A 114421-nucleotide genomic window follows, 5' to 3' on the forward strand; every position below is an offset into this window, starting at 1 on the left:
CCATGGACGAGCTCGAAGACATGCTCATGGAGCACGGCATCCTGAAGGCCGTGGACGAGAGCCAGGTCGGCAAGACCGCCTCAGAGCTCACCGCCTGAGCATGAAAATTCCGGCCGGCTCGCGACGAGAGCCGGCCGGCTCGACGGCAACCCCAACGAGAGCGAGATTTCAAGATGAGCTTGGCCGAAAAGCAGAGCGTTGCTGAAATCAAGGCGCGCAATAAAGAACTCATCGCGGAAGTCCTCAAGGTCTATCCCGATAAGACCGCGAAGCGCCGCGCGAAGCATCTGAACGTTCATGAGTCCGGTAAGTCCGACTGCGGCGTGAAGTCCAACATCAAGTCCATTCCGGGCGTGATGACCATCCGTGGCTGCGCCTACGCCGGTTCGAAGGGCGTGGTGTGGGGTCCCATCAAGGACATGATCCACATCTCCCACGGCCCGGTCGGCTGCGGCCAGTATTCCTGGGCCGCCCGCCGCAACTACTACATCGGCACGACCGGTATCGACACCTTCGTGACGATGCAGTTCACGTCCGACTTCCAGGAAAAGGACATCGTCTTCGGCGGCGACAAGAAGCTCGCCAAGATCATGGACGAAATCCAGGAGCTGTTCCCCCTCAACAACGGCATCACGGTTCAGTCCGAGTGCCCGATCGGCCTGATCGGCGACGACATCGAGGCGGTGTCGAAGGTCAAGTCGAAGGAATATGACGGCAAGACCATCGTTCCCGTGCGGTGCGAGGGCTTCCGTGGCGTGTCCCAGTCCCTGGGCCATCACATCGCCAACGACGCCATCCGTGACTGGATCTTCGACAAGCAGGATCCGAACCGGGTCGCGCCCTTCGAGTCTACCCCCTACGACGTCGCCATCATCGGCGACTACAACATCGGTGGTGACGCCTGGTCGTCGCGTATCCTCCTGGAGGAGATGGGCCTGCGCGTGATCGCGCAGTGGTCGGGCGACGGCTCGCTGGCCGAGCTCGAGAACACCCCGATGGCGAAGCTGAACGTTCTCCACTGCTACCGCTCGATGAACTACATCTCGCGGCACATGGAAGAAAAGTTCGGTATTCCGTGGTGCGAATACAACTTCTTCGGCCCGTCCAAGATTGCCGAGTCGCTGCGCAAGATCGCCAGCTACTTCGACGACAAGATCAAGGAAGGCGCTGAGAAGGTCATCGCGAAGTACCAGCCGCTGATGGACGCGGTGATCGCCAAGTACCGTCCGCGCCTCGAAGGCAAGACCGTGATGCTGTACGTGGGCGGCCTGCGTCCCCGTCACGTCATCGGCGCCTACGAAGACCTGGGCATGGAAGTGGTGGGTACCGGTTACGAGTTCGCCCATAACGACGACTATCAGCGCACCGCCCAGCACTACGTCAAGGATGGCACGATCATCTATGACGACGTGACCGGATACGAGTTCGAGAAGTTCGTCGAGAAGATCCAGCCCGACCTGGTCGGCTCTGGCATCAAGGAAAAGTACGTCTTCCAGAAGATGGGCGTGCCCTTCCGCCAGATGCACTCCTGGGACTACTCGGGTCCGTATCACGGCTATGACGGCTTCGCCATCTTCGCCCGTGACATGGACATGGCCATCAATTCTCCCGTGTGGAAGATGACCAACACCCCGTGGAAGAAGTCTCCGGCCAAGCCGACCCTGCTGGCCGCCGAGTGATCGCGCGCGGGTAGCCACAGCTAGCCAAAGCTTGCCTTATCACCCCTCCCGCACGCGGGAGGGGCACCGGGGCGGGCATGTCGAGTTCAAGACCCACCATAAGGGGTTCGCTATGCCACAAAATGCAGATAACGTGCTCGATCACTTCGAGCTTTTCCGTGGTCCCGAATACCAGCAGATGCTGGCCAACAAGAAGCGGCTGTTCGAGAACCCCCGCGATCCCGCCGAAGTGGAGCGGATCCGCGAGTGGGCCAAGACTCCTGAGTACCAGGAAAAGAACTTCGCTCGCGAAGCCCTGACCGTGAACCCGGCCAAGGCCTGCCAGCCGCTCGGCGCGGTGTTCGTGGCGGTCGGCTTCGAGAGCACGATCCCGTTCGTGCATGGCTCGCAGGGCTGCGTGGCGTATTATCGCTCGCACTTCTCGCGCCACTTCAAGGAGCCCACCTCCTGCGTGTCGTCGTCCATGACGGAAGACGCGGCGGTGTTCGGCGGCCTCAACAATATGATTGACGGTCTCGCCAACACCTACAACATGTACAAGCCGAAGATGATCGCCGTCTCCACCACCTGCATGGCGGAAGTCATCGGCGACGACTTGAACGCGTTCATCAAGACCGCGAAGGAAAAGGGTTCGGTTCCGGCCGAATACGACGTTCCCTTCGCCCACACCCCGGCCTTCGTCGGCAGCCACATCACCGGCTACGACAATGCCATGAAGGGGGTTCTCGAGCACTTCTGGGACGGCAAGGCCGGTACCACCGAGAAGCTGGAGCGCGTGCCCAACGAGAAGATCAACTTCCTCGGCGGTTTCGACGGCTACACCGTCGGCAACCTGCGCGAGATCAAGCGCATCTTCAACCTGATGGGCGTCGAGTACACCATCGTCGGTGACAATTCGGACGTGTGGGACACCCCGACCGACGGCGAGTTCCGCATGTATGACGGCGGCACCACGCTGGAAGAGGCGGCCAACGCCATCCACGCCAAGGCCACCATTTCCATGCAGGAATACTGCACGGAGAAGACGCTGCCCTTCATCGCCAACCACGGCCATGAGGTGTTGGCGTTCAACCACCCGGTCGGCGTTTCCGCCACCGACAAGTTCCTGATGGAAGTCTCCCGCATCACCGGCAAGGAGATCCCCGAGGAACTCGCCCGCGAGCGCGGCCGTCTCGTCGACGCCATCGCCGATTCGTCCGCTCATATCCACGGCAAGAAGTTCGCCATCTATGGCGATCCGGACCTGTGCTATGGCCTGGCCGCCTTCCTGCTGGAGCTCGGCGCCGAGCCCACCACCGTGCTGGCCACCAACGGCAACAAGCGCTGGGAAGAAAAGATGCAGGCGCTCTTCGCGTCCTCGCCCTTCGGCGCGAACTGCAAGGTGTATCCCGGCAAGGACCTGTGGCACATGCGTTCGCTGCTCTTTACCGAGCCGGTGGACTTCCTGATCGGCAACACCTACGGCAAGTATCTGGAGCGCGACACGGGCACCCCGTTGATCCGTATCGGCTTCCCGATCTTCGACCGTCACCACCATCACCGTCGTCCGGTGTGGGGCTATCAGGGTGGCATGAATGTGCTCATCACCATCCTGGACAAGATCTTCGACACCATCGACCTGAACACCATCGTTCCGGCCAAGACCGACTATTCGTTCGACATCATTCGTTGATGTTCTCGACCCGGGCGGGCTCTCCCCGCCCGGGTTCAAAGTCGTGACCGCGAGCCGCTTCGGGGCCCCGCCCGGATCGACCCGACAGGGAGAATTTAAGGAAATTTCCCCCGATCTGACACAGCCCCTTTGTTGAAGGAGAGATCCATGAGCTCGCTGTCCAACACGATTCAGGCCGTCTTCAACGAACCGGGGTGCGCGAAAAACCAAAACAAATCCGAGGCGGAAAAGAAGAAGGGCTGCACCAAACAGCTGCAACCCGGCGGTGCCGCCGGCGGATGCGCGTTCGACGGCGCGAAGATCGCCCTTCAGCCCTTCACCGATGTCGCCCACCTCGTGCATGGCCCGATCGCCTGCGAGGGCAATTCCTGGGACAACCGCGGCGCCAAGTCGTCCGGCTCGAACATCTGGCGCACCGGCTTCACGACCGACATCAACGAGACCGACGTGGTGTTCGGCGGCGAGAAGCGCCTGTTCAAGTCCATCAAGGAGATCATCGAAAAATACGATCCGCCGGCCATTTTCGTCTATCAGACCTGCGTCCCCGCCATGATCGGCGACGACATCGACGCGGTCTGCAAGGCAGCGAAGGAAAAGTTCGGCAAGCCGGTGATCCCGATCAACTCGCCGGGCTTCGTGGGGCCGAAGAACCTCGGCAACAAGCTGGCGGGCGAGGCCATTCTCGAGCATGTCATCGGAACTGAGGAGCCGGAATACACGACGCCGTACGACATCAACATCATCGGCGAATACAATCTCTCCGGCGAGCTGTGGCAGGTGAAGCCGCTGCTGGACGAGCTTGGCATCCGCATCCTGGCCTGCATCTCCGGCGACGGAAAGTATAAGGACGTGGCCTCTTCGCACCGCGCCAAGGCGGCGATGATGGTGTGCTCCAAGGCCATGATCAATGTGGCCCGCAAGATGGAGGAGCGTTACGACATCCCCTTCTTCGAGGGCTCCTTCTACGGCATCGAGGACTCTAGCGACTCTTTGCGTGAAATCGCGCGCATGCTCATCGAGAAGGGCGCCGATCCGGAGCTGATGGATCGCACCGAGGCCATCATCGCCCGCGAGGAGAAGAAGGCCTGGGACGCAATCGCCAAGTTCAAGCCCCGCTTCAAGGGTAAGAAGGTGCTGCTCATCACGGGCGGTGTGAAGTCCTGGTCGGTGGTGGCGGCGCTGCAGGAGGCGGGACTTGAACTGGTCGGCACCTCGGTCAAGAAGTCGACCAAGGAAGACAAGGAGCGCATCAAGGAACTCATGGGGCAGGACGCCCACATGATCGACGACATGACGCCCCGCGAAATGTACAAGATGTTGAAGGACGCGAAGGCCGACATCATGCTTTCGGGCGGCCGCTCGCAGTTCATCGCGCTCAAGGCCAACATGCCGTGGCTCGACATCAACCAGGAACGCCACCACGCCTATATGGGCTATGTGGGCATGGTGAAGCTGGTGGAGGAGATCGACAAGGCGCTCTACAACCCGATCTGGGAGCAAGTCCGCAAGCCGGCGCCCTGGGAGGATCCCGCCAAGTCGTGGCAGGCCAAGGCGATCGCCGACATGGAGGCGGAAGCCGCCGCCCTCGCCGCCGATCCGGTCGCGGCGGAGAAGGCGCGGCGCGCCAAGAAGATCTGCAATTGCAAGAGTGTCGATCTCGGCACCATCGAGGATGCCATCGCCGCGCACGGCCTGACCACGGTGGACGGCGTGCGCGAGCACACCCATGCGTCGGGCGGCTGCGGCGCGTGCGCCGTGCGTATCGAGGACATCTTCGAGGCGGTGGCGGCCATGCCGGCCGGCGCGGTGGATGCCATCGTCGATCCGGTGGCGGCGGAAGCCGCGCGCCGGGCCAAGAAGGTGTGCAATTGCATGAGTGTGGACGTGGGCACCATCGAGGACGCGATCCGCGCCCAGGGGCTCACCTCGGTGGCGGAGGTGAAGACCCACACCAAGGCGTCCGGCGGCTGCGGCAATTGCGCCGAACGCGTGGATGACATCCTGTCCAGCGTGAACGGCGGCTCGGCCCCGGACGCGCTGGTGGCGGCGGAGTGAGAGGCGCGACATGGCAAAGCTCGTTCCGACCAAGAAGGCCTGCGCGGTCAATCCCTTGAAGATGAGCCAGCCGATTGGCGGCGCGCTCGCCTTCATGGGGCTGAGGGGCTGCATGCCGCTGCTGCACGGCTCGCAAGGCTGCACGTCGTTCGGCCTCGTGCTGTTCGTGCGCCACTTCAAGGAAGCCATTCCGCTCCAGACCACCGCCATGAGCGAGGTGGCAACGGTGCTCGGCGGGCTCGAAAACGTCGAGCAGGCGATTTTGAACATCTTTAATCGCACCAAGCCCGAGATCATCGGCATCTGCTCGACCGGCGTCACCGAGACCAAGGGCGACGACGTGGACGGCTATATCAAGCTGATCCGCGCCAAATATCCACAATTGGCGGATTTCCCTCTGGTCTATGTGTCGACGCCCGACTTCAAGGATGCGTTCCAGGACGGCTGGGAGAAGACGGTCGCCAAGATGGTTGAGGCGCTGGTGAAGACGCCGGAACCGGGCGCTGCCAAGGACCCGGCCCGCATCAATGTGCTTCCCGGCTGTCACATGACGCCCGGAGACCTCGACGAGTTGCGGACGATCATCGAGGACTTCGGCCTCGTGCCGTCGTTTCTGCCGGATCTGGCCGGCTCGCTCGATGGACACATTCCCGACGATTTCACCCCGACGACCATCGGCGGCATTGGTGTCGATGAAGTCGCGACCATGGGCGAGGCGGCATGGACCATCGGCATCGGCGCGCAGATGCGTCGTGCGGCCGAGGCCATGGAGAAGAAGACCGGCTCCAAGGCCCGCGTGTTCGAGCGCCTGTGCGGCCTCGCGCCCAACGACGACTTCATCATGTTCCTGAGCGAGGTGTCCGGACGGCCGGTGCCCCGCAAGTATCGGCGCCAGCGCGGGCAGCTGGTGGACGCGATGCTGGATGCGCACTTCCATCTGGGTGGCCGCAAGCTCGCCATCGGCGCGGAGCCGGATCTTCTATTTGATGTCGGCTCCATGCTGCACGAGATGGGGACGCACATCGTCGCGGCGGTGACCACCACCCAGTCGCCGGTGTTCGAGCGCCTGCCGACTGAAGAGGTTCTGATCGGCGATCTGGAAGATCTGGAGACCCTGGCCAAGGCGCGCGGCTGTGATCTGTTCCTGACCCATTCACACGGGCGGCAGGGTGCCGAGCGGCTCGGCATTCCGTTCCATCGCATCGGCATGCCCATGTTCGATCGGCTGGGGGCGGGGCACCAGCTCTCGGTCGGCTATCGCGGCACCCGCGACCTCATTTTCACCCTCGCCAACCTTGTCATCAAGGATCACGAGGACAACCACGAGCCCACCCCCGACACTTGGCGCCCCGGCGCCGAGGGTCATGGCCACGAAACTGGCACGACTTCTGCAGCGACCCACCATTAAGAAGAACATAGAGGCGAAAGCATCATGAAAGTCGCATTTGCTACGCAGGATATGAAGCGCGTCGACGCGCATTTCGGGTGGGCCAAGCACATCGCCATCTATGAGGTGAACCCGGACGATCACCATTTCATCGAGTCCATCGAGTTCGACGGCGACCTCAAGGAAGATGGCAACGAGGACAAGCTGGCCCCGAAGATCGAGGCCATCAAGGATTGTGCGATTCTGTACGTTGCCGCCATCGGCGGCTCCGGCGCGGCACGGGTGGTGGCGAACAACATCCATCCGATGAAGGTGAGCCAGCCGGAAGAGATCGAGGATCTGATCGACAAGCTGTCTGAAGTGTTGAAGGGCAACCCGCCGCCCTGGCTCCGTAAGGTGCTGAACAAGGGCAAAGAACGCAACTTCGATTTCGAGGACTGAGGACGCACCCATGGCCGAAGCAATTGCAGACACCGTCGAGGCGGTCCCCGCCGAAGAGACTCTTTTCGTCAAGGAGCTCATCAAGGTCTGGCGCGCGCAGGACACCCACGGGGCGTGGGAAAGCAAGAAGGACCTCGATCTGATCGAGCCTTATATCCTCGACAAGGAAGCGCGCCGCGCCCTGCCGATCATCGGCGATCCGGACCCGGAAACCATCTGGCGCATGGAGCTGTTCTTCAATGCGGTGTGCCTACTCATCGAGCGGGAAACGCGGGTGATGATCTCGCCGATGCTGAAGATGAGTCACGAGGGCTTTGGCCGCATGGTGCTCATCGGCGGTCGCCTGATCGTGGTGAACAAGCAGCTCCGCGACGTCCATCGCTTTGGCTTCGATAATCTCGGTAAGCTGGCGGAAGAGGGTTCAAAGTATGTCGCCTCGGGCGTCGAGATGATCCAGAAGTTCCCCGAAGTGGCCAACTACTGAGGCGATCATGAGCGACATCGATGCCCTGAAGGCGGAACTCAAGAAGCTGTCGGCCAAGGCGACCCAGGCCAAGATGGATCTTCATGACCTTTCCGAGGAGCTGCCCATCAATTGGGAGCAGATCCCGGCGGTGGCGAAGAAGGCGCATGAGGCCTTTTCGGAGCTGGAAAAAAAGCGCGCCGAACTGAAGGCCCTCGAAGCGGCGTGACGGCGGGCCGCATGATGCCGGCGGCCGGTGACGCGCCGCCCGAACCTCGAAAGGTCGTTTCCCTATGTCTAACGAAACCCGAGATGGTCGAGCTTGGCAGCCAGACTACCTGCTCGATATCGATGCCGGAAAATGTATCGGTTGCGGGCGCTGCTTCAAGGTCTGCGGCCGGGATGTGATGACGCTGAAGGGTATCAATGAGGATGGCGAAGTGGTCAGCCTCGATGATGATGAGGATGATGAGGTCGAGAAGAAGGTCATGGTGATGAACGACATGGGTGCCTGCATCGGCTGCGGTGCTTGCGCGCGTGTTTGCCCTGCCAACTGCCAGATCCACGGGATGGAAAAGGCGGCCTGATCGGAGGTGCGGCGATGACGGCAGAAGAGGTCTACGACCAGCTCATCTCGACGCCGGGTCCCGTCGATTGCGACGCTTTCGACCGGCACGTCATCGCCGCCATTCTCTCGCTCGCGGTGGCCGAGGGGGCGGCGTCCGGGCAGGGGCCGCTCGAGGGCATCGGGCTCTCGGCGGATGAACTGGAGAGTGTGCTCTTCTTCTGGTTTCCGGCGGCGGCGCATGCGACGGCGTGGTGCGATGCCTCGCGTCCGGTGATCGATAAGGAAGAACAGTCGGTTCGCGACATTCTGGGCATGTATTGCTCGCAAGGGGACGCACTGGAGCGTACGCTTGGCGCCATGATTGCGCGGCGCTGCAAGTTCCCGCATCATCTGTGGCAGGATCTCGGCTTGCGCAATCGCACCGAGTTGTCATCGCTGATGAAGCGCCATTTCGCGCCGCTGGCCCAGAAAAACCGTAACGACATGAAGTGGAAGAAGTTTCTCTACCGCATGGTGTGCGGATCGGAGGGCTTCACCTTGTGCACCGCGCCGGTGTGCGCGGAATGCGATGACTTTCACGTCTGCTTCGGTGCGGAAGATGGTGAATCCCGGCTGGCCTGGATGCGCAACGGACGCGCTCCGGCGGCGAACGAGAATGAGACGGAGCTCCCCGCAGCCGCGGAATAGAGGCCTTTGCAGCCCAGGTTCGGGCCTGTTCAGGATCGGGGCGTCGCGGCGCGAGGAACCGCCATAATCCAATGGTCGGGCGGTTTGGCGCGGGCGTTTTACGCACGGCGCACGGACCCCATCACGGGCTGATCTCTTTGGCGTGGTTTGCTTGTCGTGGACGAGAGCGCGGTGCCGGCCGCCGCTGTCCACACGTCGGTCGTGCTGGGGAGCAGCCGGCGTTTCGCGGGGATGGCCTTTCGCATCGGTGACCTCCAATCCCTGCACCGGACCGCAGCTATCCTTGCGGTCCCCAGCATCAAGCTCAAGATGAACCGGCTCAGGCTGCGCCTGCGCGGCGGCGCGGGGAACTGCCATTTTCCTGAAATCGGCTCACCGGTGGGTCTGCCCGCCTGCGCCCGCCGCTATGTGCCCGGTGCAATGGGGCGGTGTCACTGCGCGTGGTTGGTGCCCCGCACCGGCGCATTCTGCCCCGCAGGTTCAAACGCACGCGTGCGCCATTGATAAAACAATAATCATCGGTTTGATAGAAAATAGGTTGACCGACCTTAGCTGCGGTGTAATCGTCGAGTTGCGCCATTCGCCAAGCCGCGCCGGGTGTCATGACCTGTGCGCGCTGGATTTCTGGAGGTATGATGCTCGCTCGTCCGATGTCTTTCCGCGCGCGCCTTGCTGCGCTGGTTCTGGCGGTTGCGACGGCGACGCCGGCGCTCGCTGCTGAGACCACGCTGCTGAACGTCTCCTATGATCCCACCCGTGAGCTCTATGCGGATGTGAACAAGGCGTTCACCACCGAGTGGCTGAAGAGTCATGCCGGCGACAGCCTCACCATTCGCCAGTCACACGGCGGGTCCGGTAAGCAGGCGCGGTCGGTCATCGATGGGCTGGAAGCGGACGTGGTGACCCTCGCCCTGGCCTATGACATCGATGCCATCGCCGAGCGCGGGCTTCTTGCCGCGGACTGGCAAAAGCGTTTGCCGGATAATTCGGCGCCCTACACCTCCACCATCGTGTTCCTGGTGCGCAAGGGCAATCCCAAGGGCATCAAGGACTGGGACGATCTCGTCAAGCCCGGCATCAAGGTGGTGACACCCAATCCGAAGACCTCCGGTGGCGCGCGCTGGAACTATCTCGGCGCCTGGGGCTATGCCCTCAAGAAGTTTGGTGGCGACGAGGCGAAAGCCAAGGATTTCGTGCAGGCGCTCTACAAGAACGCGCCGGTGCTCGACACGGGCGCGCGCGGCGCGACGGTCACTTTCGTGGAGCGCGGTATCGGCGACGTACTCATCGCCTGGGAGAACGAAGCCTATCTCTCGGTGAACGAGCTCGGTCCCGACAAGTTCGATATCGTGACGCCGTCCGTCTCCATCCTGGCGGAGCCGCCGGTGGCCGTCGTGGATAAGGTGGTGGACAAGAAGGGCACCCGGCAGGTGGCCGAGGACTATCTGAAATTCCTCTACACCCCGGTGGGGCAGGATATCGCCGCCCGCAACTACTACCGCCCGCGCAATCCCGAGGTGGCGGCCAAATACAAGGACAAGTTCGCGCCGGTGGAGTTGTTCACGGTGGACGAGGTGTTCGGCGGCTGGCAGAAGGCGCAGAAGACCCACTTCTCTGACGGTGGGGTGTTCGATCAGATTACCGGGCGGTAACAATCTTCGCCGGGATCGCGGAGGCCACGCGCGAACGGCCTCCGGCCTCCGAGGGGGGTGACGAAGGGCGCGGGTGGGTCCAAGGCCGCGGGGTGCTATGGATGCCCCGCGACCTGTTCTTTTTTCGCCAGCAGTGAAAAGCTAGTCATGTCGAACCTTGCGCTTCCCCTTGCTCGCCGGCGTCCGAAAAGCGTTCTTCCGGGCTTTGGGCTCACTCTTGGCCTGACCCTGACCTGGCTGAGCCTCATCGTGCTGCTGCCGATGGTCGGCCTGTTCGCAAAGACCTCCGAGCTCACTTTCTCCCGTTTCCTCGCGATCGTGACCGCCGAGCGGACCGTTCATGCCCTGCAGGTGTCGTTCGGCCTGTCGCTGGCGGCCGCGGCAGTGAACGCGGTGCTGGGGCTGATCGTGGTGTGGGTGCTGGTGCGCTATGAGTTTCCCTTCCGCCGAGTGGTGGACGCCATCGTCGACATCCCGTTCGCGCTGCCCACCGCGGTGGCCGGCATCGCCTTGACGGCGATCTATGCCGAGAACGGCTGGGTGGGGTCGTTGCTGGCGCCGCTCGGCATCCAAGTGGCTTTCACGCCACTCGGCATCATGGTGGCGCTGGTGTTCATCGGCCTTCCATTTGTGGTGCGCACGGTGCAGCCGGTGCTCGCCGATCTGAACCAGGAGCTGGAGGAAGCCTCGGCGAGCCTCGGCGCCTCGCGCTGGCAAACCCTGTGGCGGGTGGTGCTGCCGTCCATCGGGCCGTCGCTCGTCACCGGGTTCGCGCTCGCCTTTGCCCGTGGCGTGGGCGAATACGGCTCGGTGATCTTCATCGCCGGCAATCTGCCGGGGGTGTCGGAGATCGCGCCGCTGCTGATCGTCATTCGCCTGGAGGAGTTCCGCTATGCGGATGCGACCGCCATCGCGGTGGTGATGCTGCTGGCCTCGTTCGCGCTTCTGGCCATCATCAACGGCTTGCAGCGTTGGAGCGAGCGGCGCGGGAGGGCGGGGTGAGCGCGGTCCGAGCGGCCGCCTTAGCGCCGGCCCGGCTGCGCCGCTCGGGCGCGGTGCCCGCGCGCCTTGAAATCCGCTACAACACTCATCAGGCCGTTGCCGTCCGCGTATGCCCTGGCGCAGCGCGCGGCGTGGCGCGCGTCGCAGGCCGTCTTGCAGGAACCCGTCCATGAGCATCGACATCGTCGGCGTCACCAAGCAGTTCAAGACCTTTACCGCCCTCGACAATGTCTCCCTGCAGATCAACAGCGGCGAGCTGGTGGCCTTGCTCGGGCCATCGGGCTCTGGCAAGACGACGCTGCTGCGCATCATCGCCGGCCTTGATTGGCCCGATCAGGGGGAAGTGCGGTTCGACGGCGAGGATGCGCTCTCGCGCTCGGTGCGCGAGCGCAACGTGGGCTTCGTGTTCCAGCATTACGCCCTGTTTCGGCACCTGACGGTGTTTGAGAACGTCGCCTTCGGGCTGCGGGTGCGGCGGGGGCCGGCCAAGCTGCCGGAAGCCTCCATCCGCGCGCGGGTGAACGAGCTGTTGTCCCTGGTGCAGATCGATTGGCTGTCGGACCGCTATCCGGCCCAGCTCTCCGGCGGCCAGCGCCAACGGGTGGCGCTGGCGCGGGCGCTGGCCATCTCGCCAAAGGTGCTGCTGCTGGACGAGCCGTTCGGCGCGCTCGATGCCAAGGTGCGCAAGGAGCTGCGCCGCTGGCTGCGCCATCTGCACGAGGAGATGCCCGTCACCTCGGTACTCGTCACCCACGACCAGGAGGAGGCGCTGGAAGTCTCCGACCGGATCGTGGTGATGGGCCGTGGCAAGATCGAGCAGGTGGGCGCGCCGGTGGATGTCTACCAGAACCCGGCCACCGCCTTTGTCCATGATTTCATCGGCGAGACCGTGCGCCTGCCCGGCGAGGCGCGCGGTGGATCGCTGTTCCTGAAGGGTCAGCCCCTCGGGCTCGATGCCCAGGGCGTCGGGGACGGCCCGGCGCAGATCCTGGCGCGTCCCCATGAGGTGGAATTGGCGCCGCCGGAAAACGCACCGTTCGCCGGGAAAGTGCTGGCGCTGCGCGTGTTCGGACCCAATCGCCGGGCCGATGTGGAGATCGCGTCGGATCAGGGGATGATGGTGGTGGAAGCCTCCGTGCCGCTCGATCGCGACATTTCGGTCGGCGCCCGCGTGGGGTTGCTGCCGCACCGTTACCGGGTGTTCGCGGCAACGGCGTGATACCAAAGGCGGCCTGTGAGCTTGACTCACGGGGCTTTGGTCAAGCCCGCGCGGCGCCTGAGCGAACCCACTTGGCGCCGGTCAAAGACCGGGGCCGATGGTATGAGTGGCGCCGGTCGGGACGTTGAAGGCCGCCCAGGTGTCGGTCCAGGTGCCGGGCGGCCTTTTTGCGTTCGGGCTCAGGGCGCCGGGTTGCCATGGAGCTGGAAGATGGCGTTCACCTTGGCCTCGATCTCTGGCGTCAGGGTCACGCTGAGGGTCGCCAGCGTCTCCTGAAGCTGGGCGATGGAGGTGGCGCCGATGATGTTGGAGGTCACGAATGGCCGGCTGGTGACCCAGGCTTGCGCCAGAGCCACCGGGGACAGGCCCACCTCGGCGGCGAGCGCCAGATAGGCCGTGATGGCCGCGTCCGTGCCCGGCTTTTCATAGCGCTGGCCACGGTTGAACAGGGTGGAACGGGCGCCGGCGGGTCGGGCGCCGCCGAGATATTTGCCGGTGAGATAGCCCTGCGCCAGAGGGGAATAGGCCAGCAGGCCCACCCCGTCGCGGGCGGCGAACTCCGCGAGCGCCTCTTCATAGGTGCGGTTGAGAAGGTTGTAGGCATTCTGCACCGACACCACGCGCGGGCCGATGCCCTTGCCGGCGGCGGCGAGGAAGCGCTGAAGGCCCCAGGCGGTCTCGTTGGACAGGCCGATGTGGCGCACCTTGCCCGCGGTCACGAGATCGGCGAGGGCGCCGAGGGTGTCCTCGATGGGAACCTCCGGGCTCTCATTGCTGCCGCGCGCCGGCACGGACGCGGGATTGCCGAACAAGGGCACCGCCCGGTCCGGCCAATGGAGCTGGTAGAGGTCCACATAATCGGTCTGGAGCCGGCGCAGGGAACCCTCAATGGCCTCTTGGATGTTGCGGGCGTCAAGGCGCGGGTTCGCGCCATCGGCGCGCAGCCAGTTCTGGGTCGAGCGGCCGGCGACCTTGGTGGCGAGAATCACCTTGTCGCGGCTGCCGCGCGCCTTGAGCCATGTGCCGATGATGCGCTCCGTGGAACCCTGGGTTTCGGGCCGGGGCGGGATGGAATAGATCTCGGCGGTGTCGATGAAATTGATGCCGTGGTCGAGGGCGAGGTCGAGCTGGGCATGGCCCTCGGCTTCCGTGTTCTGCTGTCCGAACGTCATGGTGCCGAGGCAGATGGACGACACGGCAAGGCCGCTGTCTCCAAGGGGGCGATACTCGAGCATGGGGGCTCCGCTGAGCAGGGATCGGGTCGGGGGCTGGCGCGGAGCACACGGCGCGTTGCGCCGATGGCCGGTGCCGGGAGGCGCCATCCCTACAGCCTAGCATGGGTCGGCGGGGGTCTTTCAATGCCATTCGCCGATGACCCAGCGTCCGGCGTGCGGCGATGCATGGAGGCGCGGCGGTGTTATGCGTCGGGTGCAGGGCCGCCGTGCGACACGCCAGAGCCGCTAGCCAAGGGGGGCGCAATAATCTATCAGGCGAGACGGCTATCCACCGCGTGAGTGCCTCCGTGGCCATCTCCGCGCGACCGAAAATTGCCGAACCCTCTCTGTCACGGACGACGCCCGGCGGTGCCTGAGCCCTCCGGACGTGGCAGGCCGCGTTTTGGAACACGAAGATATGTCATCGACAGCAACGACAGCTCCCCTCGCGGACGAGACCGCGCCCGCCCTCGTCAATCCGCGCTATCGCGTGATTCTCGCGAGTCTTGTGGGCACCACCATCGAGTTTTACGATTTCTACGTCTACGCCACGGCGGCGGTGCTGGTGTTCCCGCACCTGTTCTTTCCGGCCGGCAATGACACCGTGGCGCTGCTCGCCTCGTTCGCGGTGTTCGGCGCGGCCATGGTGGCGCGGCCTCTGGGCGCGGTGTTCTTCGGCCATCTGGGCGACAAGCGGGGCCGCAAGATCACGCTGGTGGGGGCGCTGCTCACCATGGGCATCGCCACCTTCCTCATCGGCGCCTTGCCCACCTTCCCCCTGGTGGGCTGGTTTGCCCCCGCCTTGCTGGTGATCCTGCGCCTCGCCCAGGGTTTCGCGCTGGGGGGCGAGTGGAGCGGCGCGGCGCTGGTCGCCACCGAGAACGCGCCGGAGGGCAAGCGCGCCCTTTACGGTACCTTCCCGCAGCTCGGCGCGCCGATCGGCTTCATCATCGCCAACGGCCTGTTCCTGGTGATCGCGGCGGTGATGCCCTCGTCCGATCCCTCGCGTCCCTCCGACGCCTTCCTGAACTGGGGCTGGCGCATTCCGTTCCTGTTCTCGGCGGTGATGGTGATCGTGGGCCTGTGGGTGCGGCTCAACCTGGTGGAGAGCCCGGCCTTCGCCAATACCGTGAAGGACGGCCGCATCGAGAAGGTGCCGCTGGTGGCGGCCTGCAAGACCTATTGGCGCGAGCTGATCCTCGGCACCTTCTACATGCTCGCCACTTATGTGCTGTTCTATCTGATGACCACCTTCTCCCTGAGCTACGGCCGCGCCACCACCACCGCCGCGCTGCCGGGCCTGGGCTACGACTACCGCACCTTCGTGCTGATGATGATCGCGGGCGTGGTGTTCTTCGGCATCTTCACCCTGGTGTCCGGCCCCTGGGCCGACCGCTGGGGGCGCCGCCGCACGCTGATCTGGATCACGCTGGCCATCGCCGTGTTCGGCCTCGTGTGGGTGCCCATGCTCGCCGCCGGCTTCGTGGGGGTGATGGCCTGGCTGGTGCTCGGCTTCTCGCTGATGGGGCTCACCTTCGGCCCCATGGGCGCGCTGCTGCCGGAACTGTTCCCGGCCAATGTGCGCTATACGGGCTCGGGCATTTCCTACAATGTGTCGTCCATCCTCGGTGCGGCGGTGGCGCCGTTCATCGCGGTGGCGCTGTGGAGCTATGGCGGCGGCAGCCCGTTCTGGGTGGGCATCTACCTCACCGCGATGGCGGTGCTGACCCTGATTGCCCTGCTGCTCGGCAAGGAGACGCGGGACATCGACATCCACGCCTGAGGCGGGGATCTCAGCTTCGGGTGGTTCCGGGCGGCCGAAGGGCCGCCCGTTTTGCTTGGGGACCTGGAGCCCCTCGGTGTCAGGCGTCCGGATCGGGGGCCTTGCCGTCGAGCGCGGCCCGCAGCTTCGGCAGGTCGAGCTGGCCTTCCCAGCGGGCGATGACCAGAGTGGCCACGGCGTTGCCGATGAAATTGGTGAGCGAGCGGCACTCGGCCATGAAGCGGTCGATGCCGAGCAGCAGCGCGATGCCGGCGAGCGGAATGCCCGGCACCACCTGGAGCGTCGCCGCCAGGGTGATGAAGCCGCCGCCCGCCACCGCGCCCGCCCCCTTGGAGGTCAGCATGGCGACGCCGAGGATGAGCAATTCATGTTCCAGGGTGATCGGCGTGTTCGTGGCCTGGGCGATGAACAAGGTGGCGAGCGTCATGTAGATGTTGGTGCCGTCCAGGTTGAAGGAATATCCGGTGGGCACCACGAGGCCGACGATGGATTTCGGCGCGCCGGCGGCCTCCAGCTTGCGCATCAGCGCCGGCAGGGCGCTCTCCGAGCTCGAGGTGCCGAGCACGATCAAAAGCTCTTCGCGGATGTAGCGCAGCAGCTTGAAGATGTTGAAGCCGATGACCTTGGCGATGAGGCCCAGCACCACGCCGACGAACAGGAAGGCGGTGAGGTAGAAGGTGAGGATCAGCTCCACCAGGTTGCCGATGGATTTCAGGCCGTACGCGCCCACCGTAAAGGCCATCGCGCCGAACGCCCCGATGGGCGCCGCGCGCATGACGAGGGCGACGATGCCGAACACCAGCCGCTCCACCTGCTGCACCGCCTTCAGGATGCCCTCGCCCTGGGGTCCCATCGCATTGAGGGCGAATCCCGCCAGCACCGACACCAGCAGCACCTGCAGGATCTCGCCGCTGGTCAGTGCGCTGACCAGGGTTTCCGGGATGATGCGCAGGAAGAATTCGCTCACCGAGGAATGGGCGGCCTGGGTGGCGAAGCCGCTCACCGCCTTGGCGTCGAGGGTCGCGGGGTCGATGTTGAAGCCGTCGCCGGGCCGGAGCGTGCGGCCGACGATGAGGCCGATGACCAGCGCAAAGGTCGAGACCACCTCGAAATAGAGCAGCGCCTTGCCGCCCACCAGGCCGACCCGCTTCACGTTCCCCATGGAGGAGATGCCCACCACCACGGTGCAGAACACCACCGGGGCGATGATCATCTTCACCAGCTTGATGAAGCCGTCACCGAGCGGCTTCATGGCCTCGCCGAGATGGGGGAAGGCGACGCCCAGCACGACCCCGACCGCCACCGCAAACAGCACCTGGATGTAAAGGACTTTGTAGAATGGCCGCCGCATGGCTCCCCCCGTCGCGCGGCGTCGATGCGCGCGCCGGTGCCTTGTATAGCGTGTCGCCGCCGGAGTGGGGACGTTGTCGCGCGTTCACCGGCCGGGAGCACGGACCCGCGCGGGGCGGGCCCGTGACGAGGGGTCAGAACTTCACCGTGACCCGCGTGTTGATGGAGCGGCCCATGCCCGCCACCGGATAGCCCCAGGCGGTGGAGCTGCCCATCATGGAGGGTACCTGGTAGTTCACGAGGTTCGCGCCGCCCAGCGGCAGGTCGTATTCGGTGTCGAAGATGTTCTCGATGCCGAAATCCACCCGCACCATCTGCCATTCATAGGCGGTCCGGAAGTTGAGGAGCGCATAGGAGCTGGTTTCCAACTCGTTGCGCACCTGGTTCACCAGCACCTTGGAGCCCACGAGCTGCAATTCCAGGCTGGTGGTCCAGTTGCCGAGGGTGTTGTCCACCGCCAGCGTGCTGTTGACCGGCATCATGTGGTAGAGGTTCACGCCGTCGGTGCGCTGGCCCTGCACGAAGTTCAGGCTGCCGCGGAAGGTGCCCTGGCCATAGGTGTCGCTGTTCCACAGGGCCAGCTTGCCGTCGATATTGACGCCGTAAAGCCACGCATCGTGGTTGGCGAATTGCAGGTAGACGAAGTTGTCGGTGGTGATGAGGTTGCTGGGCAGATTGCTCAGGCAGCCGGCGAGGGTGCAGCGGTCGGCGTCGATATAGTTCACCACATAGCTGTAATAGGGCGAAACCTTAAGCTGCCACACCTGCTGCGCCGGATCGTGCCAGGTGGCGGTGAAGGAGGCCGTGTGGGCAGCTTCCGGCTCCAGGTCCAGATTGCCCACATAGCCGTTGCCGTCGCCGTACCAGCCGATCATCTTCATGGCCATGGCGCTGGTGGACCACGCATAGCGCTCGTAGAGGTTGGGCGAGCGGGTCTTGCGGGCGAGGCCCAGCTCGTAAAGGCTGGCGGCGTCCGGCTCGTAGCGCAGGCTGACGGTGCCGTCGAAATTGATGTCGGTTCGGGCGTGGCTCTGGGCGTTGAACAATGCGGCGTCGAGGCCGTACATCATCTCATTGTAGCCCTGCACGTCACCGGTGTTCATCCACACGATGTCGTTGCGCAGGCCGATGACCGTGGTCCATTTGTCGGTCAGCTCCTTCTCCCACTCGGCATAGGTGCCGACCCGCAGGCGCTGGCCGTTGTTGATGTTCTCGAAGGTGTCCGGGCCCATCATCATGGAGCCGTCCACCGGCGGCCACCAATCGTCGAGATTGTTATAGAACACCTCGTTGCCGATCCGCATCAGCGTGTCGGGGCTGAGGCCCACGGTCGCCTTCACCGTATAGCCGAGGTCGGTGGAGCGGGTGTCCATCGGCATGTCGCCGTCCTTGTCGGGCGCGATGAAGCCCATGGTGTGGCGGACGCGGTTGAAGAAGGTGGTGGCTTCCAGCTTGCCCCAGTCGAACATCCCCTCGTAACGGCCGTTCACGAAGATGCTCTTGTTCTCCACCATGTCCATGTATTGGTTGACGAAGCCCTCGGAGGGGATGAACTGCCCGCCCACCTGTAGGGTGAAGATGTTGTCCGCCAGCTTTTTCGAGATCGAGAGCGCATGGTTCTGCGTCTCGTACATGGTGGACTTGATGGTGGTGCCATTGCCGGACGTGTAGTCGCTGGCCCGTGCCCAGCCGCCGGTATAGGTCACGCTGGTGTCGGCGTTGGAGACGGTGGCGTTGGCGTCCACGCCGTAGGCATTGCCGTTGGAGCGGTAGAAGCCCGAGACGCTGCCCGACACCTGGAGCTGATTCCCGGGCGTGAAACGGGCGGGGGCGACGGTGACATCGACTTTGGCGCCCGTATAGTCGCCGCCGACGCTCACCGGCGCGGTGCCATAATAGACCTTCGTGGTCGAGATCATCGCCGGGTTCACGAACGACATGGGCGGGTTCATCTCGTTCGGACAGGCGGGGCTGAAGATCATGCCGTTGATGGCCACCTGCACCCGGTCGGCGCCCATGCCGTTCACCGCCGGCAGGCTGGAGACGCCGCCCGCGCCCCAGGCCGCGCCGCCGGGAATGCCGCCGATGAGAGCTCCCGAATCGCTGGTGAAGAGGGTCGCGGCGGCGGCCTCGGCGCCGGAGATGGTGGCGGTGTCGGGGGTGAGGGCGGTGCCTTCGCCTCCGGTCTGGCCGCCGGCGTCGGTCGCCGGAGGACGCACCACCACCGTGGGCAGGATCGAGGCCGGCGCGGTCTGCGCGGCCGCCGGCGGCGCGAGCAGCGGGCCGAGCACCGCGAGCGAGGGACACAGGAGGGCCGTGGACAGGCGCAGTGCGCGCGCCGAGGGGAGGGATCTCATGGGGTTTCCACCAGACTTTTGCCATTGCGGGCGGCGTGCGCGACGACCATGCGCACCGGGGCGTCGGCCGGGAGCCAAGCTCCGCGCAGACGTCACCCGGTTCCGCGCGTGGCGGCCGAGGCGCGCCCGTCAGGATCAGGAAAAGGGAATTGACGAGCCCACGCCGGTGGCGGGGCAAGGATCAGGCAAAAGCTGGAGGCGCGCGGGGCTGGCTGGGTCGGCGATGTTCGGCGACCCGCAGGCCGTCCCGCAGGATCACCCGGTACCGCAGCTCGATGGCGATGCGGTCCATGTGGGGTGTTTCGACCGGCGGTGGCAGCACCACCGCATCCACCCGCGAGAGGCACAGGGGACAGTGCGCGGCGGCCTTTTGTGGACCGTCGTCGTCGTTGCCGGAGGTTGCGCCGTTAACGCACAGGGGCATGGACAGGGACGATGCGCCGCCCACGAGGCTGGCGCCGAGCGCGGTCATCAGCATCACCTGAAGCACGAGCGCGTACGCGGCGGCCCAAGCCACCGTGTGCTGCAACGCCTTCAATCGTGAATGCCGCCCGCGCATATCCCGCTCCCCTTGGCTGGCTAACACAGGAGTTAACGAAAAGAAACGGCCTTCGGACCGGCGCCTTGCCGCGCCCCCATCGGGGCGGGCCGGCTGCGACGCGGCGTCCGGCCTTCACGCGGTGGCTTGACGGCAGTCGCGTGGCTCGCTCTGCTCCCGCTCATAGGGGGCGTCCGCCGCTTGCGGCGCGGGACGATCGGGGGCTCACGGGCGACCTTGGCGCGTCGGATGCGTCTTGCGGATGGCATGACGTCCGTGCGAAGCGGAGGCAGGATCGCGGCGCGATCTGGAACGAAGGGGGTGTCGCGGTGGCCACCGGTTCGGCATTCAGGATCATCGCGGGGCGGGGCTGGATCGCCCTTGCGGTGGCCTATGCGCTGGTGGTCCAGCTCGTCCTTGCCGGCGGCGCGGTCGCGCGCGCGGCGGGGCCGGACGGGGACGGCGTCTTCAGTTCGCTGCTCTGTCGCTCCAGCGTCGGAGCGGGTCGCGGTGATGCGCCGGCGTCCGGCGATGTGCCCGCGTGCTGCCAGTTTGGATGCTGTATCCTCAATGTGATGGCGCCGGCGCCGCCCGCAGGGGTGTTCGCCGCCCCCGCGCGGGCCTTGGTTCGCGCGTCGCGCCGGGTCTCCGGCGGGGCCGCCGCTTTCTCCGGATGGCGGCGGATGGCGCACCGCGCGCGGGCCCCGCCGGCCGCCGTTGGCGCCATCTGAAGCCTTCACCTTTTATTTCCCGAACCGTCGATGCCTCAAGCCGGTGGCAGAGCCGCCGCCCGCGTGGCGCTCACGGTCATGCCGCGCGACCCGCCAGCGGGCGCGCCAGGAGATCCATCATGTCCCAACCGTTCCAGATGTTCCCTTCCGCCCATAAGGGCTTCTCCCTCAAGGGGCTTTTCATCGCGTCGGCGCTCTCGTTCGCGGTCGTGCCGATGGCGGCTCCGGTGCTGATGGCGCATGAGTACAAGGCCGGCAGCCTCGAGATCGATCATCCCTGGGCGCGCGCGACGCCCGATGGGGCCGCGGTCGGTGCCGGCTATGTGGTGCTGAAGAACACCGGCACCACCCCCGATCGCCTGGTGTCGGCCACGGCGCCTTTCGCGGGCCATGTGGAGATCCACGAAATGGCCATGGCCAACGGCGTGATGACCATGCGCCCCCTGCCGGACGGACTTGCCATCCCCGCCGGCGGGACGGTGACGCTGAAGCCCGGCTCCTACCACATCATGTTCATGGAGCTGAAGCAGCCCCTGAAGGCCGGCGAGCTGCTGGACGGCACCCTGACCTTCGAGAAGGCGGGCACCGTGCCCGTCAAGTTCAAGGTGGAGCCGGTGGGCGCCGCCTCCTCGGGGCACGATCACTCGGGCCACTGACGCGGGACCGCTGGGGCGCCTCCGCCGGCGCGCGGCGCACGGCGCACGGCGCACGCTGGAGCGGCTTTGCGCGACAGTGCTGAAAACAACCTCCGGCCCGCGTTCGTGCGGCGCGGGCCGGGGCTCGCCGGTTTGGGGCCGGTCCCGGCGGGGATGGCCCCGAAGCGGGGGCGGCACAAGGGACGAGGACGGCGGCGGCGTCAGCCGGCGCGCCGCTCCGGTTGCGCGGGCGGGTGCATCTTCCCGCCGACCGCTCCGGCCCCGCCGCTGAGGCCGTTGCCGCCATAGAGCCACTCCACCGCGTCATACCAATCCTCGCCGGTGTAGGAGCGCATGATGGTGTTGCGCAGGGCCGCATGGGCGCCAGCGGGGTGGTAGATGTGCTCGCCGATGGCCCGCGATTGGAGCTGAATGCGCGCGGTGCGCAGCACCCGCAGGTGCTGATAGGCTTTCAGCGCCGTCTCCAGATCGCCGGGGTGGCTGTCCACGCAATGGGCGAGGGCCACGGCGTCCTCCATGGCCATGCAGGCGCCCTGGGCGAAATATTGCAATTGGGGATGGGCGGCGTCGCCCAGCAGCGCCACGCGGCCCTCGGTCCAGCGTTCAATCGGGTCGCGGTCGCACAAGACCCAGAGCTTCCAGTCGGCGCCGTGGCGGATGATCTTCTGCGCCCGCGGGTGCACATGGGTGAAGCTCTGCATTACCTCGTCAGCCGTCACCGGCTTGCCGGCCACCGGCTCCGGCGCGTCGTTGTGGCAGGTGACGACCAGGTTGAAGACCTTCCAGCCCGACAGCGGGTAATGCACGATGTGACACTTCGGTCCCGCCCACAGGGTGGCGGCGTTCCAGCGCAGATCCTCCGGCATCTGCGCGGTGGGGATCACGGAGCGGTAGGTGGTGTGGCCCGACACCCGCGGCGTGCCGTCGCCCACCAGTTGTTGGCGTACACTGGAGCGCAGTCCGTCGGCGCCGATGAGGGCGAGGCCCCGCTCGGGGCCCGCGGCAAGGCGGGCGCTTACCCCGCTCTCGTCCTGGTCATAGCCCAGCACCTCGCTGCTGGTGCGCAGCTCGATCAGGGGACTGGCCTGGCAGGCGCGCAGCAGCACGCCGTAGAGATCGCCCCGATGGATCACCCCATAGGGGTTGCCGAAGCGCCGGCGAAACGGCTCGTCGAGCATGATGTGGGTGATTTCCTCGGCGGTGAGCGCATCCATCAGCCGCAGCCGGTCGATATAGACCGCCACCGCCCGCGCGGCATCGCCGACGCCGAGGGCATCGAAGGAGTGAAAGGCGTTGGGGCCGAGCTGGATGCCGGCGCCGATTTCGCCGAGCACCGGCGCCTTCTCCAGGACCAGGCTGGCGACCCCCTTGCGGGCAAGGCCGAGGGCCGCGGCGAGGCCGCCGATGCCGCCGCCGGAAATGAGCATGCGGGGGGGCGTGTTGTGACCGCTCATGGCGTGTCCTCCGATTTCATTTTGATTTTGGAAAGGTCCGGCCTTCAGGGTTCGGCGTCGGGCTGCGCGTCCGGATGGGCCGCCGCGAAGGCGGGGAGCGCGGCCAGCGCGGCGTCGATGGCGGCCAGCCGGGGCACGGCCGAGAGATCGCAGCCGAACCGCCGGGCATTGTGCATCTGCGGCACCAGGCAGATGTCGGCGAGGCCGGGGGCGTCACCGAAGCAGAAGCGGCCCTGGCCGTTGCGCGCCAGCAGTGCTTCGCAGGCGAGGAGGCCCTCGCCGACCCAATGGCGGTACCATTGATCCACGGTCGCTTGATCGTGGCCGAGCGGCCCCTTGAGATAGGCGAGCACCCGCAGGTTGTTGAGCGGATGGATCTCGGCGGCGATGGCGAGGGCGAAGGCGCGCACCTGGGCGCGCGCCAGCGGATCCCGCGGCAGCAGCGGCGGGGCGGGGTGGGTCTCCTCCAGCCATTCGATGATGGCGAGCGACTGGGTGAGGGCGGTGCCGTCCACCTCCAGCGCCGGCACCAGGCGTTGTGGATTCACCGCGACGTAGTCGGGGCGGAGGTGTTCGCCGCCGCCGCGCCGCAGGTGCACCGGCACGAGCGCCGGCGCCACCCCCTTGAGATTGAAGGCGATACGGCAGCGGTAGGACGCCGACGAGCGGAAATAGCCGAAGAAGCGCAGCGCGGGCTCGGCCTGGGGGCGCGGGGCGAGGCTCATGCTTCGGCGGGCCCGATGGCGAGCCGTACCGGCTGAAGGCCGTCGATGGTGCCTTCCAGCCGGGCGCCCGGCAGCACCGCGCCGACGCCGGCGGGCGTTCCGGTATAGATCAGGTCTCCCGGCGCAAGGTGATAGTATTTCGACAGATGCGAGACCAGCTCGGCGACGCTCCACACAAGGTCGGAAAGATGCGCCTCCTGGCGCGCCGTGCCATCCACGGTGAGGGCGATGCGCTGCGGACCCACGGCGCCGAACGCGGCGGCCGGGGTGATCGGGGCGATGACCGCCGATTGCTCGAACGCCTTGCCCAGATCCCAGGGCCGCCCCTTGGCGCGGGCATCGAGCTGCAGGTCGCGGCGCGTCATGTCGAGCCCGCAGGCATAGCCGAACACGGCGTTGAGCGCGTCGGCTTCCGGCACGCGGAACGCCGGCGCGCCCAGCGCCACCACCAGCTCCATTTCGTAATGGTAATTGGCGGTGCCCGGCGGATAGGCGATCACCGCGTCCGAGGGCGCGATGGCGGTGGCCGGCTTGGTGAAATAGAATGGCGCTTCGCGATCCACGGCGTGGCCCATCTCCCGGGCGTGTTCCGCATAATTGCGGCCGACGCAGAAGATGCGGTGGACCGGATAGAGCGCGGTGCTGCCGGTGACGGGAACCAGCGGCAGGGCCGGGGCCGGAAACAGCAAAGGCGGGGCCTGCATCGCGGGCGTGGGGGTGTTCATGACCGGGGGCGCTCCTCGTAATAGCCAAGCCGCTCCTGTAGCGGCCGATCATGGATGCGGATCAGGAACGCGGGCTCCGCGCCTGCCGCCGCGTGGGTGATGTCGGCGAAGACCGGCGCGGAGAAGGTGTCCGCCGGGCCGAAGGCGAAGCGCTCGCCGTTCACCACCGCGGTGCCGCGTCCGCCCACCACATGGAACACGGCGCTGGTGGAGCGGCGGGCCGGCGCCACCGTCTCGCCGGGGCGCAGCATCATGGCGGTGAAGCCCAGGGTGGGCAGGCAGCTTTCGCCGGTCTCGGGGTTCACATAGTCGAGCTCGGTGGCCTCGCCCGATGGGCCAAGGTCGGCAAGGCGCCGCAGCGCCGCCTCGGTGCGGGCCCAGGGATAGCGCAGCATGGGATAGCGCGCGGCCGGGGCGCGGCCGTGCCGCCGGCTGGGCACGAGGCCGGAGGCGAGATATTCGGCCTCGCACGCATCCGGCCGGTTGCGCGGGGCCTGTAAGGGCGCTTCCTCCGCATAGGAACCTTCGAGATAGACGAACAGCGGCAGATCGAGGGCATCCAGCCAGATCACCGGCTCGGTGCCGGCATGGCCATGGTCGTGCCAGGCGCCGCCGGGGGTAAGCACCAGGTCGCCGCGATGCATGGGGCATTTCTCGCCGTCCACGACCGTATAGGCACCTTCGCCCTCGACGATGATGCGGGCGGCGCTCGGGGTGTGGCGATGGGCCGGCGCGGTCTCGCCGGGCAGCAGCAATTGCATGCCGGCATAGATGACCGGGGCGGCCTGCATGGCGCCCGCGCCACGGCCGGGATCGGTGAGCACCAGGACCCGGCGCTCGGCCTTTTCCACCGGCGTGAGGGCGCCGGCCTCCAGCAGCAGTGGCCGCAGCTCGGAAAAGCGCCACAGATGCGGCAGCGTCACCGGACGCGGCCCGCCGTGGGGCAGTACATCGCGCATCATCGGCCATAGCGGCGCGAGGCTGTTGCGCGCCAAGGCGGCGCGATAGGCGAGCGGCAGCTCATCCAGGGTGCCGAGGGCCATGCCCATCCCTTCCTCCCGATCATCGTTGGGTTATTAGTTATAATACTGATGATAAGCATACTGTCTAATATCCCGCAAGCGACGTTTGCGGTCGGTGCGGATGCTGGCGCGTCCATGGTTGCCGGAGCACGGGGCCGGGGCGCGTTCAGAGCCGACGGGGCGTGGCCGGTTGCGTGGGCGCCGCGCTCAGGGGCGGGGCCGGACGGGTGGGCGTGCGGCTTAATTCATTGGTGGCATGCACCAATTTTGTCATGAGGCGGACCAGCGTCGCCTGCTCGGCGGCGGCGAGCGGTGCCATCAGCCGGTCCTGCACCTGCCGCACCGGCGCGACGAGGCTGCGCAGCAGCGCCACGCCCTCGGCGGTGATGGAGAGCTGCCGCACCCGCCGGTCGCTGGGGGAGGTGATGCGGTGAATGAGGCCCTTGGCCTCAAGCCGCTCCACCACGCCGCCGATGGTGGTGCGGTCATAGCCGATGACGCCCGCGAGCGAAGCCTGATCGATGCCCGCGTGGGCTTCCACCGTGGCCAAGGCGGCATATTGAACCGGAGTGAGATCAGCGCCGACGCGGTCGATTTCTTCCGCGAACAGCGCCACCGCCACCTGATGCAGGCGACGGACGAGGTGCCCCGGCAACCCTTCCAGCTCCAGGCCGCCGCGATCGGTTGCCGGCGCGGGGGCGCGGCCCGGGGCGGCGGCGCGGGTCTTCTGCGTCTTTGGCGTTTTGGGCGTTTTGGGCACGGCGGGCTTCCGGTGGTGACGGGGCACTGTCCCAGAAGCGCCCCACCCGGTCCACCCGGCCTTTCGCCCCACCGCTTCGGGGTTCGGGCACAGGTTCGCGCTGTTGCGGTGCAGTGTCGAAATGATCTTGCGGTGGGCGACAATTTGCGCGCACTCTGGGATCATGACATTCATTTTCGTCTTCCGCGGCCGGTCTTCTTCTTGAAATCGACAGGCCGGGGCGGTCGCCTTCGGGCCGCGCGGAGCAGGCGCGCGCGGCTGCGGCGGACCGGTGCGGCATCGCCGACAGCACATCATGGGAAGGCCGATGAAGTTCGAGGATCTCGACGCATTCGTTCATGTGGCGCAGCAACAGGGCTTTTCGCGCGCGGCGAGCCGGATGCGGGTGGCGCAATCGGCGCTCAGCCGGCGCGTGACGCGGCTGGAGCATCAGCTCGGCGTGCAACTGTTCTCGCGCCATGGGCGCGGCGTGCAGCTCACCGAGCACGGCACCGCCTTGCTGGAGCGGGCCGCGGGATTGATGGCGGAGCTGAAATCCATCCGCTCCGACCTGCTCGCCCATGCGGCGGAGCCGCGCGGCGAGGTTTCCATCGCCCTCACGCCCACCACGGCGCAGGTGCTGGTGCCGCGGCTGGTGCTGGAGCTGCGGCGGCATTTCCCGCAGATCAAGCTCATGGTGCGCGAGGGCTTCAGCGGCTTCATCCACGGCTGGGTCGCGGAAGGGGGCATCGACCTTGCGGTGCTCTACAATCCGGAGCCGAATGCGGAGCTGGAGATCGTGCCGCTCCTGAACGAGCCGCTTTATCTGGTCGCCCCCCGCGCGCGCGGCGCGTTGCCGGAGCTACCCTTGCGCAATGGCCATGTTCCGGTGCGCGCGCTGGGCACGCTGCCGCTGATCCTGCCCAGCCATGCCCACAGCCTGCGCAGCCTTCTGGAACGCCTCGCCGCCGAGCGGCGGTTCGCCCTCGACGTGGTCAACGAAATTGACGGCATGCGCGCCATCAAGGGCATGGTGGAGGCGGGCCTCGGCTACACCGTGTTCAGTTATGCCGGCGTCTATGAGGAGGTGAATGCCGGCACGCTGGAGATCATTCCCCTGGCCCCGCGCCTCGGCTGGGAGCTGGCGCTGGTGGAGCGCAAGCTGCAGGCGCAGACGCGGGCCCTCACCGAGGTGCGGCGCATGATCTTGCAGCAAATCCACGTGCTGCGCGAGCGTGGCTTCTGGCGGGGCGAGCTGCGCGTCGTCACCGGCGCCTGAGGGCGCGCGGCCGGGTCATTGGTTCACCACGCGCAGGCCGAGGCGCTCCGGCGGCGGCGCGGCGCACAGGACTTCGGCTTCAAACCTGGCTTTGGCGTCAAGCCTCGCTTCGGCTTCAAGTCCGGCCTTGGCATGGTGGCTCCTCACATATTGCGCGAAGGCGAGGGCGGCGCGGATCGGCTTGCGCTTGGGCGACAGGGCGCAGTGCACCGTCATGGCGAGGCGCGGCCCCTCCACCGGCAGGCGCACCAGCGTTCCGGCCGTCACCGCGCCCTCGGCCAATTGGTCGGGGCCGCAGAAGATGCCGAGCCCGCGGATGGCCAGCTCCTGCACCATCAGGCCCTCCTGCACCTGGTAGGCCACCGCATAGTCCTCGACCCCGGCATCCGTGAGCATGGCGTGCACCATCTGGCCGAAGCGGCCGGCACGGCGGCTGGTGATGAAGGGGTGGCGGCGCAGCTCCGCCGGCGCGACGCTGACGCATGACGCCAAGGGATGGTCCGGCGCGGCGAAGAAGGAAAAGCGCTCCTCCCCCACCGGCTCGCACGGCAGATCGGGCACCACCCCATGGGCCAGCAGCAGGCCGATGTCGGAGCGGCCCTCCTGGAGATCCTCCACCACGGTTTCGTAGCGGCTGGTGTTGACGCTGAAATCGATGTTCCGGTTGTTCTTCGCGAACTCGGCGAACGGGGCGCACAGCCAGCCGGGGGCAAGGCCCCGCTGGCAGGTGATGGCGAGCGGGGTGAGTTTGACCTGCTCGGTGGCGAGCGCCAGCTCCCGGGAGAGCGCCTCCGCCTTGTCCAGCAGCTCGAGGCCCCGCTCATACAGTCGCCGGCCCTGCTCGGTGAGGCTCGACATGGTGCCCTTGCGCCGCAGGAACAGGGCGCTGCGGGTCTGCCGCTCCAGTGCTTGGATGTGGTTGCTGACCGATGGATGGGAGATGCCGAGCCGCTCGGCGGCGGCCGCGAAGCTGCCGGCCTCGACCACGGTCACGAACACATGGAGCTTGCGAAAGGTTGACGGAAACACGCGATGCCTCCCCACGGCGGATCGCCCCGTGTTGGCCCCGGAGCGGTGTTGAGCGCATCCTAGCACAGTAAAATTCCAATCAACTAGTCGGTTGACTTTTTGTGGGGGCGATGGTGCTATTCCCCACGCCGAAGGCCGCTTCAAGAGCCTCCGGTGCCATCCCTTAAGGGTCGAAACGCATCCGCCTCGCATGCTCCCTCATGGAGCGGGCGCACCGAAGGACCGAGCCTCCCCATGAAAATCGTCAAAGTCGAAATCATCCCGATCACCACCCCGCTGCGCCGACCCATCGTGATGCGGGGCACGACGATTTCGGGCATCCACTCCATCGTGTTGAAGCTCCACACCGACGAGGGGCTGATCGGCATCTCGGAATCTGGCGATACGTCTTCGTGGTATCGGGGCGAGACCCAGGATTCCATGACTGCGATGATCGCAGACTTCTTCGCGCCGCAGATTCTTCTTGGGGAAGACCCCACCAAGATCGAGAAGATCGTGGGCCGCATGGACATCATGGCCCGCGACAACAACCAGGCCAAGGCGACGGTGGATTTCGCCCTGCACGACCTCACCGGCAAGATCCTGAATGTGCCGGTGTTCACGCTCCTTGGCGGCAAGACGGTGGATCGCGTACCGCTCGGTCTCGTGCTCTCCGCCGGCAAGCCGGAGGTGATGGTGCCGGAAGCGCTGGCGGTGGTGAAGGAGGGCTACAGCTTCGTGAAGCTGAAGACCGGCCACGGCACGCTGAAGGACGATGTGGCCATGGTGGCGGCGGTGCGCGAGGCGGTGGGCGACGATGTCGACCTGTTCATCGATGTCAACGGCTTCTGGACCTATGACCAGGCGTTCGCAACCATCCGGGCACTGGAGAAATACAATCTCTCCAAGATCGAGCAGCCGCTGCCGGCCTGGGACATCGAGGGCATGGCGCGCCTGCGCGGCAAGGTGGGCACCGCCATCTATGCGGACGAAGGCGCCCAGGAACTGCACGATCTCTACAACATCATCGAGAAGCGCGCCGCCGACGGCCTCATGATCAAGACCCAGAAGGCGGGCGGGCTGCTGAAGGCCAAGCGCTGGCTGACCATGGCGCGGCTCGCCAACCTGCCGGTCATCTGCGGCTGCATGGTGGGCTCGGGCCTGGAGGCGAGCCCGGCCGCCCATCTGCTGGTGGCCGACGATTGGATCTCCCGCTTCCCGCAGGAAAATGCCGGCCCGCTGCACATCCACGACGTGCTGAACAGCGCCGCCATTAAGGACGATCTGGCCCTCAACGTGCCGCGTTTCGAGGGCGGCTACCTTTATCCCAACGATGGGCCGGGCCTCGGCATCACCATCAATGACGAGGTGCTGAAGGCCCTGGCGACCCCCGGCAAGTCGCCGCGCGTCATCACGCTCTGAGCCCGACCGGCGCCGCGCGCGGCGCCGGCGCCCCCATAAGAAGATGCAAGAGGAAACCCCATGAGCACGTTCACGCCCACCGGCGGCCTGAAGGGATTGCGCATTCTCGATATCAGCCAGGCGCTGGCCGGCCCCTTCTGCAGCCAGATGCTGGCCGACCACGGAGCCGACGTCATCAAGATCGAGCCGCCTGGCGGCGACATGGCGCGCCGCGTCGGCCCGTTCGCGGCGGAAGACGACCTCAAGGCCTATGGCGGCATGTATCAGTGCTGCAACCGCAACAAGCGCGGCATGGTCCTGGATCTGAAGCGCCCCGAGGGCCGCGAGGTGCTGCTCAAGATGGTGGAAAGCGCCGACGCGGTGGTGGAGAATTTCCGCGTCGGCGTCATGGAGCGGCTGGGCGTCGGCTATGAGGTGCTGGCGGAGCGCAATCCGCGCCTCGTCTACACCTCCATTCGCGGTTTCGGTGATCCGCGCGGCGGCCGCAGCCCCTATGCGGACTGGCCGGCGGTGGACATCGTCTCCCAGGCCATGGGCGGCCTGATGGGCCTCACCGGTCCCGACGTGGACAGCCCCATGAAGGTGGGCGCGGGGCCCGGCGACGCCATTCCCGGCCTGTTCGCGGCCTTCGCCACCATGGTGGCGCTGTGGGAGGCGCGCGCGTCCGGCAAGGGCCAGTATGTGGATGTGGGCATGGTGGATTCCGTGCTCGCCTTCTGCGAGCCGGTCACCAACATCTTCTCCTATCTCGGCAAGGTGCCGGGGCCGGTGGGCAACCGCAACCCCGAGATCGCCCCCATGGGCGCGGTGCGCGCCAAGGACGGCTGGGTGGTGCTGGCGGTGCCGCCGGGGCGCATGTGGGCCACCTTCTGCGAGGCCATCGATCGCCGGGATCTCATCGACGATCCGCGCTTTGCCACCGAGCGGGCGCGGGTGGACCATGCCGACGCGGTCTACAAGGTGATCGAGGACTTCACCGCCACCCGCACCAAGGCGGAGCTGACCCAGATCCTGGGCGGCAAGATCCCGTTCGGCCCGGTTTACACGGCGGCCGACATCTTCGCCGATCCCCATTTCACCGTCCGCGACATGCTGCCCACGGTGGAGCAGCCGGGCATTGAGCGGCGCATCACCGTGCCCGGCGTGCCGCCGAAGCTCAGCCGCACCCCCGGCGGCGTCCATGTGCGGGCGCCCCTCCTGGGCGAGCACACCCAGGAGGTGATGGCGGAGTTCGGCTTTTCCGCCGCCGAGGTGGAACAGCTGCGTCAGGTCGCGGCCATCGGCTGACAGGGGGCGGACAGATGAGCGAAGGCAAAGGTCCCCTCGCCGGCGTGCGGGTGGTGGAGTTCGCCGGCATCGGCCCGTGCCCGTTCGCGGGCATGCTGCTGGCGCAGATGGGCGCCGAGGTGCTGCGCATCGAGCGCGACGGGCACGCCAATTACCTGCCCATCCCGGAGCGGTTCGATCTGCTCAACACTGGCAAGACCCGGCTTGCCCTCGACATGAAAAGCGCGGCTGGCAAAGCGCGGATCTTCGCGATCCTCGCCAGGGCGGATGCGCTGATCGAGGGCTACCGCCCCGGCGTGATGGAGCGCCTGGGCCTGGGGCCGGAGGCGGTGCGCGCGCACGCGCCCCGGCTCGTTTACGGCCGCGTCACCGGCTGGGGGCAGGACGGTCCCTATGCCCAGGAGGCGGGGCATGACATCAATTATATCGCCATCACCGGCGCGCTTGCCGCCATCGGCCCGCGGGATGGGCCGCCGGTGCCGCCTCTGAACCTGGTGGGCGACTTCGCCGGTGGCCTTTATCTGTGCTTCGGCGTGGTGTCCGCGCTGCTCGCCGCCCGCTCCAGTGGCGAAGGGCAGGTGGTGGATGCGGCCATGGTGGACGGCGCCGCCCATCTCATGACCTTCCTCTATGGATTGAACCAGGCCGGCCTGTGGCGCCTGGAGCGCGGCAGCAACGAGGCCGACGGCGGCTTCCCCTTCTACGGGGTCTATCAGGCCGGCGACGGGCGCTGGCTGGCGGTGGCGGCGGCGGAGATGAAGTTCCGCCTGGCGTTGCTGGAGGGGCTTGGCCTCGATCGGGAATGGGCGGACATGGCCACCCGTCGCAAGGACTGGGCGCGGGTGCGCGCGGTGCTCGCGGCCGCCTTCAAGGCGCGCGACCGCGATGACTGGGTGCGGCTGCTCGCCGGCACCGATTCCTGTGTGTCGCCAGTGCTCGACATGGCCGAGGCGCCGGCTGATCCCCACGCCGTGGCGCGGGGGCTGTTCGAGGTGGTGGACGGGGTGGTGCGCCCGGCGGCCGCGCCGCGCTTCTCGCGGCCGACGCGGGCACCGGCCATCGCCGATCCCGCCGATCTGCTCGGCCGCTGGGGGGCGGGCTGAGCCGAGGCGCCGCCCCCCGCTCAGGCGTCCGCGCGGGGGGCGGCGTGGTCCGGGGTGATGCCGGCGTGCTGGCGGCGGAACAGTTCCATCAGCTCACCCTTGGCGATCTTGCCCAAGGCGGTGCGCGGCAGCGCCGGCAGCATCAGCATGTGGCGCGGAAGCTTGTAGCGGGCGAGTCGCCCGTCGCACCAGGCGCGCAGCTCCTCCAGGGTGGGCGGCACCGTGCTCGCCGGCACCAGCGCGGCGCACACCACCTCGCCGAACGTCTCGTCCTTCACGCCGAACACGGCCACCTCGGCAATGCCGGGATGGGCGATGAGCAGGTCTTCCACCTCACGCGGGAAGATGTTCTCGCCGCCGGAGATGATGAGGAAGTTCATGCGCTCCACCAAAGTGAAGAAACCGTCCTGGTCGCGCCGGGCGATGTCCCCGGTGTGGATCCAGCCGTCGCGGATGGCGGCGCGGGTGGCCGCCGGGTCGGCCCAATAGCCCATCATGCCGCTGGTGTCGGCATGGACGATCACCTCGCCGGCCTCGCCCTCGGCCACGTCGCGGCCGGCGTCGTCCACGATCCGGCTCAGGGTGTTGAACACCGGGCGGCCGGTGGCGCGCGGATGGTCGCCGGCATGTTCGGGGCGCAGGCAGGCGATGAGCCCGGCATCGGTGGTGCCATAGCCCTGGAAGAAGGAGACGTGGGGCAGCGCCCGGCGCGCCCGCGCCAGTAGCTCGGCGGCGATGGGCATGGCTCCATAATGCACCACCCGCAGCGAGGACAGGTCGAGCCCGCCGCTCTCCACCACCGGCAGCAGGATGGACAGCATGGTGGGCACCCAATGGGTGAGGGTGATGCGATGGCGGGCGATGTCCTCCAGCACCGCGCGCGGGTCGAACGCCCCGCGATGGCACACCACGCTGGCCCCCACCATCAGCGCCGGGCCCAGCACCGAGGCGAAGCCGCCATTGTGGAACAGCGGCACCGCCAGTTGCACCACGTCCGGCTCCCGCACCTCCATTTCGATCCCGAAGGCGGTGAAGATGCGCAGGTATTTCTCGTGGGAGATCATCACCCCCTTGGCGCGGCCGGTGGTGCCGGAGGTGTACATGATGGCGGCGCAGCTCTTCGGGTCCACGGGCGGAGCGTCGAACGCATCGGGCCCGTCCTGGGTCAGCTCGCGGAGATCCGGAAGGCCGGTGGGCGCGCTGGCGCGCAGGCTCACCAGGGCCGGCGGGGCGGCGAGGCCGGCGCAGGCGATGCGTGCTTCGCTGATGAAGGGCCCTTCCGCGAACAGCAGCCTGGGGGTGCAATGGGCGATGAGGTCGCGCATTTCCCGCGCGGCGAGGCGCACGTTGACAGGCACCAGGATGGCGCCGAGCTTCGCCACGGCCTGCGCCACCAGCGCGAACTCGGGGCAATTGAACGCGAGCAGCGCGACCCGATCGCCGTGGGTCACGCCCTGCCCGCGGAGGCGGTTCGCCAGTCGATTGGAGAGGGTGTCGAGGTCGCGGTAGGTCAGAGCATGGTCGGCCAGGCGGATGGCGACCTTCTCCGGGCACCGGCAGGCGTTCATCCGCGAGATATCACCAATCGTGTACATGGGCGTTCTCCCGTTATTCATTATCTTTTGAATGTATTTCGCCGCGCGCTCCGTGGTCGAGATGGCGGCCGAGGATGAGCAGGACAAAGTCGAAACCCTGGATGGCGAGCATGGCCAGCACGGTGGCGACGGCGCCGTGCTGCACCACCATGCTGCCGGCGGTGGAGGCCAGGGCGCCGATGCCCATCTGCAGGAAGCCGATGGAAGCCGAGGCCGTGCCCCGCAGGTCGGGAAGCTGCGCCATGGCGAGCCCGGTGGCGCAGGCAAGGCCCAGCCCATGACCGAACGCGACGACCAGCAAAGGCAGGAACAGCCCGACGAGGGTGAGCGGCACCAGGGCGACGAGCGCGAGCTGAAGCGAAAGGCCGGCAAGGCTGACGCCGGCGGCGACCAGCATCAAGCGCCGGTGGTCCACCCGCAGCAGCAGGCGCCGCGCCACCGCATTGCCCAGAATGAAGCCGAGCGGCGCGGTCATGGCCATGGCGCCGTAGGTGCTCGGAGTGCCCTTCAGCACGTCCACCACCAGGAAGGGACCGGCCGCCATGATCGTGAAATTGGTGGCGGGAAACAGTGCGGCGGCCACCGCGTTCAGCATGAAGCCACGGTGGCGCATGGCGACCGGGTAGGCGCTCACCAGGGAGATCAAGGTGAGCGGGTTGCGGTTCAGGTGGGTTTCGGGCAGGGCCTGAAGGCAGGCGCCGAACAGCACCAGCGCGCCGCCCCCGAGCAGCAGGAACACGATGCGCCAGCCCAGCCATTCGGTGATGAAGCCGCCCACCGCCGGCGCGAACATGGGCGCCACCGCCGACACCATCACCACCGTGGAGAGGGCGGAAGCGAAGCGCTCGCGCTGGAACACGTCCTGCAGCACGGCGCGCGACATCACCATGCCCACACAGCCGCCCAGCGCCTGGATGAAGCGGGCGACCAGCAGCAGATCGAGGGTGGCGGCGAAATAGCAGGCGAACGAGGCGAGCGCGTAGAGGGCGAGGCCACCCAGCACCACGGGACGCCGGCCGATGGCGTCGGACAGGGGGCCGTGGATGATCTGGCCGAAGCTGATGCCGATGAAATAAAGGGTCAGCGTCCATTGCGCGGCCGACGGGGTGACGGCGAACTGCGCCGCCACCGCCGGCAAGGCGGGCACATAGAAATTGAGGGCAAGCGGCCCCAGGGCGGCCATGCCGGCGAGAAGGAAGAGGCTTGGCGGCCTGATGGTGCCCACGCTGCGTTCCCCTTGAAGCCCGCGAGTGTGGCCGGAGCCGGCGGGCCGCGGGCCCGCGATGCCAGCCTCGGGTTGGTGCGCGGGCGGAGCGCTGCTCCGCCCGTCCCTTCAGTGCCGTGGGCCGGCGGGTTCCGTGCTGGCCGCGAAGCGTTCCAGGTGATGGGCAAGATCGCCGTGAAGCGCGCCGATCACCACCAGCCGCTTCAGATAGCGCCCCGCGCCATATTCGTCGGTCATGCCCATGGCGCCGTGAAGCTGGATCGCCGCCTGGCCGATGAAGCGACCGCTGCGGGCGACCTGCACCTTCGCCGCGGCGATGAAGCGGCGCCGCACCTCCGCATCGGCGACATCCACGGCCATGGCCGCCGCGGCGGCGACAGAGCGGGCGAGCTCCAGCGCCACCTTCATGTCCACCAGCTTGTGCTGGAGCGCCTGGAACTTGCCGATGGGCGCGCCGAACTGCTTGCGGGTGCGCAGATATTCCGCCGTCAGGTCGAACAGCGCCGCCATGGCGCCGACCGCTTCGCCGGTGAGCGCGGCGACCCCGCGGTCCACCGCCTGTTCCATCGCCGGCAGCGCCGCGCCGGCGGGTCCGAGGCGGGCGGTGGCCTCGACCGTCACCGCGTTCAGGGTTAGCTCCGCCGCCGGTCGCCCGTCGAGGGTGGTGATCGCCCGCAGGACGACGCCGGGCGTCCGGGTGGGCACGAGATAAAGGCAAAGGCCCTCCGGATCGCCGTGAGCGCCCGACGCGCGGGCGCTCACCAGCAGCAGGTCGGCCTCTGGCGCGTTGAGAACCACAGCCTTGCGGCCTGAGATCACCACCCGCTCGCCCTCGGCGCGGGCGGTGGTCGCCACCTGGGCGAGGTCGTAGCGGGCCTCAGGCTCCAGGAAGGCGGGCACCACCACCAGGTCGCCGGCGGCGAGAGCGGGCAAAAGCTGCGCCTGTTGCGTCGCCTCGCCCAGCGCCGCGATCAGGGGACCGGCCACCGCCACGGTCGGCACGAACGGGTCCGTGAGCAACTGGCGTCCCATCTCCTCGGCGACGATCATGGTCTCCACCCCGCCGCCACCCAGGCCGCCATGGGCCTCGCTGAGGGTGAGGCCGAGCAGCCCCAGCTCGGCGAAGCGGCTCCAGCGCCGGTCGGGTGCTTCCGGAGTCTTCTCCTGGCGGGCGCGGGCATCGGCCGCGAAGCGGGCCGCCATGTCGCGCAGGAGGGTCTGTTCCTCGTTCAAAATGAAATCCATGGCCGCCCCTCACACCCCCAGAATGGCTTTCGCCAGCACGTTGCGCTGGATCTCGTTGGCCCCGCCGTAGATCGAGATCTTGCGGGAATCGAGATAGTTGGAGGCAATGGTGGCGGCATGGGCCGGGCCCACGGGTGCTCCATTGCCCCAGCCGTCGCGCATCACCTCCTCGTCGAACGGGATCCCATAGGGGCCGGTCAGCTCGGTAAGCAGCTCGAACATGTCCTGCCGCAGCTCGGTGCCGCGGATCTTGAGGATCGAGGCCTCGACGCCGGGTCCTGCACCAGCGCCCTTCGCTTCGCTTTCCTGGATCAGCCGCAGGCTGAGGCATTCGAGGGCCATCAGCTCGATCTCCAGCAGCGCGATGCGATCGCGCCAGCGCGGCAGGTCGATGAGCCGGGTGCCGCGATCGTGCTCGGCGGCGGCGACGCGCTTGATGCGCGCCATCTGCCGCTTGGCGTGGCCGATGCCGGCGATGCCGTGGCGCTCGAAGCCCAGCAGGTACTTGGCATAGGTCCAGCCCTTGCCGTCAGCGCCGACCCGGTTCTCAACCGGCACCCGCACATTGTCGAAGAAGCACTGGTAGAGCTCCTGCCCGCCGTCGATGGTGCGGATGGGCTGGATGCTGAGCCCGGGGCTGTTCATGTCGAGGAGGAGCAGGGTGATGCCCTCCTGCGGCTTGCCCTCGAAGCGGGTGCGCACCAGGGCGAACATCATGTCCGCATAGGCGGCCTGGGTTTGCCAGATCTTGGTGCCGTTCACCACATAATGGTCGCCGTCCAGCACCGCGCGGGTGGCGAGCGAGGCAAGGTCGGAGCCCGCGCCCGGCTCACTGAAACCCTGGGCCCACCACAGGTCGCCGCGCCGCATGGCGGGCAGGTAGGCGGCCTTCTGCTCCGGGGTGCCGAAGGCGATGAGCACCGGCCCGATCATGTTGATGCCGCCGGTGACCGGCGGGGCGCCGCCGAGCGCCGTCTCTTCCTCGAAAATGTAGCGTTCGAGCGGGCTCCAATCGGTGCCGCCATGCTCCACCGGCCAGCCGGGGGTGATCCAGCCCTTGGCGTGGAGAATGCGATACCAGTCCACATAATCGGATTTCACGAGCCGCCGGCCCTCGTCCACCTTGGCTCGGGTGGCGGGGGAGAGAGTGTCGGCCACGAACCGCCGCACGTCCTGGCGGAAGGCTTCGAGCTCTGGGGAAAACGCGAATTTCATAGCAGCGCTCCCGGCCCGGCAGAGTCCGGCCCGTCCTTGGAAGAGGGAGGAGGGGAAGAGACGACGACCGCGTCGAGGGCAAGAATGCCCTGGCCCGGCGGGTAGGCGACCAGGGGATTGATGTCGATTTCCTCAAGGCTTGGCGTTTCCGCCAGCAGCCGGCCGAGCCGCACCACCGCGTGCGACACCGCCTCGATGTCGGCGGGCGGGGCGCCGCGGGCACCGTTCAGCAGGGCCGCGCCCTTCAGCCGCTGGAGTTCCGTGCGCACCTCCTCGGCGCTGCATAGGGCGGGCAGGAACACTACGTCCTTCAGCACCTCGATCCAGACCCCGCCGAGGCCGAGCATCACCAGCGGCCCCCATTGCGGATCGCGCCGCGCGCCCAGCACCAGCTCGACGCCGCGCGCGCCCATTTTCTCGACGAGGATGCCGTCCAGGGTGAGGTCCGGCCGGGCGGCGGAGACGGATCGGGTCATGCGCGCCCAGGCGGCTTGAAGATCGCCCGGATCGCGCACATCGACGATGACGCCGCCCACGTCGCTCTTGTGGGTCAGCTCCGCCGCCTGCGCCTTCAGCACCACCGGGTAGCCGATGGCGGCGGCGATCTCGCCCGCCTCGCGCGGCGTGCGGGCCAGCCGGCCCTTGGGAATGGGGATGCCGGCGTCGGCCAGCCATGCCTTGCCTTCATATTCCGCGAGCAGGCCAAAGCGCGGGGGCGTGTTGGGCGTTGCCGGCACCGGGGCCGGGGCGCCGGTGTTGCGCCGCAGGCGGCGGCCGTGGCGGAACAGGTGAGCCATGGCGCCGATGGCCCGTGTGGCCGAGCGGAAGAACGGCAGGCGGGCCCGGCGGACGATCTCATAGGCTTCCGCGGGCAGCGGGGAATCCCCGCCCAGCATCAGCACCGCTACCGGCACGTCGACGGTCCGCGCCGCAGCGGCGGTGGCGGTGAGCTTGGCCTGCACCACCTGCGGCGCGCCCATCAGCAGCGTCACCAGGATGCAGCCGATGTCCGGGTCGCCCGCCAGGGCGCGGATGGCACCGCCATACATGCCCTCCATGTCGCGCATCACCTGGGCGGTGAGGTCGAGCGGATTGGAGAGGTCGGCGAAGGCCGGCATGGCGCCGCGCAGCGCCTCCACGGTGGCTGGCCGGAGCACCGGCACATCCACCCCGTGACTCTCGCAGAAGTCGAGCGCGAGCCCCTTGAAGGCGCCGGAATCGGTGATGATGCCGAGCCCGCCGGTGGGGCGCTGGGGAAAGTCCAGCAGGAATTCGGCAGTGTCGATCACCTGCTCGATGTCGTCCACCAGCACCACCGCTTGGTGCCCCACCAGCGTTTCCATGGCGGCGAAGTCCGAGGCCATGGCCCCGGTGTGGGATTTGGCCGCCTCCTGGGCCCGAGCGCTGCGGCCGGAATGCAGCAGCACGATGGTCTTGCCGAGCACCCGTGCGCGCGCCGCGAGGGCGAGGAAACGCTGCGGATGCCGCAATTGCTCGGCGAACACGGCGATGACGGCGGTGCGCGCATCCTCGACGATCTCGGCGAGAAAGTCCTCGACCGTCACCACCGCCTCGTTGCCGGTGGAGATGGCGGTGGTGAGGGCGATGCCCTTGGCCTCGGCCGCCTCCAGAAGGCAGCCCATCATGCCGCCGCTCTGGGAGATGATGGCGAGCGCGGCTTCCCCCGCGCCCGGCGGGCGCGGTCGGACCGGGCCGGAGGTGAGCGGGATCCCGTCGGCATAATTGACGAGGCCATAGCAATTGGGACCGAGCAGCGCGATGCCGTTGGCGCGCGCGATGTCGGTCATCTCCTGTTGCTCGCGGATGCCCTGCGCGCCGGTCTCCGAAAAGCCGGAGGTGAACACCACCGCCGCCCCCACCTGCCGGCGGGCGCAGGCGCGCACGGCCTCCAGGGTGCCGGCCTGGGGAATGGCCATCATCACCACATCGACGCCGAGGGGCAGATCGTCCACGCGGCTCAGGCAGGGCCGGCCGTTGATCTCGTCACGCTTGGGATTGATGAGGTGGAGGTCGCCGTCGAATGCAAAGCGTTCGAGCGCCGCGACCGCGCGCGCGCCGATGGTCGCGGGTTCGGCGGAGGCGCCGAGAATGGCGATGGAGCGCGGTCGCAGCAGGCGCGCGACCGGCACTCCGCCCGCCATGGGCGGAGTGGTCGATGTCATGGCGCTCAGGCCTCCCGGCGATAGGTGCCGAGGCCGGGGCGATAAGACTTCTCATCCAGGAACTGGCTGATGCCCTTCTTCATGCCGCGCTCGGGATCGAACAAGGTGGCTTGCGCGGCCTTGGCGCTCAGATAATCCTCCGCCTGCTCCCACGACATTTCGCGCGAGAACTTGTAGGCGAGCTTGGCGGCGTTGAGCACCACCGGGTTTTTCTCCATCAGCGTCTTGGCGACCTCCACCACGCGGGCGCGCAGCTTTTCGGCGGGCACCGCCTCGTTGACGAGCCGCATCTCGGCCGCCTTGCGACCGCTGAAGGGCTCGCCGGTCATGATGTAATAGAGCGCGTCGGCCTGGCTCATCTTGGCCGCGACGCAGCGGGTGACGTTGCCGCCCGGAATGATGCCCCAATTGATTTCGGAGAGGCCGAAGGTGGCCTCCTCCGCGGCGAAGGCGAGGTCGCACGAGACGAGCGGCACGAATCCGCCGCCGAAGCACCAGCCGTTGACCATGGCGATGGTGGGTTTCAGGAAGTAATTGAGCTTGTTGCGCTGCCAGAAGAACGCGGTCTGCCGCTGGCGCAGGGTGGCGTTGAGCGGCTGGCCCTCGGCTTCGCGGAAGTATTCCTTGAGGTCCATGCCGGCGGTCCACGCCTCGCCGCTACCGGTCAGCACCAGGACCTTGCAGCGCTCGTCCACTTCCAGCGCCTCGAGCACCTCCAGCATTTCCGCGTTGAGCGCCGGGCTCATGGCGTTGCGTTTCTCCGGCCGGTTGAAATACACGAAGGCGATCCCGTCCTCGAACTCGACCTTCACCGTGTTTCCACCCGGAGCGGGCGCGCCGGAGCCATTGACGTCAGTCATATTTATTATTCCCTTGGTATTTTGTGCGTTTCCCGCGGATGTTGCGCTGCCGAAAAAGTCTTCATTCGGCGTGAATCCGCTGTACGATGCAATGCTATGAGTTTTCGCAAGTCGTCTGCAATCGGTCAGCCGCCTACCCATCCCGTAGCCATTTGGCTACGGGTCAGCGGCGGCGGACAGGCCCGAGGCTACCGCCGATGGGGCCAGGGCATGCGCCGACCAGCATGGCGCCGGGCGCAACGCAAAACGCCGCGGGGGTGAATCCGCGGCGTTGGAAGGGGGCAAGGGGCCATGGGTTTGTCTCATGGGCCTTTGGTCAAGCCGGCACGGTGCTTGAGCGGACCCACAGCCTGCCCATCGGCCCCGGCCAAAAGCCGGGGCCGATGGGGTCACTGCCGGGCGGGGCTGATCGCCGCCAGGGGCAGGGGTGGCTCCGCCGGCCTTGTCTGCGGCAGATCGGTGGCACGGGTGTCCTCGCGCAGCGAACGGGCCGCCCACAGATAGTGCAGGCCCGCCCACACCAGGAACACGGTGAAGCAGATCATGCTGAGGCGGATGCCGGTTGCCGCGGCGGCGGCGCAGGCGGTCGCTTGCGGATTGCTGGCCGCCGGGCCGGCACAGGCGGCAAGATAGGCGCCGGTTCCGGTGAAGGCGTGGCCCGCCAGGGTGTCGCTGACGAGGCCGATGGCGGCCGGGCCGAGGCCGTGGCCAATGAGGCTCATCACCAGCAGCACCACCGCCGTCGAAGAGGCCCGCATGCGCGGATGGACAGCGGCGTGGACCACCGCGAAGGTGGGCCCGTTCCACGACATCACCAGCACCAGGAACAGGAAGATGCCGGCGATGGCGAGGGTTTCGCTGCTCTGGGCGAAGGCGAGATAGGCCACCGGGGCACCGAGCACGCTGGCGAACCCCGGCACCCACGAATACCAGCGCTTGTCGCGGTGGGCGAGCAGATCGGAAAGATAGCCACCAAGGGCGATGCCGATGAAGCCGCCGACCCCAACGGTGATGCCGAAGGTGAAGCCGGCCTGGAGCAGGCTCATGCCGAAGATGCGGCCGAGATAGATGGGAATGAACTGGTTGATGGCTTGCAGGCCGAAGGCGCCGATGGCGGTGCCGATGATCATGTGCCGCGCCGCGCGTTTCGCCCACAGGCGCCGCAGTACCTCGCTGAAGGGCGGAACCTCCGCCGAGGCGGCGCCGGCGGCACCGTCATAGCGCCCCCGCGCAGGCTCCCGCAGGGTGAGAAAGGTCAGCACGCCGAGGAAGATGCCGGGCAGGCCGAGGATGATGAAGGCGTAGCGCCAACCGAATGTCTGCGCCAGCCAGCCGCCGCCGAAGGCCGCCGCGAGCACGCCGATCGGGACGCCGAGGGCGTAGACGGCGAGCGCCGTGGCGCGGCGGTGGGGCGGAAACTGATCGCCGATCAGCGAATGCGCGGCGGGGGTGCAGCCCGCTTCGCCGATGCCCACCCCGGCCCGGAACAACACCATCTGCCAGAAATTCGCCGCCATGCCGCACAGGGCCGCGAATGCCGACCAGATGACGATGCACACGGCGATGAGCCGAACCCGGTGCGTGCGCTCCGCGAGGCGGCCGAGGGGCAGGCCGGCGACAGTATAGACGAGGGCGAAGGAGAGCCCGCCAAGGAGCCCCACCTGGAAATCCGACAGCCCCAGGTCCGCCTTGATGGGTCGGGCGAGCACCGCGATCACGATCCGGTCGAGGAAGCTGCAGGCATAGACGAGCACCAGCAGAACCAGGAGCCAGACCTTGTAAAGGGCGGATGTTTTCTCGAATGCGGGGCGTGGCGCCGCCGTATCCTCTTTCATGCCGTTTCCTCCCGAATGATTGGGGATGGGGCAAGCCGCGCCCTCCCCGTTTCTTTTTTTGGCGATTCTTGGCGTTCCAGGAGGGGGCCAGCGATGGAGCCCCAAAAGGGCCCGCGGCCTCCTCCCGGCTTTTTCGGGTGGGTGCCCCCACGCGGCGCAGGTTCAGAACGGAAAGGCCCGCCGACCCTGCTGGATGGTGACCCACTTGGTCTCGGTCATCTCCTCCATGGACCATTGACCGCCCTCGCGGCCCATGCCGGAATCCTTGACGCCGCCGAACGGCGCATGGGGATTGTCCTCGATAGTGGAGCTGTTGACATGCACCACGCCCGCTTCCAGGTGGCGGGCGAAGTGGAGTGCCCGGTCGAGGCTGCGGGTGAGCACGGCGGAGGACAGGCCGTAGCAACTGTCATTCGCCAAGGTGAGGGCGTGGTCGGCGTCGCGGGCCTTGATGACCGACGCGACCGGACCGAACAGCTCGTCCCTGAAGGCGGACATCTGCGCCGTCACGTCGGCGAGCACGGTCGGTTCGAAGAAGTTGCCCTCATGCCCGCCGCCGCACATGAGCCGCGCCCCGTCCTTGACCGCCCCGGCCACCACGCCGGCTATGAGATCGCACTGGGAGGCGCGGATGAGCGGGCCGATCACCGTGTCCGGCTGGCGCGGATCGCCCATCTTCAACTGCCGGACCTTGGCCACGAAACGCTCGAGAAACGCATCGTAGACGGCCGCATCCACGATGATGCGCGATCCGGCCATGCAGATCTGGCCCTGGTGGATGAAGATGCCAAAGGCGGCCGTCGCCACGGCATAATCGAGGTCGGCGTCGTCCAGCACGATCACCGGGCTCTTGCCGCCCATCTCCAGGGTGATCTTCTTGCCCACCCGCGCGCATTCCACCGCCAGGAAGCGGCCGACGCGGGTGGAGCCGGTGAAGGAGATCATCTTCACCCGCGGGTCGGCGAGCAGCACCCCGCCGAGAATGGCGCCGTCGCCCGGCACGACGTTCAGCACGCCCGGCGGCAACCCGGCCTCCTGGAAGATCTCCGCCGCCTTCAAGGCGATCATCGAGGTCTCCTCGGACGGCTTCATCACCACCGTGTTGCCGGCGGCGATGGCCATGCACACTTTCTTGGTGCCGAGCAGCAGCGGATAATTGAACGGGGCGATGGCGCCGATGACGCCCAGCGGCCGCCTGAGGGTGAAGGAAAGGCAGTCCGGCGCATCGGAGGGGATGACGTGGCCGAAGATGCGCCGGGCCTCGCCCGCCGCCGAGCGCAGCATGGAGGCGGTGAACTCCACCTCGAAGCAGGCCTTGCCGACGGTGGAGCCGGCTTCGTCGATGAGCAGGTCCACCAGCTCCTCGCGGTGCCGCTCCAGCGCGTCCGCCATGCGGATGAGGATCAGCTCGCGCTCGGCCGCCAGGGTCTCACCCCAGGATGCGAATGCCGCTTCGGCGGCGTCGATGGCGTGCGCCATGTCCTGCGGCCAGCACATGGGCACATGGCCGATGGTGCCGCCGGTGGCGGGGTTGACGACCGCCATTTTTGGCGCGTCGGTTTCGGCGAAGCCGCCGTTGATGAAACCCATGGGTGTCCTCTCCTGTCCCGCGGCCCATGCCGTTCGCCCGTGGAGTGTGTCCGGGGGCGGGTCGGTGGGCGGCTTGTCGTTGTTCGGCTTGGAAGGGGGGCGTCAGAGTGTGCGGGCGATGATCTCCTTCAAGGTCTCGTTGGAGCCGCCATAGATTTTCTGCACCCGCGCATCCACATAGAGCTGGGCGATGGGGTATTCGAGCATGTAGCCGTAGCCGCCGAAAAACTGCAGGCAGGCGTCAACGATCTCGCATTGCTTCTGACTGCACCACCATTTGGCCATGGCGCTGGTGGCCGGGTCCACCTCCTCGCCGCCGACCAGCTTCAAGATGAGCTGGTCCACGAACGTGCGGGCAATGCGCGCCTCGGTGAGGCATTCGGCCAGGCGGAAGCGGGTGTTCTGGAACCCGAACAGCGTCTGGTTGAACATCTCGCGCTGCTTGGTGTAGTCCACCGCCAACGCGATGGCCCGTTCGGCCGAGGCCACGGCGGTGAGGGAGATGGCCAGGCGCTCGCGGGTGAACACCTTCATCAGATTGCCGAAGGCATTGCCCTCTACCCCACCGAGCAGGTTCTCCGCGGGCACCCGCAGGTCTTCCAGAAAGACCTCGCAATTGTCGAGGCTGCCCTGGCCGATCTTTTCCAGGTTCCGGCCCACATTGAAGCCCGGCCAGGAGGTGTGCGCCAGGAACAGCGACAGGCCCTTGGCACCTTCGCCGCCGGTGCGGGCGGCGATCACCGCGATGTCGGCCTGCCGGCCCAAGGTGACGAAGGTCTTGCTGCCATTGATGACATAGCTGTCGCCATCGCGCCGGGCGGTGGTGCGGATGGTCTTCACGTCGCTGCCGGCACCGGGCTCGGTGGCGCACACCGCCACCACATATGCGCCGGTGGCCAGCTTGGGCATCCATTTCAGGCGCTGTTCATGGGTGGCGCTGTGCAGCAGCAGGTGCGGCCCGCCGACGCTGCCGGGCACGAAGCCGAAGGCCGTATCCACCACGCGCACCTGCTCTTCCATGATCACCGCCTCATGGGCGAAGGTGCCGCCACCACCACCATATTCGGTGGGTACGCTGGCGCACAACAGGCCGAGTTCGCCCGCTTTCAGCCACACCTCGCGGTCGATGATCTTGTTCTTCTTCCACTTGTCCGCATAGGGCGCGACCTCGGTTTCGAAGAAGCGCCGCGCGGTCTCGCGCACCAATGCGAGTTCTTCGTTCATCCAGGGAGAGGTGTAAGGGGCCGACATGCCTGTTCCTTTTGAGCTGGTGCCGCGCGGGACCTTCAGCCGCCGCCATCCGGCGGGGGTCGCGCTGACCGCGTCAAACTATAATCTACCAACTAGACGGTTGGCAATTTTCTCACGGTGCGGGCGACCGATTCCGCCCATCGTGGCGCGGGGTCAGACGGTGACCGCGTTCACGTCGTAGGTGAACAGCCATTCGTACCGGTTGAGGATCGCCGCGCGGCTCCATTCCTGGTCGACATAGGCCTGGGCCCCGGCCTCGGTGGCGAGGGCGGGATTGTGGAAGCGCTCCGTATTCGCGGCCGCCCCCATCACCTTGCGGGCGGTCACGTCGAGGCGCGCCGCCTCGTAGCGCAGCAGGGCTTCGGGAATGTTGTCGCGATGGGCCTCGAGGCTGCGGCCCAGCACCACCGCATCCTCCAGCGCCATCACCGCGCCTTGGGCCAGGAACGGCAGCGTGGGATGGCAGGCATCGCCCAGCAGGGTGGCGCGTCCGCGCGTCCAGGCGCTCATCGGCGGGCGGCCCATGAGCGCCCATTTGAACAGCGAGGGCGCATTCTCGATCATGGCCTGAATGTCCGAATGCCAGCCGGCGAAATCAGCCTTGCACTCCGCGAGCGTGCCTTCCGCGTTCCAGGATTCGGTGTGCCAGTCGCTGCGCTCCACGGTGGCGACGAAGTTCATCAGCTGGCCGCCGCGCAGCGGGTAGCACACCACATGGGCGCCGGGGCCGACCCAATTGGTGGCCACCGGACGCGTCATGTGCTGTGGCAGGCGCTCCATGGGGATGACGCCGCGCCAGGCCATCATGCCGGAGAATTGCGCCTTGCTCTCGCCCCACAGGGCGTGGCGGATGCGCGAGTGCACGCCATCGGCGCCGATCAGCGCATCGCCGCTCACGCGGGTGCCGTTCTCCAGAGTGAGGGTGACGGTGTTATCGCTCTGCGCGCAGCCCGCCACCCGCGCCCCCAGATGCAGCGCATCGGGCTTCAAGGCCGTCACCGCGTCCACCAGCACCTGAAGCAGATCGGGCCGGAACACGGTGAGATAGGGAAAGCCGTAGCGCTCCACCGCCTCGTGGCCGAGATCGAACAGCTTCCAGGTCTGGCCGGTGTTCCAGAGCCGGATTTCCTTGCCGTCCGCATTGCAGGACAGGGTCTTGAGGGCCTCGAACACGCCGAGGGTGTTCAGCGCGCGGTTGCCATTGGGGCTGATCTGCACGCCGGCGCCGACCTCGCGGAAGGCATCGGCCTGCTCGTAGATGTCCACGTCGAAGCCGCGTTGCAGCAGCGACAGCGCCGCCGCCATGCCGCCGATGCCACCGCCGGCGATGAGAATGTGGGCCGTCTTCGCTCCCATGGTCGTCTCTCTTCCTGAAGATGGTCTGGTTGCGGCGCCGGGACTGGCGCCGGGCAAGCCGTGGTCAAGCACCTTCCCGCGCAGTCGCGCCCTGCGCGCATGGTGAAGGCATGTCAAATCAATGTCTTACTTTGGTTGTGCAGGGTCGCGGATGAAGAAGCCGAGCTTGCTCAAGGTGGGCTCGTCGCTCACTTCCAGCAGCAGCGCGGGGGAGGCGGATTGCACTTCAAAGGCGTGCCAGGAGGGCACGCAGAAGACATCACCGCGCGTCCACTCGAAGCGGCGCTCGCCCACCTGTGCGGCGCCGGCGCCGGAGAGCACGGCGAGGATGCGCGAGGCCGTGGTCCGCGGCTCCGCCATCCGGCCGCCGGCGGGCATGTCGATGTAGGTGACGGCGACGGTGGGGATATGGGCATCGATGTCCAGCCGGTGGCGGCGCGTGCCGTCGGCGCGGGCCGGCGCCTGCTCCAGCTCCGCCCTCATCCGCTCCAGGCCGAACACGAACGGGCAGGCCTCGGGGTCGGGCACGGAGGTCACCTCCTGGTGGCCCCCAGGCAGGTTCTCGCAGAACATGGGTTCGAGCCGGTGCACCAGCGGCACGTCCAGGACATCGATCCAATAGGCGTTGGCCGCGCCTTCGTTGTAGTGGCTGTGCCAATGCCAGTTGGGGGTGAGCAGGACGTCGCCCGCGCGCATGGGCAGCTTGATGCCGTTCACGACGGTGAACACCCCGTCCTCGGCATCGAGGATCAGGCGCATGGCATTGGCGGTGTGGCGGTGGGTGCGGGCATATTCGCCCGGCTTGATCATCTGGTAGGCGCACACCAGGGTGCGCACCGTGTCGTAATCATTGTCGTCCACCGGGTTGAACATGAGCAGGTTACGCCGCTCCGCATCCTCGGTGCTCATCCACGCGCCGGCGCGGTCCATGGCCTCGGCCGCCTCGGCATAGCGCCAGTTCAGGGGTTGGAAGCTGGTGCGCGGCTCGGGCCACAGGGACGAGCGCTTCTTGTGCCAACCGGCGGTGAGGTGGTTTTCGTTGAAGACGCGATAGAGATCGTCGAGGTTCTCGGCGCCGCGAATATCGGCGATGGCCCTGCTGGTCATAGGCGGCTCCTCACACCGGCATTTTCTGGAAGTCGTAGGGCTTGGCGAACACGATGTTGTGCCCGCGCGCGCCCTGCACCACCGGCACGCTCATGCGGCCGACACCGGCGATGTCGATGGTCACCACGTCGCCATCGACGATGGGGCCCACCCCGGCCGGGGTGCCGGTGGCGAAGATGTCGCCGGGGTAGAGGGTTGTCGCCGAGGAGGCGATGGCGATCATCTGCGGAATATCGACGATGAGATCCCGCGTGTTCGCCTGCTGCCGCAGCTCGTCATTCACCCACAGGCGCATGTCCACGTTGCCGGGGTCCGGCAGTTCGTCGGCGGTGACGATCCAGGGGCCGATGGGGGTGAAGGTCTCGTAGGACTTGCGCATCACCCGCTCTTCCTTGCCGCGCACGGTGATGTCGAGCAGGCAGCAATAGCCGAACACATGCTCCAGCGCCTTTTCCGGCGGAATTTCCCGGCCCTGCTTGCCGATCACGAGGCCGATCTCGCACTCGTGGTGGATCTGCCGGCCGGGCAGCGCCGGCAGCTCGATGGGGTCGTGCGGTCCGCTCAAGGAGGAGTTCGCCTTCAGGAAAAAACCCTGGATGTTGGCGAGCCCCTTGGAGGCCATCTCGGTGGCGTGGTCGTGATAGTTGACCGGATAGGCGATGAGCTTGTTGGGCCAGGGAACGGGCGTCTCGAGCCGGGTGCCCTCGAATGGAATGCCGGGCGCGCTGGCGATGAGCGCGGCGATGCGGGGGCGCAGGGCTTCGAAGTCGCGGATCAGCCGGTTGATGGCCACCGGGGGCCATTCGTCGGCTGAGGCTCCGCACAGGGCGCTGAGATCGACGATCTTCCGGCCGTCGGTCACGCCCACGCGCCAGCCCTCGAAACGCACCAATTTCATGGATCGACCTTTCCTGCGATGCCGGTCTCGCCGGGGCTGCCAAGCCAGGGGCCGCTCGGCGCGTCGCGTCGGCTGGAAGGCGGCGTGACCGCATCGGAATGTGGGAAGAGCGCCCGGCACCGTGGGCCATGCGGGGGACCGCCCCCACCATGCCACGTCACCCGATGAACTCGTGGACCAAAGGCTAGCAAGCGGCCCCGCCGTCACAAGTCATCTTCGGCGATGGGAGCCATCGCGGTTTGAGATGGGACATCCGGCACAACGCGGGGCATGGTGCGGCTCTCAAATAACCAAATAGTTGGTTGGCTTTTATGTCGTGGCCGGCTATGAGGATCCTCACCGCGCCCTCCCTTGATGGATGGAAGGAATGCTGGACGCGACGTCTCCCAAGACCGGGTCATATCGCTCGCAACGGCTCGATCTCCATTATGTGGAGTGGGGCCGGCGCGGCGCGCCGCCGGTGCTTCTGGTGCACGGTTTTCGTGACCATTGCCGGAGCTGGGATTTCGTGGCCCGCGCGCTTGCGCGCGATCATCACCTGTTTGCGCTCGACCTGCGCGGCCATGGCGAATCCGACTGGGCCAACGGGGGAACCTATGCGCTCGATGATTTTCTCTATGATATTCACCGTTTCATCCGCGCCTCCGGTTTCGACAGCGTGGCCATCATCGCCCATTCCATGGGCGGCGCCGTCTGCCTGAACTACGCCGGCCTGTTCCCGGAGCGGGTGCGCCGGCTGGTGGCCATCGAGGGCACCTGGGAATTGGAGCGTCCGCGCCCGGAGGGCGCGGGCGGGGCCGCCGACTGGCTCGATCAGCTCGATGCGCTGAGCGCACGCCCGGCGCGCCGGCTGCCCTCGCTGGAGGCGGCGTGCGCGCGGTTCGCGGCACGCCATCCGCGTCTGAGCGCGGAGATGGCGCGTCACCTCACCTGGCATGGAGTGCATCACCATGACGATGGAACGGTGAGCTGGAAACACGACCCGTTGGTCCAAGCCCGGGCGCCGGGCCGATATGACCGGGCCGCCATCGCAGGATTGTGGGGGCGCATCCGCTGCCCGGTGCTGCTGGTGCACGGTGCCGAGAGCGACAAGGGGGACGCGGGCGCCTTGGGGCTCGACCGGCATTTTCAGGATTGCCGCACCGCCACCCTCGCGGGGGCGGGCCACTGGGTTCATCACGACCGGCTTTCGGATTTCGTCGCCCTGGCCCGGACGGCGCTGCGATAGGCCCGCCGCCGCGGTCGCGCGGCGGGCAGCTTCATCCGCGAAAGGAGGAGAGCCTGTCTCGAGAATTCAACCCGGACCACGGTCCGGTCGAAGCCTCGGGACGACAGAGGAGTTTGGAAGGCGGCACCCCTCGACGGGAGCCGCACAGTCAAAACAACACCAAAGAGGTGGGGGGAGGAATGACGAAGATCTATACCGGTTTTGTGCTTGCGGGCGTCGCCTTGGTGCACGGGCTGGGTCCGGCGATCGCCGCGGACCTGGTGAAGGCTGAGAAGGCCGAGCAATATGTGAAGGTCTGCTCGGCTTTTGGCGAAGGCTATTTCTACATCCCTGGCACGGACACATGCTTGAAGCTCGGGGGCTATCTGCGGTCCGATACGTACGTGAACGCCGTAGGCACCTTCAATCCGCCGATTTCCAACGTCTCGGGCAAGGCGTTCAATGCGCCGGGGGCCGGGGTTGCCGGCTTTCCGCTGGTGACGGCGGATTCCTCCGACTATGACACCCGGACCCGCGGCCTCTTGGCGGTGGAGACGCGCACACAGACCGATTACGGCATGGTGCGCACGCTGTTCCGCTTTGGTGAGCAGTGGGATTCCCAGGCCCAGCCTGGGGTTTCGGCAGGCGCATCCCTGTATTTCGAGCGGGCATTCATCCAGTTCGCGGGCTTCACCGCCGGTTATGCCAATTCGTTCTTCAATGCGGGAACCGGCATCACCTACATCATGGCCACGCCCTATGCGGGCGACAATATGTGGAATACGGTTCTGGCCTATACGGCGGAGTTCGGTAACGGGATTTCGGCCTCGCTCTCCCTGGAAGATGCCGCGAACCGGAGCACGGGCGTGCAGGCCGGCGCCGCCAGCAGCGCCTATACCGAGGCGGGCGCGCTCATCCCCACCGCCACGGGCATGTCTTATGTAGATTATCAAGCTGGCCTGCAACTGCCTGATCTCGTTGGGAATGTCCGACTTGACCAGACATGGGGCACTTTGATGCTGTCCGGCGCCCTGCACCGCGTCGGCGCGCTCTCGCCCATGGCGGCGCCGTTCACCTCCTATGTGGGCGGGAGCGCGGACAACATGCTGGGTTGGGCGGTGGGCGCCATTACAGAATTCAAGCTGCCCATGCTGGCGCCCGGCGACCGGCTCTATCTTCAGGCGAACTACGCCGATGGCGCGCTGAACTACCTCGGCCTCTCGGGCACGCCGCAGGTGCACGCCTCCGGGCTCGGCGCGATCCAGGTGGGCTCGACCCTGCTCTCGTCCAGCGGCGCGTATTACCCCATCGCCGATGCGGTCTGGAACAACGACACCTTGAGCTACAGCACCGAAACCGGTTGGGCGATTTCGGCGCAATACAAGCATTATTGGATGCCGACCCTGAGGAGCGGCCTCTATCTCGGCTATGTGGCGGTCAACGTGCCTGAAAATACCGTGGGTGCATTCGACGTCAACGTGGCCCAGGCGGTGGCCAACCTGGTGTGGACCCCGGCCCGCAACCTCGATATCGGCGTGGAGGTGATCTATTCGCGGGTGGATGGCGAGGTGCCGCTCGCCAATCGCGCCGCCACCACCGCCACCGGCGCCGCCACCTATGCCACCACCGGCGGGTCCACGGATGTGTGGTCGGGCGGCATGCGGGTGCAACGCAACTTCTGACAAGCGAAGGCCGGTGCCGGACGGGGCGTCGCGTCGTGCCCCGTCCGGCCGGGGCCGGTGCCTTCGGCGTGTTCCTCCACATGCCGTGGCCCGGCCTCACTTCTCGTTCGCGGCTGGCGCCTGTATGATGCGCGAGGTGTTCCAGGGGATCTCATGCGGCCGGGGCTTTCGCCCGCCGGGCCATGGTGAGCGCAGGGCGTGACAACATGGCGGTGACGACCACCAAGCGGCGCAAGACTTCAAAGGCCAACAAGTTTGAAATCATCCTCAAGGAGGCCGCCCGGCTGTTCTGTGAGAAGGGCTATGAAGCCACGTCTCTCGACGATGTCGCCGATGCCGTTAGCATTCATAAGGCGACGCTCTACCATTATATACAGAGCAAGGAGGAAATACTTTATCTCTGCCTGCTGCGCTCGTTCGAGGGCTATGAGCAGCGGCTGGAAGAGATGAAGGACACCTCGGTCTCGGTGACGGATCGCCTGCGGCGCTTCTTCAGGACCCTCATCGAGGCGCAGAATAACGAGTTTGGTCGCTGCCTGTGCCTGGTGGGGCGGCAGCCGCTGGGCACGGAGAGCGGCGAGAAGATCTTGGAGTTCCAGCGCAACATGGGCTTCGCCGTGCGCCGGCTGCTGCAGGAGGGGATCGACGACGGCAGCTTCAAGGCGTGCGACACCCGCCTTGCCGCCAACATGATCTTCGGCGCCTTCAACTCGGTGCCGAAATGGCGTCGCCCGGATGCCGGCACGAGTACCCGGCAGATCGCCGAAACTTATCTCGATCTGTTCATCTCCGGCATCACCGCGCGCCCGGAGGCGGCGAAAGGCGGCCCGCCGGAGGAGATCCAAGGAGAAATCCAAGGGAAGGCGCGTCCGGCGCCGAGATCGGGCCGCCGGCAGGCCGGGCCGCGCACCCGCGGCTGAGCGGCGTCCCGGTTTTCCCGTCGAGGGCGATGGCGCGCTCGGGATGGCGCGCGTCTTCACCGCACCGCGGCACCCAGGGAAAGCCGCTGTTCCAGCTCCGCCGCGGCCTCCTTGCGTTCGCTGTAGCGGTCCGTGAGGTAGGGGGCGATGTCGCGGGTCAGCAGCGTGAACTTGATGAGCTCCTCCATCACATCCACCACCCGGTCGTAAAAGGCCGAGGGCGTCATGCGTCCCGCGTCGTCGAACTCGCCATAGGCCTTCGCCACCGACGATTGGTTGGGAATGGTGAGCATGCGCATCCACCGGCCGAGGATGCGCATCTGGTTGACGGCGTTGAAAGATTGCGAGCCGCCGCAGACCTGCATCAGGGCCAGCGTGCGCCCCTGGGTCGGCCGGATGGCGCCGAGGGACAGGGGGATCCAGTCGATCTGCGCCTTCATCACCGCGCTCATGGCGCCATGCCGCTCCGGGCTGCACCAGACCTGCCCTTCGGACCAGAGGGTCAGTTCGCGCAGCTCCTGCACCTTGGGGTGCTCCACCGGCGCCCCATCCGGCAGCGGCAGGCCGTCGGCATGGAAGATGCGGGTTTCGGCGCCCAAGCGCTTGAGCAGGCGTTCCGCCTCCAGCGTCAGCAGCCGGCTGTACGAGCGCTCCCGGAGCGAGCCGTAGAGCAGGAGGATGCGCGGCGGGTGGCGGGACGGCGACGCCGGGAGCAGACGATCGAGCGAGGGGATGTCGAGAAGGGTGGCATCCAGGTTGGGTAAGGTGTCGTCGATCACGGAAGGCTCCTCGCCGGGTCGCGTGCAGTGGCCCCGCTCTCATACCAGCCCTTGGAGCGGTTCACGATCCACACCACCGAGAGCATCACCGGCACCTCGATCAGCACCCCCACCACGGTGGCGAGCGCCGCGCCGGAGGTGAAGCCGAACAGGGAGATGGCCGCCGCCACCGCCAGCTCGAAGAAGTTCGAGGCCCCGATCAGCGCCGAGGGACCGGCGACGCAGTGCGCCTCCCCGGCGATGCGGTTCAGCACATAAGCGAGGCCGGCGTTGAAATAGACCTGGATCAGGATCGGCACCGCGAGCAGCGCGATCACCAGCGGCTGGGCGATGATGGCTTCGCCCTGGAAGCCGAACAGCAGCACCAGCGTCGCCAGCAGCGCCACCAGCGACATGGGTCCGAGCCGCGCCAGAACGGCCTCCAGCGCCGCCGGCCCGCCGTGCGCCAGCAGCCGGCGGCGCAGCAGCTGCGCCGCGATCACCGGAATGACGATGTAAAGCACCACAGAGAGCACCAGCGTGCCCCAGGGCACGGTGATGGCGGACAGGCCCAGCAGCAAGGCGACGATGGGGGCGAAGGCCACCACCATGATGGCGTCGTTGAGCGCCACCTGCGACAGGGTGAAGTGCGGTTCGCCCTTGGTCAGGTTCGACCACACGAACACCATGGCGGTGCAGGGGGCGGCCGCGAGGATGATGAGGCCGGCGATATAGCTGTCGATCTGGTCGGCCGGCAGCAGCGGGCGGAACAGCCAGCCGATGAACAGCCAGCCGAGCAGCGCCATGGAGAACGGCTTCACCGCCCAGTTCACCAGCAGCGTCACGCCGATGCCGCGCCAGTGCTTGCCCACCTCGCCGAGGGCGGCGAAGTCGATCTTCAGCAGCATGGGCACGATCATCAGCCAGATGAGGATCGCCACCGGCAAATTGACCTGGGCGATCTCGATCGCGCCGATGGCGTGGAACACCGCTGGCGCCAGATGGCCGAGCAGCACCCCCACAATGATGCAGAGGCCGACCCAGAGCGTGAGATAGCGCTCGAACAAGGACATGTTGAACCTCCGATGAGTCAGCCGCCGACAGGGTGGCCGGCGTGGTCCACCACGCGCGTGCCGTCCTCCTTGGTGAAGGCGCCCTGCTGCGGTGGCAGCAGGTCCAGCACCAGCTCCGACGGGCGGCACAGGCGCACGCCCTTGGGCGAGACCACGATGGGCCGGTTGATGAGGATGGGATGGGCCATCATGGCGTCCAGCAGCGCGTCGTCGCTCAGGGCGGGGTTGTCGAGGCCCAGCTCCCCAAAGGGCGTGCCTTTCTCGCGCAGCACGTCCCGAACCGAGAGGCCGGCGCGGGCGATGAGCTGGCTCAGAAGCGCGCGCGAGGGCGGCGTCTTCAGATATTCGATGATGTGTGGCTCGACGCCGGCGTTGCGGATCAGCGCCAGCGTGTTGCGCGAGGTGCCGCAATCGGGGTTGTGGTAGATGATGACATCCATGGTGGCACCTCAGGCGACGTCGGGGCGGGGCGTGGTTGAGCCGCCAAGGCGGCCGATCTCGCGCAGCTTGGTACCGAGGGCGAGGCGGTCCAGCTTGGCGAAGGGCAGGGCCGTGAACACCGAGATGCGGTTCTTCAGATAACGGAAAGCGGCGACGAACGCGGCCTCCTTCTGGATATCGGAGCCTTGCACCGCCGCGGGGTCCTCGATGCCCCAATGGGCGGTCATCGGCTGGCCCGGCCAGATGGGGCAGGTTTCGCCCGCGGCGTTGTCGCAGACGGTGAAGACGAAATCCATGATGGGCGCGCCCGGCGCGGCGAACTCCAGCCAGCTCTTGGAGCGCAGGCCCTCGGCCGGATAATCGCCGGCTTGCAGCACCTTGAGCGCGAACGGGTTGACCGCGCCCTTGGGATGGCTGCCCGCCGAAAAGGCGCGGAAGCGGCCGGCGCCGTCCTTGGCCAGGATGCTTTCGGCGAGGATGGAACGGGCGGAATTGCCGGTGCACAGGAACAGCACGTTGAAGACGTGCCCGGTGGACGTGTCAGGCATGGGTGTCCTCGGTTTTAGCGCTCTCGGTGTTGGAGCTCTCGGATTCGGGTTCGCAGACGCATGACAAAGCGCTCACGGCCGGCGCGCAGACGTCCGGGTGGCCGTTGCAGCAATCCTTCATCAGGAAGGCGATGAGGCCGGAGAGTGTCGGCAGGGCGGCGCTGTAGATGATCGAACGCCCCTCCCGGCGCGAGCAGACGAGGCCTGCCTGCTCCAGGTGGCTCAGATGGAACGACGTGCGCGAGGATGAGGCGCCGCCCATGGCCGCGCCGATGGCGCCGGCCGGCAGGCCCTCCGGTCCCGCCCGGACCAGGAGGCGCACAATGCGCAGCCGCGTCTCCTGGGAGAGCGCGGCGAAGGCGGTGAGGGCCTGGGGTTCGTTCATGACATATCAATAACTATTGAGATATTGAATTAATAGGCCGGCAGGATCGAGAATGCAACCCTCCGGTGGGCGCGGTGCGCTTGATTTTCGCCTCCCCACCGACGCGGCCATCCCCAGGGGCGGGGGCGCCGCAAATCGGCCATCCGGGGCGGCTGAGGGCTGCATCGTCGTGCGGCAGCGCGGGGGCCGGGCCTTGGCGTCAACCCTCGGGCATTTTCGCAGAGAATGCAGAGCTTGCGCATGAGAGCCTGGCGGAACGCGCCGAAGTCGCGCGGATGGGGCGCTGCCGCACACGCTCCGTTGTCGGCGAACCCCGCGCCGGTCTCGAAGGGATATGGCGGCCGCGCTTTCCCGGCATCCGGACCGCCGCGCCCAAAACTCAGTTGAGACGGACGGCAGCCGTGATCGTGCGCCTTTCCGCTTGGACCGCGGTGCGGCGAAATCGCGATGCGGCGGCGTCAACAGTGCCCGCACCTACATGTGCCCCTGAGTGCCGCGCGCGGGCCTTGGGTGAGGCCCGCGCGTGGTCGGTGTCGGTGGACGGCGTCCGTCAAAGGGCGATGACGACCGACTTGGTCTCCAGATAGCCGTCGAGGGATTGGCGCCCGAAATCCTTGCCGAAGCCGGACTGCTTGTAGCCGCCGAACGGCAGGGCCGCGTCGAAGGCGCTGTGGCAGTTCACCCAGACGCTGCCGCTGCGCAGCTTCGGCACCAGCCGGTGAACCGCCGACAGATCCTTCGACCAGATGCTGGCACCCAGGCCATAGGGCGTGTCGTTGGCGCGGCGGGCCACATCGTCGAGGTCCTCGAAGGGGCTTGCCACCAGCACCGGGCCGAAGATCTCCTCGCGGGAGACGCGGGCGGTATCGGCCACGTTGGAAAGCACGGTCGGGCGCACGAAATAGCCCTGGTTGCCCGCGCGCGCGCCGCCGGCCACAAGTTCCGCCCCCTCGGCGCGACCGAGGTCGATGTAGTCGCACACCCGCTCGAGTTGCTCGGCGGACACCAGCGGCCCCATCTGCGCCTGCGGGTCCAGGCCGTGGCCCATGGACATCTTCTCGGCGATGGCGCCGATGTCGGCCACCACATTGTCATAGATCTTCTTGTGCACGAACAGGCGCGAGCCGGCGCAGCAGACCTGGCCATGATTGAAGAAGATGGCCCCGGCCGCGCCCGCCGCCGCGTCGGCCACCGCAAAGTCCGGCAGCACGATGACCGGCGACTTGCCGCCCAGTTCCAGGGTCAGCCGGGTCATGTTGTCCATGGCCACCTTGCCGATGATCTTTCCGACTTCCGTCGAGCCGGTGAAGCTGATTTTGTCGATGGCCGGATGTGAGGTGAGTGGCGCGCCCGCGCCCGGTCCATCGCCGGTGACGATGTTCACCACGCCGTTCGGAAAGCCCGCCTCGGCGATGAGTTCGCCCAGGAACAGGGCCGAGAGCGGGGTCTGTTCCGCCGGCTTCAGCACCACTGTGCAGCCGGCCGCCAGCGCCGGCGCCAGTTTCATGGCGGTGATGAGGAACGGGAAGTTCCACGGCACCACCGCCGCCACCACCCCCACCGGCTCCTTGCGGATGAAGGCGGTCACCTCCAGCCCCAGGGCGCGGGGGAAGGAGGGCTCCACGGTCGCGCCCTCGATCTTGGTGGCCCAGCCGGCCATGTAGCGGTAGAGCTGGGTGGCGAGCTTCACGTCCACCATCTGCGCCACCGCCGCCGACTTGCCGTTGTCGAGGGATTCGATCTGGGCAATGGTCTGGGCATTGGCCTCGATGAGGTCGGCGAGGGTCCACAGCGCGCGCTGGCGCTCCTCCGGCGTGAAGCGCGACCAGGGGCCGCCATCGAACGCCGCGCGGGCGGCTGCAATCGCCCGCTCCACATCCTGCGGCCCGGCTGCGGGCACGCGGGCCAGCAGTTCCTCCGTCGCCGGATTGAGCACCTCCATGGCGCCTCCGGCGGCGGCTTCGCTCCAGCTCCCATCGATCAGCATCTTGTGGCTGACGCGGCCGATGAATGCGGCGGCGCGGGGGGTGAGCAGCTTCACCGCATCCGCGGTCGACAGGCGGACGATCTCGGTCATGTTCATGCTCCTTGCGATTTTTTTAAGGATCGGCGGCGCGCGGGGCGGCCGCGCGCCGGGTCTGTCCGCGACGCCGCAGGCCATCGCTCCGGTTTTCCGCCGGTGCCGAATGGGCCGCGCAGGCGCCGCCTGGGCTTCGGCGAAGGCTCGCGAGCAAAGCCCACGGGCCTTCGGTCTTCAGGGCTTGGCGGCGGGCGCGGCGGCGTTCTGCGCCGGAGCGAGGGCCTTCTGCTCCGTATCGACGACGTAGGCCTTGATGGCCGACACGTCCGCCTGCGTGAGGCGCCCGGCGAAGGAGGGCATGCCGGCGGCCTGCAGCACGCCCTTCAGCACGATGTCGGAGAAGGCGCCCCGCACGTCGTCCGATGACTGGCGCAGGTCCGGTGTGCGGCCGGTGGTCTTCAGGCTGACGCCGTGGCAGCGCGAGCAGTTGGAGTGGTAGAGCAGGCTGCCCCTGGCGATGGTGTCGGCGCTCGCCTGCTGGCGGTCCCGGCGCAGGTTGGGCGGCTGGCGCACTGCGGCGGAGTCGGTGGGCTCCTCCAGCTTCGCCGTGCCGCCGACCTTGAACACCAGCAGGCGATTCTTGAGCCCGGTGCGCGGGGCCTGCATGGCCTCGCCGCCGAACATCACCGCCGCGCCGGCCCAGCCGGTGAGCACCGCCACATATTGCTGCCCGTCGAGCGCATAGGACACGGGCGCGGCGACGATGCCATCGCGGCCCGGAAACTCCCACAGCGTCTTGCCGCTGTCGGCGGCATAGGCGAGGAAGCGGCCTTCCGCCGTGCCCTGGAACACGAGGTTGCCGGCGGTGGTCAGGGTGCCGCCGTTCCAGATGTAGGGGTAGGGCACGCGCCACGCCGCCTTCTGGCGCACCGGGTCCCAGGCCACCAGCGCGCCGCTGACGAGATCGCGCGGCATCTCGGTGAAGTCGGAGAAGCCGGTGGCGGTGTTGAAGCTGTGCGGAACGAAGGTGAAGTCCTTCTCGTTGCGGTAGACGCCCGGCACCTCCTGGTAGGGAATATAGACGAGGCCGGTCTTCGGATTGAACGACATGGACATCCAATTGTGCGCGCCGAACGGGCTCGGCCACATCACGATCGGCTTGTCCTCATAGCGCACGCCGGGCGCCTCCACGGGCCGTCCGGTGCTCAGATCGATGCGTTCGGCCCAGGTGACCTTGCCGAATTTCTCCGCGGAGATGAGCTTTCCGGTCTGCCGGTCGAGCACATAGAAGAAGCCGTTCTTCGGCGCCTGCATCAGCACCTTGCGGGTGGCCCCGTCGATCTCGAGATCGGCGAGGATCATCTGCTGGGTGGCGGTGAAGTCCCAGGCGTCTCCCGGCGTCACTTGGTAATACCAGGCGAGGCGGCCGGTATCGGGCTTGATGGCGAGGATGGAGGACAGGAACAGGTTGTCGCCGCCGCCGGGGCTGCGGATGTCGCGGTTCCAGGGCGAGCCGTTGCCGGTGCCCACATAGAGCAGGTCGAGCTCGGGATCATAGGCCATGGAATCCCAGACCGTGCCGCCGCCCCCATATTTCTTCCAGTAATCGTCGCCCTTCCAGGTCTTGGCGGCCATCTCCAGCTCGGGATGCTCATACGGCTTTGCAGGATCGCCGGGGACCGTGTAGAAGCGCCAGACGAGCTTGCCGGTGTCTGCGTCGTAAGCGCTGAAGAAGCCGCGCACGCCGAATTCCGCGCCGCCATTGCCGATCACCACCTTGCCTTTGACGACACGGGGCGCGCCGGTGATCGTATAGGGCTTGCTCGGGTCGAAGGTCTGCTGCTGCCACACCACTTTTCCGGTGCCGCGATCGAGCGCCACCAGCCGGCCGTCCACGGTGCCGACGAACACCTTGTCGCCCCACAGCGCCACGCCCCGGTTCACGGCGTCGCAGCACAGGTCGTTGCCTTTGGCGCGGTCCACCTGAGGGTCGTAGTGCCACAGGATCTTGCCGGTCCGGGCGTCGATCGCCACCACCTGGCTCCAGGCCATGGAGGCATAGAGCACGCCGTCCGCCACCAGCGGCGTCGCCTCGAAGCCGCGATCGGTGTCGAAGTCGAGAGAAAAGGCAAGGCCGAGCTGGTTGACGTTCCGATCATTGATCTGGTCGAGCGGCACATAGCGCTGCTCGGCATAGCCGCGCCCGTGGCTCAGCCATTGGTCACCGCCCTTTTCAAGGCCGATGATGCGTTCCGCCGTTACGTCGGCCGCCCGCGCGGCCACCGGCGACAGCGCCAGCGCGGCGGCGAGCAGCCGCGCCAGCCGGCTGCCGGCTGTCCGGACCTGTCGGCCCGATCCCCCTCGGCTGGGGTGTTCCCTGGACACCATGGATATCCTCCCAAATGCGTTCTTGTTTGCTTTGATCGATAGTTACGCGAACGATCAGATCTGGCCCACGCTTCAAAACACCTGCATCAGGCGCACGGTGCCGCGGAAATCCTCTTCGAACCCGCCGGAGGTGTTGAAATCGCGCTGCACCATTCCCATCACCTGGAAGGTGGGGGTGATGAACTTGGAGAGTTCAAACCGCAATTGGTCCTTCTGTGTCGCGGCGCCGGTGGCCACGCCATCGAGATACTGGGAGCCACCCCAGTATCTCGAATAACCCGCCGCCGCCGACCAGGTTTCGGCGAAGGCGTAGGAAAGCCAGAGCTGGAACTGGTAGGTGTTGTCCTGGGACAGGGTCTGGGTGCCGGTGCCGGCATCGGAATTGTTGCCGTACCACATGACGTCGCCGGCAATCTGGAACGCGAAGCCGTTGGCGAAGCCCTGGTAATAGCCAGCCTGGAGATCCAGCTTCCAGCGGTTCTCGCCCATGTTGAGGGCGTCATTCTCGTCGTATTGACCCAGGGGCAGATAGAGAAACGGGGTTATGCCAAAATAGCTCTGGGTCGTCTTGTCGTTGTAGAGCCACAGCGTGCTGACGAGGATCGGGTCGGCGAGCCCGGCGGCGGAGCTTAGTTCGCTGCCGTTGAGGCGGGCATTATAGGCGGTGCCGGCCGGCAGCAGCACCTGGATGTCGGCGCGGAACCCGCCGATGTCGAAATAATGCACGTACCTCAGGATATCCACATAGGTGTCGATGCCGGTATTGTTTGATAGCGTTTGGCCGGATGTGGTCGTGTATTGAGAGCTCGTGGTATAGGTGCTGTAGAACAAGAGCAGATTGGTGCCCGCCGGAGCCGGCACATAGTCGCTGGAATTGACGTCCACGGCCTGGGCCGCCTGCGGCGCCAGGATCGCCATGGCGATCGCGAGCCCCGTCGCGCCCGCCGTCGCGCGCCATCCCCCGGCATCGCCTGTCAAAGGCGCGGGCCGCAGCCGCCCCCTCGTGACCAGACTCCTCTTCATCCGTTTCCTCCCCCGTGTGTTGTCCTTGGCCTGCGCGGTCCGCTTGGAGCCGATGCGCGCCGGCGGACATGGCTCCGCCGGCGCCCTGGACGGCGTGCCGGCGACATGCCCGATCGGCCTGCCGATGGGGCATGCCTTGAAGACCTTTGAAGTATGTGGCTTCGATATTCGGCTAGGTTCCGTGCATTCTATTTTTGATGTACGAACATCGCGGAACTTCAACTTCTCCCCGTCGCATTCTTTTTGCATCGTGCGCCGATGGAGGAGAGAGCAAGACGCGGGCCAATTGCGCGCAACGCTCGACGGCGCTGGAAAGGCGTTTATATTTCAATAGACTGGACCAAGGATCGAAGTCTCTGCCAAGACCAAGGACACGTCCGCCGCTGGCCAAGTTGTTCCATCGGTGAGACAGTGTCTCAAAAATGAGACAATCGGGAGGAACGGATGAGGACTGACCCAATGCCCCGGGACCAAAGGCGCTCCCTCGCGCGCCGCTGCTTCCTGGAAGGCGAACCGGTCCCGGAGGGGCTGGTTTCGGCTTCCGTGCTCCGCTCCTGGGAGCGATCCCGACACTATGGCCTCAGCGTCGGGGACAAGGTTCTTCACGGCCCGATCCGGGCTCCGGACCTGCGCGATGCCAGGGCCGGCCTGCAGGCGCTGCTGAATATCGCCGTGCCGGAACTCGGGCGCCTGCACGAAGCCCTGCCGCACGGGCAATGGATGCTCGCCTGCATCAGCGACGCGGGCGTGGTGCTCACCTCGATCGGCCGCGTCAAGGCGGGGGAGCTGTCGTCCGGCTTGCGCGCCGGCAACCGGCTGCACGAGCCGGCGGCTGGCACCACCGGCCCCGGCTGCGCCTTGGCGGAGCGCCGACCCGTCATCATTTCAGCCGGCGAGCATTATCTCGACGAGGCGAGCCGCTTCAGTTGCGCCGCGGTGCCGCTGTTCGACCACCTGGGGCGGATGGTCGGCGTGCTCAATGCCAGCAGCAGCAGCGATTGCCGCCCCATCCAGTTGCTCGACGCCCTGGTGCTGTCGTCCAAGGCCATTCAGCGCGAACTGGTACGCCATCAGACGGCCGCCGCCTATCTGCACTTCCACGCCCGCGCCGACATGCTCGGCACGCCGCTGGAAGGGGTGCTCGCGATCGGCCCGGACGGGGAGATCGTCGGCGCCAATGACGACGCGCGCGGCGCCTTGCGCGAGGGCGCGGCCGATCTGGAGGGGCTGGCGGTGGAAGCTCTGCTCGGCTGTTCCCTGGCACGCCTCCTGGACGGCGTGGGCGATGCCCCGCGCCGGCTGGTCCTTGGCAATGGGCTGTGCCTGCACGCGCGGGTCGAGCGGCCGCGGAAGGCGCGGCTTGCCCTTGCGGCAGGCCGGCCCGGCGCCGATCGGGGGGCGGCCGAGGAGACGGAGCCAGCGATCTCCCGCGCTCTGCGTCATGTCACCCATGCCATGCAGCGGCAGCTTCCGGTGCTGATCCAGGGTGAAACCGGCACCGGCAAGGAAGTGTTCGCCCGCGCCAGCCACGCGGCGAGCGCCCGCGCCCAGGGGCCGTTCGTGGCGGTCAATTGCTCGGCCATCCCCGCCGATCTGATCGAGGCCGAACTGTTCGGCTATGAGGATGGCGCGTTCACGGGGGCGCGTCGCGGCGGCGCGTCCGGCCGGTTCGAGCAGGCCCATGGCGGCACCGTCCTGCTCGACGAAATCGGCGACATGCCCCTGGCGCTTCAGCCGAAACTGTTGCGGGTGCTGCAGGAGCGGCGCATCGCCCGGCTCGGCGGCGGGGCGGAACGCCCGATCGACGTGGCGGTGGTGTGCGCCACCCATCTCGATCTTGAGGCGCTGGTGGCACAGAAGCGGTTTCGCGAGGATCTCTATTACCGCATCAATGGCGTGCGGGTGAGCCTTCCGCCGCTGCGGGAACGGGCGGATTTCCCGCAGATCGTGGCGCACATCCTGCAACGGGAGGGGGGTGGGTTCCAGCTCTCGGACGATGCGTTCGCCATCATCGCGGCCTTTTCCTGGCCGGGCAATATCCGCCAGCTCGATACGGTGCTCCGGTTCGCCATCACCGCTCTGGAATGCGAGGGGGAACGGGGCGGGATCATCGAAATCGATCATCTGCCCGACGACTTCCGCGCGGCGGCGAGGCGCGCGCCGGGCCTGTCCGCTCCGGGCGCGCGCCTCACGCAGGAGGTGTCCAGCCTGGAGCGCGGGATCGTGCGCGAGGCGCTGGCCGCCCGCGACGGCAACCGCACCCATGCCGCCCGCGACCTCGGCATTTCCCGCGCCACGCTCTACCGCAAGCTCGGACCGGCCGTCCGACGCCCGCCCGACGACCCGGTGTGAGGGCGATCCGCGCCGCGCGCCGCCGACGCCGGTCGCAAGCGGCGCTGGCATCCATCGGCAATCGCGGCCGAAGACGGGCACGCAGAGTCTTGCTGCCGCATGAGGTTATAGCGAAGGGGCAGAATGCGCGGCGGAAGGAGCGGGTGGCGGTGCCGGAGCATTTCATCGACCTGCGCCAGCGTCGAGACCCTTGCCTTCCGCAAGGGCCTTACCGCCGACCATCTTCATCGCCGACCATGGGGATGATCCGCGCGCGCCATCGCCAAGGCGGCGGCGCGGCTCAATGCGGTGCGGGCGAACGGGCTGAACCCGGCGGATCCGGTGCGGCCGGCGCTGGTGCCGGGCGATCGGGATCGCATCCCGCCGGTGAGCCTGGACAAAAGCCGCGCGGCGCCCGTCCCCCTCCGGCCCGGCGCGAACACCGGGGCCGAACGGCCTCAACCGGCGCGGGTTTCTCCGCTCGCGCCCTTGGCGGCCACCTCGGGGGTGCGAATGCGCACGCCGGAGGCGCGGCAGCGGGAGGCGAATTCCGGCGGCGGCGGGCTGTCGGACACGATGGTGTCGACGGCGGACAATTGGCACACCTTCACCGGCGCCTCGCGCCCGAACTTGGTGTGGTCGGCGATCACCCAGGATTCCTGGGCCTGCTGCATGGCGGCGCGGGCGAACTCCGCCTCGAACAGATGGAAATCCCCCAATTCCCCGGCGAGGGTGATGCCACCCACCGAGATGAAGGCATAGCGCACCTGAAACTGGCGGATGAAGTCGATGGTGGACGGCCCCATGGCCGAGCCATCCTCGCCCGCCAGCTCACCGCCGGACATGAACACCCGGTTGCCGTTCTTGGAGGCGAGGCGGTGGGCGATCTGCACCGAATGGGTCACCACCGTGAGCCGCGAATGGCTGGAGAGCGCATCGGCCACGTAAGCGGAGGTCGTGCCATTGTCGAGGATCAGGCTGTCGCCGTCCTGCACCTGATCGCGCACGAGCGCGGCCACCGCCCATTTGGCGTCGTTGTTCACATGCATGCGGCGCTGGAACGGCGGCTCCTCCCCCACCTCCGGAATCATGATGCCGCCGTGGAAGCGCAGCAGCGTGCCGTCCTCGATCAGGGGCTGGATGTTGCGGCGGATGGTCTCCGTGGACACGGACAGCCGCAAGGCGAGCTCGGCGATGGAATAGCTGCCCTTGGCGCGCACCACCTGGAGAATGTCGTTCTGACGCTTGAGAGACATGGGCCAACCGCGGTTTTCCGACACATCACGGGCGTTCCGCGCCGCCGGATGTTGACATGAATGCCACAAAGCACCGCATCTGTCAGGCTCGTGCACACGAGATCCGCGTCTTTGCGTGGCCTTTGCGCGCTTTTGACCGCACAGCTCCATGGCGCCGCGAGTTGCCGGTCTCGATCGCACTTCACGCGCCATTGGTCCTGTGAAAAGGTATTTAAATACTTCTGAACACCAATTTCGCGCGGCATGACTATGGCGTATCCGGCCGTTCTCGAGGTGGTTGTTTGTCGGAACGCGATGTCTGCGCGGCGTGTCGTCGCGGCCGGGGGATCCGCGTGTCTGGATCCTCGACGTGTCGCGGCATGGGCGATGGCTCCCGTAGCGCGGGGGATCAGCGCGCGGCGGATGGCGACGGCGGCCGCATTTTCGTTCACGGCGCTCGCGGCGCGCCGGACCGCGATCAGGCCCGAAGCGTCGCGTGCGAGCTATGAATGGCCCCATGCTGGAGGCCCGCCTCATGCGTTCGCCGACCTGCGAGTGCGAGCGAAACTGACGCCGCGCCGGTGTAGACTTTCATCCCACGAGAGACATGCGGATCGCTACCGGGTTGGTGAGCCCCGGAGCGCAGTAGGATCGCGAGGACACATGGGCTGGTTTGGCAGACTGATAGGCTTTGAAGAGGCAGGGTAGCACGACACGAAGGATCATCTGGAGGTTCGCGACGGCCGCCTGTATTCTCGCGTCAATGGCCGGTCATTCGGCGTCGGCACGCTGGAGCTGGTGAGGTGGTCCCCATTACGTGGACAGATTGGCGGCTTTGCTAAGCTTGGTTCTGGTTTGCGTTACGCCGCCATGTTGATGCCGTGGCAGGCCGTGCAGACCTCCTCCGGCGTTCTTCCGCCGAGGGCCGAGTGGGGCCTCGCGCGATTGTAGTCGGTGCCCTGCCTGCCGATCCCGGCCCGAGCCTCGGAACCGGTCTCGAAGGCGTTGAGGTAGATGCACTCGTATTTCATCGACCGCCAGAGGCGCTCGATGAACACATTGTCCATCCATCGGCCGCGGCCATCCATGGAGATCCGTACCCCAGCATCCAGCAGCACCCGGGTGAAGCGCGGGCTGGTGAACTGGCTGCCCTGGTCGGTATTGAAGATGCCGGGCCGCCCGAACCGGGACAAGGCCTCCTCCAGCGCCGCGATGCAGACGTCCGCCTCCATGGTGTTGGACCGCCGCCAGAGCAATCCTACGGAGAGAACCCTGCGGCTGTGCCAGTCCATGATCGCGACCAGGTCCAGGAACCCGCGCCGCATCTGGATGTAGGTGATGTCGGCGCACCAGACCTGGTCGGGCCTGTCGATCGCATAGTCCGAAGGAGATAGGGGAAGATGCGGTGCTGCGGGTGCCGCACCGTGGTCTTCGGCCGCGGGGAGATGGCGGCCAACCCCATACGGGCCATGAGGCGCCGCACGCGCTTGCGCCCGACCTCATGTCCCTGCCGGCGCAGATGGCGCATCATCTGCCGCGAGCCGGACCAGGGCGTCTCGAGGAACTGGCCGTCGATCTCTCGCATGATGGCAAGAGGCTCGGGGCTTTCGTTCTGCGGGCCGCCGTAGAAGGCCGACCGGCTGATGCCGACCAGGGGCGCACTGGCGCGTGATCGGTTGTTGTGGGTGATCCGGTTCGATCAAGTCGCGTTTTGCCCCCACGCTCATCGCCCGGAGGCCCGACGCATAAAATCCCGTTCCACCACAAGCTGGCCGATCTTGGCATGGAGCGGGTCGATCTCGCTCTCGCGGGCGGCATCGGCGGCTTCCGCCTTGCCGGAGAACACCGTGGCCATGCCCTCGACGGCTTGCTTCTTCCAGGAGTTGATCATCGTCTGGTGGACGGCCGTGCCTGGCGGCAAGCTGCGCCACCGTCAGCTCTCCCCGGCAATCGCGACGCCTGGACGGCCGTGGACCTCTACCGCACCATGCTGGCTGACCGGACTGACGGCGTGCCCTTCATGGCCCTGACGCTGGAGGCCGTGATCTCAGCCATCGGCGAGACCGGGGACCTTGACCTCGCCGCGCGCCTGCACGAGCGTTACACCGACTTCACACCGGTTCATCGCCTGATCGAAGATTGGGAACCCTTCACCGACGAATGAGCAGAACCAAGCCGATCCGCTCCCATGCCCTGCGCAGCAGAGCGGACCGGCCTTGATACCGCCATGTGGTTCATACATTCGTTCATACGGAAAGGAGCATCGTCATGGTTGCGCTCAAGCTCGGAAAGATCGGCAATTCAGTGGGCGCGGTGCTGCCCAAGGAGGTGCTGGCCCGCCTCAAGGTGGGACAAGGCGACACCCTCTATCTGACCGAGACCCCGGACGGCTATCACCTGACGCCCTACGAGCCCGAGTTCGAGGCGCAGATGGAGGAAGCCCTCAAGATCATGAAGAAGCGCCGCAACGTGCTGCGCGAACTCGCGAAATGAGTGGGGCGAGCATCCGGGGTGAGCCCCGTTGGGTGACCAAGGCCGTGGTCCTCGCGGTTCATGACGCGCAGCTTGCGGAGCATGGCGGCGGCCGGGGCGTGCGGGATGAGGGACTGCTGGAGACGGCTCTCGATCGCCCGAAGAATCGCTACCACTACATGCAGCCGGACGAGGCGGCCGGAGCGCTGGTGACCGCCTCCGACATGGCGACCCTGGCCGCCGCCTATGCCTATGGCCTCGCCAAGAACCCCCCCTTCGTGGACGGCAACAAGCGCACCTCCTTCGTGGTGTGCGAGCTGTTCCTGGCCCTGAACGGCTATGAACTCGCCATGGACGACGCCACGGCCGTGACCACATGGCTGGCCCTGGCCGCGAGCGAGCTGAGCGAAGACGATCTGGCGGCCAGGATTGCTGCAATGATCCAAGAGGCGTGAGGGCGAAGGTCCATGGTCACGGTAGTTCCATACCCTAAAGAGGTGCCGTGTATTTCGGCCACCGGCTCCTTTTTATATGACGTGAGCCGAAGCACTCCCGCCCGGCAGCGTCTCATCCCCGGCCTGGGTCCCTCTGCCTCAAGACCAACACCAGACCTCTTTCTTCCCATCTCTTCTCACCCAGCGGAGGAATCCGCCGGGCTCTTCTCTCGACCTTCTCCGTAAAGCCACCCAGGCCGGGATGAGGCGTTCTTCTCACGCGAGAGGTCGTCTCATGTCCCCGCACGTTTCCACCGCCGACCAGCACCAGCTTCTCGTCCGGCACCGCCGCCTGATCCATGCGCCGTCCGAGGCCATCATCCGGGCGTGGTGCGATCCAGCCCTCTTCACCAAGCTCCACGCGGCCGAGCCCGACATGGGCGTGGCGTTCAGCATCGACCCGGCAGACACGCACCTCGCCTCGGTCGCCCTCGGCAGCCCCCACGACGACATCCAGGAGCGGTTGCCCCTCTGCACGACCTATCAGCCGGGCGGCCCAGGCGGCGCGCAGCATGTCGCTGGCTCTTGCCGACGATCCCGATGCCCTGCCGTTGCTCGCCGACGCGTTGCGACGGAATGCGGCGAGCGGCCCTAATTGGATGACCGTGCAAAGGGGCATATCATTCCCGGCGCATATTGCGCCTGATGCGAGCGCGTAAGCCTACAGTTTTTCTCGGCTGTCAGCGATTCCATGGGAATCAATGATCCCATCCACGGCATGGCAAAGGCAAAATGAAAAAGGCAGCGCCGGAGCGCTGCCCTTATCTGGTGCAGACTGGCTGCTTGTTAACCGCCAGACCACGATCTCTGATGCCTCACACCGTAAACGGCGCGAACTCATAGTCAAGGTCTGGCGACAACACACATACCTTTAAGAGAACATATTTTCATTCTCTATTAAAAAGTGTAAAATGGGCCTTCGGCGCCGAAGTGCCCGGCTGATTTCAGCGTCCCTTATGGAGGGGGATTCGAAATCAGCATGTTGCCGATAGGTGCCAAGAATGGGATTTTCAAGGCTACACATATAGCAATGAGATTTTTCCATGCCTTGGCGACTTTCCCTGGATCTCGGCGCCGGTTCCATCGGCTGGTGCGCCCTTGACCTTGACGAGACGGGTGCGCCCGTCTCCATCCTCGCTGCCGGCGTTCGCCTGTTCGGGGACGGCCGGGCGCCGAGCCGGGGCGATCAGCAGGGCACGCCGCTCGCGGTGGAGCGCCGCGCCGCCCGCGCCATGCGGCGGCGGCGCGGCCGCTTCAAGCAGCGCCAGAGTGCCCTTCTGAAGCATCTGGAACTGGATGGCCTGTTTCCGGCCGAGGTCTCCTCCCGTCAGGCACTGGAAGGCCGCGATCCGTTCGCGCTGCGTGCCCGCGCCCTCGATGCCGAGCTGACCCTTCACGAGATCGGTCGCGCCCTATTCCACATCAACCAGCGCCGGGGGTTTAAGTCCAACCGCAAGACCGACCGGGGCGCCGAGGATGACGCCGGCAAGATCGCCATCGGCATCGATCGTCTGCGCACCGCCATGGAGGAAGCCGGCGCCCGCACCTTCGGTGCGTTCCTGCACCTGCGCCGCGCCGGCGCGGAGAGCCCGAACGCCATCCCCTCGGTGCGCACCCGCCTGCGGCCGGAGCGGGAGGAGAATGCCCGTGGCGACGGCTATGATTTCTACCCGGGCCGGGATCTGCTGGAGGAGGAGTTCGACGCCATCTGGCAGGCCCAGGCGCCGTATCATCCGGGTGTGCTGACCCCGCAGGTGCATGATCGCCTGTTCGAGATCGTGTTCCACCAGCGCCCGCTCAAGCGACCGAAGGTCGGCACCTGCACCCTGGTGCCCGGCGAGGAGCGGCTGCCCAAGTCGCATCCTCTGTTCCAGCGCCGTCGGCTGCTGGAGGAGGTGAACGCCCTCATGGTGGTGCGGGCCGGCGAAAAGGCCGAAGTGCTCACGCTGGAACAGCGCAACATCCTGTTGCTGAAGCTGAAGGACAAGGCGAAGGTCTCCTTCGAAACCCTGCGCAAGGCCCTGAAGCTCGCCCCTGACGCCCGTTTCAACAAGGAAAGCGAGCACCGCAGCGACCTGAAGGGCGATGAGGTGGCCGCCCTGCTCGGCCACAAGAGCCGCTTCGGCACGTCCTGGCAGCATCTGAGCCCCGACGCGCAATGGCAGGTGATCGCCCGCGTCCAGGAGGAAGAGGACGAAGCCGCCCTCAGGGCTTGGTTTGAAAGCACATGGCAGCTTACGCCGGATGAGGCGAAGGCGGTGGCCGGGGTGCGCCTGCCCCAGGGCTACGGCCGCTTCGGCCTCACCGCGACGACCCGCCTGATCGCCGCCCTCGAGGCGGAGGTGATCACCTACGACAAGGCAGTGGCGAAGGCCGGGCTTGGCCATCACAGCGATTTTCGCACGGGGGAGGTCTTCACCGATGCGAAGGGCCAGCCCACTTTGCCCTATTACGGCGCCGCGCTGGAGCAGCACATCATGCCCGGCACCGCGGAGCCCTCCGATCCGGAGGAGATGCGCATTGGCCGGCTCACCAATCCCACCGTACACATCGGTCTCAACCAGCTGCGCCGGCTGGTGAATGTGCTCATTCGTCGGTTCGGCCGGCCGGACGGCATCGTCATCGAGCTGGCCCGCGAGCTAAAGCTGACCGACGACGAAAAACAGCGCCGCAACCGCGAGAACACGAAGAACCGGCGCGACGCCGAGGAGCGCTCGAAGAAGCTGGCCGAACTGCGGCAGGCAGACACCGGCGCCAACCGCGCCCGGCTGAAGCTGTGGGAAGAGTTGAACCGGGAGAATGTGCTGGACCGCCGCTGCGTCTATACCGGCGCGCAGATCTCCGTCGACATGCTGTTCTCCGAGACGGTGGAGGTGGACCACATCCTGCCCTTCGACGCGACGCTGGATGATTCCAACGCCAACCGCATCTTGTGCCTCAGGCAGGCGAACCGCGAGAAGCGCAAGCGCTCGCCCTTCGAGGCCTGGGGCCACACCGAGCGTTGGCCTCAAATCGCCGAGCTGGCAAGTCGCCTGCCGCGGGAAAAACGCTGGCGATTCGAGCCCGATGCCATGAAGAAATTCGAGGGCGAGGGCTTTATCGCCCGCCATCTGGTGGACACGCAATATCTCTCGCGCATGGCGCGGCAGTATCTTTCCGCTCTCTATCCGGAAACTGGCGAGGGGTCGGGCCGGGTCTGGGTGGCCACGGGGCGTCTCACCGAGCTGGTGCGCCGCAAGCTCGGGCTGAACAGCCTGCTGCCGGATCACAATTTCGGCGGCGGCGCCGACCAGCCCAAGAACCGCCTGGACCACCGCCACCACGCCATCGATGCCGCCGTGATCGGCATTCTCGACCGTGGCATGCTTCAGCGCATGGCGAAGGTCTCCGGCGAGGAGGGGGACGAGGGCCGCGAGCGGGTCATCATTCCCGATCCCTGGCCCACCTTCCGCGACGACCTGAAGGCTGCCGTCGACGCCATCGTGGTCAGCCACCGGCCGGATCATGGCACGGCCTCCAAGGTTGGTCTTCCCAAGGGCCGGGACCAGACGGCGGGTCGCCTTCACAACGACACGGCCTATGGCCTTGTCAAGGATGGCCGCCCTGACGATGTGGTTCATCGTGTCCCCCTGGGGGCCTTGAAGCCCGCGGAGCTGGAGGCCGATGACGGCTCCGGCAAGCGCCGGGTGCGCGATCCTGAGTTGCGCGCCGCCCTGCGCGATTTCACCCGAGGCCGCGAAGGCAAGGATTTCGAGCGGCGTCTGGCGCAATTCTCCGAGCTTGGGCCGCTCTCGTTCCGCAACATCCGTCGCGTGCGGGTGATCGAGCCCCTGTCCGTCATTCCCATCCGCGATGGCGAGGGGGTGGCCTACAAAGGCTACAAGGGCGATTCCAATTATCGCTGCGACGTGTGGGAAATGCCGGACGGAAAATGGGTGCCGGAGGTGATCTCCATGTTCGATGCCCACCAGCCCGGCTGGACCTCGCACATCAAAGCCGCTTGCCCGACCGCGCGCAAAGTGCTGCGCCTGCACAAGGACGATATTCTCGCGGTCGAGAGCGCTGGCGAGCGGCGTCTCATGAAAGTCTTGCAGCTTTGGCAGAATGGCCAAGTCACTTTGGTGCCACCCAACGAAGGCGGAGATCTACGCGCCCGCTCCAAGAATAGTGACGACCCGTTCGAATACACCTCTCCCACGGCGGGAGGCTTGAAGAAGCTGAAAGCGCGACAGGTGCGTGTGGATGAAACCGGGCGGGTGTTCGACCCGGGCTTCCCGACCCGCAAGCCGGCCTCGCCCTTGAAAGCGGCGGAATAACGGAGACGGGCTATGGACCGGATCGTTGATATCGCCACCGACGGCCGGCACCTTTCCGCCCATCGGGGCTTCCTTGTGGTGAGCGAGGATCGCCGCGAGATCGGGCGCATTCCCCTCGACGATGTGTGCGCGGTCATCGTCCATGCTCACGGTGTCACCTGGACCACCAATCTGGTGGTCGCGCTGGCCGAGCGCGGGGCCGTCCTGCTCCTGTGCGGCCCCAACCATGCCCCCGTCGCCGTTTGTCTCCCGCTGGAGGGCCACCATGCGCAGAACGCCCGCATCCGCGCTCAACTCGAGGCGGGGCGTCCGCTGCTGAAACAGCTCTGGAAGCAGGTGGTCGTCGCCAAGATCTCCTGGCAGGCGGCGGTGCTCGAATCCTGCGGCATCGCGGCGTCCGCTTTCGACCTTTTCACCCGCAAGGTGCGCTCGGGCGATCCGGACAATGTGGAAGCCCAGGCCGCGCGACGCTACTGGCCTCTGCTTATGGGCGAAGCCTTTCGTCGCGACCGAGAGGCCGAGGGCGTCAATGCCTTGCTGAATTATGGCTACACGGTCCTCAGATCCCTATGCGCCCGCTCGGCGGTAGCAGCGGGCCTGCATCCTTCCATGGGTATCCACCATGCGAACCGAACCAACGCCTTCGCGCTGGCGGACGATTTGATGGAGCCGCTGCGCCCTCTGGTGGATGCACTGGCCCTGAGGCTCGTGGCGGCTGGCATTGAGACCGTGACACCTGAGGCTAAGCGTGCCTTTACCGGCCTCATCGCCCTCGATTTGCCCCTGGCGGGGGCAACGACGACTGTCGCCGGAGCGGCCCAGCGCACGGCCCAGACGCTGGCGACGGCGTTTCAGACCGGGCGATCCGCCGATCTCGTGCTGCCGCCCCCGCCCTCGCGGCTGGAGCTGGCAGGGCTTGGGGCTCTGATCCGATGACCGCCACGCAACTCAGCGGATACCGGCTCATGTGGATTTTCGTGATGTTCGACCTGCCGGTGGGCAGCCGGGCAGAGATGCACGCCGCGACTAAATTCCGGCAGTTTTTGCTCGACGAAGGGTTCGAGAAGAGCCAGTTCTCCGTCTATGCGCGCTTCTGCAATGGCAAGGAACAGTTCGAGGCGTACATGCGCCGCATCGAATCGAATTTGCCTGAACAAGGCGAAATTCACATCCTCACATTCACGGATCGGCAGTATGAAAACATCATCCGCTTCTCGGGTCAGCGCCGACGACGCCCCCGCAAAAACCCCGACCAACTGGCCCTATTCTGATGGAATGGCCCATTTCTCGAACATCCCGACCACCGCCATCCCCTTCGAAATCAAGGAGATGGCGGCAGATCGAGGATAGCCGTTCAGAGATCGTGGTCCAGCGGCAACACAGACCTCGAACGCCTCGTCGTCCAGCTCAGGATAGCCGTTCAGAGATCGTGGTCCAGCGGCAACAAATCGCGCACCGCGCCTTTATCCACGTCGAGGATAGCCGTTCAGAGATCGTGGTCCAGCGGCAACTGGACCTCCTGGCTCCCGGTGTCCACTTCGAGGATAGCCGTTCAGAGATCGTGGTCCAGCGGCAACGAGCGCCAGAAGGACCCGTGCCGTGTCACGAGGATAGCCGTTCAGAGATCGTGGTCCAGCGGCAACCAACTTGTTCCCTTCATGATTCCACGCATAAGGATAGCCGTTCAGAGATCGTGGTCCAGCGGCAACCGAACCCGCATGCGGCGACCTCGACCCGCGAGGATAGCCGTTCAGAGATCGTGGTCCAGCGGCAACTCCTCGACCCCCTTGAACGATTGGGTCATCAGGATAGCCGTTCAGAGATCGTGGTCCAGCGGCAACGGAACACGTGCATCGCCCCGGTCAAGAGACGAGGATAGCCGTTCAGAGATCGTGGTCCAGCGGCAACGTGGCCGTGTCAGCGGCGCGTTCGGTGCCGAGGATAGCCGTTCAGAGATCGTGGTCCAGCGGCAACGGGATAACGAATTTCACGCTTCCAATTCCGAGGATAGCCGTTCAGAGATCGTGGTCCAGCGGCAACCGATCCAGGTCCCGCTTCATCCCGCTGAAAAGGATAGCCGTTCAGAGATCGTGGTCCAGCGGCAACAAGGCCCTGGCGCGGCTGGAAATGGCGCGAGGATAGCCGTTCAGAGATCGTGGTCGCGTGTCGCCGATATCATTACGCGACCTCACAAGATGCACCCACCACCTGTCCGAACTCGGACCTACTTAACGGCCGCTTCGGGTCAACTGGAGACAAAAAGAAAGTGCCGTGGCGGACCGCTGCTGGTGCACCTTTGGCGCCGCATTGCCTCTTGCGCTGCATTGGGGAGCCTGGCTTGGCGTTGTGCCGCCGGAGTTCCGTTGACGATGTGTCCGAAGCTCCATCAGCCCGCGCGGTGTGCGCTCAAGTTCGCAGAAATCCGCCCGCGTCCGCCGACGCATACTCCCCAAATTCTTCCCAAAAACACAAAAGCCCCGCGAAGGGCAGGGCTAAGCTTTTGAAAAGATTGGCGCTCCCAAGGGGAATCGAACCCCTGTTTTCGCCGTGAGAGGGCGACGTCCTAGACCGCTAGACGATGGGAGCGTCGCGGGAAGGCGGTTTCTATAGCTGCGTTCCGCCGGGGTCGCAAGCGCCATTCCCGCGCCATGGTGAAGTTCTCCACAGGTCGCGGCTTATGTCAGCGGCGGGCGGTGGCCGAAAATGGCGCTGCCGACGCGGATGTGGGTGGCGCCCTGGCGGATGGCGGCGGGAAAATCGCCGCTCATGCCCATGGACAGGCCCTTCAAGCCGTTGCGCGCCGCGATCTCGGCCAGAAGCGCGAAATGCGGGTCGGGCACCGCGTCGGCCGGCGGAATGCACATGAGGCCCGACAGGGTGAGGCCGTGCACGTCGCGGCATTCGGCGATGAAGGCGTCGGCGGCCTCCGGCAGCACGCCGGCCTTCTGCGGCTCGGCGCCGGTGTTGACCTGCACGAACAATTCCAGCGCCCTGCCGGTGCGCGCCTGCTCGGCGGCGATGGCGGCGGCGATCTTGGGCCGGTCCACGGTGTGGATGGCGTCGAACAGCTCCACCGCCTCGCGCACCTTGTTGGATTGCAGCGGGCCGATGAGATGCACCCGCGCATCGGGGAACGCGGCGCGCAGTTCCGGCCACTTGGCCTGCGCCTCCTGGACGCGGTTCTCGCCGAACACCCGCTGCCCCGCCTCCAGCACCGGGCGCACGGCGTCCGCCGGGAAGGTCTTGGAAACGGCGATCAGCGTCACATCCTGTGGTCGCCGGTCGAACGCGCGGCAGGCCTTGGCGATGGCGGCGCGCACCTCCGCCAGATGATGGGGGGCCTGGCTTGCGCCCGCGCGGGTGGTGTCACCGGGTGTTTCACTCATGGGCGTTCCCTTGGGGCTCCGGGGTCGGGTCGAGCCGGCGCAGGCTGCGCAGGGGGGCGCTTGCGGCGATGCGCTCCAGGGCCGGCGCCAGCGGTTCGCGCGCCACCATCATGTGAAAGGCGTTGGCGTGCAGCAGGGTGTCGGGCGCCGCGACAATCGCCACGTGGCCGGGCCAGAACAGCAGGTCGCCGCGCCGCAGGGGCGTGTCGAGGGGCAGGGCCGTGCCGAGTGTCCGCTCCTGCATGTCGCTGTCGCGGGGGGCGGCGATGCCACAGGCGAAAAGCGCGGTCTGCACCAGGCCAGAGCAGTCGAGCCCAAGCGCCGAGCGCCCGCCCCACAGATAGGGCACGCCGAGGAAGCGGCTGGCCACCGCGACGAAATCGGTCTCGCGCGCGTCGAGGGGCGCCAGATGGCGGGCGAAGATGAAGCCTTCGGGGATGGCGGCGAAGGCCCCCTTTTCCGCGCGCACCGCCACCGCGCTGCCGAAGCAGAGGGCGCCACGGGGCGGCAGCTTGATGTCCGGGCCGGGGAAGATGAAGGTGCGCGGCACCGCCACCTTGTGGGTCGGGGCGGGGCCGATGGGGCGCAGGGCTTCGGTGGGCAGATAGCCCACATAGCCGTCGCGGGCGAGCTGGGCGAAGGCCCAGCCTTCCCCGTCGTCCGCATAGACGGTGACGCGCTCGCCGTGGAGCGCCTCGGTGTCGAGGGGCGCGTCGCCCGCCGGGCGGCGGCGCAGGGGGGCGACCGGCTCGGCCACCTCGCGGGCCTCGCCGTCCACATAGCGCGGGGCCTCCACCACGCCCTTGAGATGGGCGGCGGCGAGGTCGTCGCGGGCGGGGGTGAGGCGCGGGTCGAAACCTTCGGGCAGAGCCATGATGTCAGCCGTAGCGGGCGGCAAGCAGGGCATCGAGGGCGCGGATGGTCTGCGCCTCGCCGCCTTCGGGCCGGCCGGGACGGGCGGAGGGGTTCCAGGCGAAGAGGTCGAGATGCAGCCAGGTCTTGGCCGCGCCCACGAACTTGTTGAGGAACAGCGCCGCCGTGATGGCGCCGGCGAAGGCGCCGGAAGAGACGTTGTTGGTGTCCGCGATCTTCGAATCGAGCATGCCCGCATAGGGCTGCCACAGGGGCAGGCGCCACAGGGGGTCGGCCTGGGCGGCGGCGGCGCCCGCCAGCTCGGCGGCGAAGGCGTCGTCAGCGGTGAAGGCGGCGGGAAGCTGCGGCCCCAGCGCCACGCGGGCGGCGCCGGTGAGGGTGGCGAAATCGATCAGCACATCAGGGGCTTCCTCGTCCGCCAGCGCCAGCGCATCGGCCAGCACCAGGCGGCCTTCGGCGTCGGTGTTGCCGATCTCCACCGAAAGGCCCTTGCGGCTCGGGAAGATGTCGCCGGGTCGGAAGGCGGCGCCGGAGACGGAGTTTTCCACTGCCGGAATGAGCACTTTCAGCCGCACCTTTGCGCCGCGCGCCAGTAGCAGATGGGCAAGGCCGAGGGCGTTGGCGGCGCCGCCCATGTCTTTCTTCATGAGCAGCATGGCCGAGGAGGGCTTCAGGTCCAGCCCGCCGGTGTCGAAGCACACGCCCTTGCCCACCAGCGTCACCTTGGGCGCGTCGGGATCGCCGGCGGTGATCTCGATCAGGCGGGGCGGCTGGACGGCGGCGCGGCCCACGGCGTGGATGAGGGGGAAGTTCTCCTGAAGCAGCGCATCGCCCACGATCGAGCGGAAGGCCGCACCATGGCGGGCGGCCAGCGCGCGAGCCGCATCCTCGAGTTCCGCCGGGCCGAGATCGTTGGCGGGCGTGTTCACGAGGTCGCGGGTGAGGGTGATGGCCTCCACCTGCCGGGTCAGGTCGTCGGCGTCGACGCCTTCGGGCAGGGCGAGCCGCACGGTACGATCGGGGGCCTTGCGGTAGCGGGTGAAGCGATAGGTGCCCAGGGCGAAGGCGAGAGCGGAGAGGGCGGCGTCACCGCATGCGCCCTCCAGGCGCCAGGTGCCGGGCGGCAGCAGGCCGGGCAGGGCGCCGCAGGCGAACGGATCCGCGCTGTCCGGGGCCGCCATGCCGAACATGGCACCGGCCACGAGGCCGGCGGCACCGGGGATGGGCAGCAGCTTGCCGGCCTCGCCCTTGAAGCCGGCGGAGGCGGCAAAGGCCCGCGCGGCGGCGGGCAGCGGGCTGGTGTCGGAGGCGGCGTCGAGGTCGGCGGGGCGCACGCACCAGACCGGCAGGCTCTGTTCAGAGGCGGGGGCGAAGCAATCGAGCATGATGAACTCCTCCCCTCAGGAGGTAGCACGACCGGTCGCGATCCTTGAAGGGCCATCCGCAGGCGGCGGGCGCAGTGCCGGGCTGCGGTGGGCGTGGAGCGCCGGCTTCAGGTCAGGAGCATCAGGCTGGAATAGGGGTGCAGCAGCAAGCCCGCTCCGGCCAGGGCGACCCCATAGGGCAAGGTTTCTCCGGTGTGGGCAAACAACGCGATGGGGCGGGCCAGGGGCGAGGGGAACGGCGCGATGCGCTCGCCCCCGCGGGCCTTCAAGGTTGCGGCCAGGGTGAGCACGGCGCCGATGAGCCCGCAGGTGATGAGGAAAAGGGGCACCTGCACCGGATCGAGCCACAGCGCCAGGGCCCCCGCGAGCTTGGCATCGCCCGCGCCGATCACGTCCTGGGCGAACAGGGTGAAGCCGGCCGATGTCACCGCCCCCGCCACCAGGAGCCTCAAGCTGAGGTCGGCCAGCGGCGAGACCAGGGCGACCACGGCGAAGCCGGCCACCAGGGCGACGACCAGCAGGTTGGGAATGATGCGGCGGGCGAGATCGGTGCCGATGGCCATGCACAGCAGCACCGGGTACAGCCCGAGCAGCAGCAGATCCAACAGGTGCATCCGGTCCATGGCCGCGTCCTCTTCGAGGTTCTGTTGGGCTCCGGTCCCGCGGGCCGGGGCCGGGCGGTTTCAGTTGCCGGCGGCGGCCGCCGTGGTCTTGAGGCGCGCGAACGTGGTGGCGATCTGCGCCAGCACGGTGATGATGGCGATGGACAGCCCGGCGGCGATGAGGCCGTATTCCAGGGCCGTGGAGCCATGCTCCTCGTGAATGAAGCGGGACATCAAGAGCTTCATGTAACGCTTTCCGAAACGGTCCCCGGCCGAAGCGGCCCGTGGGCGGACTGGTCGCGGCAGGTGGGGCCGCGGGAGGAAGGCTAGGCCCTCGCCCTTGCAGGGAGGTAAAGGAAGGCTACCATAATACCGCATCCCGCGACCGACTGGCGGAACGGTTAATGCTCTCTCGCCAGGGCCGGGTCGTTGCTCACATCCGCACGTTTGCCGCCAGGAAATCGACGAACGCGCGGATGCGGGCGGAAAGGGGGCCGGAGCCCCCCACATAGACCGCATGCACATCGATGGCGTCGCCGGGGTTGAGGTGCTCCAGCACCGGAACCAGACGGCCGGCGGCCACGTCGGGACGGACCTCGAATTCCGCGAGCCGGGCGAGGCCGAGCCCCGCCAACGCCAGCACCTGCATGGCCTCTCCGTTGCTCACCAGGGCATTGCCGCGGGGCGGCACGGAGACGATGCCGCCCTTGCCGTCCAGGAACGGCCAGCCCTCCACGATGCGGGTGAAGGTGAAGCCGAGCATATTGTGGCGGGCGAGGTCTTCCGGCGCTTGAGGCATCCCGGCGCGGGCGATGTAGGCCGGGGCGGCCACCACCATGGCGCGGCCCTTGGCGATCTTGCGGGCGACGAGCTGCGAATCACGCATGGGGCCGACCCGGAGCGCCACATCCGCCCGCTCCTCCATGAGGTCCACCACCCGGTCGGTGACGGTCACTTCGATGCTCATCTGCGGATGGGCGGCGAGGAAGGCCGGCACCAGCGGCAGCAGATGGGCCATGGCGAAATGCACGGAGGCGTTCACGCGCAGCCGTCCGCGCGGGGCTGCGCCGGCCGCCGCCTCCTGCTCGGCTGCGGCGACCTCGTCCAGGATGCGCGCCGCGCGCTCGTAGAAGGCCGCCCCCTCCGGGGTGAGCTGGAGCTTGCGGGTGGTGCGCGTGAGCAGCCGCACCCCGAGCCGCCGCTCCAACCGGGCCAACAGCTTGCTGACCGCCGAGGGGGTGAGGTTGGAGGCGCGGGCGGCGGCGGACAAGCCGCCCCGTTCCACCACGCGGGTGAACACCTCCATCTCGGTGAAGCGATTGGCGTCGCGGGGGGGCTCGAGGGTCATCTGTGAATTTAGTTCATGAATGCTTTGACCGCACCCATGCTAGTTCATGAGCGGCGATGGGTCCATCTTGCGCGGCATTCCTCCCGCGGTTGCCGGGTCTTCTTTCAAGAAAGCGCTCAGATCATGCCTGTGGCCCTTTATGCGCTCGCTGCCGGCGCCTTCGGCATCGGCGTCACCGAATTTGTCATCATGGGCCTGCTGCTGGAGGTGAGCGCCGATCTCGGCGTCTCCATTTCCGCTGCCGGACTGCTCATCTCGGGCTATGCCCTGGGGGTGGTGGTGGGGGCGCCGCTGCTGACGACGCTTACCGCCCGCTGGCCGCGCAAGATGGTGCTGATGGGGCTCATGGCCATCTTCACCCTCGGCAACCTCGCCTGCGCGCTCGCGCCCGATTACGGATGGCTGATGGCGGCGCGGGTGCTCACCTCGTTTGCCCATGCCACCTTCTTCGGCGTCGGCTCGGTGGTGGCGACCGATCTCGTGCCCGCCAACAAGAAGGCCTCCGCCATTGCCATCATGTTCACCGGCCTTACGGTGGCGAACATCCTGGGCGTGCCGTTCGGCACCTGGCTGGGGCAGCTTGCGGGCTGGCGCTCCACCTTCCTCGCGGTCACGGGGGTCGGGCTGGCGGCCTTGGCCATCATCGCGCTGCTGGTGCCCAAGGACCACGGCACGCCGTCCACCACGCGCCTTGCCGACGATCTCAAGGTTTTGCGCCGCCCGGCGCTGCTGCTGGGGCTCGCCACCACGGTGCTGAGCTGGGTCGGGGTGTTCGCCGCCTTCACTTACATCGCGCCCATGCTCACCCGCATCACCGGCTTTTCGGATGCCGCGGTTTCGCCCATCCTGCTCGTGTTCGGCGGCGGCCTGGTGGTGGGCAACCTGCTGGGCGGACGGCTCGCCGACCGGTGGCTGGTGCCGACCGTCTATGGCAGCCTCGTCCTGCTGTCCCTGGTGCTCATGGGGCTGTCGCCGGCGCTCGACGGCAAGGTGACGGCGGTGGCGGCGGTGGGCCTGCTCGGCGCGGTGGGGTTCGCCACGGTGGCGCCGCTCCAGATGTGGGTGCTCCAAAAGGCGAAGGGCGCGGGGCAGAGCCTCGCCTCCTCCTTCAATATCGCCGCCTTCAACCTGGGCAATGCCATCGGTGCCGCGCTGGGCGGATGGGTGATCGACGGCGGTCCGGGCCTGTGGGCGGTGCCGCTGGTGGCGGGGCTGGTGCCGCTCGGGGCCATTCTCACCGCTTACCTGTCCGAACGGCGCGCGGCGCCCGATGTCGAGGCCGATTGCGCGGTCGGGAACGCCTGAGCGCCCTCTGTTCAAAGGAGATGGTCCATGAAAATCGATTTGTCTGGTAAGCGCGCCCTTGTCACCGGTTCCACGTCCGGCATCGGCTTTGCCATCGCCAAGGGGCTTGCCGCGGCCGGGGCCGAGGTGGTGGTCAACGGCCGCAAGGCCGAGGCGGTGGCGGACGCCGTCGCCGCCCTCAAGGGGGTCGGGGCCGCCATCGGCGCGGTGGCCGACGTGAGCACGGCGGAGGGCTGCGCCGCGCTGGTGGCGGAGGTGCCGCGGGTCGACATCCTGGTCAACAATGTGGGCATCTACGGCACCGGCGATTTCTTCGAAACCGACGATGCGGTGTGGCAGCAGTATTTCGATGTGAACGTGATGAGTGGGGTGCGGCTGTCGCGGGCCTATCTGCCGGCCATGGCGGCCCAAGGCTGGGGACGAGTGGTGTTCCTGTCCTCGGAATCGGGCCTGGCGATTCCCGCCGACATGATCCACTACGGCTTCACCAAGACCGCCAACCTGTCGGTTTCGCGGGGCCTTGCCAAGCGCATGGCGGGCACCGGCGTGACGGTGAACGCGGTGCTGCCCGGCCCAACCCTCAGCGAGGGCGTCGCGGCCATGGTGAAGGACGCGGCGGAAAAGGTGGGGATCAGCCTGGAGGCGGCGGCCACGGCATTCGTGAAGGCGCAGCGGCCGAGTTCCATCATCGGGCGGGTGGCGACACCGGAAGAGGTGGCCAACATGGTCGTCTATGCCTGCTCGCGCGAGGCTTCCGCCACCACCGGCGCCGCCTTGCGGGTGGAAGGCGGCATCGTGGACACCATCGGCTGACAACGACACGGGGACCGGCATCGCGGTCCCCGTGGCTTTACTGCCGAAGGCCCGTGCGGCGCGCGCACAGGCCTTCGGCGTCAGATCTTCTGATTGTATTCGCCCACTTCCGGATGGGTGCGCAGCACGCCGTCCACTTCGGCGAACATCTCGCGCATGCGCGCTTCCGAAACCGGGCTTTCCACCACCACCACCAGTTCCGGCTTGTTGGAGGAGGCGCGCACGAGGCCCCAGGAACCATCCTCGCAGGTGACACGCACGCCGTTCACCGTCACCAGATCGCGGATCTTCTGGCCGGTGACCGGGGCGCCCTTGGCGGCGAGGTCCTGATAGTGCTTCACCACGGCATCCACGATGCCGTATTTGGCCTCGTCCGCGCAGTGGGGCGACATGGTGGGGGACGACCAGGTCTTGGGCAGCCCCTCGCGCAGCTCGGCCAGGGACTTGGCCGGGTTGCGGTCCAGCATGTCGAGCACGGCGATGGCCGAGACGAGGCCGTCGTCATAACCGCGGCCGATGGGCGTGTTGAAGAAGTAGTGGCCGGACTTCTCGAAGCCGACCAGCGCCCCGGTCTCGTTCACCCGGCGCTTCATGTAGGAATGGCCGGTCTTCCAATAGTCCGCCTTCACCCCGAGCTTGATGAGCTCGGGGTCGGTGGCGAACAGTCCGGTGGACTTCACATCCACCACGAAGGTGGCGCCGGGGTGGAGCTTGGCGAGGTCGCGGGCCAGCAGCACGCCCATCTTGTCGGCGAAGATCTCCTCGCCGGTATTGTCCACCACGCCGCAGCGATCGCCGTCGCCGTCGAAGCCCAGCGCCAGGTCCGCCTTGTGCTCGAGCACGGCGTCGCGCATGGCATGGAGCATCGCCATGTCTTCGGGGTTCGGATTGTATTTGGGAAAGGAGTGATCCAGCTCGCAGTCGAGCGGGATCACCTCGGCCCCGAGCGCGGCGATGACGCGCGGCGCGAAGGCGCCGGCGGTGCCGTTGCCACAGGCCACCACCACCTTCAGCTTGCGGGAGAGCTTCGGCCGGTCCGTGAGGTCCTTGATGTAGACCTCGGGGAAGTTCTCCACGAAATGGTAGGCGCCGCCGCCGCGCATGTCGAACTTGGCGCCGAGCACGATGTCCTTCAGCCGGGTCATCTCGTCAGGCCCGAAGGTGAGCGGGCGGTTGACGCCCATCTTCACGCCGGTCCAGCCGTTGTCGTTGTGGGAGGCGGTCACCATGGCCACCGCCGGCACGTCGAGCGCGAACTGGGCGAAATAGGCCATCGGCGACAAGGCGAGGCCGATGTCGTGCACCTTGATGCCCGCCGCCATCAGGCCGCTGACCAGCGCGTATTTGATGGAGGAGGAATAGCCGCGGAAGTCGTGGCCGGTGGCGATCTCCGGGCGCACCCCCATTTCGTGCATCAGCGTGCCCAGGCCCAGGCCCAGGGCCTGCACGCCCATCAGGTTGATCTCTTTCTGGAACAGCCAGCGGGCGTCGTATTCCCTGAAGCCGGTGGGCTTCACCATGGGCTCGGATTCATACGCATAGGTGTTGGGCGTCAAAACGGGCTTGGGAACAGGGAACATCGACGCTTCTCCACACGGCGGGTCCACAAGAGGGGATTGCCACAAGAGGGGCTTGCCACAAGCGGGGCTTGGGCGGTTAGGGCCTTTGGATGGCTGAGCGCCTTGGCTCGGCCCGCCGGATCTGCGGCGGCGAGATAGCACGAAAATTGTGACGGAAAGAACCGCAAATCACGGCAGGGACAGGGCTCCATCGGGCGTCGTGCCCCATGGTAAATGGCGGTGCACCCGGCGCGCGCGGCGGCGCGCCGGGCGGGGTCTCAGGCGCGCAGGCTGGCGCCGGTCTTCTTGGTGACCTCGGCGACGATCTTGCCCGCCACCTCCTCGATCTCCTTGTCGGTCAAGGTGCGCTCGCGCGGCTGGAGGGTCACCTCCACCGCCACCGACTTCTTGTCGGCCTCGATGCCCTTGCCCTCGTAGAGATCGAACACGCCGACCGTGGTGATGAGCTTCTTGTCCACCCCCTGGGCGGCTTTGAGGATGTCGGCGGCGGCCACCGTGCGGTCCACCAGGAAGGCGAAGTCGCGCGTCACCGGCTGGAACGCCGAGAAGTCGATCTGCGGCTTCACCTTGGTGGGCTTGGCCTTGGGCTCGGGAATCTTGTCGAGCACGATCTCGAACGCCACCACCGGCCCGTCCACGTCGAGCGCCTCCAGCACCGCCGGATGGACCTCGCCGAAATGGGCCATGGCGTTGGAGCCGAGGCGCAGGCTGCCCGAGCGGCCGGGATGGTACCAGGACGGCGCATCCGCCGTGACCTGGAGGTTGGCCACCGGGGCGTTGCAGGCCGCGAGCGCCGCCAGCGCGTCGGCCTTGGCGTCGAACACGTCCACATTGCCCGCCGCGCCCGACCAGTGGCGCCCGGCGCCGAACGGCTTGGCGGTGCCGTGGCGCACGCCGGAAGCGCACTGGCGCTGATCGGTCGGCTGGTCGCCGGCGAAGGTCTGGCCCACCTCGAACAGGGCGGTATCGGCAAAGCCCCGGTCGGCATTGGTCTTGGCCGCACGGATGAGGCCGGGCAGCAGGCTCGGCCGCATGTCGGACAATTCCGCCGCGATCGGGTTCGACAGGGCCACACTCGCGGCTCCGCCGCCGAACAGCTCGGCCTCCGCGTGGGAGACGAACGACCACGTCACGGCCTCCACCAGGCCACGGGCGGCGAGCGCCCGGCGGGCCTTGCGGCTGCGTCGCTGCAAGGGGGTGAGGATCGGCTTCCTCGCATCCGCGCCGCGCGGCAGCTCGGTGGCCGGCACGCGTTCCAGGCCCAGGATGCGCACCACCTCTTCCACCAGGTCCGCCTTGCCCTCGATGTCGCCGCGCCAGGAGGGCGGCACCACCTGCAGCACCGGCGCATCGCCCGACACGGCGAAGCCCAAGGCGGCGAGCACGTCGCGAATCTCCTGTTCGGAGGCGTCGAGGCCGGTCAGCCGCTTCACCTCGGCGAGCGGGAAGGCGATGGTGCGGGTGGTGTCGGGAATAGCGCCCGCCAGCACCATCTGCGACGGCTCGCCGCCGCAGATGTCGAGGATGAGGTGGGTGGCGAGGTCCAGGCCCGGCAGGGTGAAGGCCGGGTCGATGCCGCGCTCGAAGCGGAAGCGGGCATCGGAATTGAGGCCCAGCTTGCGCCCGGTCTGGGCGATGTTGATGGGCGCCCACAGGGCCGATTCGATCACCACGTCGGTGGTCGACTCATCACAGCCCGAATCCTCGCCGCCCATGACGCCGGCAAGGCTCTCCACGCCGGTGTCGTCGGCGATGACGCACATGGTGTCATCAAGCGTGTAGGTCTTGCCGTCGAGCGCCAGGAGGGTCTCGCCCGCCTTGGCGCGACGCACCACCAGTTCGCCCGTCACCTTCTTCGCGTCGAAGACGTGGAGCGGGCGGTTGCGATCGAACGTCATGAAATTGGTGACGTCCACCAGCGCATTGATGGGGCGCAGGCCGATGGCGCGCAGCTTGTCCTGCATCCACTGGGGCGAGGGGCCGTTCTTCACCCCGCGGATGACCCTGAGCGCGAACGCCGGGCACAAAGCGGGCGTGTCGCCGAAGTCGAGCCGCACGGTGACGGGCGAGGGGAATGCGCCCTCCACCGGCTTGATGCGCGGGTTCATCAGCTCGCCGAGACCGGCGGCGGCCAGATCGCGCGCGACACCGGCGACGCCCAGGCAGTCGGCGCGGTTGGGGGTGACGGCGATCTCGACCACCGGATCGTCCAGGCCGATCACTTGCGCGAACGGGGCGCCGGCGGGGGCATCGGGTGGCAGCTCCATGATGCCGTCATGCTCTTCCGACAGGCCAAGCTCGCGCGCCGAGCACAGCATGCCACGGCTTTCCACGTCGCGGATCTTGCCGATCTTGAGCTGCATCCCGTTGGTGGGGATGACGGTGCCGGGCGCCGCGAACACGGTCTTCAGGCCGGCGCGGGCATTGGGCGCGCCGCACACCACCTGGATCGGATCGCCGGACCCGATGGAGACCGAGCACACCTGCAGCTTGTCCGCATTGGGGTGCTTCACGGCGGTGAGGATCTCGCCCACCACGAAGGCGGACAGATCCTTGGCCTTGTCCTCCACCCCCTCGACCTCCAGGCCGATGAGGGACAGGCGCTCGACGATCTCCTCGAAGGAGGCGGAGGGCTCCAGGTGCTCCTTGAGCCAGGAATAGGTGAATTTCATCGAAGGTCGTCCTTGTCCTGATCCGCCTGCGGCGCGCTGGGGGCGTTTTCCCCCTCCCAACCCTCCCCCGCAAGCGGGAGAGGGCTTTTCCCGCGCGTCCCCGCGTCGCTCCCTCTCCCGCTTGCGGGGGAGGGGTGGGGAGGGGGCGGGGCGGCTGGGCGCGCCGCGGCGTAGATCGTGTCGAGCACTCAGCTCAGATTTTGCAGCACATCGAGATTGGAGAAGCGCAGTACCGTGAAGCCGCGCTCCTTGAAGAATTGGTCGCGCCGAGCGTCCTTGAGCTGACCGGCGTCTTCATAATGCTGGCCACCGTCCACCTCGATCACGAGCTTGGTCGGCAGGCAGGCGAAATCGGTGATGTAGGGACCAAGGGGATGCTGGCGGCGGAAGCTCAAGCCACAGAGCCGGTGGCCGCGTAGACCGCTCCAAAGATGCTGCTCGGCATCGGTCAGGTTTCCACGCAGGGTTTTGGCCCGCGATCGCTGGCGCCGGGAGACAAGCCATCTGGGAGGTTCGGCATCATCCATCGGGTGGCTTCCTGGCTCCGACGCTGTTTTCCCCTTCCCAACCCTCCCCCGCAAGCGGGAGAGGGCATTTCCCTTGGCCTCGATGTCTCGCCCTCTCCCGCTTGCGGGGGAGGGGGCGGGGCGGTCGGCATCGATCACGCGCTCAGGCCGCCGGCGAGGGTGGGAAAGTCGAGCGGGCGGAAGCCGTAGTGGGAGAGCCAGCGCACATCCGCTTCGAAGAAGGCGCGCAGGTCGCTCATGCCGTATTTCAGCATGGCGATACGGTCGATGCCCATGCCCCAGGCAAAGCCCTGGTATTCGTCCGGGTCCAGCCCGCAATTCCTGAGCACATTGGGATGGACCATGCCGCAGCCGAGGATCTCCAGCCAGTCGGAGCCCTCGCCGAAGCGGATCTCGCCGGGGCGGGAGCGGTCGCACTGGATGTCGACTTCCATCGACGGCTCGGTGAAGGGGAAGAAGGAGGGGCGGAAGCGCATCTTCACCCCTTCCACCTCGAAGAAGGCCTTGCAGAATTCTTCCAGGATCCACTTCAGGTGCCCGAGGTGGGCGCCCTTGTCGATGACGAGCCCCTCGACCTGATGGAACATGGGGGTGTGGGTCTGGTCCGAATCGCAACGGTAGGTGCGGCCGGGGCAGATGACGCGGATCGGCGGCTTCTTCGACAGCATGGTGCGCACCTGCACCGGCGAGGTGTGGGTGCGCAGCACTTTTCGCGCGCCACTGTCATCGGGAGGGAGGAAGAAGGTGTCGTGCATCTCGCGGGCCGGGTGGCCGGGCGGGAAGTTCAGCGCCGTGAAATTGTGGAAGTCGTCCTCGATATCCGGGCCTTCCGCCACCGAAAATCCCATGTCGGCGAAGATGGCGACGAGTTCCTCGGTCACCTGGGCGATGGGGTGCACGCGCCCCGCCTCGGCCGCGGCCTCGCGCACCGGCAGGGTGACGTCCACGCGCTCGGTGGCGAGGCGGGCTTCAAGGGCGGCGGCCTTCAGCGTGTCCTTGCGGGCGGCGATGAGCCCCTGGACCTTGTCGCGCAGGCCGTTGATGGCGGGGCCCTTCAGCTTGCGCTCGTCGGGGCTCATGCCGCCGAGGGACTTCAGCAGCTCGGACACCTGTCCCTTTTTGCCGAGCGCGGAAATGCGCACCTGCTCCAGGGCGGCTTCGTCCACAGCGCCGAGGATGGCGGCGGAGATGTCCCGCTCCAGGGTGTCGAGGGCGGGGGTGTCGGTGGTGACGGGATCGGACATGAGAGGTCCTTCAAATGCCAGTCGTCGCGGATGGGCGCCCGGTGCGGGAGGGGCGCCGGGTCGCCGTTACGGCGAGGATCGGTTGCGCCGCTTATAGGGGGGCGGCCCCAAACGGAAAAGCCCCGCACGGGCGATCCGTCGGGGCTTCTCTTCAGGTCTCGGAAGGCGGGGGAGGGATCAGGCGAGCGCGGCCTTGGCCTGCTCCACCAGAACCTTGAACGCCTCGGGCTCATGGATGGCGATATCCGAGAGCACCTTGCGATCGACCTCGATCCCGGCCTTGCCGAGACCATCGATAAATCGCGAATAGGTGAGGTCGAGATCCAGCGCGCGCACGCCGGCATTGATGCGCTGGATCCACAGGGCGCGGAAGTTCCGCTTCTTCACCTTGCGATCGCGATACGCATACTGCATCGACCGTTCGACGGCCGACTTCGCAGCGCGGATGGTATTCTTGCGACGGCCGTAAAAGCCTTTGGCGGCTTTGTAGACCTTCTTATGCTTGGCGTGGGAAGTAACGCCACGTTTCACGCGGGCCATGGGTGTGCTCCTTCAGATCGCGACTGGCGTCAGCCGTTGGGCAGGAAGTGCTTGCGGATGACCCGCCCGTCACTTTCGCTCAGGATGGTGGTGCCGCGCAGGTTGCGGATCTGGTTGTTGGTGCGCTTGATCATGCCGTGGCGCTTGCCGGCCTGGGCGGCGATGACCTTACCCGTACCCGTGAGACGGAAGCGCTTTTTTGCTCCCGACTTGGTCTTCATCTTGGGCATTTGGCTCTCCGTGGCCGCACCCCTCCGCGCCCTCTCGGGGCGGTGGACGCTCAGCCTCTTGTTGCTGTTGAGCGGTCTGGACCGTCGCGGCAGCCCTTTTTCGCCGGCCGATCCGAAGCCGCGTTCGTTACAGGAGCGCGGAGCGAAAGGCAAGGGGCGAGAGGCGAGAGGCAAGAGGAGAGAGGAAGGGGCGCGGTCGCGGCCGGGGGATAAGCCCGGGCTAAAGCGGCCGGAAGCCGAGGTCCCGGGGCACGCGGTTCACCCGCAGCCCGGACGGCCAGCCCCAGAAGGCTTCAATCGCCACGCACAAGACGGCGATCACGACCACCGCGGCCATGACGTACATCTGCATGCGCGACGGCGGATGCCGCACCCAATAGGCGGTGCGCATCAAAAGGCGGATGAGCTGATCCATGGCTCTTGAATAGCCGGCGCGCGCCCGCGCCTCAACACGGCCGCGTGCCTTTTGGGCGCCCCCGTCCGAGGATCGGCGCGGATGTGTCTTTTCCCCAAGGGTATGAGTCTGTAGGCTACACGCCATCCGGAAACGATTCCGGGACGGCTGGCGCGCCAGCCGGGGGCATCGAGCAGGTCGGGGCGGGCCATGGTCGAGATCACGTCGGTCACGTCATCCGTGCGGGTGGTGAAGTTTCTCCAGACGCCGCAGGAGCGGGCGGCGGAGAACATCATGGCCATCGTGTTCCTGAACTCCAAGGTGTTCCGGGGGGACGTGGGCATCACGAACGATATCGTGAACGTGTTCCGCTACAACGATGACCTGCGAGAGTCCCTGAACGCCTTCTATCAGGCCACTCTGGCGGCCGACGGCAAGGGGAAGGACGGGAAGGTGCAGGCCAATGGCGCCAGTACCCAGTCGAACTTCCATGATGTGCTGGCGGATACCATCGCCAAGCATCGCAGCCTGTTCCCGTCGGAGGAATTCACCATCCGCACCGATCTGCCCGGTGGTGGCACGCAGGAGACGGTCATTCCGGCGGCGGGCGGCCTTGTCACGTCGGCCTCAAGCTCCGCGGCGAGCCTTCTTGCGACCCTGTTCGGCACCGGCACCACGGGTGGGTCGAGCACGAGCCTGACGCGGGCGACACAAGCCTACGGCGCCTGAGGCGCGCGGCCGGTGGGCTGCGGTCCGTTCAATTCGGCACCTCACACCATCGGTCCCGGTCTTCGATCGGCGCCAAATGGCGCCGGTCAAGTGCCGCTCGGGCCTTGCCACAGGCCCATGACCGAAGGCCCATGAGGCAAGCGCACGGGCCTTCGGCAAGCGCACGGGCCTTCGGCAAGCTCAGGGGGACCTTCGGCCTGATGGGGCCGGGCGCGGGCGGTCAGCCCAGCTTGCCGGTGTAGCTTTCCAGGATGGACCAGGCCTCGTCGCCATATTTGCCCTTCCACTCGGCATAGAAGCCGGCCTTGGCGAGCTCGGCGCGGAAGCTGTCGGGCGTGGTGGGATTGAAGGCGAGGCCCTTGGCGGCGAGATCCTTCTGCAGCGCGGCGTTCATGGTGGCCACGTCTTCCCGTTCCTTCATGCCGGCGCCATTGATGTTCTTGGCGACGATGGCGCGCAGATCCTCGGGCAGGGCCTGGAAGGCGCGGCGGTTGGCCAGGAACCAGAAGCCATCCCACATGTGGTTGGTGAGGGAGCAGTATTTCTGCACCTCATAGAGTTTCGCGGTGGAGATGATGGCCAGCGGGTTTTCCTGCGCGTCCACGGTGCCGGTCTGGAGCGCGGTGTAGACCTCCGCGAAATTGAGGCTGGCCGGGGCCGAGCCGAACGCCTTGAACATGGAGGTCCACAGCGGCGACACCGGCACGCGGATCTTCAGGCCCTTCAGGTCCGCCGCGGTCACGATCGGCTTGGTGGAGGTGGTGATCTGGCGGAAGCCGTTGTCCCAGATCTTGTCCATGGCGACGATGCCGGCCTTGGCGATCTGCCCGCGCACATAGTCGCCGAGCTTGCCGTCCATGGCGTTCCACACGCTCGCATAGTCGGGGAAGGCGAAGCCGATGCCGCTCACCGAGGCGTTGGGCACCAGGGTGGAGAGAATCAACGGCGAGAGGGTGAAGAATTCGATGCCGCCGGAGCGGAGCTGGCTCAGCATGTCGGTGTCGCCGCCGAGCTGGTTGGAGGGGAAGATGTTGATCTCCACCCGTCCGTCGGTCTCGGCCTTGATCGCCTGGGCCATCTCGCCCGCCCGCACGTTCATGGGGTGGGTGACGGGCAGGTTGTTCGCATATTTGTACGAGAACTCGGGTCCCTGGGCGCGCGCCACGAACGGGGCGGCGACGCCCGCGGTCACCACGGCGGCGGCGCTCGCCTGCAACAGGGTGCGACGGGTCAACCTCATCTTCTGTGAACTCCTTGCGCGGGTCCGGTGGCGGACCCTTTCCTCATCTGGAGCCTGCTTTCGCGCGGGCTTCCGGTTGCCGCCATGCTGGCCTGCGCCGGGCATCGGCGCAAGGCATGGGCTCTGTTTTGCGGTGGGCGGGCGATGCTGCGGCGCGACAGCTTCGCAATGGGAGTTGACGCGGCCGGGCGAGCCGCCATGGTCTCAGCGCGCACGCCGCCGATTCTCCGAGGGGGAGGCGAGGGAGCCGGGCGCGCCGAGCGGGAGCAGGTGCGATGGCAGCAACGCCGCAGATCCACGAGGCCGACGCGCTCTTCGACCTCGTCGTGATCGGCGGTGGGGTGAACGGCTGCGGCATCGCGCGCGATGCGGCCGGGCGCGGGCTCGCGGTGGCCCTGTTCGAGCAGGGGGACCTCGCCTGCGGCACCTCGTCCGCCTCCACCAAGCTCATCCATGGCGGGTTGCGCTATCTGGAGCATGGGGCGTTCCGCCTGGTGCGCGAGGCGCTGGAGGAACGCGAAGTGCTGTGGGGCATGGCGCCGCACATCATCTGGCCGCTGCGGTTCGTCCTGCCGCTTCATCCCGGCCTGAGGCCCGCCTGGATGCTGCGCCTCGGCCTGTGGGTCTATGACCACCTGGGCGGCCGCCAGCGGCTGCCGGCGACGCGCAGCCTCGATCTGCGGCGCGATCCGGCGGGGGGGCCGCTGCGGCCGGGCTTCACCCGCGCCTTTGAATATTCCGATTGCTGGGTGGAGGACGCGCGCCTCGTGGTGCTCAATGCCCTGGACGCGGCCGAGCGTGGCGCCCGCATCCATCCGCGCACGCGGGTGACGGGGGCCCGCCGCGCCGGCGAGCTGTGGGTGGTTTCGATCCTGCACGATGGGCAGCCGCGCGAGGTGCGGGCGCGGGCGCTGGTGGATGCCGCCGGCCCCTGGGTGGGGGCGGTGCGCGAGGCCGCCGGCGTGCAGGCGTCCGCGAACGTGCGCCTGGTCCAGGGCAGTCACATCGTGGTGCGACGGCTGTTCCGGCACGAGCGCGGCTACATCTTCCAGAATGCCGACGGGCGGATCGTGTTCGCGCTTCCGTTCGAGGGCGAGTTCACCCTCATCGGCACCACCGATCGGGATTATGCGGGCAGCCCCGAGGACGTGGCGGCGACGCCGGAGGAGATGACATACCTGTGCGCCGCCGCCAGCGCCTATTTCGCGGCCCAGGTCTCTCCCCGCGACGTGGTGTGGACCTATTCGGGCGTGCGACCGCTCTATGACGACGGCGCCTCCAACGCGCAGGACGCCACCCGCGACTATGTGCTCGCCCTCGATGCCGGGGCGGGCGCCGCGCCGCTGCTCACCATCTATGGCGGCAAGATCACCACCTATCGCCGGCTGGCCGAGGCGGCGCTGGCGACGCTTTCGCCCCATCTGTCGATGAGCGCGCCCATGACCGCGCCCTGGACCGCGGGATCCACCTTGCCCGGCGGCGATTTCCCCCGCCAGGGGTTCGAAACCCTGGTGAACGAGCTGCGCCGCGCCTTTCCCGCCCTCGACGTGGCGCTGCTGCGCCGGCTTGGGCGGGCCTATGGCACGCGGACCTACCGGCTGCTCGACGGCGTGAAGAGCGAGGATGATCTCGGCGACTGGTTCGGCGGCCACCTGTGCCAGCGGGAGGTCGATTACCTGATGGACGCCGAATGGGCGCACAGCGCCGACGATGTGCTGTGGCGCCGCAGCAAGCTCGGCCTGCGCCTCGACCTTCAGGAGGCGGCGGCGCTCGCCACCTACATGGCGCTCAGGGTGGCGCGGCGGAAATAGCCGGCTCCGGGAGGATCGATGACCCGCTATGTGCTCGCCCTCGACCAGGGCACCACCTCGTCGCGCGCCGTGCTGGTGCGGCCCGACACCTCCATCGCCGCCGAGGCGCGGCAGGAGCTGCCCCAGCATTTCCCGGCCTCGGGCCATGTGGAGCAGGAGCCGCAGGACATCTGGTCCACCACCTTGTCCTGTGCCCACGCCGCGCTGAACGCCGTGGGGGCCGGTCCCGCCGACATTGCCGCCATCGGCATCACCAACCAGCGGGAAACGACGCTGGTGTGGGAGCGCGACACCGGCCGCGTCATCCATCGCGCCATCGTCTGGCAGGACCGGCGCACGGCGCCGGACTGCGCTCGGCTGATGGCCGAGGGCCACGGCGCGAAGGTGAGCGCGATCACCGGGCTGGTGATCGATCCTTATTTTTCCGCGACCAAGATCGCCCATATCCTTGACACCGTGCCCGGCGCGCGGGCGAGGGCGGAGCGGGGCGAGCTGGCGTTCGGCACGGTGGACACGTTCCTGCTCTGGCGCCTCACCGGCGGGCGGGTGCACGCCACCGACGCCACCAATGCCGCGCGCACCCTGCTGTTCGACATCCACACCGGCCAATGGGACGGGGAGATGCTGGCCCTGTTCCGGGTGCCGGCGGCGCTGCTGCCGCAGGTGAAGGACTGCGCCGCCGATTTCGGCGCCACCGATCCCGACCTGTTCGGCGCGCCTATTCCCATCCGCGGCATGGCGGGCGACCAGCAGGCGGCGGTGGTGGGGCAGGCCTGCTTCGCGCCGGGCATGATGAAATCCACCTACGGCACCGGCTGCTTCGCGCTGCTCAACACGGGCGGGACACCGGTCGCCTCGCGCCACCGGCTGTTGACCACCATCGCCTATCAGCTCGACGGGCGGCGTACCTATGCGCTGGAAGGTGCCATCTTCATCGCCGGGGCGGCGGTGCAATGGCTGCGCGACGGCCTGAAGGTGATCGAGACGGCAGCGGACGCCGACCGTCTCGCCGCGACGGCGGACGCGGGGCAGGACGTCATTCTGGTGCCGGCCTTCGTGGGGCTCGGCGCACCCTATTGGCGACCCGAGACGCGGGGCGCCCTGTTCGGTCTCACCCGCGCGACCAGCGCCGCCGAGCTGTCGCGGGCGGCGCTGGAGAGCGTCTGTTTCCAGACCCTGGACCTTCTGGAGGCCATGCATGCGGACTGGGCCGGCTTCGGTGGAGGGGGCACGGTGCTGCGGGTGGATGGGGGCATGGCCGCCTCCGATTTCACGATGCAGCGCCTCTCCGACCTCATCGGCGCGCCGGTGGACCGGCCCCATGTACGGGAAGCGACGGTACTCGGCGCGGCCTATCTCGCCGGTCTGGAGAGCGGCTTTTTTCCGCCACCCGACGTGTTCGCCGCCAACTGGCGGCGGGAGCGGCGCTTCGAGCCGGCGATGGAGGGCACGGAGCGGCGCCGGCGCATCGGCCTGTGGCGCGAGGCCGTGGGGCGGCTCCTCGGCCCGCCGTGAGCGTCACAACCAAGTGGTGAAGACAGGGCGATGTCTTGACCCCTGCGGCGAAGTGTCGCCGAATGGCGCGGTGAGACAACCCGCCGACCCTGAAGGGCCGGGAACGGCGACAACAACACGGTTTGGAGGATGCGCCATGGGGCACGACGACAGCTTCTCCGGTGACGAGCGGGCCGTCATCTACCGCTGCATCACCGAGCGACGGGACGTGCGCCGCAATTTCCTGCCCGATCCGGTGCCGGACGCGGTGCTGGGCCGGGTGCTGGCGGCGGGCCATGCGGCGCCGTCGGTGGGCTTCCTGCAACCGTGGAGCTTCATCGTCATCCGCGACCAGGGCACGAAATCAGCCCTCCACGGCGCCTTCACCCGCGCCAATGCGGAGGCGGCGGCCCTGTTCGAGCCGGAGCGGGCGCAGCTCTACCGCAGCCTGAAGCTGGAGGGGATCAGGGAGGCGCCGCTGCTGCTGTGCGTCACCTGCGAGCGCGACCGCGCCGGCCCGGTGGTGCTGGGGCGCACCCACCAAAGCGAGATGGACATCTACTCCACGGTTTGCGCCGTGCAGAACATCTGGCTGGCGGCGCGGGCGGAAAATCTCGGCGTGGGCTGGGTCTCCATCCTTTCGCTTCAGGATTTGCGCGACATCCTCGGCATTCCCGACCCCATCATCCCGATCGCACTCCTGTGCGTGGGCTATGTGGACCATTTCGAGACGACGCCGGACCTGGAGCGCGCCGGCTGGCGCAAGCGCCTGCCGTTGGACGACCTTGTGTTTTCCGAGCGGTTCGGTGCGCTGGCGGACAAGGTGGCGAGCTGAGGTGCGCCCCGCGCCGTCGAAATCGGGTGGGCGGAGCTGCTGGAGTGGGGCACGCTCGATATCATGGAGATCTTCCCGTGCTGGTGCTCGATCCTCCCGCCTTTCGCCTCTCCCCCGCCTCGGGACACCTGGGATCGATGATCGCCACGCCCGCCACGCCCCTGGAGATCGCCGCCCGCGACTATGACGTCGTGCGCCGCGCGGTTTCCTACATCTCGGAGCATGTGCGCGGTCAGCCGGAGGTGGAGGAGATCGCTGCCGCGTCCGGGGTCTCTTCCCGCGCGCTGACCGCTTTGTTCCGCCGCTGGTGCGGGCTCACGCCCAAGGCGTTCCTGCAGGCGGTGACGCTGGATCGCGCGCGGCGCATCGTCGCCGAATGCCCCAACGTGCTTGATGCCGCGTTCGAATTGGGCCTCTCGGGGCCGGGCCGGCTGCACGATCTGTTCGTGGTGCATGAGGCCATGTCGCCGGGTGAGTGGAAGACCGGCGGGGCCGGCCTCGTCATCCGCTACGGCTTCCATCCCTCTCCCTTTGGGCGGGCGCTGGCCATGTCCACGGCGCGCGGCCTGTGCGGCCTCGCCTTCGCCGATCCAGGGGAGGAGGCGGCGGCGCTCGCCGACATGGGCGCGCGCTGGCCCAATGCCACCTATGTGGAAGAGCCGTCCGCCACCGCGCCCCTGGTGGCCCGCATCTTCGATCCCGCGTCGTGGCGGGATGACCAGCCTTTGCGCATCGTGTTCATCGGCACCGATTTCGAGATCCAGGTGTGGGAGACGCTGCTGCGCATCCCCATGGGCCAGGCCACCACCTATTCCTCCATCGCCGAGCATGTGGGCCGCCCCAAGGCGGCGCGGGCGGTCGGGGCGGCTATCGGCAAGAACCCGATCTCGTTCGTGGTGCCGTGCCACCGGGTGCTCGGCAAGAGCGGAGACCTCACCGGCTACCACTGGGGCCTCACCCGCAAGCGCGCCATACTGGGCTGGGAAGCGGGCCGCTCCGGGACGGGCAGGCTGGAGCGTCTGGACTCCACGGCGGGCTGAGCCCCCTCAATCCCGCGACAGCGCTTCCACCGGGTCGAGCATGGAGGCGCTGCGGGCGGGGAGGTAGCCGAAGATGCCGCCGATGAGGCTGGAGGAGACGAACGCCACCACGATGGAGGCGGTGGAATAGACCAGGGTGAAGTTCGAGCCTGCATAGGCGAACAGCACGCCGAAGCTGAGCGCCAGCGCGATCCCCAGCACGCCGCCGATGAGGCACACCAGCACCGCTTCGATCAGGAATTGCTGGAGGATGTCGGACCGTCGGGCTCCCACCGCCATGCGCACGCCGATTTCCGCCACCCGCTCGGACACCGAGACCAGCATGATGTTCATGACCCCGATGCCGCCCACCAGCAGCGAGATGAGGGCGATGGCGGCGATCAGCAGCGTCAGCGTCTCGGTGGTGGAGGTGATGGTCTTCCGGATGTCGTCGGTGTTGAGGATGAAGAAATCCTGCTTGCCGTGGCGCTTGGCGAGGAAATCGGTGACCGCGGTTTCGGCTAGCGCGGTGTCGGTGTCGTCATTCACCCGGACGGTGATGGAGCGCAGCGCCGTGGTGCCGAGAATACGCGCCTGCACGGTCGTATAGGGCAAATAGATCGACAGATTCTGGCTGGAGCCGAAGCCGCCCTGCTGCAATTCGGTGATGCCCACCACCCGGCACGGCACGTCGCCCACCAGGATCACCTGGCCGACAGGGTCGCCGCTGAAATCGCCGAACAGGGTCTTGCGGGTGTTTTCGTCGATCACCGCATCCTGGGCATAGGTGCGCACGGACTCAGCGTCGAAGAAGCGGCCCTGGGCGAGCTTGGTGCCGCGCGCCGCGAAATACTGCTCGCCGACCCCGTTGACGAGGGCGCTGGCCTCGATCGGGCCGAAGCGCACGGTCTTGGAGCTGGAGACCGTGGGCGTCACCGCCGCGACATAAGGCTGCTCCGCCAGCGCCTTGGCGTCGGACACCACGAGCGTCGTGATCTTGCCGGACCGCACGTCGCCGAAGGTCTTGCCGGGGAACACCTCCAGCGTGTTGGTGCCGAGCGAGGAGATGTTCGCGAGCACCTTCTGCCGCGAGCCCTCGCCCAGCGCCACCACGCACACCACCGAGGCGATGCCGATGATGATGCCGAGCATGGTGAGGAAGGTGCGCAGGCGGTGTGCGTTCATGGCCAGCAGCGCCATGCGGAAGGCTTCCTGGAAGCGCATGGCGAGCGCCTGCCAGGAGCGGGTCGCGGCGGCGTCGATGGCCTCGCGCTCGGTCGGGTCGGGCGGCGTGGCCGGCGGCTGGCGCGTCTTGCCGGTGCGCCGGTCGGAGACGATGGCGCCGTCGGAAAATTCGATGATGCGCTCGGCGCGGGCGGCCACGTTCATGTCGTGGGTGACGATGACGATGGTCTTCCCCTCGGCGTGCAACTCGTCGAGGATGCGCAACACCTCCTCGCCGGAGGCCTTGTCGAGGGCGCCGGTGGGCTCGTCGGCCAGGATCAGCTTGGCGCCGTTCATCAGCGCGCGGGCGATGGAAACGCGCTGCTGCTGGCCGCCGGAAAGCTGGCCCGGCCGGTGGCCGGTGCGGTCTCCCATGCCGAGCCGGCCGAGCAGCTCCAGCGCCCGGCTGCGGCGGGCACCCGCGTGCCAGCCGGCATAGATGGCGGGGATCTCCACATTGCCCAGCGCCGTCAGTTCGCCGAGCAGGTGATAGCGCTGGAAGATGAAGCCGAAATGCTCGCGTCGCAGCGCGGCCAGCTCGTCCGGGTCGAGGGCGGCGGTCTCCCGCCCGGCGATGCGGTAGCTGCCGGAGGTGGCGCGCGACAGGCAGCCCAGGATGTTCATGAGGGTGGACTTGCCGGAGCCGGACGCGCCGACGATGGCCACCATCTCCCCTTCCTCGATGGTGAGGTCGATGTCCTTGAGGACGGTCAGCACCCCTTCGCCGGCGGGATATTCCCGCCGCAGCTTGTTCAATTCGATCAGCGGCGCGGCCATGGCATCCGACCCCGTCACAGGCCCATGGGCGGCGGCGGCATGCGCCGGGTCGCATTGGCGGGCGCGGCGCCGGCCGAAAGCTGGCCGGTGACCACCGTCTCGCCCTCCTTCAGACCGCTCGTGATCTCGGCGCGGGTCTTGTTGTTGAGCTCGACCTCGACGGTGCGGGTGGAGACCTGGCCGTCGCCGCCCAGCACCTGCACGGTGTAGCTGCCGTCCGCCTGGCGCGCGCTGAGGGCGGCCGAGGGTACGGTGAGCACGTCCTTGGCGCGACCGAGCACGATATGCACTTCCGCCGTCATGTAGGTGCGCAGGCGTCCGTCCGGGTTCGGCACATAGAAGATGCCGTTATAATAAATGGCGGTGGAGGACGACGAGGAGGATGAGGATTTGCTGCTCGATGATGATGATGAGGTCGAGGTGGATACGGCGCTGTCGCTGGTAATGGATTCCGGCGCCGGCTCGATGAATTCGAGGGTTGCCTCATAACGCCGGTCGGGCTCGCCGATGATGTTGAAATAGAGCTTCTGCCCGGCCTTCACCCGCACCACGTCGGCTTCGGAGATCTCGGCCCGCACCATCATGGTTTCGAGATCGCCGAGGATGATGATGGTGGGCGCGGTCTGGGAGGCGTTCACCGTCTGGCCTTCCTGGCTGACGATGTAGAGCACGGTGCCGTCCATGGGGGCGGTGATGCGGGTGTAGCCGAGATTGACGCGGGCGGTGTCCACCGCCACCACCGCCTCGGCGATCTGGGCCTCCAAGGCGGCGATCTGGGCTTTTGTGGTGGCGACCTCGGCTTGCGCGGTCTCGAAATCGGCCTGCGACACGGCGGTCTGGGCCACCAGCTTCTTCTGGCGGGCGAGGGTCTGCTCGGCAAGCACGAGGCTTGCCTCCTTCTCCCGCTTCTGCGCCTGGACCGAGGCGAGGGCCGCCTCGGAGGTGCGTAAGGCGTTCTGCTGGGTCACCCAATCGATCTCGGCCACCGGGTCGCCCTGGCGCAGCCGATCGCCGAGCTTGACCTTGATGGCGGTGATGCGGCCGGACACCTGGGCGCCCACGGCCACCAGCTTCGCCGGCTTCAGGGTGCCGGTGGCGAGCACGGTCTCTTCCACCGTGCCGCGGGAGACGCGGGCGGTCATCATTTTCACCGGCTCGGGGGCGAACAGGCGGTCCTTCAAGACCAGGGCGCCGATGAGCGCGGCGAGGATGAGGGCACCGATGAGGATGACCCGGCGCTGGCCGGAACGCGCAACGCTCATGGGCGCCTCGCGGTGCTGGGGCGGGGGCCGGCGGGGGCCGTGGCATGCGCGGCCGCGCGCGGCATCAGAAGGTGAGGCACGGGCATCTCATGGTTGCATCTGGGAGAAGTGCGGGCCGGTGTTGGTGTCCACCACCGCCGGGGTCGTCACGTCCATGGCGCCGTCCCAGCCCCCGCCCAGGGCCTTGTTGAGGGCAACGTAGTCGGTGGCGATGGCGGCCTGGCTCACGAGCAGCGAATCCTCGGCGGAATAGAGGGAGCGCTCGGCGTCCAGAACCTCCAGGAAGCTGGTGGAGCCGTTCTGGTAGAGGGCGCGGGCGAGCCGCGTCGCATCGCGATAGGCGGCGGCGGACTGGGCGAGCTTGCCGGCCTTGGCGCGCTCCTGGTTCAGGGCGACGGCGGCATTCTCCACATCCTCCAGGGCGGTGAGGATGGAGGCGTGGTAGGCAAGGAAGGTCTGGTCGCGCTGGGCGTCCGCCACCTCAACCGCCGCCTTGAGCTGGCCGCCGGTGAACACCGGCACGCTCAGGGTGGGCCCGTAGGACCAGCTGATGGCCGAGCCGCGCACCAGATCGCCGACCTTGGTGCCGTCGGTATTGATGTTGCCGGTGAGGCTGACGGCGGGATAGCGCGCCGCTTCCGCCTGGCCGATGAGGGCGGTGGACTGGGCGAGGGTGCGCTCAGCCTGCCGCACGTCGGGCCGGTTGCGCAGCACGTCCGCCGGCACGCCCTTGGAAACCGGCGCGCGCGGGCTCGGAATGGGGCCGCCGCGGAGGATCCGGCCGGCGAGGGTGGATGGCGGCTGGCCGGTGAGCACCCCGAGCCGGTGGATGCTCTGGGCCAGTTGCGCCTTCAATCCGGGAATGTTGGCCTCGGTGGAGGCGGCAAGGCCGGTGGCGTTGGCGACATCCACGGCGGAGACGGCGCCCGCCTCCAGCTTGGTGCGCGTCAGGGCGGCGGTCTCGCGCTGGGAAGCGGCGGTGCGCTCGGCGAGGGCGATGCGGGCCTGATAGCCGCGCGCCGCCACATAATTGGAGGCCACGTCGCCCACCAGGGTGAGCAGGGTGGCCCGCAGCTCGTCCTCGGCGGACTGGGTGCCATAGGCGGCGGCCTCCACCCCGCGCCGGTTGGCGCCGAACAGGTCGAGCTCCCAGGAGGCGTCGAAGCCGGCCTGATAGTCCGTGTAAAGGCCGCCGACCGTGATGTCGCCGCCGCTGCCCACCCGCGAGCCGTTCTGGCCGCGGGTGGCGGTGCCGGAGAAATCCACCTGCGGGAACAGGCCACCCACCTGCTGGCGATAGGTGGCGCGCGCCTCGCGGATCTTCGCCTTGGCGGTGGCGACGTCGAGATTGCCGTCGACGGCGGTGGCGATCAGCGTGTTGAGGGTGGGGTCCTTCAGGCGTTCCCACCAATGGGCGAGCTGGGGCGGCGCCGGCTCCTTCTTGCGGCCGGTCTGGTCGGACCAGCGGGCCGGCAGGTCGAAGGCGGGGGTGGCATAGTCGGGGCCCACGGAGCAGCCGGCGAGCAGCACCGCGAGCACAAGCGCGCCGGAGCGGGCGATGGCACCGAACCGGTGGCGTGGCGCCGCGCGCGGGGCGCCGCGCGGAACGGGGGGCAGAGGGATGGAGCAACTCACGCGGTTCTCACCCCCGTGTGGGCCCGACAGCCCAAAACCCGCCCAATGCCCGGACATCCGAGGGGCGCGCTGACATTTCGGCAGATGTTTCGACCAAAGCCTCCGCCCTTAGGCCGTGACCACAGGAGGCAAGGAGAACGCACTGGAATCCCTATTTAGGAAACTTTAAATTACCCATATTGTCGGCAGATGCCGCTGTCAATGCGAGGGGAGCTGAATGCGCAGCGCTCGGTCTGTCAAGGCGCACGACGTCGATCACAGCGCGCCCAGCTCGGTCCGCCTCGGCCGCGGGCCGGGGCGGCCGAAGACGCTTCCGGATGCGGCGCAGCGCGCCCTCATTGTCGGCGGTGCCTATCGGCTGTTCGTGCGCACCGGCTATGGCGGCACCACCATGGATGCGGTGGCGGCGGAATGCCGCATGTCGAAGCGGACCCTCTATCGCTTCTTTCCCGGCAAGGCCGACCTGTTCGCGGCGGTGGTGGACGCTCATCGTCAGAGCATGCTGGCAACGCCGCGTGACGATGCCCATTCCTCCCTCGCCGATACGCTGGAAGCCATCTTCCGCATCGACATCTCACCGGAGGAAGACCGCGCCCGGTGCGCGTTGCTGCGGTTGGTGCAGCTGGAAGGGCCGCAGCATCCGGAACTCATGGATATTCTGGAGCGCATGGGGGCCGACCGCTCCCGCGCCGAGCTGGCGGCGTGGCTCGCGGCCCAGGGCGCGGCCGGGCGGCTGGTGCTCGACGATGCGGATGCGATGGCGCGCATCCTCATGGACATGGTGTTCGGCGCGGCCTTGCCCAAGGCCAATGGGGTGATCGACTGGCCGCCGCCCGAGGCGCGGCGCGCCCACGTCCGGCGCTGCGTCCGCCTGTTCCTGAACGGTGCCGTGCCCCGACCCTGAAGAGAAGGACGCCCCTGGGAGATACCCCAAGGTTATGCCCTAAGCCCGGCGCTAAGGGGCGGGCAGACCTCGCCGTGGCTCAGTGACCGCCGGTGGGGTCCTTGTGTGGCGTGCCGCCGGGATGCGCGCCCGGATGCCCGGCCGCGGCGTGTCCGCCGCCGGGGTGGCCCTTCCCCGGATGTCCCATTCCAGGATGCCCCATGCCCGGATGTCCCCCGCCCGGATGTCCCCCGCCTTTGGCCATGCCGTGGGGCGGCATGCCGGGATGGCCGGCGCGGGGCGGCTCCTTCTGCGCCGCCGGCGGCTTGGCGCGGGGGCGCAGCGCGACACCGGGGATGTCCTTCACCAGATCGCAGAAGGCATCGCCCCGCACCTCGAAATTGGGAAACTGGTCGAAGCTGGCGCAGGCGGGGGAGAGTAGCACCACCGGGTGCTTGAGGCCGGAGGTCGCGGCGTCGCGCGCGGCGGCGGCCACGGCCTTGTCGAGGGTGCCGACAATCTCGTGGCTGACCGCCGTGCCGAGGGTGGCGGCGAAGGCGTCGGCCGCCTCGCCGATGAGATAGGCCTTGGCGATGCGCCCGAAATAGGGGGCGAGGGGGGTGATGCCGCCCGCCTTGGGCTTGCCGCCGGCGATCCAGAAAATGTCCTCGAAGCTCACCAGGGCCCGCTCGGTGGCGTCGGCATTGGTGGCCTTGCTGTCGTTGACGAACAGCACGTCGCCCCGTGTGCCCACCTGCTCCATGCGGTGGGCAAGGCCCGGAAAGCGCGTCATGGCGACCGCGATGATCTCGGGCGCGACCCCGACCGCGCGAGCGGCGGCATAAGCGGCGGCTGCGTTCTGGGCGTTGTGCGTCCCGCGCAGGGAGCCGATGCCCGCGAGGTTCAGGCGGAAGCGCTCGGCTCCGCCCTCGGACACCACCAGCGTCTCGCCGTCACGCCAGATGCCGTCGGCCAGGGGCCGGTGCATGGACAGGCGCACCACATGCTTGCCGGCCTGCTCGGCCCGGTCCGCCATGGCGGCGGAAAAATCGTCGTCCACCCCCACCACCGCGGTGCCGCCGCCCTCGACGCCGGCGATGAGGCGCTCCTTTACCGCGGCATAGTTCTCAAGGCTGCCGTGGCGGTCCAGATGGTCCGGCGTGATGTTCAGCATCACCGCCACCGAGGGGTCGATGGAGGGGGCAAGGTCGATCTGGTAGGAGGAGCATTCCGCCACATGCACCCGGCCGATCTTCGGCGGCGCGAGCGAGAGGATGGCGGTGCCGATGTTGCCGCCCATCTGCACGTCGCGCCCGGCGACCCGCAGGATGTGGGTGATGAGCGCGGTGGTGGTCGACTTGCCGTTGGTGCCGGTGATGGCGATGAAGGGCGAGCGCCGGGCGGTGGCCTGCCGCTCGCGGCAGAACAGTTCGATGTCGCCGATCACCTCGACCCCGGCCTCGCGCGCCAGCTTCACCGACCAATGGGGCTTGGGGTGGGTGAGCGGCACCCCCGGCGACAGGATCAGCGCCTGAACGCTGGTCCAGTCGATGGCGTTGAGGTCCTCGACCGTGATGCCCGCTTCCCCCGCCTTGCGGCGCGCGGCTTCCGTATCGTCATAGGCAATCACATGAGCCCCGCCGGCCTTGAGCGCTTCGGCGGTGGCGAGCCCGGAGCCGCCGAGCCCGAAAAGGGCGACGGTCTGATCCTTGAAGACAGTGACGGGGGTCATGGCTGGCAAAGTCTCGGTCTGGCGCAATCGGGAGCCGGCTGGCGGATATCGCGCCCTCGTCTAATCCGGGCCGGTCCCCGAGGGAAGCACTCTTGAAGGGTGAGGGGCACCACACCCGCGACACAGTGACCTTCGAAAATGATGACCTTCGGGAAAACAGCCGTTGACTCCGTGCTACATTAAAAACACTGAATGTAACATCGAAGGTCAGGAGGCCAATATGACGCCGAACGTGGGTGGGATCGACCGGATTCTCAGGTTCGTGGTGGGGATCATTCTGCTGCTGGTGCCGTTCGTGGGTGGCTCGGTCCCGGCCCTGGCGGGCCTTGGCGGCTGGGCCTGGTTGATCGGGGCGGTGGGCCTCGTGATGCTGCTCACCGCCGTCTTCCGCTTCTGCCCGGCCTATGTGCCGTTCGGCATCCGCACCTGCGACAAGTGAGGCTGTCCGGCTCGGACCAAGCCCGGCGGAGCGTTCTTCGCCGGGTCGTCTTGTCCTGAGTCGTCCTGTCCGGGTCGTCTTGCCCGGTCGGCTTGCGCCTCAGCGCAGCTTCAGGGTGGCGAGGCCGACCAGCGCCAGCACCACGGCGATGATCCAGAAGCGGATCACCACCTGCGGCTCGGTCCAGCCGAGCTGCTCGAAATGGTGGTGGATGGGCGCCATCTTGAACACGCGCTTGCCGGTGAGCTTGAACGAGGCCACCTGCACGATCACCGACACCGCTTCCAGCACGAACAGGCCGCCCACCACCGCGAGCACGATCTCGTGCTTGGTGGCCACCGCCACCGCGCCGAGCAGGCCGCCCAGCGCCAGCGATCCGGTGTCGCCCATGAACACCTGGGCCGGGGGCGCGTTGAACCACAGGAAGCCCAGGCCCGCCCCCATGAGCGCGCCGCAGATGACCGCCAGCTCGCCCACGCCCGCCACATAGTGGATCTGCAGATAGTCGGCGAACACCACGTTGCCGGACAGGTAGGCGATGAAGCCGAAAGTGCCGGCGGCGATCATCACCGGCACGATGGCGAGGCCGTCGAGCCCGTCGGTGAGATTCACCGCGTTGCCGGCGGCGACGATGACAAAGCCGCCGAAGATGACAAAGAACACGCCGAGGTCCAGCAGCAGGTCCTTGAAGAACGGGAACGACACGGAGCTGGAAAGCCCCGGCTTGCCCACATTCATGATGATGACCACCGCGATCCCGGCGATGACCGCCTCGATGGCGAGCCGGGTCTTGCCCGACAGGCCGTTGTGGGTCTGCTTCGTCACCTTCAGGTAGTCGTCATAAAAGCCGATCATGCCGAAGCCGAGGGTGACCAGCAGCACCACCCAGACATAAGGGTTGGCGAGGTTCGACCACAGCAGCGTCGCCACCACGATGCCCGACAGGATCATGAGCCCGCCCATGGTGGGCGTGCCCTTCTTGGTGAGGTGGGATTGCGGGCCGTCGGTGCGGATGGGCTGGCCCTTGCCCTGCTTCACGCGCAGGGTCGAGATCATGGACGGGCCGAACAGGAACACGAACAGAAGCGCGGTCACCACCGCCCCGCCGGTGCGGAAGGTGATGTAGCGGAACACGTTGACGGCGGGGAGCGACTGGTGGAGTTCGGCGAGCCACTGAAGCATGGGTCATCCTCGGAGCATCTTCCTGCGACGTGGTTCCCGGTTCGCGTGAAGAAAAGGCGTGAAAACTAGAAATGGAGCGAAACCCGCGGGCCGGTGCGCGCGGGCTAGAGCATTCCCGGTGAACCCCCGTTCACCGGGAATGCTCTAAGTCTTTGTTTTGTTGCAATCCCAGGCGCAAAACCGCTGCACACTTTTGCTGGAATTGCTCTAGAACAGCGCGTCCTCGCTCATACGAAAGCGTTCGGACAGGCTTTTCACCAGCGGCCCCATGCGGCTGCCGTTGGACCCCTTCACCATGAGCGTGTCGCCGCCGCGGATGGCCGCGGCCACCATGGGCTCCAGGTGGGTGGCGTGCTGCGCATAGCCGCCGCGGCGCTCGGACGGCAGCTCCTGCCACAAGGCGTGCATCAGCGGGCCACAGCAAAATACCGTATCGATTTTCCCATCCTTGATCGCCTGGGCAAGGCCGGCGTGCATGGCGGCGGCGCCCTCGCCCAGCTCCAGCATGTCGCCGAGCACCGCGATGCGGCGGCCGCGCGGCCCCACCGGGGTGCGGCTCAACACGTCGAGGGCGGCGCGCATGGAGGCGGGGTTGGCGTTGTAGCTTTCGTCGATCAGGGTGGCGGTGCCGCTCTTGAGCGCGAGCTGTATCGGAACGCCGCGTCCGGGTGGCGGCGTGAGGTGGGCAAGGCCGATGGCGGCCAGCGCCAGATCCGCCCCCAGCAGCTTGGCCGCCGCCAGCACCGCCAGCATGTTCTGCACGATGTGGCGGCCCGGCATGGGCACCTTGAGGGTGACCTTGGTGCCCATCACGCTCACCACCATCACCGAGCAGGCCGGCTGGAGCGAGGCGGTTTCGAGCCGCACGTCGGCGCCCGCCGCCTCGCCAAAGGTGACGATGCGGGCGACGCCCTTGGCCATGGCGGTGGCCTTCAGGCGGGGAAACAAGGGATTGTCGAGGTTCAGCACGGCGGTGCCGCCGGGCTCGAGCCCGTCGAAGATCTCCGCCTTGGCGTCGGCGATCTCCTCGATGCCGGAGAATTGGGCGATGTGCACCGGCTCAACCGTGGTGATGATGGCCACCTGCGGCCGCACCAGCCTGGAGAGCGGGGAAATCTCGCCCGGATGGTTCATGCCGATCTCGAACACCCCGTAGCGCGCCGTCGCCGGCAGCCGGGCCAGGGAGAGCGGCACCCCCCAATGGTTGTTGTAGGAGGCGGCCGAGGCGTGGGTCTCGCCATCGGCGCCCAGCGCTAGGCGCAGGGCCTCCTTGGTGGTGGTCTTGCCCACCGAGCCGGTCACCGCGACGATGCCGGCGTGGGAGCGGGCGCGCGCGGCGCGGGCGAGATCGACCAGCCCGCCGAGCACGTCGTCCACCAGTAGCAGGGGGGCATCGGCGCCGAAGCGGTCGGCCTTCTCCCGCGCCACGACGGCGAGGGCGGCCCCGGCCGCCAGCGCCTTTTCCACATAATCGTGGCCGTCCGCGTTTTCGCCGGCGATGGCGAAGAAGGCATCGCCGGGGGCGAGCGTCCGGCTGTCGATGGAAATGCCTGAGACGTCGGTCGCCGGACCACGCACGGTGGCGCCCATGGCGGCGGCGATCTCGTCGAGGCGATAGAGGCGTTGTGCGCCTGTGCTCATGCTCCAACCTCCGCGAGGGCGGCGAGGACTTCCGCCGCGTCAGAGAACGGTTCCGTGCGGTCGCCGACGATCTGGCCCGTTTCGTGGCCCTTGCCGGCCACCACCAGCGCATCCCCCCGTTCCATCAATCCGATGGCGGCGCGGATGGCCTCGCGCCGGTCGCCGATCTCCCGCGCGCCGGGTGCGGCGGCCAGGATCTCCGCGCGGATGGCGGCGGGGCTTTCGCTCCGGGGATTGTCGTCGGTGACGATGACGAGGTCGGCCTTCTGGGACGCGATTGCGCCCATGATGGGGCGCTTGCCCCGGTCGCGGTCGCCGCCGCAGCCGAACACGACGATCAGCCGCCCCGCCACCGCGCCGCGCAGGGTGTCGAGTACCGCCGCCAGCGCCTCGGGCTTGTGGGCGTAGTCCACGAACACCGGGCGGGCCGGGTCATCGCCGATACGTTCCAGGCGGCCCGGCACGCCCTTCAGATGGGCAAGGGCGCCCAGCGCCTCGTCCCTCGGGGCGCCGCAGGCCATGGCAAGGCCCGCCGCCACCAGGGCATTGTCGGCCTGGAACCGGCCAGCCAGGGGCAGATCGATCTCCAGCCCGCCGCCGAAACGCAGGGTCTGGCCGGCGCCGGCGGGCGTCACGTCCAGCACCTCGATGGTGGCGCCGGCACAGACGTTGCCGAACAACAACGTCTTCAGCCCTCGGGTTTCGGCCCAGGCGAGGGCGGTTGCGGCATAAGGCGCGTCGAGCACGCCCACGGCGGTGGCGTCCTGCGGCAGCAGCTCGGTGAACAGGCGGAGCTTGGCTTTGAAATAGGCGTCCACCGTCGGGTGGTAGTCGAGATGGTCGCGGCCGAGATTGGTGAAGGCGCCGGCGGTCAGGCGCACGCCGTCCAGCCGGCGCTGGTCGAGCCCGTGGGACGAGGCTTCGAGCGCCATGTGGGTGATGCCCTCGCCCGCCAGCCGGTCGAGGGTTGCGTGCAGTTCCACCGGGTCGGGGGTGGTGAGGCTGCCATAGGTGGCGCTGTCCGGCGTCACTAGGCCGATGGTGCCGAGATAGGCGGCCGGATGGCCCAGATGGGCCCAGATCTGGCGCAGGAAATAGGCCACCGAGGTCTTGCCGGCGGTGCCGGTGACGGCGGCGATCACGGCCGGCTGGCGCGGATAAAGGCGCGCCGCCGCCAGGGCGAGGGACCGGCGCACATCCAGCGAGAAGGCGAAGGCCACATGGGCATAGGAGGCGCCGGCCGGTGGCGCCGGCAGCGGCGCCACCGGCTCCAGCAGCACGGCACTGGCGCCACGGGTCACCGCATCGGCGATGAAGCGGGCGCCGTCGGCATGGGTGCCGGGCACCGCCACGAACAGAAAGCCCGGCTTCACCTTGCGGCTGTCGGCCGTCATCCCCGCGATGCGCTGGGCGCCGGCGTCGGCGCGGAGAATGTGGGCATGACCGCCGAGGAGCGATCCGAGGGTCGTCTGTGTCATCGGAGCCTCCTGTCGCGGGTGTTCATGGCATCGCGGTGGCGCCGTGTCACCGGGCTGATGCGCGGGATTCGGCTATTGGCGGTCGGCCACCTTCTGGGCCGCGTTGCGCAGCATCTGGTCCGCCGAGGGCAGGTTCTGGCGCGGCGTCACGTTCAGCATGGGGGCGATGCGCTCCACGACCTTGCCGGCGGTGGGCGCCGCGTTCCAGCCCGAGGTCGCGAATCCGTAGGTTTCGGAGGTGGCCTGCGGCTCGTCCAGCATCACCAGGATGAGATATTGGGGCTTGTCCATGGGGAAGACGGCGGTGAAGGAGGTCAGCAGCTTATGCTTGGCATAGCGGCCGTTCACCACCTTTTCGGCGGTGCCGGTCTTGCCGCCCACCATGTAGCCGGGAATGTCGGCCTTCTTGGCGGTGCCCTTCTCGGCGTTGAGGCGCATGATGTAGCGCATCTTGTCGGAGGTATCGGATTTCAGCACCCGGACCGCCACCTTCTGCGCCTCCTCCTGGTCGCGCTTCAGGAAGGTGGGTGGGATGAGATAGCCGCCGTTGACCATGGAGTTCACCGCCATCACCGCCTGCAGCGGCGCGACCGACAGGCCGTGGCCGAAGGCGATGGTGGCCGAGTTCAATTCACCCCAATGCTTGGGCACAATGGGTTCGGCGCTTTCCGGCAGCTCGGTGCGCAGCCGGTCGAGCTGGCCCATCTTCTTCAGGAACACCTTGTGGGCCTCCACGCCCAGGGTCAACACCATCTTGGCGGTGCCGATGTTGGACGACACCAGGAAGATTTCCGGCACGCTCATGACGCGGTTCTCGGCGTGGTAGTCGGAAATCTTGAAGCGGCCGAAATGCAGCGGCGCGCGGGCGTCGAAGGTGGAGTTGAGGCCGATCCTGTTGGAATCCAGCGCCATGGCGAACGACATGGCCTTGAAGGTGGAGCCCATCTCATAGACGCCGGTGGTGAGACGGTTGAGATAGGCGTCGTCCTTCGGGTTGCCGGGCACGTTCGGGTCGAAATCGGGCAGCGACACCATGGAGATGATCTCGCCGGTATTGACCTCGGTCACCACCGCCATGGCGTGGAGGGCGGAAAACTTGTCCTTGGCGCGGATCAGTTCGTCCCGCACCGCGTGCTGCACCCGCATGTCGATGGACAGCTGCACCGGCTCCTGCTGGCGGTCGGTCGCAAAGCCCGCCATGTGCAGGTCGGACAGGCCGCGGCCGTCGATCCACTTCTCGAGGCCGGAGATGCCCTGGTTGTCCACGTTCACGCCGCCGATGACGTGGGACAGGATGGGCCCATCCGGATAGATGCGGCGGTTCTCCTTGAGGAAGCCGATGCCCGGCAGGCCGAGCCGGTGAATGGCGCGCTGCTGGGCCGGGGTGATCTCCCGCTTCAACCAGGCGAAGCCCTTGCCGGAATTGAGGCGCTTGCGCGTTTCCTCCACATCGAGGTCGGGCAGGATCTTGAGCAGCCCTTCCAGCGCCTCGTCGGGATCAATGAGGCGCTTGGGTTCGGCGAACAGGGAGGGCGACTTCACGTCGATGGCGACGATGTCGCCGTTGCGGTCGATGATGTCGGGACGCGCCGAGGCGACCGCGTCCGATCCCCGCCCGCGCGTGGCGCCGGGATCGGCGGTGAGGGCAAGGTGGGTGAGCTGGGCGCCAATGGCCGCGAACACTAGGCAGAAGGCCAGCATCAGGAGCTTGATGCGGCCACGGGCGACCGCGTCCAGGCTGCCACGGTCGAGGCCGAGGAGCCCGCGCATCAGCTTGCGTCCGCCGCGATAGGCGAGGATGCCAAGGCCGGCGAGCCCGGCGCCCAGCGCGCGGCCGATGCCGAGGATCAGGGCGATGACGAGTTCGCCGAGGCGTTCCACCGCGCGCACGAAGGCCCGGCCGGCGAGGATCGCCACGCCCTTGAGGGCATCCTCAAGCGCGGCCTTCGGCTCGGGCGTCAACGGATCGCGGGTCTCGACATGCGGCATCTCGACGGGCGGCCTCTCGGTGTCGGAAGGGGTGTCAGGCGTTAGCTGGGACATGCGACCTCCTCAACGTCCGCTCAGGAAGCCTTTGAAGAATGTGGAGACAGGCGAATCGCCCTCGCCCTCGCCCTCGGCGGAGGCCGGTGGCGTGGCGGGCGATGCCGCCGACGATGGAGAGGGCGGGCGCGGCTTGATGCTGCCGGTGGTGGCCGGCGCCGGGATCGCCGCCATCGGCTTGGCCGAGGGCTTCGGCCGGATGGCGGAGGTGGCCGGAATGCTGGCGGCGCCGCCGGTGCCGCTGGCGGCGGGCGCGCCGCCGTTGGGGGTGGGGCTCGATGCCTTGCCGGTGGACGAGGTGGCGAGCGGCGCGTCTTCCAGCGCCTCGATGATGCCACCGATGCCGTCGCCACCACTGGCGGGTTTGGGCGGCAGATCCGCGAGGTCGGAGATGGAGTCCACGTCGAGCCGCTTCAGGTCGAGGTGTCGTTCCACCAGGCCCTGGATATAGAAGGGCGAGGTGCGCCGCGCCCATTCGGCGCGCATGACGGCGATGGAGTCGCGCTCCTTGCGGATCTGGGTGCGCAGGGTGGCGAGGCGCTCAGCCTCGGCGGTGGAGGCATATTTGAGCTGGTACACCACCGCTGCGGTCACCAGAAGCGCGCCGACCATCAAGATGTTGGCGACACGAAACATTCTCTTTAGCGTCTCCGCCCATGCCGTTGCGGTGAAGGGGCGGGTAGGAGCCCCATCAGGTCACCGCCCGGATGCGCCGGAGCGAGCGTACGTTCGGCCGCGCGAAGCTTCGCGGACCTTGCGCGCGGGTTTTCTGCCACTTCGTCGGGACCGGGTTCCACGGCGCCCTTCGCCACGAGGCGAAATGCCGGCTCCGGCCCCTCCTGCTGCGGCAGATGACGCGACGCGGACGGTGCCTTTACCCTGTTTGCCAGAAAAGTCTTAACGATCCTGTCTTCCAGCGAGTGGAAGGTGACCACCACCAGCCGGCCGCCCGGCTTCAATGCCCGCTCGGCCGCTTCGAGGGCGGTGGCCAGCTCGTTCAATTCCTCGTTCACGGCGATGCGCAGGGCCTGGAAGGTGCGGGTGGCCGGATGCATCTCCCCCGGCTTCGCCCACACCACGCGCGCCACGATCTCCGCGAGCTGTCCGGTGCGGACGATGGGCGCCTCGGCGCGCGCCTTGACGATGGCGCGGGCGATGGCGCGCGAATGGCGCTCTTCCCCCAACGACCAGATGACATGGGCGAGGCTCACCTCGTCCAGCTCGGCCACCAGGTCGGCGGCGGACGGGCCGGTGTCGCCCATGCGCATGTCGAGGGGGCCGTCGCGGCGGAACGAGAAGCCGCGCTCGGCTTCGTCGAGCTGCATGGAGGACACGCCGATGTCCAGCACCACCCCGTCGAGCGGGGCGAGGCCCTCCCGATCGGCCAGCGTGTCGAGGTCGGAGAAGCGGCCTTGAACCAAGGTCAGCCGCCCGCCCGAGGCCGCCACCAGCCTTTGGCCGCCGGCGATGGCGGTCGGGTCGCGGTCGATGGCGAGCACGCGGCAGTCGGCGGCATCGAGGATGGCGCGGGTGTAACCCCCCGCGCCGAAGGTGCCGTCCACATAGGTGCCGGCGGCCTTCGGCGCGAGATGCGCGAGAACCTCTCGCAGCATCACGGGAAGATGACGGGCCGGTCCGCCAACGGGGTCGCCCCCGTGGTCCGTCGTCATTCCGCGCTGCTCCCGAGGTTCCCGGTGCGGGAGCCGATGGCCCGGCGCATCTCGCGCACCCTTTGGGTGGCCTCCGCGAGATGCGTCTTCAGCCGCTCCGGTTCCCAGATCCGGAATTTGTGCCCGAGCCCCACGAAGGCGACCTGATCGGTGATGCCGGCGTGGGCCTTGAGCGTTTCAGTCAGCACCACCCGGCCTTCCGGGTCGATGCGCAAGGTCTCGCTGGTGCCGTAGAGGGCGGCGGCCAGCTCCTCCCGCTCCTCGGAATAGGGCGGGTAGCGGTCGATCAGCGCGTCGATCTCGCCGATCAGCCGGTTGCCGCCCGCGTCCAGAGCGGGCTCGGCGAGGCTCGGGTGGCAATAGAGGCCATCCGTGCCGTCCTTGGCCAGCACCGCGCGGTAGGGCGCGGGGATGGAGACCCGCCCCTTGGCGTCGAGACGCATCGTGTAAGTGGACACGAAGCGGTCCATGGCGCCCGGGTGCCTTCCCTTTCATCGGGCTCCTCCCAGCGGAGGATGGGCCCGGCGACGGCACGGGGCCGTCCAACATGTTTATGGGTAATGATGGGTTAACATGGGAAATCATGGGTCGTCAATGGAAAGCCATGGGCAGGACCATGCCCGATGATCAAGCCGGATGCGCTGGCGGGGCAGCGCTGGGGGCCGCGGTTATCGCCCCCGGCGCTCGGTGGCCTGCCCTGGGCGGGCATCCACGTGTTTCGGTGGGGTGCGCCACACCGCCATCCCTGACACCGGCCTCTGTCTGGTCTAATGTTTACAGATGGGACAGGCCCGGACGGGGCAGGAGGGGATGATGTCGGTCGATGCGATACACGCCGCGCTGGCGACTACGGCGGCAGCCTCAACGGCGGACCTGCCCACCTATTCAGCGTCGCAGATCGCCACTTACCTGCGCTACGGGCAGGGTGAAGCGCTGGTGATCGCGAATAGCGACAGCGCGATTTCGGTCAATCTCAGCGGCTTGAGCGCGGCGCGGGCGACGCTGGCGCGGCTGGCCCTGGCCACCTGGTCGGACATCTGCGGTATCAGCTTCACGGAAACCACAGGCTCGGCGACGATCACCTTCGACGACAGCGACGTCGGCGCCTATACCAGTTATTCGACGTCCGGCTCGACCATCACATCTGCCGACATCAACGTGGCCGCCGACTGGTACTACAGCGACAGCAGCGTCGACAGCTACACCTTCCAGACCTTCATCCACGAGATCGGCCACGCCCTCGGCCTCGGCCACTCCGGCCCCTATGACGGCGAAGCCACCTATCCCGACGACGCCCTCTATGCCAATGATTCCTGGCAGATGACGGTGATGTCCTATTTCAGCCAGGAAGAGACCGGCCAGGGCAGCTATCGGTTCGTGATGACGCCCATGATGGCGGACATCCTCGCGGTACGGACCATGTATGGCTACAGCACCACCCATGCCGGGAACACCACCTACGGCTTCAACAGCACCGTCAGCGGCACCACCTCGGCGCTCTACGATTTCGACAATTACGACGAAGCGCCCAGCTTCACCATCGTCGATGACGCCGGCACCGACACCCTTGATGCATCCGGTTATTCCGACAGCCAGCTCATCGATCTGCGGAGCGGGACCCTGTCGGACATCGGCGGCCTGACCGGCAACATCGGCATCTATCTCACGACCGTGGTCGAGAATGGGATCGGCGGTAGCGGCGCGGACAAGATCATCGGCAACAGCGCCGCCAACGTGCTCAACGGCCGAAACGGCAACGACAGGCTCTCCGGCGCCAGCGGCAACGACCGGCTCATCGGCGGCGCCGGCCGGGACATTCTCAATGGCGGCGTCGGCAACGACGTGATGGCCGGTGGTGCCGGCAACGATACCTATTATGTGGATGCTACCGGCGACGTCGTGCAGGAGGCGACGGGCGGCGGCACGGATACCGTCCGCACGGCTCTGTCGCGCTACACCCTCGGTGCGGCGACGGAAGTCCTGGTCTACACCGGCACGTCGGCGTTCGTCGGGAACGGCAATGGGCTGGCCAACACCATCACCGGCGGCAGCGGCAATGACCGGCTCTCCGGCGGGAGCGGGAACGACCGGATCTCGGGCGGCGCGGGCCGGGACACCCTCAACGGCGGCACGGGCGTCGACGTACTCACCGGCGGCAGCGGGAGGGACATCTTCGTCTATAGCAGCATCGCGCAGTCCCGCAGCAGCGCTTACGATCGCCTGACCGATTTCTCAACCGCGAGCGGCGACCGGCTGAACCTGTCCGCCATCGACGCGGACACGACGACCAGCGGCGTGAACGACGCGTTCGTTTATGTGGGCACGTCGGCCTTTTCCGGTACCGCTGGCGAGTTGCGTTATGCCCAGGGCAAGATTCTGGGGGATGTGAACGGTGACGGCGCCGCGGATCTGATGATCTCGGTGGGCTCCAGCTTCACTTTCAGTTCCAGCAGCGTCATCGTCTAGGATCCGTCCGGGTGCGCCCCGGTGCCGCTGTGGCGCCGGGGATCGTGGGCCGCGCTTCCCGTCTTCCGGGCGCGGGCCCCGCGCCCGGGAG

The 114421-nt window shown here is 67.5% G+C and carries 96 protein-coding genes, 1 tRNA gene, 3 pseudogenes and 1 CRISPR repeat array; of the genes and pseudogenes, 42 read left to right on the forward strand and 58 right to left on the reverse strand.

All coding sequences use genetic code 11. The features are described 5' to 3' along the window. The 14 genes and pseudogenes from nifH to HUW53_RS12760 all read left to right on the forward strand — a co-directional run. Window positions 1-98: pseudogene (nifH, locus tag HUW53_RS12695) on the forward strand (nitrogenase reductase); the annotation flags it as partial. A gap of 75 nt (window positions 99-173) precedes the next feature. Then, complete coding sequence (gene nifD / locus HUW53_RS12700; protein ID WP_237346138.1) at window positions 174-1679, forward strand: nitrogenase molybdenum-iron protein alpha chain; 1506 nt, start codon at window positions 174-176, stop codon at window positions 1677-1679. Window positions 1680-1791: 112 nt separating this feature from the next. Next, window positions 1792-3351, forward strand: a complete 1560-nt coding sequence (nifK, locus tag HUW53_RS12705; RefSeq protein ID WP_237346139.1) for a nitrogenase molybdenum-iron protein subunit beta — start codon at window positions 1792-1794, stop codon at window positions 3349-3351. A 147-nt stretch (window positions 3352-3498) separates the two neighbouring features. Then, window positions 3499-5406 carry a nitrogenase iron-molybdenum cofactor biosynthesis protein NifE gene (gene nifE, locus HUW53_RS12710; protein ID WP_237346140.1) on the forward strand — a complete coding sequence of 636 codons (1908 nt, stop codon included), beginning with the start codon at window positions 3499-3501 and terminating at the stop codon, window positions 5404-5406. 10 nt (window positions 5407-5416) lie between these two features. Continuing rightward, window positions 5417-6814, forward strand: a complete 1398-nt coding sequence (gene nifN, locus HUW53_RS12715; protein WP_237346141.1) for a nitrogenase iron-molybdenum cofactor biosynthesis protein NifN — start codon at window positions 5417-5419, stop codon at window positions 6812-6814. Between the two features lie 24 nt (window positions 6815-6838). Continuing rightward, complete coding sequence (nifX, locus tag HUW53_RS12720) at window positions 6839-7234, forward strand: nitrogen fixation protein NifX (protein ID WP_237346142.1); 396 nt, start codon at window positions 6839-6841, stop codon at window positions 7232-7234. Between the two features lie 10 nt (window positions 7235-7244). Continuing rightward, entirely contained in the window at window positions 7245-7718 is a 474-nt protein-coding gene (locus HUW53_RS12725; protein WP_237346143.1) for a NifX-associated nitrogen fixation protein, read from the forward strand. Window positions 7719-7725: 7 nt separating this feature from the next. After that, window positions 7726-7926: a CCE_0567 family metalloprotein gene (locus HUW53_RS12730; protein ID WP_237346144.1), complete on the forward strand. Its 201-nt coding sequence runs from the start codon at window positions 7726-7728 to the stop codon at window positions 7924-7926. A 64-nt stretch (window positions 7927-7990) separates the two neighbouring features. Continuing rightward, on the forward strand, window positions 7991-8284 hold the full coding sequence (fdxB, locus tag HUW53_RS12735; RefSeq protein ID WP_237346145.1) for a ferredoxin III, nif-specific: 294 nt from the start codon (window positions 7991-7993) through the stop codon (window positions 8282-8284). Next, window positions 8227-8952, forward strand: coding sequence for a nitrogen fixation protein NifQ (locus HUW53_RS12740; RefSeq protein WP_237346146.1), 726 nt, complete (start codon window positions 8227-8229; stop codon window positions 8950-8952). The genes fdxB and HUW53_RS12740 overlap by 58 nt, the downstream gene beginning before the upstream one ends. A 156-nt stretch (window positions 8953-9108) precedes the next feature. Then, a complete protein-coding gene (locus HUW53_RS12745) occupies window positions 9109-9456 on the forward strand; it encodes a hypothetical protein (protein WP_237346147.1) in 348 nt (115 codons plus the stop codon). A 146-nt stretch (window positions 9457-9602) separates the two neighbouring features. Then, the gene (locus tag HUW53_RS12750) at window positions 9603-10604 is read left to right on the forward strand and encodes a sulfate ABC transporter substrate-binding protein (protein WP_237346226.1); all 1002 of its coding nucleotides are present in this window, start codon (window positions 9603-9605) and stop codon (window positions 10602-10604) included. 147 nt (window positions 10605-10751) lie between these two features. Further along, window positions 10752-11606 carry a sulfate ABC transporter permease subunit CysT gene (gene cysT / locus HUW53_RS12755; RefSeq protein ID WP_237346148.1) on the forward strand — a complete coding sequence of 285 codons (855 nt, stop codon included), beginning with the start codon at window positions 10752-10754 and terminating at the stop codon, window positions 11604-11606. Window positions 11607-11775: 169 nt separating this feature from the next. Continuing rightward, window positions 11776-12825 carry a sulfate/molybdate ABC transporter ATP-binding protein gene (locus tag HUW53_RS12760; RefSeq protein WP_237346149.1) on the forward strand — a complete coding sequence of 350 codons (1050 nt, stop codon included), beginning with the start codon at window positions 11776-11778 and terminating at the stop codon, window positions 12823-12825. Between the two features lie 179 nt (window positions 12826-13004). Here the strand turns inward: HUW53_RS12760 and HUW53_RS12765 are convergent, their stop codons facing one another. After that, on the reverse strand, window positions 13005-14060 hold the full coding sequence (locus tag HUW53_RS12765) for an aldo/keto reductase (protein ID WP_237346150.1): 1056 nt from the start codon (window positions 14058-14060) through the stop codon (window positions 13005-13007). Window positions 14061-14457: 397 nt separating this feature from the next. Between HUW53_RS12765 and HUW53_RS12770 the strand changes: the two genes are divergently transcribed. Then, window positions 14458-15822 (forward strand): MFS transporter, encoded by a 1365-nt coding sequence (locus HUW53_RS12770; protein WP_237346151.1) that lies wholly within the window; start codon window positions 14458-14460, stop codon window positions 15820-15822. A 79-nt stretch (window positions 15823-15901) separates the two neighbouring features. On the opposite strand, the gene dctA is transcribed toward HUW53_RS12770, so the two are convergent. The 3 genes from dctA to HUW53_RS12785 form a co-directional block, all read right to left on the reverse strand. Further along, window positions 15902-17173: a C4-dicarboxylate transporter DctA gene (dctA, locus tag HUW53_RS12775; protein ID WP_237346152.1), complete on the reverse strand. Its 1272-nt coding sequence runs from the start codon at window positions 17171-17173 to the stop codon at window positions 15902-15904. 133 nt (window positions 17174-17306) lie between these two features. Further along, window positions 17307-19529, reverse strand: coding sequence for a TonB-dependent receptor (locus tag HUW53_RS12780; RefSeq protein ID WP_237346153.1), 2223 nt, complete (start codon window positions 19527-19529; stop codon window positions 17307-17309). Between the two features lie 181 nt (window positions 19530-19710). After that, on the reverse strand, window positions 19711-20088 hold the full coding sequence (locus tag HUW53_RS12785; protein ID WP_237346154.1) for a DUF2946 family protein: 378 nt from the start codon (window positions 20086-20088) through the stop codon (window positions 19711-19713). Window positions 20089-20453: 365 nt separating this feature from the next. On the opposite strand from HUW53_RS12785, the gene HUW53_RS12790 reads away from it, so the two are divergent. Then, entirely contained in the window at window positions 20454-20798 is a 345-nt protein-coding gene (locus HUW53_RS12790; protein WP_237346155.1) for a hypothetical protein, read from the forward strand. A 119-nt stretch (window positions 20799-20917) separates the two neighbouring features. After that, entirely contained in the window at window positions 20918-21454 is a 537-nt protein-coding gene (locus HUW53_RS12795; protein WP_237346156.1) for a copper chaperone PCu(A)C, read from the forward strand. A gap of 200 nt (window positions 21455-21654) precedes the next feature. On the opposite strand, the gene HUW53_RS12800 is transcribed toward HUW53_RS12795, so the two are convergent. From HUW53_RS12800 to HUW53_RS12820, 5 genes are all read right to left on the reverse strand, one after another. Beyond that, window positions 21655-22908 (reverse strand): 3-hydroxybenzoate 6-monooxygenase, encoded by a 1254-nt coding sequence (locus HUW53_RS12800; RefSeq protein WP_237346157.1) that lies wholly within the window; start codon window positions 22906-22908, stop codon window positions 21655-21657. A 44-nt stretch (window positions 22909-22952) separates the two neighbouring features. Next, window positions 22953-23597, reverse strand: a complete 645-nt coding sequence (maiA, locus tag HUW53_RS12805; RefSeq protein ID WP_237346227.1) for a maleylacetoacetate isomerase — start codon at window positions 23595-23597, stop codon at window positions 22953-22955. A gap of 32 nt (window positions 23598-23629) precedes the next feature. Continuing rightward, the gene (locus tag HUW53_RS12810; protein ID WP_237346158.1) at window positions 23630-24358 is read right to left on the reverse strand and encodes a fumarylacetoacetate hydrolase family protein; all 729 of its coding nucleotides are present in this window, start codon (window positions 24356-24358) and stop codon (window positions 23630-23632) included. Beyond that, window positions 24355-25407, reverse strand: a complete 1053-nt coding sequence (locus HUW53_RS12815; protein WP_237346159.1) for a cupin domain-containing protein — start codon at window positions 25405-25407, stop codon at window positions 24355-24357. The genes HUW53_RS12810 and HUW53_RS12815 overlap by 4 nt, the downstream gene beginning before the upstream one ends. Before the next feature lie 139 nt (window positions 25408-25546). Then, on the reverse strand, window positions 25547-26140 hold the full coding sequence (locus tag HUW53_RS12820; protein WP_307499618.1) for a MarR family winged helix-turn-helix transcriptional regulator: 594 nt from the start codon (window positions 26138-26140) through the stop codon (window positions 25547-25549). A 307-nt stretch (window positions 26141-26447) separates the two neighbouring features. Here HUW53_RS12820 and HUW53_RS12825 point away from each other — a divergent pair, with 307 nt between their 5' ends. Beyond that, entirely contained in the window at window positions 26448-27398 is a 951-nt protein-coding gene (locus HUW53_RS12825; RefSeq protein WP_237346160.1) for a LysR family transcriptional regulator, read from the forward strand. Window positions 27399-27413: 15 nt separating this feature from the next. Here HUW53_RS12825 and HUW53_RS12830 read toward each other — a convergent pair whose 3' ends face one another. After that, window positions 27414-28427 carry a LysR family transcriptional regulator gene (locus HUW53_RS12830; protein WP_237346161.1) on the reverse strand — a complete coding sequence of 338 codons (1014 nt, stop codon included), beginning with the start codon at window positions 28425-28427 and terminating at the stop codon, window positions 27414-27416. A gap of 234 nt (window positions 28428-28661) precedes the next feature. On the opposite strand from HUW53_RS12830, the gene HUW53_RS12835 reads away from it, so the two are divergent. Genes HUW53_RS12835 through HUW53_RS12845 form a run of 3 tightly spaced genes read left to right on the forward strand, consistent with a single transcriptional unit; the run spans window position 28662 to window position 32218 of the window. Beyond that, window positions 28662-29828 carry a mandelate racemase/muconate lactonizing enzyme family protein gene (locus tag HUW53_RS12835; protein ID WP_237346162.1) on the forward strand — a complete coding sequence of 389 codons (1167 nt, stop codon included), beginning with the start codon at window positions 28662-28664 and terminating at the stop codon, window positions 29826-29828. Window positions 29829-29888: 60 nt separating this feature from the next. After that, window positions 29889-31115, forward strand: a complete 1227-nt coding sequence (locus tag HUW53_RS12840) for a CaiB/BaiF CoA transferase family protein (protein ID WP_237346163.1) — start codon at window positions 29889-29891, stop codon at window positions 31113-31115. Between the two features lie 14 nt (window positions 31116-31129). Beyond that, window positions 31130-32218, forward strand: coding sequence for a CaiB/BaiF CoA transferase family protein (locus HUW53_RS12845; RefSeq protein WP_237346164.1), 1089 nt, complete (start codon window positions 31130-31132; stop codon window positions 32216-32218). 20 nt (window positions 32219-32238) lie between these two features. Here the strand turns inward: HUW53_RS12845 and HUW53_RS12850 are convergent, their stop codons facing one another. From HUW53_RS12850 to HUW53_RS12905, 12 genes are all read right to left on the reverse strand, one after another. Further along, window positions 32239-33813: a class I adenylate-forming enzyme family protein gene (locus HUW53_RS12850; RefSeq protein ID WP_237346165.1), complete on the reverse strand. Its 1575-nt coding sequence runs from the start codon at window positions 33811-33813 to the stop codon at window positions 32239-32241. A 13-nt stretch (window positions 33814-33826) separates the two neighbouring features. After that, a complete protein-coding gene (locus HUW53_RS12855; protein ID WP_237346166.1) occupies window positions 33827-35038 on the reverse strand; it encodes a multidrug effflux MFS transporter in 1212 nt (403 codons plus the stop codon). Window positions 35039-35146: 108 nt separating this feature from the next. Beyond that, window positions 35147-36283, reverse strand: coding sequence for an acyl-CoA dehydrogenase family protein (locus tag HUW53_RS12860; protein WP_237346167.1), 1137 nt, complete (start codon window positions 36281-36283; stop codon window positions 35147-35149). Window positions 36284-36292: 9 nt separating this feature from the next. Next, window positions 36293-37498 (reverse strand): acyl-CoA dehydrogenase family protein, encoded by a 1206-nt coding sequence (locus HUW53_RS12865; RefSeq protein ID WP_237346168.1) that lies wholly within the window; start codon window positions 37496-37498, stop codon window positions 36293-36295. Next, window positions 37495-39681, reverse strand: coding sequence for an acetate--CoA ligase family protein (locus HUW53_RS12870; RefSeq protein ID WP_237346169.1), 2187 nt, complete (start codon window positions 39679-39681; stop codon window positions 37495-37497). The genes HUW53_RS12865 and HUW53_RS12870 overlap by 4 nt, the downstream gene beginning before the upstream one ends. 5 nt (window positions 39682-39686) lie before the next feature. Beyond that, window positions 39687-40541, reverse strand: coding sequence for a p-hydroxycinnamoyl CoA hydratase/lyase (locus tag HUW53_RS12875; protein ID WP_237346170.1), 855 nt, complete (start codon window positions 40539-40541; stop codon window positions 39687-39689). 389 nt (window positions 40542-40930) lie between these two features. Continuing rightward, entirely contained in the window at window positions 40931-42376 is a 1446-nt protein-coding gene (locus HUW53_RS12880; protein ID WP_237346171.1) for a spinster family MFS transporter, read from the reverse strand. Window positions 42377-42538: 162 nt separating this feature from the next. Beyond that, a complete protein-coding gene (locus HUW53_RS12885) occupies window positions 42539-43966 on the reverse strand; it encodes an aldehyde dehydrogenase family protein (RefSeq protein ID WP_237346172.1) in 1428 nt (475 codons plus the stop codon). A 102-nt stretch (window positions 43967-44068) separates the two neighbouring features. Continuing rightward, window positions 44069-45217 (reverse strand): acyl-CoA dehydrogenase family protein, encoded by a 1149-nt coding sequence (locus HUW53_RS12890; protein ID WP_237346173.1) that lies wholly within the window; start codon window positions 45215-45217, stop codon window positions 44069-44071. 153 nt (window positions 45218-45370) lie between these two features. Next, window positions 45371-46573: an FAD-dependent monooxygenase gene (locus tag HUW53_RS12895; RefSeq protein ID WP_237346174.1), complete on the reverse strand. Its 1203-nt coding sequence runs from the start codon at window positions 46571-46573 to the stop codon at window positions 45371-45373. A gap of 126 nt (window positions 46574-46699) precedes the next feature. Continuing rightward, complete coding sequence (locus HUW53_RS12900; RefSeq protein ID WP_237346175.1) at window positions 46700-47680, reverse strand: cupin domain-containing protein; 981 nt, start codon at window positions 47678-47680, stop codon at window positions 46700-46702. Window positions 47681-47690: 10 nt separating this feature from the next. Next, on the reverse strand, window positions 47691-48578 hold the full coding sequence (locus HUW53_RS12905) for a fumarylacetoacetate hydrolase family protein (protein WP_237346176.1): 888 nt from the start codon (window positions 48576-48578) through the stop codon (window positions 47691-47693). Window positions 48579-48945: 367 nt separating this feature from the next. Between HUW53_RS12905 and HUW53_RS12910 the strand changes: the two genes are divergently transcribed. The 3 genes from HUW53_RS12910 to HUW53_RS12920 all read left to right on the forward strand — a co-directional run bounded on the left by HUW53_RS12910 (window position 48946) and on the right by HUW53_RS12920 (window position 52387). Next, on the forward strand, window positions 48946-49806 hold the full coding sequence (locus HUW53_RS12910; protein ID WP_237346177.1) for an alpha/beta fold hydrolase: 861 nt from the start codon (window positions 48946-48948) through the stop codon (window positions 49804-49806). Between the two features lie 179 nt (window positions 49807-49985). Beyond that, window positions 49986-51467: a porin gene (locus HUW53_RS12915; protein WP_237346178.1), complete on the forward strand. Its 1482-nt coding sequence runs from the start codon at window positions 49986-49988 to the stop codon at window positions 51465-51467. A gap of 206 nt (window positions 51468-51673) precedes the next feature. Further along, entirely contained in the window at window positions 51674-52387 is a 714-nt protein-coding gene (locus HUW53_RS12920; RefSeq protein ID WP_237346179.1) for a TetR/AcrR family transcriptional regulator, read from the forward strand. Window positions 52388-52443: 56 nt separating this feature from the next. Here HUW53_RS12920 and arsH read toward each other — a convergent pair whose 3' ends face one another. From arsH to HUW53_RS12960, 8 genes are all read right to left on the reverse strand, one after another. Continuing rightward, window positions 52444-53166 (reverse strand): arsenical resistance protein ArsH, encoded by a 723-nt coding sequence (gene arsH, locus HUW53_RS12925; RefSeq protein ID WP_307499612.1) that lies wholly within the window; start codon window positions 53164-53166, stop codon window positions 52444-52446. Further along, window positions 53163-54218: an ACR3 family arsenite efflux transporter gene (gene arsB / locus HUW53_RS12930; RefSeq protein ID WP_237346180.1), complete on the reverse strand. Its 1056-nt coding sequence runs from the start codon at window positions 54216-54218 to the stop codon at window positions 53163-53165. Before arsB ends, arsH begins: the two co-directional genes overlap by 4 nt. Window positions 54219-54235: 17 nt before the next feature. Beyond that, the gene (gene arsC, locus HUW53_RS12935) at window positions 54236-54658 is read right to left on the reverse strand and encodes an arsenate reductase (glutaredoxin) (RefSeq protein WP_237346181.1); all 423 of its coding nucleotides are present in this window, start codon (window positions 54656-54658) and stop codon (window positions 54236-54238) included. A 9-nt stretch (window positions 54659-54667) separates the two neighbouring features. Next, the gene (locus tag HUW53_RS12940) at window positions 54668-55207 is read right to left on the reverse strand and encodes an arsenate reductase ArsC (RefSeq protein WP_237346182.1); all 540 of its coding nucleotides are present in this window, start codon (window positions 55205-55207) and stop codon (window positions 54668-54670) included. Next, window positions 55200-55592, reverse strand: a complete 393-nt coding sequence (locus HUW53_RS12945; protein ID WP_237346183.1) for an ArsR/SmtB family transcription factor — start codon at window positions 55590-55592, stop codon at window positions 55200-55202. Before HUW53_RS12945 ends, HUW53_RS12940 begins: the two co-directional genes overlap by 8 nt. A gap of 550 nt (window positions 55593-56142) precedes the next feature. Beyond that, window positions 56143-57669 carry an aldehyde dehydrogenase family protein gene (locus HUW53_RS12950; RefSeq protein WP_272904228.1) on the reverse strand — a complete coding sequence of 509 codons (1527 nt, stop codon included), beginning with the start codon at window positions 57667-57669 and terminating at the stop codon, window positions 56143-56145. Between the two features lie 177 nt (window positions 57670-57846). Then, window positions 57847-60000 (reverse strand): PQQ-dependent dehydrogenase, methanol/ethanol family, encoded by a 2154-nt coding sequence (locus HUW53_RS12955; RefSeq protein ID WP_237346184.1) that lies wholly within the window; start codon window positions 59998-60000, stop codon window positions 57847-57849. 72 nt (window positions 60001-60072) lie between these two features. Beyond that, complete coding sequence (locus HUW53_RS12960) at window positions 60073-61023, reverse strand: transporter (protein ID WP_237346185.1); 951 nt, start codon at window positions 61021-61023, stop codon at window positions 60073-60075. A 459-nt stretch (window positions 61024-61482) separates the two neighbouring features. On the opposite strand from HUW53_RS12960, the gene HUW53_RS12965 reads away from it, so the two are divergent. Continuing rightward, the gene (locus tag HUW53_RS12965; protein ID WP_237346186.1) at window positions 61483-63375 is read left to right on the forward strand and encodes a sigma-54-dependent Fis family transcriptional regulator; all 1893 of its coding nucleotides are present in this window, start codon (window positions 61483-61485) and stop codon (window positions 63373-63375) included. Window positions 63376-63812: 437 nt separating this feature from the next. Here HUW53_RS12965 and HUW53_RS12970 read toward each other — a convergent pair whose 3' ends face one another. Together HUW53_RS12970 and HUW53_RS22180 are read right to left on the reverse strand one after the other, a co-directional pair. Next, entirely contained in the window at window positions 63813-64610 is a 798-nt protein-coding gene (locus HUW53_RS12970; RefSeq protein ID WP_237346187.1) for a DeoR/GlpR family DNA-binding transcription regulator, read from the reverse strand. 839 nt (window positions 64611-65449) lie between these two features. Continuing rightward, window positions 65450-66535: pseudogene (locus HUW53_RS22180) on the reverse strand (IS3 family transposase); the annotation flags it as partial. Between the two features lie 41 nt (window positions 66536-66576). On the opposite strand from HUW53_RS22180, the gene HUW53_RS22185 reads away from it, so the two are divergent. From HUW53_RS22185 to cas2, 7 genes are all read left to right on the forward strand, one after another. Then, a complete protein-coding gene (locus HUW53_RS22185) occupies window positions 66577-66753 on the forward strand; it encodes a hypothetical protein (protein WP_442478246.1) in 177 nt (58 codons plus the stop codon). A 104-nt stretch (window positions 66754-66857) separates the two neighbouring features. Continuing rightward, on the forward strand, window positions 66858-67082 hold the full coding sequence (locus tag HUW53_RS12985) for an AbrB/MazE/SpoVT family DNA-binding domain-containing protein (protein WP_237346189.1): 225 nt from the start codon (window positions 66858-66860) through the stop codon (window positions 67080-67082). Between the two features lie 32 nt (window positions 67083-67114). Then, window positions 67115-67516: a type II toxin-antitoxin system death-on-curing family toxin gene (locus HUW53_RS12990; RefSeq protein ID WP_307499608.1), complete on the forward strand. Its 402-nt coding sequence runs from the start codon at window positions 67115-67117 to the stop codon at window positions 67514-67516. Window positions 67517-67790: 274 nt separating this feature from the next. Beyond that, window positions 67791-68150 carry a hypothetical protein gene (locus HUW53_RS12995; RefSeq protein ID WP_237346191.1) on the forward strand — a complete coding sequence of 120 codons (360 nt, stop codon included), beginning with the start codon at window positions 67791-67793 and terminating at the stop codon, window positions 68148-68150. 448 nt (window positions 68151-68598) lie between these two features. After that, a complete protein-coding gene (cas9, locus tag HUW53_RS13000) occupies window positions 68599-71871 on the forward strand; it encodes a type II CRISPR RNA-guided endonuclease Cas9 (RefSeq protein WP_237346192.1) in 3273 nt (1090 codons plus the stop codon). 12 nt (window positions 71872-71883) lie between these two features. After that, window positions 71884-72807: a type II CRISPR-associated endonuclease Cas1 gene (gene cas1, locus HUW53_RS13005; protein WP_237346193.1), complete on the forward strand. Its 924-nt coding sequence runs from the start codon at window positions 71884-71886 to the stop codon at window positions 72805-72807. 29 nt (window positions 72808-72836) lie between these two features. Beyond that, window positions 72837-73142, forward strand: a complete 306-nt coding sequence (cas2, locus tag HUW53_RS13010) for a CRISPR-associated endonuclease Cas2 (RefSeq protein ID WP_237346194.1) — start codon at window positions 72837-72839, stop codon at window positions 73140-73142. A gap of 72 nt (window positions 73143-73214) precedes the next feature. Further along, a CRISPR array of direct repeats spans window positions 73215-74042; the repeat unit is 36 nt; unit sequence AGGATAGCCGTTCAGAGATCGTGGTCCAGCGGCAAC. Window positions 74043-74381: 339 nt separating this feature from the next. Here cas2 and HUW53_RS13015 read toward each other — a convergent pair. The 7 genes from HUW53_RS13015 to HUW53_RS13045 form a co-directional block, all read right to left on the reverse strand. Next, window positions 74382-74457, reverse strand: a tRNA-Glu gene (locus HUW53_RS13015). Between the two features lie 89 nt (window positions 74458-74546). Continuing rightward, entirely contained in the window at window positions 74547-75257 is a 711-nt protein-coding gene (locus tag HUW53_RS13020; RefSeq protein WP_237346195.1) for a YggS family pyridoxal phosphate-dependent enzyme, read from the reverse strand. Continuing rightward, window positions 75250-76131 (reverse strand): C40 family peptidase, encoded by an 882-nt coding sequence (locus HUW53_RS13025; RefSeq protein ID WP_237346196.1) that lies wholly within the window; start codon window positions 76129-76131, stop codon window positions 75250-75252. Before HUW53_RS13025 ends, HUW53_RS13020 begins: the two co-directional genes overlap by 8 nt. A gap of 4 nt (window positions 76132-76135) precedes the next feature. Then, window positions 76136-77518: a leucyl aminopeptidase family protein gene (locus tag HUW53_RS13030; protein WP_370877769.1), complete on the reverse strand. Its 1383-nt coding sequence runs from the start codon at window positions 77516-77518 to the stop codon at window positions 76136-76138. 104 nt (window positions 77519-77622) lie between these two features. Then, window positions 77623-78138 (reverse strand): A24 family peptidase, encoded by a 516-nt coding sequence (locus HUW53_RS13035; RefSeq protein WP_237346198.1) that lies wholly within the window; start codon window positions 78136-78138, stop codon window positions 77623-77625. 60 nt (window positions 78139-78198) lie between these two features. Continuing rightward, a complete protein-coding gene (locus tag HUW53_RS13040) occupies window positions 78199-78351 on the reverse strand; it encodes a Flp family type IVb pilin (protein WP_370877760.1) in 153 nt (50 codons plus the stop codon). 199 nt (window positions 78352-78550) lie between these two features. Further along, window positions 78551-79465, reverse strand: a complete 915-nt coding sequence (locus HUW53_RS13045; RefSeq protein WP_237346200.1) for a LysR family transcriptional regulator — start codon at window positions 79463-79465, stop codon at window positions 78551-78553. Window positions 79466-79588: 123 nt separating this feature from the next. On the opposite strand from HUW53_RS13045, the gene HUW53_RS13050 reads away from it, so the two are divergent. Both HUW53_RS13050 and HUW53_RS13055 read left to right on the forward strand, forming a co-directional pair. Next, window positions 79589-80770, forward strand: coding sequence for an MFS transporter (locus HUW53_RS13050; RefSeq protein ID WP_237346201.1), 1182 nt, complete (start codon window positions 79589-79591; stop codon window positions 80768-80770). A 27-nt stretch (window positions 80771-80797) separates the two neighbouring features. Further along, the gene (locus tag HUW53_RS13055) at window positions 80798-81583 is read left to right on the forward strand and encodes an SDR family NAD(P)-dependent oxidoreductase (RefSeq protein ID WP_237346202.1); all 786 of its coding nucleotides are present in this window, start codon (window positions 80798-80800) and stop codon (window positions 81581-81583) included. Window positions 81584-81663: 80 nt separating this feature from the next. Here the strand turns inward: HUW53_RS13055 and HUW53_RS13060 are convergent, their stop codons facing one another. The 7 genes from HUW53_RS13060 to HUW53_RS13090 all read right to left on the reverse strand — a co-directional run bounded on the left by HUW53_RS13060 (window position 81664) and on the right by HUW53_RS13090 (window position 88791). Further along, window positions 81664-83163 (reverse strand): phosphomannomutase/phosphoglucomutase, encoded by a 1500-nt coding sequence (locus HUW53_RS13060; protein WP_237346203.1) that lies wholly within the window; start codon window positions 83161-83163, stop codon window positions 81664-81666. A 257-nt stretch (window positions 83164-83420) separates the two neighbouring features. Continuing rightward, the gene (gene pheT / locus HUW53_RS13065) at window positions 83421-85835 is read right to left on the reverse strand and encodes a phenylalanine--tRNA ligase subunit beta (protein ID WP_237346204.1); all 2415 of its coding nucleotides are present in this window, start codon (window positions 85833-85835) and stop codon (window positions 83421-83423) included. A gap of 188 nt (window positions 85836-86023) precedes the next feature. Continuing rightward, window positions 86024-86362: an endonuclease domain-containing protein gene (locus HUW53_RS13070; RefSeq protein WP_237346205.1), complete on the reverse strand. Its 339-nt coding sequence runs from the start codon at window positions 86360-86362 to the stop codon at window positions 86024-86026. 134 nt (window positions 86363-86496) lie between these two features. Next, on the reverse strand, window positions 86497-87606 hold the full coding sequence (pheS, locus tag HUW53_RS13075; RefSeq protein ID WP_237346206.1) for a phenylalanine--tRNA ligase subunit alpha: 1110 nt from the start codon (window positions 87604-87606) through the stop codon (window positions 86497-86499). Window positions 87607-87783: 177 nt separating this feature from the next. Beyond that, the gene (gene rplT / locus HUW53_RS13080; protein WP_237346207.1) at window positions 87784-88146 is read right to left on the reverse strand and encodes a 50S ribosomal protein L20; all 363 of its coding nucleotides are present in this window, start codon (window positions 88144-88146) and stop codon (window positions 87784-87786) included. A 29-nt stretch (window positions 88147-88175) separates the two neighbouring features. Then, entirely contained in the window at window positions 88176-88376 is a 201-nt protein-coding gene (gene rpmI, locus HUW53_RS13085; protein ID WP_237346208.1) for a 50S ribosomal protein L35, read from the reverse strand. A 220-nt stretch (window positions 88377-88596) separates the two neighbouring features. Next, the gene (locus HUW53_RS13090; protein WP_237346209.1) at window positions 88597-88791 is read right to left on the reverse strand and encodes a hypothetical protein; all 195 of its coding nucleotides are present in this window, start codon (window positions 88789-88791) and stop codon (window positions 88597-88599) included. A 189-nt stretch (window positions 88792-88980) separates the two neighbouring features. On the opposite strand from HUW53_RS13090, the gene HUW53_RS13095 reads away from it, so the two are divergent. Continuing rightward, complete coding sequence (locus HUW53_RS13095) at window positions 88981-89499, forward strand: hypothetical protein (protein WP_237346210.1); 519 nt, start codon at window positions 88981-88983, stop codon at window positions 89497-89499. Between the two features lie 220 nt (window positions 89500-89719). Here HUW53_RS13095 and HUW53_RS13100 read toward each other — a convergent pair whose 3' ends face one another. Continuing rightward, window positions 89720-90739 carry a TRAP transporter substrate-binding protein gene (locus HUW53_RS13100; protein WP_237346211.1) on the reverse strand — a complete coding sequence of 340 codons (1020 nt, stop codon included), beginning with the start codon at window positions 90737-90739 and terminating at the stop codon, window positions 89720-89722. A 275-nt stretch (window positions 90740-91014) separates the two neighbouring features. Between HUW53_RS13100 and glpD the strand changes: the two genes are divergently transcribed. From glpD to HUW53_RS13120, 4 genes are all read left to right on the forward strand, one after another. Further along, window positions 91015-92550, forward strand: a complete 1536-nt coding sequence (gene glpD, locus HUW53_RS13105; RefSeq protein WP_237346212.1) for a glycerol-3-phosphate dehydrogenase — start codon at window positions 91015-91017, stop codon at window positions 92548-92550. Between the two features lie 18 nt (window positions 92551-92568). Further along, window positions 92569-94065, forward strand: coding sequence for a glycerol kinase GlpK (gene glpK / locus HUW53_RS13110; protein ID WP_237346213.1), 1497 nt, complete (start codon window positions 92569-92571; stop codon window positions 94063-94065). Between the two features lie 136 nt (window positions 94066-94201). After that, on the forward strand, window positions 94202-94879 hold the full coding sequence (bluB, locus tag HUW53_RS13115) for a 5,6-dimethylbenzimidazole synthase (RefSeq protein ID WP_237346214.1): 678 nt from the start codon (window positions 94202-94204) through the stop codon (window positions 94877-94879). 137 nt (window positions 94880-95016) lie between these two features. Beyond that, window positions 95017-95919, forward strand: a complete 903-nt coding sequence (locus HUW53_RS13120; protein WP_237346231.1) for a methylated-DNA--[protein]-cysteine S-methyltransferase — start codon at window positions 95017-95019, stop codon at window positions 95917-95919. A 6-nt stretch (window positions 95920-95925) separates the two neighbouring features. Here HUW53_RS13120 and HUW53_RS13125 read toward each other — a convergent pair whose 3' ends face one another. From HUW53_RS13125 to HUW53_RS13135, 3 genes are all read right to left on the reverse strand, one after another. Beyond that, a complete protein-coding gene (locus HUW53_RS13125) occupies window positions 95926-97899 on the reverse strand; it encodes a MacB family efflux pump subunit (protein WP_237346215.1) in 1974 nt (657 codons plus the stop codon). A 14-nt stretch (window positions 97900-97913) separates the two neighbouring features. Beyond that, on the reverse strand, window positions 97914-99161 hold the full coding sequence (locus HUW53_RS13130) for an efflux RND transporter periplasmic adaptor subunit (RefSeq protein WP_237346216.1): 1248 nt from the start codon (window positions 99159-99161) through the stop codon (window positions 97914-97916). 87 nt (window positions 99162-99248) lie between these two features. Next, a complete protein-coding gene (locus tag HUW53_RS13135) occupies window positions 99249-100796 on the reverse strand; it encodes an efflux transporter outer membrane subunit (RefSeq protein ID WP_370877759.1) in 1548 nt (515 codons plus the stop codon). Between the two features lie 217 nt (window positions 100797-101013). Between HUW53_RS13135 and HUW53_RS13140 the strand changes: the two genes are divergently transcribed. Further along, window positions 101014-101700, forward strand: coding sequence for a TetR/AcrR family transcriptional regulator (locus tag HUW53_RS13140; protein WP_237346217.1), 687 nt, complete (start codon window positions 101014-101016; stop codon window positions 101698-101700). A 325-nt stretch (window positions 101701-102025) separates the two neighbouring features. On the opposite strand, the pseudogene murD reads toward HUW53_RS13140, so the two are convergent. After that, window positions 102026-103411 (reverse strand): annotated as a pseudogene (gene murD / locus HUW53_RS13145) (UDP-N-acetylmuramoyl-L-alanine--D-glutamate ligase); the annotation flags it as partial. A 220-nt stretch (window positions 103412-103631) separates the two neighbouring features. Here murD and HUW53_RS13150 point away from each other — a divergent pair. Continuing rightward, on the forward strand, window positions 103632-103850 hold the full coding sequence (locus tag HUW53_RS13150) for a YgaP family membrane protein (protein ID WP_237346218.1): 219 nt from the start codon (window positions 103632-103634) through the stop codon (window positions 103848-103850). Between the two features lie 99 nt (window positions 103851-103949). Here HUW53_RS13150 and mraY read toward each other — a convergent pair whose 3' ends face one another. The 7 genes from mraY to HUW53_RS13185 form a co-directional block, all read right to left on the reverse strand. Then, window positions 103950-105032, reverse strand: a complete 1083-nt coding sequence (gene mraY, locus HUW53_RS13155) for a phospho-N-acetylmuramoyl-pentapeptide-transferase (RefSeq protein WP_237346219.1) — start codon at window positions 105030-105032, stop codon at window positions 103950-103952. Between the two features lie 207 nt (window positions 105033-105239). Next, window positions 105240-106673: a UDP-N-acetylmuramoylalanyl-D-glutamyl-2,6-diaminopimelate--D-alanyl-D-alanine ligase gene (locus HUW53_RS13160; RefSeq protein WP_237346220.1), complete on the reverse strand. Its 1434-nt coding sequence runs from the start codon at window positions 106671-106673 to the stop codon at window positions 105240-105242. Next, window positions 106670-108151 carry a UDP-N-acetylmuramoyl-L-alanyl-D-glutamate--2,6-diaminopimelate ligase gene (locus HUW53_RS13165; protein ID WP_237346221.1) on the reverse strand — a complete coding sequence of 494 codons (1482 nt, stop codon included), beginning with the start codon at window positions 108149-108151 and terminating at the stop codon, window positions 106670-106672. Before HUW53_RS13165 ends, HUW53_RS13160 begins: the two co-directional genes overlap by 4 nt. 72 nt (window positions 108152-108223) lie before the next feature. Continuing rightward, entirely contained in the window at window positions 108224-109921 is a 1698-nt protein-coding gene (locus HUW53_RS13170; protein ID WP_237346233.1) for a peptidoglycan D,D-transpeptidase FtsI family protein, read from the reverse strand. 282 nt (window positions 109922-110203) lie between these two features. Beyond that, window positions 110204-110830: a cell division protein FtsL gene (ftsL, locus tag HUW53_RS13175; protein WP_237346222.1), complete on the reverse strand. Its 627-nt coding sequence runs from the start codon at window positions 110828-110830 to the stop codon at window positions 110204-110206. Between the two features lie 5 nt (window positions 110831-110835). After that, window positions 110836-111864, reverse strand: a complete 1029-nt coding sequence (gene rsmH / locus HUW53_RS13180; protein ID WP_237346223.1) for a 16S rRNA (cytosine(1402)-N(4))-methyltransferase RsmH — start codon at window positions 111862-111864, stop codon at window positions 110836-110838. Further along, window positions 111861-112334: a division/cell wall cluster transcriptional repressor MraZ gene (locus HUW53_RS13185; RefSeq protein WP_237346224.1), complete on the reverse strand. Its 474-nt coding sequence runs from the start codon at window positions 112332-112334 to the stop codon at window positions 111861-111863. Before HUW53_RS13185 ends, rsmH begins: the two co-directional genes overlap by 4 nt. 340 nt (window positions 112335-112674) lie before the next feature. On the opposite strand from HUW53_RS13185, the gene HUW53_RS13190 reads away from it, so the two are divergent. Beyond that, entirely contained in the window at window positions 112675-114330 is a 1656-nt protein-coding gene (locus HUW53_RS13190; RefSeq protein WP_237346225.1) for a M10 family metallopeptidase, read from the forward strand. Window positions 114331-114421: the final 91 nt, after the last annotated feature.

The sequence above is a fragment of the Xanthobacter agilis genome (genome assembly GCF_021730435.1).
Classification (GTDB): domain Bacteria; phylum Pseudomonadota; class Alphaproteobacteria; order Rhizobiales; family Xanthobacteraceae; genus Xanthobacter; species Xanthobacter agilis.

Excerpts from the sequence above, each read along its gene's own strand:
- nifD (WP_237346138.1), top strand. The coding sequence starts at position 174 with ATGAGCTTGGCCGAAAAGCAGAGCGTTGCTGAAATCAAGGCGCGCAAT.
- nifK (WP_237346139.1), top strand. The coding sequence starts at position 1,792 with ATGCCACAAAATGCAGATAACGTGCTCGATCACTTCGAGCTTTTCCGT.
- nifE (WP_237346140.1), top strand. The coding sequence starts at position 3,499 with ATGAGCTCGCTGTCCAACACGATTCAGGCCGTCTTCAACGAACCGGGG.
- nifN (WP_237346141.1), top strand. The coding sequence starts at position 5,417 with ATGGCAAAGCTCGTTCCGACCAAGAAGGCCTGCGCGGTCAATCCCTTG.
- nifX (WP_237346142.1), top strand. The coding sequence starts at position 6,839 with ATGAAAGTCGCATTTGCTACGCAGGATATGAAGCGCGTCGACGCGCAT.
- HUW53_RS12725 (WP_237346143.1), top strand. The coding sequence starts at position 7,245 with ATGGCCGAAGCAATTGCAGACACCGTCGAGGCGGTCCCCGCCGAAGAG.
- HUW53_RS12730 (WP_237346144.1), top strand. The coding sequence starts at position 7,726 with ATGAGCGACATCGATGCCCTGAAGGCGGAACTCAAGAAGCTGTCGGCC.
- fdxB (WP_237346145.1), top strand. The coding sequence starts at position 7,991 with ATGTCTAACGAAACCCGAGATGGTCGAGCTTGGCAGCCAGACTACCTG.
- HUW53_RS12750 (WP_237346226.1), top strand. The coding sequence starts at position 9,603 with ATGTCTTTCCGCGCGCGCCTTGCTGCGCTGGTTCTGGCGGTTGCGACG.
- cysT (WP_237346148.1), top strand. The coding sequence starts at position 10,752 with ATGTCGAACCTTGCGCTTCCCCTTGCTCGCCGGCGTCCGAAAAGCGTT.
- HUW53_RS12760 (WP_237346149.1), top strand. The coding sequence starts at position 11,776 with ATGAGCATCGACATCGTCGGCGTCACCAAGCAGTTCAAGACCTTTACC.
- HUW53_RS12765 (WP_237346150.1), bottom strand. The coding sequence starts at position 14,060 with ATGCTCGAGTATCGCCCCCTTGGAGACAGCGGCCTTGCCGTGTCGTCC.
- HUW53_RS12770 (WP_237346151.1), top strand. The coding sequence starts at position 14,458 with ATGTCATCGACAGCAACGACAGCTCCCCTCGCGGACGAGACCGCGCCC.
- dctA (WP_237346152.1), bottom strand. The coding sequence starts at position 17,173 with ATGCGGCGGCCATTCTACAAAGTCCTTTACATCCAGGTGCTGTTTGCG.
- HUW53_RS12780 (WP_237346153.1), bottom strand. The coding sequence starts at position 19,529 with ATGAGATCCCTCCCCTCGGCGCGCGCACTGCGCCTGTCCACGGCCCTC.
- HUW53_RS12785 (WP_237346154.1), bottom strand. The coding sequence starts at position 20,088 with ATGCGCGGGCGGCATTCACGATTGAAGGCGTTGCAGCACACGGTGGCT.
- HUW53_RS12795 (WP_237346156.1), top strand. The coding sequence starts at position 20,918 with ATGTCCCAACCGTTCCAGATGTTCCCTTCCGCCCATAAGGGCTTCTCC.
- HUW53_RS12800 (WP_237346157.1), bottom strand. The coding sequence starts at position 22,908 with ATGAGCGGTCACAACACGCCCCCCCGCATGCTCATTTCCGGCGGCGGC.
- HUW53_RS12810 (WP_237346158.1), bottom strand. The coding sequence starts at position 24,358 with ATGAACACCCCCACGCCCGCGATGCAGGCCCCGCCTTTGCTGTTTCCG.
- HUW53_RS12815 (WP_237346159.1), bottom strand. The coding sequence starts at position 25,407 with ATGGGCATGGCCCTCGGCACCCTGGATGAGCTGCCGCTCGCCTATCGC.
- HUW53_RS12825 (WP_237346160.1), top strand. The coding sequence starts at position 26,448 with ATGAAGTTCGAGGATCTCGACGCATTCGTTCATGTGGCGCAGCAACAG.
- HUW53_RS12835 (WP_237346162.1), top strand. The coding sequence starts at position 28,662 with ATGAAAATCGTCAAAGTCGAAATCATCCCGATCACCACCCCGCTGCGC.
- HUW53_RS12840 (WP_237346163.1), top strand. The coding sequence starts at position 29,889 with ATGAGCACGTTCACGCCCACCGGCGGCCTGAAGGGATTGCGCATTCTC.
- HUW53_RS12845 (WP_237346164.1), top strand. The coding sequence starts at position 31,130 with ATGAGCGAAGGCAAAGGTCCCCTCGCCGGCGTGCGGGTGGTGGAGTTC.
- HUW53_RS12850 (WP_237346165.1), bottom strand. The coding sequence starts at position 33,813 with ATGTACACGATTGGTGATATCTCGCGGATGAACGCCTGCCGGTGCCCG.
- HUW53_RS12860 (WP_237346167.1), bottom strand. The coding sequence starts at position 36,283 with ATGGATTTCATTTTGAACGAGGAACAGACCCTCCTGCGCGACATGGCG.
- HUW53_RS12865 (WP_237346168.1), bottom strand. The coding sequence starts at position 37,498 with ATGAAATTCGCGTTTTCCCCAGAGCTCGAAGCCTTCCGCCAGGACGTG.
- HUW53_RS12870 (WP_237346169.1), bottom strand. The coding sequence starts at position 39,681 with ATGACATCGACCACTCCGCCCATGGCGGGCGGAGTGCCGGTCGCGCGC.
- HUW53_RS12875 (WP_237346170.1), bottom strand. The coding sequence starts at position 40,541 with ATGACTGACGTCAATGGCTCCGGCGCGCCCGCTCCGGGTGGAAACACG.
- HUW53_RS12880 (WP_237346171.1), bottom strand. The coding sequence starts at position 42,376 with ATGAAAGAGGATACGGCGGCGCCACGCCCCGCATTCGAGAAAACATCC.
- HUW53_RS12885 (WP_237346172.1), bottom strand. The coding sequence starts at position 43,966 with ATGGGTTTCATCAACGGCGGCTTCGCCGAAACCGACGCGCCAAAAATG.
- HUW53_RS12890 (WP_237346173.1), bottom strand. The coding sequence starts at position 45,217 with ATGTCGGCCCCTTACACCTCTCCCTGGATGAACGAAGAACTCGCATTG.
- HUW53_RS12895 (WP_237346174.1), bottom strand. The coding sequence starts at position 46,573 with ATGGGAGCGAAGACGGCCCACATTCTCATCGCCGGCGGTGGCATCGGC.
- HUW53_RS12900 (WP_237346175.1), bottom strand. The coding sequence starts at position 47,680 with ATGACCAGCAGGGCCATCGCCGATATTCGCGGCGCCGAGAACCTCGAC.
- HUW53_RS12905 (WP_237346176.1), bottom strand. The coding sequence starts at position 48,578 with ATGAAATTGGTGCGTTTCGAGGGCTGGCGCGTGGGCGTGACCGACGGC.
- HUW53_RS12910 (WP_237346177.1), top strand. The coding sequence starts at position 48,946 with ATGCTGGACGCGACGTCTCCCAAGACCGGGTCATATCGCTCGCAACGG.
- HUW53_RS12915 (WP_237346178.1), top strand. The coding sequence starts at position 49,986 with ATGACGAAGATCTATACCGGTTTTGTGCTTGCGGGCGTCGCCTTGGTG.
- HUW53_RS12920 (WP_237346179.1), top strand. The coding sequence starts at position 51,674 with ATGGCGGTGACGACCACCAAGCGGCGCAAGACTTCAAAGGCCAACAAG.
- arsB (WP_237346180.1), bottom strand. The coding sequence starts at position 54,218 with ATGTCCTTGTTCGAGCGCTATCTCACGCTCTGGGTCGGCCTCTGCATC.
- arsC (WP_237346181.1), bottom strand. The coding sequence starts at position 54,658 with ATGGATGTCATCATCTACCACAACCCCGATTGCGGCACCTCGCGCAAC.
- HUW53_RS12940 (WP_237346182.1), bottom strand. The coding sequence starts at position 55,207 with ATGCCTGACACGTCCACCGGGCACGTCTTCAACGTGCTGTTCCTGTGC.
- HUW53_RS12945 (WP_237346183.1), bottom strand. The coding sequence starts at position 55,592 with ATGAACGAACCCCAGGCCCTCACCGCCTTCGCCGCGCTCTCCCAGGAG.
- HUW53_RS12950 (WP_272904228.1), bottom strand. The coding sequence starts at position 57,669 with ATGACCGAGATCGTCCGCCTGTCGACCGCGGATGCGGTGAAGCTGCTC.
- HUW53_RS12955 (WP_237346184.1), bottom strand. The coding sequence starts at position 60,000 with ATGGTGTCCAGGGAACACCCCAGCCGAGGGGGATCGGGCCGACAGGTC.
- HUW53_RS12960 (WP_237346185.1), bottom strand. The coding sequence starts at position 61,023 with ATGAAGAGGAGTCTGGTCACGAGGGGGCGGCTGCGGCCCGCGCCTTTG.
- HUW53_RS12965 (WP_237346186.1), top strand. The coding sequence starts at position 61,483 with ATGCCCCGGGACCAAAGGCGCTCCCTCGCGCGCCGCTGCTTCCTGGAA.
- HUW53_RS12970 (WP_237346187.1), bottom strand. The coding sequence starts at position 64,610 with ATGTCTCTCAAGCGTCAGAACGACATTCTCCAGGTGGTGCGCGCCAAG.
- HUW53_RS22185 (WP_442478246.1), top strand. The coding sequence starts at position 66,577 with ATGCTGGCTGACCGGACTGACGGCGTGCCCTTCATGGCCCTGACGCTG.
- HUW53_RS12985 (WP_237346189.1), top strand. The coding sequence starts at position 66,858 with ATGGTTGCGCTCAAGCTCGGAAAGATCGGCAATTCAGTGGGCGCGGTG.
- HUW53_RS12995 (WP_237346191.1), top strand. The coding sequence starts at position 67,791 with ATGTCCCCGCACGTTTCCACCGCCGACCAGCACCAGCTTCTCGTCCGG.
- cas9 (WP_237346192.1), top strand. The coding sequence starts at position 68,599 with ATGCCTTGGCGACTTTCCCTGGATCTCGGCGCCGGTTCCATCGGCTGG.
- cas1 (WP_237346193.1), top strand. The coding sequence starts at position 71,884 with ATGGACCGGATCGTTGATATCGCCACCGACGGCCGGCACCTTTCCGCC.
- cas2 (WP_237346194.1), top strand. The coding sequence starts at position 72,837 with ATGTGGATTTTCGTGATGTTCGACCTGCCGGTGGGCAGCCGGGCAGAG.
- HUW53_RS13020 (WP_237346195.1), bottom strand. The coding sequence starts at position 75,257 with ATGAGTGAAACACCCGGTGACACCACCCGCGCGGGCGCAAGCCAGGCC.
- HUW53_RS13025 (WP_237346196.1), bottom strand. The coding sequence starts at position 76,131 with ATGGCTCTGCCCGAAGGTTTCGACCCGCGCCTCACCCCCGCCCGCGAC.
- HUW53_RS13035 (WP_237346198.1), bottom strand. The coding sequence starts at position 78,138 with ATGGACCGGATGCACCTGTTGGATCTGCTGCTGCTCGGGCTGTACCCG.
- HUW53_RS13040 (WP_370877760.1), bottom strand. The coding sequence starts at position 78,351 with ATGTCCCGCTTCATTCACGAGGAGCATGGCTCCACGGCCCTGGAATAC.
- HUW53_RS13045 (WP_237346200.1), bottom strand. The coding sequence starts at position 79,465 with ATGACCCTCGAGCCCCCCCGCGACGCCAATCGCTTCACCGAGATGGAG.
- HUW53_RS13050 (WP_237346201.1), top strand. The coding sequence starts at position 79,589 with ATGCCTGTGGCCCTTTATGCGCTCGCTGCCGGCGCCTTCGGCATCGGC.
- HUW53_RS13055 (WP_237346202.1), top strand. The coding sequence starts at position 80,798 with ATGAAAATCGATTTGTCTGGTAAGCGCGCCCTTGTCACCGGTTCCACG.
- HUW53_RS13060 (WP_237346203.1), bottom strand. The coding sequence starts at position 83,163 with ATGTTCCCTGTTCCCAAGCCCGTTTTGACGCCCAACACCTATGCGTAT.
- pheT (WP_237346204.1), bottom strand. The coding sequence starts at position 85,835 with ATGAAATTCACCTATTCCTGGCTCAAGGAGCACCTGGAGCCCTCCGCC.
- HUW53_RS13070 (WP_237346205.1), bottom strand. The coding sequence starts at position 86,362 with ATGGATGATGCCGAACCTCCCAGATGGCTTGTCTCCCGGCGCCAGCGA.
- pheS (WP_237346206.1), bottom strand. The coding sequence starts at position 87,606 with ATGTCCGATCCCGTCACCACCGACACCCCCGCCCTCGACACCCTGGAG.
- rplT (WP_237346207.1), bottom strand. The coding sequence starts at position 88,146 with ATGGCCCGCGTGAAACGTGGCGTTACTTCCCACGCCAAGCATAAGAAG.
- rpmI (WP_237346208.1), bottom strand. The coding sequence starts at position 88,376 with ATGCCCAAGATGAAGACCAAGTCGGGAGCAAAAAAGCGCTTCCGTCTC.
- HUW53_RS13090 (WP_237346209.1), bottom strand. The coding sequence starts at position 88,791 with ATGGATCAGCTCATCCGCCTTTTGATGCGCACCGCCTATTGGGTGCGG.
- HUW53_RS13095 (WP_237346210.1), top strand. The coding sequence starts at position 88,981 with ATGGTCGAGATCACGTCGGTCACGTCATCCGTGCGGGTGGTGAAGTTT.
- HUW53_RS13100 (WP_237346211.1), bottom strand. The coding sequence starts at position 90,739 with ATGAGGTTGACCCGTCGCACCCTGTTGCAGGCGAGCGCCGCCGCCGTG.
- glpD (WP_237346212.1), top strand. The coding sequence starts at position 91,015 with ATGGCAGCAACGCCGCAGATCCACGAGGCCGACGCGCTCTTCGACCTC.
- glpK (WP_237346213.1), top strand. The coding sequence starts at position 92,569 with ATGACCCGCTATGTGCTCGCCCTCGACCAGGGCACCACCTCGTCGCGC.
- bluB (WP_237346214.1), top strand. The coding sequence starts at position 94,202 with ATGGGGCACGACGACAGCTTCTCCGGTGACGAGCGGGCCGTCATCTAC.
- HUW53_RS13120 (WP_237346231.1), top strand. The coding sequence starts at position 95,017 with ATGATCGCCACGCCCGCCACGCCCCTGGAGATCGCCGCCCGCGACTAT.
- HUW53_RS13125 (WP_237346215.1), bottom strand. The coding sequence starts at position 97,899 with ATGGCCGCGCCGCTGATCGAATTGAACAAGCTGCGGCGGGAATATCCC.
- HUW53_RS13130 (WP_237346216.1), bottom strand. The coding sequence starts at position 99,161 with ATGAGCGTTGCGCGTTCCGGCCAGCGCCGGGTCATCCTCATCGGTGCC.
- HUW53_RS13140 (WP_237346217.1), top strand. The coding sequence starts at position 101,014 with ATGCGCAGCGCTCGGTCTGTCAAGGCGCACGACGTCGATCACAGCGCG.
- HUW53_RS13150 (WP_237346218.1), top strand. The coding sequence starts at position 103,632 with ATGACGCCGAACGTGGGTGGGATCGACCGGATTCTCAGGTTCGTGGTG.
- mraY (WP_237346219.1), bottom strand. The coding sequence starts at position 105,032 with ATGCTTCAGTGGCTCGCCGAACTCCACCAGTCGCTCCCCGCCGTCAAC.
- HUW53_RS13160 (WP_237346220.1), bottom strand. The coding sequence starts at position 106,673 with ATGAGCACAGGCGCACAACGCCTCTATCGCCTCGACGAGATCGCCGCC.
- HUW53_RS13165 (WP_237346221.1), bottom strand. The coding sequence starts at position 108,151 with ATGACACAGACGACCCTCGGATCGCTCCTCGGCGGTCATGCCCACATT.
- HUW53_RS13170 (WP_237346233.1), bottom strand. The coding sequence starts at position 109,921 with ATGCGCGGGCTCCTCGGCCTCGACCGTGGCAGCCTGGACGCGGTCGCC.
- ftsL (WP_237346222.1), bottom strand. The coding sequence starts at position 110,830 with ATGTTTCGTGTCGCCAACATCTTGATGGTCGGCGCGCTTCTGGTGACC.
- rsmH (WP_237346223.1), bottom strand. The coding sequence starts at position 111,864 with ATGACGACGGACCACGGGGGCGACCCCGTTGGCGGACCGGCCCGTCAT.
- HUW53_RS13185 (WP_237346224.1), bottom strand. The coding sequence starts at position 112,334 with ATGGACCGCTTCGTGTCCACTTACACGATGCGTCTCGACGCCAAGGGG.
- HUW53_RS13190 (WP_237346225.1), top strand. The coding sequence starts at position 112,675 with ATGATGTCGGTCGATGCGATACACGCCGCGCTGGCGACTACGGCGGCA.